This is a genomic window from Nonomuraea sp. NPDC003709 (assembly GCF_040610775.1).
GTDB classification, from domain to species: domain Bacteria; phylum Actinomycetota; class Actinomycetes; order Streptosporangiales; family Streptosporangiaceae; genus Nonomuraea; species Nonomuraea angiospora_A.
The window spans coordinates 195,660-308,882 of the sequence record NZ_JBEXMW010000008.1; the positions used below are offsets into that span (position 1 = coordinate 195,660).

Sequence of the window (113,223 nt, forward strand, 5' to 3'; positions counted from 1 at the left end):
TGTACAGCGACAGGTGCCCGCCCAGCAGCTCCCGCGTCTCGTCGAGCTGCCGTCGCAGCTGCCCGGCGCGCCCGGCCGGTAGGCGGTTGACACCGCCACACCTTCACCACGAAACTCTCCCGAAACACCGCAAGGTGCGTACTGTAAACGTTTACGGGAGCGGTTGATGCGCAAACCCCGCTGGCTCGCCGTGCTCGCCGTCCTGGCGTCACTGACCTTCCTGGCCGCTCCGGGCGAGACGGAGGTACGGGCGGGCGGCACGCTGGCCGCCGGCTCCGCCCCGTCGCGGGCACTGGGCGAGAACATCGCCTTCAACGTCTACCTGCCCACCGGCTACGACCGTGGCACCGACCGCCACCCCGTGCTCTACCTGCTGCACGGCCGGGGCGACACCATGCAGGCGTGGACCCGGGTCAAGACCCTGCTCGACGACATGATCCGTACCAGGCGCATCCCGCCCGTCATTGCCGTCATGCCGGACGCCCCCTGGAGCGAGCGTGGCAGCTGGTACGCCGACTCGCGCTACACCGGCGCCGACCTGCCGGGAAAGCCGGTCGAGACGGCCCTGACCAGGGACCTGGTGGCGTACGTGGACGCGACGTACCGTACGGCGCCCATCAGGGAGGCCCGCCTGGTCGGCGGGTACTCGATGGGCGGCGCGGGCGCGCTGCGGTTCGCGCTCGCGCACCAGGACCTGTTCAGCGCCGCCGCCGTGCTCAGCCCGGCCGTCTACACGCCGCTGCCGCCGTCCGACTCCTCCGCCCGCGACTACGGGGCGTTCGGCAAGGACGGCGAGAAGTTCTCCGACGAGGTCTACCGGGAGCTCAACTACCCGGCGCTGCTGCCGAAGCTGGATCCCGACCTGCCGGTGCGGCTGTTCATGGCGGTCGGCGACGACGAGTACGCCAACCCGGACCCCGCCGACGCCCGCCACGACCTGGACTTCGAGTCCGCCGCCCTCTACAACGCCGCCCGGCGCTCGCCCGCGCTCTCCGCGCAGCTGCGCGTCCTGGACGGCGGCCACGACTGGACGGTGTGGGAGCCCGCCTTCGAGCAGGCCATGGCCGAGCTCGGCCCGGGCCTCAGCGTCACGCCGCCGACCGGCCTGCCCGCCCCGCTGTACGGAACGGCCGGCCCCGACTGGGCCGGGGGAGTGGCGGCCCACGCGGACGGCTCCCTGACCATCGGATACGCGGCCGGCGGGAACGCGGTCCTCACCCGCGTCGGCGGCTGGACCAAGCAGCTCGGCACCGCGGCCGACGAGCGGTTGTACGGCGTGGCGGCCCTGCCGGACGGCGGCGTGCTGGCGGCCGGCTACACCAAGGGCGACCTGGACGGGCGGCACGCGGGCAACACCACGGACGACGCGTTCGTGGTCAGCCTCGACGCCGGCGGGGCCGTCCGCTGGATCACGCAGTTCGGCGTGCCGGGCGTGGCCGACCGCCTCTACGGCCTGGCCGCAGCGCCTGACGGCGGCGCGTACGTCGTGGGCTACACCAAGGGTGCGCTGGACGGCGCCAACGCCGGCGACAAGGACGCCATCCTCGCCCGTCTCACTCCTGGCGGCGAGGTGTCCTGGATCCGCCAGTACGGCGGCGCGGGCGAGGACAAGGCCTACGGCGTCGCCGCGGACGCCTCGAACGTCTACGTCACCGGCGGCGCCGGTGCCGCTGTACCGGGCACGACCACGCCCGGCGGCTGGCTGGCCGCGTTCACGACGGACGGCACCAGGAAGTGGGCCGCCACTGCGGGCGGCACCGCGAGCGACCGGCTGAACGCGGTGGCCGTCACCACGACGGGCCTGGCCGTGGCCACGGGCGGCGTCGGCGGGGACGCGTACACCGCCGCCTACACCAGCCAGGGCAAGCAGCGCTGGCAGCACACCCTGGCCACCCCTCTTGCCGAGGCCGGCGCCGCCGTGGTCCCGCTCGCGGGCGGCGAGGTCGAGGTCGCCGGCTACACCCGGGGCCGGGTGAGCGTACAGGCGGGCAGCGCCGATGTTCTGACGCTGCGCCTGGACGGCAAGGGCCGCCAGCGCGCCGCGGCCCAGCTCGGCACCGCCAGGGACGACGGCGTGGACGCCTTCGCCGAGCCCAACCTGTACGCGACCGCCACCCCGTCGGGCGAGGTGGCGATCACGGGCCTGACCTACGGCGTCCCGAAGGGCGGCGACGCGCCGGGCAACGGCGACGTCTTCCTCGTCAGAACGTCACCAGCGGGTCCCCGATGAAGTCGGCGATGAAGTTCACGAAGAAGAAGCCGAAGAACAGGAAGTTGAGCACGAGGATGACGTAGTGCCACGGGCGCGGGCGGGCCGGGCGCGGCAGCTTGCTGTTCAGGTACATGAGCAGGAACGGGTAGATCAGCGCGCCCAGGTTCGACATGTTGGCCGACCACTCCACCAGGCCGACCGGCAGCGACTGGAAGATGATGATCGAGATGAGGACCAGCAGCAGGATCATGAACGGGTAGTAGAACCGGCGCGGGTCCCCCGCGATCAGGGCGCGCAGGCGCGGGCTGGTGGCGTTCGCCGCGTCGGTCGTCACCCGTACCATCGCCTCGAAGATGCCGAGCTGGGTGGAGAAGAGGATCAGCACGCCGATCACGAGCGCGGCGTAGAAGCTCACCGGCCCGTACCGGTCGCCGAGCGCGCTGGCCACGAACGTCGGCACGTTCGCCCGGGTGGGCTTCTCCCCGGCCATCGTGACGGCCTGCGCCATGAGGATCGTGGGTAACAGCATGCCGAGGATGGCTCCGACGAAGAACACGCCCCACATGTCGGTCAGCAGCAGCCGGTACCACCTGCGCCACAGCCCCCGGTTGAGCTCGTCGTCGGGGAACGTCACGCCGCTGGCCAGGATCTCGCGCCGCTCGCCGCGCAGGCCGGAGATGTAGCCGACGCGGTAGCCCATGCCGTAGCCCTTGTCGCGGTAGTGGCCCATGACGTACCAGTTCAGGCCCGAGGCGAGCGCGGTGAACCCGGCCAGGGCGCCGAGCTGCGTCGCCGTGATCCCGGCGGGCGGGGCGGCCGGGGTGAGGAAGCCCCGGATGCCCTCCCACCACTGGCTGAACGGCACCACGAGCAGGTCGACGGCCAGGAGGGCGAGGAGGATGGTGCCGACCATCAGCCAGTTCGCCAGCTCGAGCGCGCGGCTGACGCGCTTGGCCCCCGCGGTGATCAGGAACACCAGCACCAGCAGGCCGATGGCCCACCAGCGCGGCTCGAGGTCATCGACCGCGGGTGGGACGCCGTGGACCAGCGCATACACACCCTGACCCGCCGACGCGGCCCATCCGCCCGCGATGAACGCGAAGATCACGATGAGCACGGACAGCGGCACCCAGAGCGGCCACCCCGGCGGCACCCGCCCCCAGCCGACCACCGGCGTCTCGCCGGTGGCGAGGACGTACCGCGAGCACTCGACGTTGTAGAAGGTCTGCAGCAGCGCCGACACGACGATGACCCAGCCGACGCCGACGAATCCGTACTGGCCCACGTTCAGGGGGCCGAGCAGCCACTCACCGCTGCCGATGGAGATGCCGAGCGCGATCAGGCTCGGGCCTATGGCGTACTTGAACAGTTCCTTGGTGCCGATCTTGGAGACCTTGAAGACCTCTTCCGGCGTGGGCAGGTCGGTGACTTCGAGATCCGGTCGGCTTACTCCGAGTGGGTGCGACATCTCACTGCCTCCTGCCGCCAGGGTGATCCTCGACTTGGTCGTCTACAAGACCCAAATGCATACAGAATGCGGAATGCCGAACCACGGGGCCATTGGGGTCGTGGGGTTACCGGTCGCTGGACCCCTGACCCACAAGCCCTGGTTCCTGGCCCCTAAGCCCTGGCCTCGAAGCCCTGAGCCATGAGCCCTGGGGTCTGCTTTGAACCCCGGGGCTTGCGGTCAGGCGTACTGCAGATCGGCCCGGACGATGCGTCCGTCGGAGACCGTGAAGTCGTAGTGTGCCCGCCACCCGCCGGATCCCGCGGGGGCCCAGTGGACCAGGAGCTTCTGCCCGTTCGACCGCCGCTCGGCGATGGAGACCACCTTCAGGGTGCCGCCGATCACCTCGGCCCGCGCCCACTCGCGGATGGCGTCGTGCCCGCGGATGGGACGGGTGACGTCGACGACCACGCCGTCCGAGGCGAAAGCGCCGACCAGGGCGTCCAGATCACGAGCGTTCACGGCGTCCACGTAGGCCCGCACCTCCCGCGCCACCCCCGCATGCCCGCCGGCGGCAGCGCTCGGCAACGCGCCCCGACCGCTGGAAGGGCTTCCGGCGTCGCCGTTGTCGGGGTCAGCCTCCGAGCCGCTTGCGGGGCAGGTAGCGGAGCCCGGCGATATGGACTCCTCGGCGGCGGGGCTCTGCGATGTGGATCGGCCGGTGGCGGGGCTGGCGGCGAGGTCGGCCGTGAGGCAGGTGCTGGGAGTGGTGGCGGGGGTGGTCCCGCAGGCGCTTGCCAGTAGTGCGCAGGCGGCGAGTGACGTCGCCACCGTCCACCGCCCGCGCCGAAGTCGCGTCGTCATGGTGGCGATGATGTGGTGCCCAAGCCCCGCAGGTCCAAGACCTGGGGCCATAACCAAAAGCTATCGCCTTTGGGAACGATCTTCCCAAGATCGACATCACCGCTCAACTGGCCGCATGTGTCGTCAGCTGAGGACATACCCGAGCGATCTTGGTTGAGGACGTCGACAAAGTGACGAGAGGTTCCGGGCGTGCCGTTACGCCGCGTTACGGTGATAACTACTTAGAGTGACAAAGTCACCACGTGATAACGGGGGGAGATCATGAAAGGTAACTTCATAGCAGCCGGAGCCGGTGGTGCGTTGATCGTCGCTGCCGCGCTTGTCGGGCTGGCCGGCCCGGCCAGTGCCGCTCAGGGCGACCTTTGCGTATCCGATGCCTGGAGCACGCTGAAGATCGACAAGACCGGCGTGTACGCCGGTCGTCGCAATGCAGACGCCTGTGACAAGCACGACGGTTCGTTCCGTAAGCAAAAGGACGACGAGAAGCAGCACGACTTCGACCGGGACGAGAAGGACTTCGACTCGCACGACCAGGAGAAGTTCGACCGGGACGAGAAGGACTTCGATCACGAGAAGTTCGATCGGGACGAGAAGGACTTCGATCACGATCGGGACGAGAAGTTCGATCGGGACGAGAAGTTCGATCGGGACGAGAAGTTCGATCGGGACGAGAAGTTCGACCGGGACGAGAAGGACTTCGACTCGCACGACCGGGAGAAGAAGGACTTCGACTCGTACGAGCAGGACGATTCCTACGGCCAGGATGACTCCTACGGCCAGGATGACTCCTACGAGAGCGACGAGAAGAAGGACGACTTCGACCGGGACGAGAAGAAGTTCGACGACCAGAAGAAGCGCGACAAGAAGTTCGACTACGCCGATTACGACGAGAACGCGTACGACACCGACCGGTACGAGAAGGATTACGACTCCTACGACCAGGACGAGAAGGCGTACGACAGCGACCGGTACGAGAAGGACTACGACTCCTACGACCGGGACGAGAAGAAGTTCGACGACGAGAAGTTCGACAAGAAGAAGCACGACGAGAAGTCCTACGACTCCGACGAGTCCGAGCAGTCGTACGACTACGACCAGGACGAGCAGAACTACGACGAGTCCTACGAATCCTCTCGTGACGAGAAGCAGCGCAACGACGGGTTCGAGAAGAAGAAGAACGACTACGACGACGAGAAGTACGACTCCTACGACAACGAGAAGAAGTACGACTCTTACGACGACGAGAAGTACGAATCCGACGACGACGAGAAGTCTTACGACTCCTACGACGACGACCGGAACGAGAAGAAGCACGGCAAGAGGCACGACGACAACGACGACGACCACAAGCACCACCACCACTGGGGTTGGCCCTACAAGTGGGACAACGCCCACGGTTGGTGGCCTTGGAACGGTGACTGGGGCTACTACTGGCCTTGGGGCGCTCGCTACTGACGGACAGTTTGATTCGGGCTCTCGGGGACGCGTCGCGGCGCGCCCCGGGACCCCACCCCGCCGCACATCCCCACCCCTGTGAACCGATCTCCGCAGCCGGGTGCCAGATATTCGCACTCAGCGCTTGATGGGAATGTGCGCCCCTCCTCTCACTTGTCCGCGCCCCTGCTCGCGCAGTCGGACGCGGCAACCCTCCCCCCTGCACGGCCAGGCAAAGGGCGCTGCTCGCGCTGCCGGATGTGGCGCCTTCCAGCCCTTGTACGGTTTGAGCAAATGCATTCAGATGCCGTTTCCTCCGACGCCTGTGCGGCCAGGCGAAGAATGCTGCTCGCGCGGTCGGACGTGACGTCTTCCGCCCTCTGCGCGCTGAGTGAAGTGCAGCCTTCCGCCCCTCTGTGTGTGCAGTCAGGTGCTATGCCCTTCGACGTTTCTGTGGCTGTGGGAAGGGTGCTGCTGCCCGTGTATTCGGATGTGACGTCTTCTGGCCCCGTGCGGCAGGCGACGTGCACTCGGGCGCTATATCTTCCGATCCCTGGCGCGTCTGGGCGGAGGGGGCTCTGTGCGGGCGGGGTGGGGGGTGAGGTTATGTGGTTTGGTGGTGGGCTGTGGCGGCTTGTTCGCCGCGGCGGCCGTACCAGGCGCTCCATGCCGCCACCAGCGTCAGCGTGCCGATCAGCAGGGCCGACGACAGGCCCGCCATGATGTCCACCGGGAGCAGGTAGATCAGCGGGATCCGCACCACCGACTCGGTCACCAGGGCCGCGGCCCAGGTCAGCGTCATGACCATGTACACGCGCCGGAACTTCGGGTCCGCCTCGTAGAGCACGTCCCAGCGGGCCGCGGTGGCCGCGTCGTCGGCGCCGAAACGCTTGGCCATCCCGTACGCCGCCGGGTGGCCCGCCGCGCAGGTGGCCACCAGGACGACCGCCATCACGCCGGTGGTGGCGGACTTGACGGCGAGCATGAAGCGTTCGTCGCCGGTGAGGAAGGCGAGTGCGAGCCCGAGTCCGAAGATCAGGCACATGAAGGCGGCGAAGCCGTCCAGTCGGCGTTCCCGGATCCCGACGTGGGCGGCGCGCACGAAGCCGGTCAGGGAGGCGCCCAGCAGGGCGAGGTGCTCGTTCACGCCGAGGGCGCGTAAGGCGTAGTACGCGGCGACCGGCGGCAGGACGTCCCACAGGGCGACCTTGATCAGAGAACGGTTCACGTGCGGCTCCTTTCGTCGGAGCGCCGGCGGATGTGTCCGCTCGCCCCCTTAACGCGAAGAATTTCGCTTCAAGGTAAACACGGTGGAAGTCCTAATGCAAGAGGTCTCGCGTTAAGGTGGGTGCATGCAACCCGCACGACGGCCTGGTGGCCGCACCGCGAAGGTCCGCGCGGCCGTCCATGACGCGGTCATCGACCTGTTGCGTGAGGAGGACTGGGACACGCTGAGCATCGCCCGCGTGGCCGAGCGATCAGGTGTTCACCAGGCGACGATCTACCGCCGCTGGGGGACGCTGCCCGCGCTGGTCGACGACGCGGTGACCGAGCAGCTCGCGAAGGGCTCGCCGGTGCCCGACACGGGCTCGCTGCGCGGCGACCTGGAGGCGTACGCGATGCAGGCGGCGGCCGATGTGGCCGGTCCGCTGGGCCACCTGTACGTGCGGGCGGCCCAGGTCAGCACGCGCAGCGAGGACTACCAGACGTTCATGGCTGAGCGGGCCGTGCAGCTCGAGGTCATGCTGACGCGGGCGCGGGAGCGTGGCGAAGATCCGCCTGGGCTGCTGGAGCTCATGGAGGTGGTGCTCGCCCCGATCTACTACCACGCGATCTTCTTCAACCGGCCGATCGGACCCGAGCACGCCAGGACGTACGTGGACCGGTTGCTCAGACTGCGGGCCGGTTAGGTGGGCGACTGCCAAGGCTGCGGGCTGGGTGGGCGCTCAGGTGGTCAGGCGACGGGCTGGATGGGCGTGCGTGGGCCGGCTGCTCGGCCCGTGGGTCGGGTCGGGCCGCGGGCCGGCTGAGACTGCGGGTCGGGTCGGGTCGGGCCGCGGGCCGGCTGAGACTGCGGGTCGGGTCGCAGGCTGCTTGGGCTGTGGGCTGCTTGGGCGTGCGTGACCGGCCGGTCGGCGCAGGCTGCAGGTTGGCGCAGGCTGCCGGCCGGGTGGTGTGCGTGGGGTGGCTCGGGTGTGGGCCGGGTGGTCAGCGGTCGACGATCTCGTTCTTGCCGATCACCACAACCCCTCCCCTGGTCAGGGCGAACCGGGTGCGGTCGTAGTCGAGGTCGAAGCCGATCCTGGCGCCGTCGGGGATCACGACGTTCTTGTCGATGATCGCCTTGCGGATGACGGCGCCCCGGCCGACCTTGACGTTCTCCATCAGTACGGAGTCCTCCACCAGCGCGTGCGAGTGGAGCACGACCTTGGGCGACAGAATGGACCGGATCGCCGTGCCGCCGGAGACGATCACGCCGGGCGACACCAGCGAGTCGATGGCCCGCCCCACCCGATCACCGTCGTTGTGCACGAACTTGGCCGGGGGCAGCGGATCGTGGCCGGTGAAGATCGGCCACTTGTCGTTGTAGAGATTGAAGACGGGGTGCGCCGAGATGAGGTCCATGTGGGCCTCGTAGTACGCGTCGAGCGTCCCCACGTCGCGCCAGTAGCCGCGGTCGCGCTCGCTGGAGCCCGGCACGATGTTGTTCTTGAAGTCGTAGACGTCGGCCCCGCCCGACTTGACGAGCATCGGGATGATGTTGCCGCCCAGGTCGTGCTTGCTGGTCGGGTCGAGCGCGTCCTCCCGCAGCGCGTCGATCATCGACTGGGTCTTGAACACGTAGTTGCCCATCGACGCGTACACCTCGTCGGGGGAGTCCGCCAGCCCCACCGCGTCCTTCGGCTTCTCCCTGAACGCCACGATCCTGCGCCCCTGCGGATCGGTCTCGATCACGCCGAACTGGTCGGCCAGCGACAGCGGCTGCCTGATCGCCGCCACCGTCACGTCGGCGCCCGAGTCCTCGTGCTGCTCGACCATCTGACGCGGATCCATCCGGTAGATGTGGTCCGCCCCGAACACGATCACGTGCTCGGGCATCTCGTCATAGATCAGGTTCAGGTTCTGGAACAGCGCGTCCGCGGACCCCGAGAACCACCGCGGGCCGAGCCGCTGCTGCGCGGGCACGGGCGTCACGTAGTTGCCGAGCATCGCCGACAGCCGCCAGGTGCGCGAGACGTGCCGGTCAAGACTGTGGTTCTTGTACTGGGTCAGTACGACGATCTTCAAGAAGCCGCCGTTCGCCAGGTTGGACAGGACGAAATCGACGAGCCTGTATATCCCCCCGAACGGCACCGCCGGTTTCGCCCGATCCGCCGTGAGCGGCATGAGCCTCTTGCCCTCTCCACCTGCCAGCACAACCGCAAGCACCCTCCGGGACCTCATGCCCAGGACGCTACCCTCAAATGGCCGATCTATCGACGAATCCCGGCATGGAGACCTCCCTTCGTGTCCAGATTTGTTGCGCAATGGACGTCGGGAGATCGTCGAGCCGCTCAGGTTGACCTCTGGCGCGAAACTCGCTGCTTGTGGTGGCCCGCCGGCCGCGGCCCACCATAAGGTCGTCTCATGCGTGTTGATCTGCTCAGCCGGGAGTACCCGCCCGAGGTGTACGGCGGGGCCGGGGTGCACATGGAATACCTGGCCAGGGAGCTGCGGAAGCTGGCCGACGTACGCGTGCGCTGCTTCGGAGCCGACCGCACCGAGCCCGGCGTCTCGGCCTACCGGGTGCCCGAGGGGCTGGCGGCCGCCAACGCGGCGCTGCAGGTGCTCGGCGTGGACCTGGAGATGGCCGCCGCGTGCGAGGGCGCGGACGTCGTCCACTCGCACACCTGGTACGCCAACTTCGCCGGGCATGTCGCGAAGATGCTGCACGGCATCCCGCACGTGATCACCACGCACAGCCTGGAGCCGCTGCGGCCGTGGAAGGCCGAGCAGCTCGGCGGCGGCTACACGATCTCGTCGTGGGCCGAGCGCACCGCCCTGGCGAGCGCGGACGCGGTCATCGCGGTGTCGGAGGGGATGCGCCGCGACGTACTGTCGGCCTACCCCGAGATCCCGCCGGACAGGGTCAGCGTCATCCACAACGGCATCGACACCGTCGAGTACGCCCCCGACCGAGACCTCGACGTGCTGGAGAAGCACGGGGTGGACCCGCACCGCCCGTACGTCGTCTTCGTGGGCCGCATCACCCGGCAGAAGGGCCTGGTCCACCTCCTGCGCGCGGCGCGGGCCTTCGACCGGGACGCCCAGCTCGTGCTGTGCGCGGGCGCGCCGGACACGCCGGAGATCGCGGCGGAGGTCACCGAGCTGGTACGCGGCCTCGACCGGGACGGGGTGTTCTGGATCCAGGAGATGCTGCCCAAGCCCGAGGTCATCCAGCTGCTGACGCACTCGACGGTGTTCGTGTGCCCGTCGGTGTACGAGCCCATGGGGATCGTGAACCTGGAGGCGATGGCCTGCGAGACGGCCGTGGTGGCGACGGCCACCGGCGGCATCCCCGAGGTGGTGGCCGACGGGGAGACGGGCCTGCTCGTCCCGATCTCCCAGGGGCCTGACGGCACGCCGTACGATCCCGACCGGTTCGCCGCCGACCTGGCCGAGCGCGTCAACGCGCTGCTGCGGGACCCGGCGCGGGCCAAGGCGCTCGGGGTGGCGGGGCGGGCCAGGGCCGTCGAGCACTTCTCCTGGGAACGCATCGCCCACCGCACCATGGATCTTTACGCGACCCTGCGGCCCTGAGGCCCCACGAGGGTTCTCACGGGGCGGTCCCGCCACGGTGGTAGAGGATGTCACACCAGGCCGCGGCGGCTGGCCTGGGCGCCGGCTTGGAAGCGGGTCTCCGCGTTGAGCTCGTCCAGGAGGTGACGCAGCCGACGGCGGAGGGTGCGGGGGCTGGTGCCGAGCTGGCGGGCGATGGCGTCGTCCTTGAGCCCGGCCGCGAGCAGCGCCAGGAGCCTGCGGTCCTCCAGGCTGAGCGCACCGGCCGCAGGGCTGAGGGCACCGGCCGCAGGACTGAGCGTCCCCGCGGCAGGGCCGGGCGCACCCGCAGTACGGCCGAGCGCCCCCTGTGCAGGACCGAGCGTTCCCTCCGCAGGGCTGAGCGGTCCGGCCTCAGGGTCGAGGTCGGCGACCGGTGATCCGGGATCGGTCGTCTCCGGCCGCGAATCACCGAGCTCCTGCCACAGCTCCGGCCGTACCGGAAGCGCCTCCCGCCACATCCGCTCGAACAGCTCCACCAACGCCATCACCATGGTGGACCCCGTGATCAGCACGCCGCGCGTCAACGGCGGGTCCATCTGCAGAGGCATGACCGCCCGCCACCGGTCGACGATCGCCATCTTGAACGGCAGCTCCGGCAGGACCCGCGCCTCCTCGCCCGCCTTGATGAGGCTGCCCACCTCGTCGAGCGCCCCCGTGTGGTCGAAGGCCTCCGGCACGTAGATGGTCCGGTAGCGGACGCCGCTGCGGAGCAGGCCGGTCTGGAGCGGGTTGTGGTAGTCCAGCACGTACGGCGGCCGGTCGAAGGTCAGCACCTCCTCCTTGGCCTCCTGCTGCAACCGTACGTACCACCGGGCCTGCGCCTCGGGCCCGGCCAGGACCTCCAGCTGACCGCCCTCGCCCGTGCCCTGGCCGACCGTGCGGAAGGCGGCCTCCAGCTCGTCGGCGGTGTCGGTGAGCCGGTCGAGCTCGCCCTGCATGCCGCGCACCAGCGAGCGGATCGCGGCGCCCGGGTTCGTCGCCGTCCAGCGGGGCGAGCGGCCCCACAGGCGGCTGACCATCCCCTTGGCGCGCAGCCGGCTCAGGGACGACTGGATGCGCCCCGCGCTCTCGCCGCTGCGCCTGACCAGCTCCTGCACGGTGATGCCGGGACTGGCCAGCACCCCGCGGTAGACCCGCTCGTCGAAGGCGCTGATGCCCACGACCTCCAGCGCCCGCCCCTCCTCAAGCATGCCCACGATCTTGGCCAATTCCGGCAGTTGCCGCAATAGGCCACATCAACCACCTTGTCAGCAAATTTCACTGACAATTAGAAATCGGGGTGTGCTTCAGAGAACCGCCCTTCTGGGCGTCGTGGTAACGGCCCTGATCGCCGCCGCCACGCCGGCCCAGGCGGCCCCCGCCCCCGCCCCCTCCGCCAAGGCGACCGCCCAGCCGGACAAGCCGTCCGGACCGCCCAAGACGATCACCCTCATCACCGGCGACAAGGTCACCCTCCGCGAGCTCCCCGACAAGCAGACCCAGCTCGACGTCAAGCCCGGCCCCGGCAGGGAGAAGGTCACGTTCGTGCACCGTCGGGGCAAGGACGGGCTCAGCATCGTCCCCACGGACGCGATGCCCCTTCTGGCCGCCGGCCGCCTCGACCCCCGGCTGTTCAACGTCACCCGGCTCGCCGCGCTCGGCTACGACGACGCCGCCAGCCCGGCGCTCCCGCTGATCACGACGTACCCGGACCAGGCCGGCGTCGCCACGCTGCGCGCCGCGGGCGGGCGCCCGCTGCCCGCGATCAACGGCGTCGCGCAGAGCGAGCCCCGCACCGGCGCGGGCACGCTGTGGAAGTCCCTGACCGGGCAGGCCAGGACGGCCGCGGCCGCGCCCGAGAAGATCTGGCTGGACGGCAAGGCCAAGCTCTCCCTCGACGTCAGCGTCCCGCACATCGGCGCGCCCCAGGCCTGGGCGGCCGGCCACACCGGCAAGGACGTGCCCGTCGCGGTCCTCGACTCCGGGTACGACCCCGGCCACCCCGACCTCCAGGGCCTGGTCACCAAGACCCAGAACTTCACCGACGAGCCCGACGTCCGCGACCTCAACGGCCACGGCACCCACGTCGCCGCCACCATCGCCGGCTCCGGCGCCGCCTCGGGCGGCAGGTACAAGGGCGTCGCCCCCGGCGCCAAGCTGCTGATCGGCAAGGTCTGCGTGCAGAGCGGCTTCTGCCCCGACTCGGCCATCATCGAGGCCATGACCTGGGCGGCCGAGAACGGCGCCCGCGTCGCCAACCTCAGCCTCGGCGAGCCCGACTCCATCGGCGTGGACCCCGTGGAGCAGGCCGTCAACAGCCTGTCGGAGAAGTACGGCACGCTGTTCGTCATCGCCTCGGGCAACGACGGCCCCCAGACGGTCGGCTCCCCGAGCACCGCGGACCGCGCGCTCTCCGTCGGCGCCTCCTACCGCGACGACGACACGGTCGTCCAGTTCAGCAGCACGGGCCCGCGCGTGGGCGACGCCGCGGTCAAGCCCGACCTGATCGCGCCGGGCGTGGGGATCGTCGCCGCGCGGGCCGCGGGCACGGGCCTGGGCTCGCCGATCGACGACTCGTACACCGAGCTGAGTGGCACCTCCATGGCCACCCCGCACGTGGCCGGAGCCGCCGCGATCGTCGCCGGGCAGCACCCCGACTGGAAGGCCGACCGGATCAAGTCGGCGCTCATGGCCTCCACCGCGCCCGGTGACGAGCTGGGCGCCTACGTCCAGGGCTCCGGCCGCGTGGACGTCGCCCGCGCCGTCACCCAGCAGATCACCGCCGAGCCCGCCGCCCTGAACCTGGGCGAGATCGAGCTGCCCAGCCCCGCGCCCAGGGAGCAGACGCTCACCTACCGCAACGACGGCGACGCCGCCGTCCGGCTGGACCTCAGCGTGATCGCCAAGGACGGCGAGGGCGCGACGGTGACGCCGTTCAAGCTCGGCGCCCCGGCCGTGGAGGTGCCCGCGCACGGCACCGCCCAGGTCAAGGTGACCGCTCAGCCGGGCCCGATCGGCACGTTCAGCGGAACGGTCATCGCCAGGAACGCCGACGTCACCGTCCGCACCGGCATCGGCATGCGGGTCGAGCCGGAGAAGCGCTCGCTCAAGCTGACCTTCACCGGCACGGACGGGCGGCCCGCGCAGGCCGCGTTCGCCGGCGTGATCGACCTCGAGGCCAAGGAACAGGTCAACTACGACATCGCCGGCGGCACGCTGGACCTCAGGCTCCAGAAGGGCCACCGCTACACCGTCGTCACCCTCATGATGGACAGCGACGGCACCTTGGTGATGGCCGCCGACCCGGAGTTCACGCTCGACGCCGACCGCACCGTCGCCGCCGAGGCCCGCAAGGCCCGTCCGGTGACCGTCCGTACGGAGGAGCCCACCGCGCGGCTGGCCGTCGGCATGCTCGGCATGCTCCAGCTCGCCGAGGGCGTGCAGGCCATGGGCGTGGACGTCGACCTGGCCGGCATGTGGGGCGCGGAGCGCGTCGAGGGCATCAAGGCCATCCCGACGGCCCGCACCGTGAGCAAGAACTTCGCCTTCTACCGGTGGACGCAGTGGGCCAAGCCCAAGGCCGACAGCAGCTATGACGACAGCCCGTACTTCTACCACCTGATGAAGGCCGAGCCGCGCATCCCCGCCGACCCCGGCTACCAGCCGCGCCGCCGTGACCTCGCCGAGGTCACCTCCACGTACGCCACGCAGCACGACGCCAAGTTCGGCGAGCGCTTCGCCCTGCCGGTGCTGTACGGCAAGGAGCTGGCCTGGATGCCGTACGGCCAGGTGTCGCGCTTCTCGCTGCCGTTCCGCAGGACCGAGTACTACACGCCCGCCGACACCGGCTGGTACCCGTCCTTCATCCAGTATCAGACGCCGCCGGACGGCTGGGACGACGTCGACCAGTTCTTCTTCGGCGACATCACCTCCTACCGGGCCGGCACGAAGACCACCGACCGCTGGAACGCCGGGGTCTTCGCGGCCGCGCTCAACCCCGACGGCGACTACAACTGGCGCGACGAGAACCTGATGCAGTTCTCGGCCGGGCTGTTCGAGGACAGCACGCCGGACCGCGTCTCCTACGGCGACTACATCGCCCCGCAGGCCAAGGTCTACCGCGACGGCAAGGAGATCTACGCCGCCGACTACCTGCCGGGCTCGGTCGACGTGCCCGCCGAGACGAAGGCGAGCGAATACCGCCTGACCATGACCGCCGACCGCGAGGCGAAGCAGACCAAGGTCTCCACCCGGGTCAGCGCCGAGTGGAAGTTCAGGTCGAAGTCGGCCGAGCCGGGCAAGCGCCAGGTGCTGCCGCTGCTGACCGTCAAGATCGCCCCTGAGCTGGACGACCGCAACCGGGCGGCGGTGGGTCTCATGAGCATCCCGCTGAGCGTCCAGCGCCAGGACGGCTCGCCCGACCTGCCGCTGCGCAAGCTCACGGTGGACATCTCCTACGACGACGGCCGCACCTGGCTGCCCACGCTCGTGCACCCGGCGGGCAACGGCACGTGGGCCGCGCAGACGTGGCACCCGGTCAGCGCGCGCGGCGGGTTCGCCTCGCTGCGCGTCAACGCCGCCGACACCGGCGGCAACGGCTTCACCGAGACCGTCATCAGGGCCTACCAGCTCAGGTGACGTGATGGGAGCCCCGTCGCGCCCTGACCGGGCGCGGCGGGGCCCGCGTCACTTGACGCGTTCGAGCACGACGACCGGGATATCGCGGTCGGTCTTCTTCTGGTATTCGTCGTAGTCCGGCCAGGTGCGGGCCATCAGCTTCCAGAGCTCCGGCTTCTCCTCCTTCGAGGCCGTACGGGCTCGGGCCGTGAACTTGTCGCCCTTGACCTGCACCTCCACCTCAGGGTTGGCCAGGATGTTCTTGTACCACTCGGGGTGGTCGGGATCCCCGCCCTTGGACGCGACGACCACGTAGTCGTCGCCGTGCTTCTGGTAGATGAGCGGCGTCGTGTAGGAGCGGCCGGACTTGCGGCCCTTCGTGGTGAGGAGGAGGACTGTCGTGTTGTTCCAGTCGTGTCCCTCCTCGCCGTTGGTCTCCTGATAACGCTGGACGTGTTCCTTGCCGTAGAGCATGATCCACAACTACCCATCGAGGGCGTGACCTCACCGTTACTCGCCGGGGTCTGTACGAGAAGTTAACAACCCTGGCAGGATGCATGTGTGTAAGCGCTTACAGTCCAAAGTGGAAGCGCTTACACAACAGGGAGACGCTCGATGGACGTGACCATCTACGAGGTGGCCCAGCGGGCCGGCGTGTCGATCGCGACCGTGTCCCGGGCGCTGCGCGGCACCGGCCCGGTCGCGGCCAGGACGCGCGAGAAGGTGCTCAAGGCGGTCGAGGAGCTCAACTTCACGCCCAGCCGCCTCGGGGTGAGCCTGGCCGAGGGCCGCCACGCCGCCAACGGCATCGTCTTCCCCGACCTCGCGGGCCCTTACTACACCGAGGTCCTGCTCGGCTACGAGGAGGTCGCCTCCGAGCTGGGGCGCTCCGTCGTCATCCTGTCCACCAAGGGGCGTACGCGGGTCAACGACCTGGTCAAGGACCTCGCCGGGCGGGTCGACGGCATGCTGATCTTCGGTCACACCGTCCCCGAGCCGCTGGTCGCCGAGCTGGTGCGGCTCGGCATGCGGCTGGTGTTCATCTCGCGCGACCCCCTGACCGGCGCCGACACGCTGCGCAGCGAGAACCGGGCCTCGGCGGGAGAGCTGGCCGCCCACCTGGCCGGGCACGGCTACGAGCGCTTCGCCTTCCTCGGTGCGCCCATGGCCAGCCAGGACGACGTGGACGAGCGCTGGCAGGGCGTGCGGGCGGTGCTCGGCGGCGCGATCGAGGCCGTGGACACGCGCCACTACACCGTCGAGTGCGGCTTCGAGGCCGCCAGGGACCTGCTCAAAGGCAAGGGCCGGCCCGAGGCGATCATCTGCTCCGACGACGAGGTGGCGCTGGGCGCGCTGCTGGCCGCCGAGGAGCTGGGCCTGAGCGTGCCCGGCGACCTGGCCGTGACCGGCTGGGACGACATCATGGCCGCCCGCCACGCCCGCCCGGCGCTGACCACCGTACGCCAGCCCATGCGCGAGCTCGGCGCCCGCGCCGCCCGCGCGCTCGATGAGCTGATCACCCGCGCCCGCGACCTGCCCCGCCACCAGAGCCTGCCCACCGAGCTGGTGGTCCGCTCCAGCTGCGGCGACCACCCCGCGTCACCGAGCCCTGACCGCCGAGCCGGAGATCCGTTCCGGCCGCGGTGACCAACCCCCAGGAGGTAGTCCGTGAACACCACCACCCGGCGCGCCGCGGGAGGCGTGCTGGCCCTCGCGATCCTGGCGGCCGGCTGCGGCCGCAGCGCAGACAGAACTCCTGAGCAGGCACAGAACGTCACGACCGGCAAGATCACGGGGGAGGTCACGGTCTGGGCGATGGGCGAGGAGGGCAAGGCGCTCGGCGCGTTCGTCAAGGACTTCGAGGCCGCCAACCCGGGCGTGAAGGTCAACGTCACGGCCATCGGCTGGGACGTGGCGCACGACAAGATCACCGCGGCCATCGCGGGCAGCGCCACGCCGGACGTGAGCATGGTCGGCTCCACCTGGTCGGGCGAGCTGGCCAAGACCGGCGCGCTGGAGCCGACCCCCGGCAACCTGGTCGACAAGTCCGTGTTCTTCCCCGGCGCCTGGCAGACGGTCGACGTCAACGGCACGGCGTACGGGGTGCCGTGGTACGTCGAGACCCGCGTCCTCTACTACCGCACCGACCAGGCGAAGAAGGCCGGCGTCGAGCCGCCGAAGACGTGGGAGGAGTTCACCGCGTTCGCCAAGGCGCTCAAGGAGAAGGGCGGCGCCAAGAACGGCTTCAACCAGAGTTACACGCAGGGCGCCTCCTGGCAGGAGGCGCTGCCGCTCATCTGGCAGGCGGGCGGCGAGATCGTCAAGGACGGCAAGTACACGTTCGACACCCCCGAGGCGCTCACGGCGCTCAAGCAGTACGCGTCGCTGTTCACCCAGAAGCTCGCCCCCAACAACACCCCGGAGGGCGCCTTCCCGCAGAGCTTCATCAAGGGGGAGGTCGGCGGCTTCTTCTCCGGCCCGTGGATGGTCGGCGTTGTGAACAACGACGGCGGCCCCGGCTTCAAGGACAAGTTCGACGTCGCGCCCTACCCCAAGGGGCCGGTCTCGGCGACCAGCTTCCTCGGCGGGTCCGACATGGTGGTCTTCAAGAAGGCCAAGAACCGCGACGCGGCCTGGAAGTTCATCCAGTGGCTGAGCGAGCCGAAGGTCCAGGCCAAGTGGTACACGACGGTGAAGTCGCTGCCCGCGGTCACGGCGGCCTGGCAGGAGCCGGAGCTGACCGCCGACAAGCAGCTCGCGGTCTTCGGCGAGCAGCTCAAGGACGCCAAGACGCCGCCGCCGTTCCCGACGTGGGAGCAGGTGGCCAGGGTGCTGGAGACCGAGCTGGAGAAGCTGGCCCGGGGCGCGCAGACGCCCGAGCAGACGCTCAAGGCGATCCAGTCGCAGGCCGACACCATCGGCACCGGTCTGTGAACAGGAGGGAGGGCCCATGAGCGTGGCGGTTCCCGCCCGCCGGGTGGCGCCGATCAGGCTCAGGGGCACGTTACGCCAGGCCGGCATCGGCTGGATCTTCATCCTGCCGTTCGTGGTGCTGTTCGTCGTCTTCTACCTGGGCCCGCTGCTGGTCGGCATCGGCATGAGCTTCACCGACATGCGCAGCACCGACGTGAGCGACCCGCTCGCCGTCAACGTGGTCGGGGTCGACAACTACCTGCGGCTCATGAACGACGGCGCCATGCGCAAGGCGGCGCTCAACACCGTGGTCTTCGTGTCCACCGCGCTGCCGCTGACCATCGGGCTCGGGCTGGCCGCGGCCGTGCTGCTCAACTCGGGGATCGCCCGGCTGCCGGCCGCGTTCTTCCGGCTCGGCTACTACCTGCCGAACATCACCAGCATCATCGGCATCGCCGTGGCCTGGAAGTTCCTGCTGGAGCCGGAGGCCGGGCTGGTCAACCGGCTGCTGGAGCTGGTGGGCGTCCAGGGCCCCAACTGGCTGCAGAGCACGTCCACCGCCCTGCCGTCGATCATCGTGATGACGGCCTGGCGCAGCTTCGGCTTCAACATGGTCGTGCTGCTGGCCGCGCTGCAGAGCATCCCGAGGGAGCTGTACGAGGCCGCCGAGGTGGACGGCGCCGGGCGCTGGGCCCGCTTCCGCGCGGTGACCGTGCCCTCGCTGCGGCCGGTGCTGCTGTTCTGCACCGTCTACAGCTCGGTCGGCTTCATGCAGTTCCTGGAGGAGCCGCTGGTCATGACCAGGGGAGGCCCGCTCGACTCCACGCTGTCGGCCTCGCTGGCCATCTTCGGCCAGTTCGGGGTCGGCAACTACGGCTACGCGGGGGCCGCCTCGTCCGTGCTGTTCGTGGTGATCGTGGCGCTGGCCGTACTGCAACTGAGGCTGGGGAGGCGCAGATGAGCCGGACCCGCCGCCAGCGCGCGGTCGTCTACCTGGGGCTGAGCCTGGGGCTGGCGCTGGTCGCCGGGCCGTTCCTGTGGACGGCGCTCAGCGCGGTCAAGCCGGAGCGGGAGATCAGGCGCGACCCGCCGACGTTCTGGCCCGAGACGTTCACGCTGGACAACTTCGCGGAGCTGTTCCAGCGGGTGAACATCGGCAACGCCTTCGCCAACAGCATGCTCATCGCGCTCGCGCTGGTCGCCACCAACCTGCTGTTCTGCTCCATGGTCGGGTACGCCTTCGCCAAGCTGTCCTTCCGCGGCAAGAACCTCGCCTTCGGCCTGGTGCTGGTGCAGCTCGCGATCCCGGCGATCGTGCTCATGGTGCCGCAGTTCGTGCTGATCGCGAAGCTCGGCATGGTCAACACGTTCATCGGGATCATCCTGCCGACCGTGGTGACGCCGCTCGGCGTGTTCATGATGCGGCAGTTCATCGCCGACCTGCCGGACGAGCTGATCCACGCGGCCAGGGTGGACGGCGCGGGGGAGTTCCGGATCTTCTTCACGATCATCCTGCCGCTGTGCGGGCCGCCGCTGGCCACGCTGGGGCTGATCACGTTCCTCGGCTCGTGGAACAACTTCCTGTGGCCGGCCGTGGTCGCGCAGAGCGAGAACATGTACACCCTCCCGGTCGCGCTCAACATCCTGAACGGGCACGAGGCCACCCACTACAACCTGCTGGTCGCCGGGTCGGTCGTGGTGATCGCGCCGATCCTGTTCCTGTTCGTCTTCCTGCAGCGCTTCTTCATCCAGGGCATCGCCACCACCGGCCTCAAGTAGAGGAGCCCCCCATGCGCAAGACAGTCCTGTCCGGCGTGCTCGTGCTGGCCCTGACGGTTCCGGCCGCCCCTGCCGACGCCTCAGAGAACAACACCCTGCTGCGCTATGCCAAGGACACCTGGCGGTCGATGGCCGCCATGGTGGAGCCGGCCACCGGCCTGCCCGCCGACAAGGTGACCGGCGACCTCGCGACCAGGGCGAAGGTCACCTCGCCCACCAACATCGGCACGTACCTGTGGAGCACTCTCGCCGCCCGCGACCTGCGCCTGATCAGCGGCGGGGACGCCGTCGCCAGGATCGGCCGGGTGATCAAGGCGCTGGAGGGACTTGAGCGGAACACGCCCACCGGCCAGTTCTACAACTGGTACGATCCCGGCACCCTCCAGTTGATCCACACCTGGCCGGAGACCGGCGATCCGGTGCGCCTGTTCGCCTCCAGCGTGGACAACGGCTGGCTGGCCGCGGCCCTCATGATGGTCCGCAACGCGACCCCGCAATACTCCGCCCGCGCCAACCGTCTGCTGACCTCCATGAACTTCGCCTCCTACTACGACCCCGCCGCCCGCCCCGACGCGGGCACCGGCCTGATCCGCGGGGGCTTCTGGCCCGAGCCGCCCGACGGCTGCCACGTCGCGAGCGACTACGCCGGCACCGGCACGACCGTCTACTCGACCTGCCACCACTACGGCGCGCCCGCCGAGACCCGCATCGGCCAGTACGTGGGCATCGCGCTCGGCCAGCTCCCGCGCGAGAGCTACTTCGGCCCGTACCGCACCTTCCCCGACAACGGCTGCGACTTCGGCTGGCAGGACCAGAAGCCGGTCGGCTCGTGGAAGAAGTACCTGGGCGTGAACGTCTGGGAGGGCACGTACGCCTACCGAGGCATGCGCTACGTCCCCAACTGGGGCGGCTCCATGTTCGAGGCCCTCATGCCGGACCTCGTGGTCCCCGAGGCGAAGTGGGCGCCCAAGAGCTGGGGCCGCAACCACCCGGTGTTCGTGCGCGCCCAGATCGAGCACGGCATGAACGAGGCCAAGTACGGCTACTGGGGCTTCTCGCCGTCCAACGACCCGCACGGCGGCTACCGCGAGTACGGCGTGGACCCGCTCGGCATGGACGAGCCCGGCTACACCACAGACCGCGAGCGCACCAGCACCGACCCCGGCTACGAGGGCTGCCGCCCGGCCAAGCCGGAGCCCACGGCCTACGGCGACGGCGTCGTGACGCCGCACGCCAGCTTCCTGGCGCTGCCGTACGCGAAGGACGCGGCCATCGACAACCTGGACAAGCTCCGCCGGAACTTCGACGCCTACGGCCCCGGCGGCTTCTACGACGCCGTCGCGGTCCGCTCGGGGGCCGTGTCCAAGTGGTACCTGGCACTCGACCAGGGCATGGTGATGGCCGCCCTGGGCAACGTGCTCACCGGCGGCGACCTGCACCGCTACTTCGCGGGCTCGGGCGTGGAGGCCAAGCTGCGCCCGGTAATGGAAATCGAGGAATGGAACGTCACTTCATGAACAAGGCTGCCCACCGCGACTGGCAGGAGCGCATCGGCCAGGAGTCCGGTGCGATCACCCCGGCCTCCCGGCCCGAGTTGCCGGCCCCGACGGGCCTGTCGGCGGTCCCGGGAGCGGGCCACGTGACGCTGACCTGGGACGCCGTGCCCGGGGCCATCGGCTACGTGGTGCACCGGGACGGGGCGCCGGCCACGCCGCCGGACGTGGACGTGCCCGCCGTCCCGTCCTGCCGGTACGTGGACACCGGCCACGGAGCGGCGTCCTACCAGGTGGCCGCCGTCGCCGCCGTGGACCACGCCGGCCCGCTGTCCGAGCCCGTCCAGGCCGCCCCGCTCGAAGGGCCGGCCGGGCTGTCGGTCCACGTGGACGCGGCGCGGGTGACCCGCGAGCTGCCGCGCCCGTGGGCGTACATGGTGGGGTCGGAGCACCTGTCGCACCTGCTGAGCACCGACGAGAGCGGCGGCCGGCCCATCGGCGAGGAGCTGGCCGAGGCGCTGCGCGTCATGCGCGACGAGCTCGGCGTCCAGACGGTCAGGGCGCACGCCATCCTCTGCGACGACCTGGGCGTCTACCGCGAGGTCGACGGTGAGGCGGTCTACGACTTCAGCCGCGTGGACGAGGTCTACGACAAGGTCGTGGCCCTGGGCCTGCGGCCGATCGTGGAGCTCAGCTACATGCCGCGCGACCTGGCCGCCGACCCCTCCAGGACCGTCTTCGGCTACGGCGCCGTCGTCTCGCCGCCGAAGGACTTCGAGGCGTGGAGCGACCTGGTCAGGGCGCTCGTGGAGCACCTGGCCGAGCGGTACGGGATCCACGAGCTGATCGACCACTGGGCCTTCGAGGTCTGGAACGAGCCGAACCTGGCCGTCTTCTGGACCGGCACGCCCGAGGAGTACTTCCTGCTCTACGACGTCACCGCCGCGGCCGTGAAGAACGTCCACCCGGACCTGCGCGTCGGCGGGCCCGCCTCGGCGGCCGACGGCTGGGTGGAGGAGCTGCTCGCGCACGTCGAGGAGTCGGGCGCGGCGCTCGACTTCGTCTCCAGCCACACCTACGGCAACGCGCCGCTCGACTGGCGTCCCGTCCTGGCCAGGTACGGCGTGGACGTCCCCGTCTGGTGGACCGAATGGGGGCCCACGCCCACCCACTTCCACGGCATCGGCGACGGGCCGTTCGGGGCGGCGTTCCTGCTGCACGGCATGAAGTCGGCCGCCGGCCGGATCGCCGCGCTGTCGCACTGGGTGGCCTCCGACCACTTCGAGGAGCTGGGCCGGCCGCCGCGGCTGTTCCACGGCGGGTTCGGCCTGCTGACGGTCGGCAACCTGCGCAAGCCCCGCTTCCACGCGCTCACCCTGGCCTCCCGGCTGGGTGACGCGGAGCTGGCCGCCACGCTCGACGGCGACGTGGCCGGCGTCGAGGCGTGGGCGGCCCGGCACGAGGACGGCAGGATCGGCGTGCTGGTCTGGAACGGCACCCTCAACCACGCCCAGGCCGACGGCGCCCCCGAGCTCACCCGTACGGTGTCCCTGACCGTCGACGGGCTCGCCGGCGGGGAGTACACGGTCACCCACCACCGCATCGACCGCGACCACTCCAACGTGCAGGCGGCCTGGCAGGCGATGGGCGGCGGCGACTGGCCGGCGGACGAGCAGTGGGACAAGCTCCACGCCGCCAACACCCTGGACGAGGTGGCCCCGCCGGCCACGGCCGCCGGGAGCACGGTCACCCTCGAGTTCGATCTGCCCATGCCGGGCGTGTCCTTCATCGAGCTGACACCGTAAAGAGCGATACCGTACGGGGCGATGTGGAGGTCTGAGGCACGGTTCTGTACGGGCGCGCAAGCCGGTGAGAGCCTGTGCCCATGACCGAACCGGCTCGGGCGCTGGCCGCCCGCATCGAGCGGTTCGAGCAGGCCGCGGATCCCGGCCTGATCTGGGATCCCGCGGCGCTGGTCGAGGCCGAGCAGGCGATGCGGGCGTGCGCCGGCGACCGGACCGACGCCGTCACCTGGCGCCTGATCGGCATGCTCCACCTGGCCCGCTACCGGCTGGACCGGCGGTTCACGCAGGACGCGGCGGTGGCGGGCACGTACTTCGCCGCCGTGGCCGTGGTCGATCCGGCGCGGCTCCCGGAGCGGCTGCGCGGCTCGAACGTGCCCCCCGGCGACTCGGCCGACACGTGGGCGGGGCTCGTCGAAGAGGTGTTCCAGCACGTGGACCCGGCGGCGTACCCGCACGTGGGGCTGCTGATCCACGCCCTCGTGCGGCGCGCCATGGCACAGCCGACGACGGAGGTGGCCGACCGGCTCGGCGAGCTGCTGTTGCGGCAGTCGACGGGCTCGCCCGACCCCGCGTGGGCGCCCGGCGCGCTGGCGCTGCTGGGTGACGGGCTGGTGCGGCTGTTCGGGGCCACGGGGGAGCTGGAGGTCGTCGACGACGCCGTGCACGTGCTGTTCCGGGCGGCGCTGGCCGAGCCGGCGTACGTGGACGAGCTGGGCACGGCGCTCGGGCTGGCGGCGTTCGGCGACGAGGAGCTGGCCGGGGCGTACGTGACGGCCGCGCAGGCGCCGCCGGCCGGCCAGGACCGGTCGCAGGCGCTGCTGGCACTGGTGGAGCTCACCTGGGCGCGCTCGACCGGGTCGTACGCCGACCGCGACCTGCTGGCCTTCATCCGGGTCGGGCAGTGCGCGCTGGACTTCTGGCACGAGAAGTGGGCCCATCCCGGCGTGCTGGCGCCGTACGCGGCCGGGCTGGTCGAGTGGTTCGTCGTCACGGGGGACGAGCGCTCGCTCGAGGCCGGGACGGAGATGCTGGAGGCCCTGCACATCACGCCCGGCGAGACGGCGCGCGGGCTCGGCGCCGACCCCGTCGTGCGGCTCGGGCTGCTGGGAGACCGCCGCTGGAACCGGTACGGCGTCACCGGCGACTCCGACGACCTGGAGACCGCCATCGAGGTCATGCGCGAGGCGGCCGGCCAGGCTCCGCGCGGGCACTCCGACCGCGCCAGGCTGCTCGCCAACCTGGCGAACGCGCTGCTCAGGCGGGCCGTCGTGACCGGCGGGGACGCCGCCGAGCCGATCGCGGCCGCGCGTGCCGCGCTCGCGGCCCACGGGGAGCGGGACCCGGCCAGGCCCAGGGTCCTGATGCTGCTGGGCCAGACGCTCAAGCTCGACCTCGACGCCGGGCACGCCGACGAGGCGATCGCCGCGTTACGCGAGGCGCTGGCGGCCGGTGAGCGGCTGTCGCCGCGGGCGGAGGCGTACGGGCTCGTCTCGGAGGTGCTGCGCTGGCGGGCCGCGCACTCGGGACGGGTGGAGGACCTGAACGAGGCGGTGTCGTCCGCGCGCCAGGGCCTGGAGGTGGCCGTGAAGTCCGCCCAGGACCCGGCGCCCGCGCAGCGGGTGCTGTGCGGGGCGCTGCTGGCGCGCTTCTCGGCGCAGGGCGACCCGGGGGACCTGGGGGAGGTGCTCGAACTCGCCAGGGAAGGGGACCCGGAGCTGCTGTCGCAGCTCGGCGCGGCCCTCGACGGGACGCCGGTGCCGGACGAGCGGCTCGCGGGGGTCGCGACCGAGCTGGCGCTGGCCACGCGGAACGACGAGGTCACGGTCGAGCTGCTGCGTTACGCCGAGCGGCAGGCCGAATCGCCCGGCGAGTTCCTGCTGGAGTCCGGGCTGCGGCTGGCCTCGCTCGGGCGGCTGCGGGTGGCCTGCGCCGTGCTGGGGCGTTCGGCGGAGGCGTTCGGCTCCGGCTTCGAGGAAGGGGCACGGACGGCGTACGCGCTGGCCGAGCAGGGGCGCGCGTACCAGGAGCTGGGCGAGCTGGGTTCGGCGCTGGAGTCGTTCGCGCGGTCGGCGGCCGGCTACGGCTCGCTGGGCGAGGTCCGGGCCGAGGCGCTCCAGCTCGGCAGCATGGGCGTCGTGCTGCTCAGAGCCGGCGACCCCGTCCGCGCCCTCGAACACCACCACCGCGCCATCGCCCTGTGCGAGAGCGCCGGGCTGGCGGCGGAGGAGGCGGCCCAGCAGGGGCACGCGGCCGAGGCGTTCCTGGCCGCCGGCGACCCGGACGGTGCCGTGGCCTGCGCGGTCCAGGCCCGTGAGCTCTATCGGGAGCTGGGCGAGACCGTGCCGGCCGCCATGGCGCTCGTCCACGCCGCCCGGGCGGCCGTCGACCAGGACGACCTCACCGCGGCCGCGGAACGCATGGCCGCCTGCGCCATCGAGCTGGAGGCCGCCGGGGCGTGGGAGGACGCGTGCCGGGCGCTCGACGCGCATGCCGTCCTGCTGGTGGAGCGCGGCCACCCCGGGCAGGCCGCCGCCTGCGAGACCCGGCTGGTGGAGATCGTGCGGCGCAGGGGCGAGCGGCGCGAGCCCGCCGACGAGTGGTACCGCATCGCGGGCCGCCGCCGGGGCTGTGGTGACTCCGACGGTGCCCGGACGGCCTTCGGGCTGGCCGAGCGCGAGTACGAGTCGCTCGGCCACTATGACGGGGCCGCCTCGGCGCGCTACAACCTGGGCGCGCTCTCGTACGCGGAAGGGGATCCAGGGCGGGCGCTGGAGGAGTTCGGGGCGGCGGCGGAGGCGTTCGCCAGGCTGCGTGCCCCGGTCAAGGAGGCGTCCGCGCTGACCATGCGCGCCTCCTGCCTGACCGCCCTCGACCGCTACGACGACGCGCCGGCCGATCTGGAGCGGGCGCTGGAGCTGGCCGCCACCGAGGGGGACGCGGGGGCCGTCCTCGTCGCCGTGCTGGGACGGGTGGCGCTGGACCTGCGGCTCGGCTCGTGGGACGAGGCGGCGGAACGGCTGAACTCGGCCCTGGGGCTGTCGGCCGGGGACCCGCTCAAGGAGGCGGTCGTCCGCGACCGGCTGGCCGCGCTGGCTGCCCGTACCGGGGACCTGGACGCGCAGGTGGAGGCGCTGGAGCTGGCGGTGGCCGGATTCCACGCCGGCGACCAGCCCCGGCTGGCGGCGCTCACCTCGATCAAGCTCGGCTTCGCGCTGGAGGAACGCGGCGAGTTCCGCCGCGCCCGAGCCGCCCTCGAAGCCGGCCTCGCCACCCTCACCCCACCACCCACGCCTTCCGACCGACCCGCGCCCTTCGGCCAGCTCGCGTCCCCCGATCGGCCCGCATCCGTCGACTGGCCTGCGCCCCTCGACCGGCCTTCGCCGCTCGGCCCGGCGTCGTCCGGCGGCTCGGGGGAGCGGGGCGGCTCCGCGCAGTCCGGCGGAGCGTTTGAGCTCATCGCGGTCATGGGCGGGGGCCTGGACGCGGAGCTGCTGTCGCGCCTGGCCCGCATCCAGCTCACGCTCGGCGAGGCGACCCGCGGCCACGCGACCCTGAACCAGGCGATCAGAGCGGCGGACGGCGACCGGGCCGAACGGCTGGAGACCTGGCTCCGCATCGAGGAGGCGGAGGCCGCCGGCGACCTGGAGACCGCCCGAGCCCTCGCCGAGCAGACGCTCGCCGCGAACCCCGTCAACGGCCGCCCCCTCGCCTCCGACTATCACTCGTTCCTGCTGGTCAAGCTCTCCTCCTTCTGCCGGGCGCTGGGGGACCTGGAGGCCGCCCGCGCGTACGCCGCCCGAGGCTACGAGCTGCGCGACGCCCTCGTGATCGACCACCTGCGCAACCTCGGCGCGGCGGCCCGGGACCTGGGTCGCCTGGACGAGGCCGCCGGCCACCTCACCGAGGCCGTCGCCCTGGCCCGCGACTCGGACGCCGCGCTCCCCGCGGACCTCGTCCAGACGCTCGACCTGCTCGGTCGCGTCCGCGCCGACCAGGCCCGCTGGGCGGAGGCTGCACGCGCCTTCGACGAGGGGCTGGAGCTGCTGTCCTCGCCGGTCTGGCGCGCGCTGCGGGCCCCGTTGCTGGCCGGACGGGGCGCGCTCCACCTCAAGCTGGGCGAGCTGGCCGAGGCCGAGGCCCTCTACCGGCAGTCCATCGCGATCGTGGAGGAAGCGGGTTCCCGTACGGACCTAGCCGACAGCTACGCCGACCTGAGCCTGGTGTGCGCGCTGCGGGACTCGACGGACCAGGCCAGGCTCTTCGCCGAGAGGGCCCTGGACATCGAACACGCCCGCGGCCGGACCCGTGGCGTGGTCCTGGCGCTCATCCTGCTCGCCCGCCTCGAGGACTCCTCCCGCGCCGAGGTCGACCTGGCGGAGGCCGCGGCCCTGGCCCAGGAGATCGGATATCGGCCAGGGGAGGCGCTCGCCCTCGGCCGGCTCGGCGCGCTGTACGTGGCCACCACCTCGTACGCCCGCGCCCACCGGCACCTGTCGGAGGCGATCGGGCTGCTGGAGGAGCTCGGACACGAGCTGGAGCTGGGGATCGCCCTGCACAACCGCTCTGTCGCCGCCGAGCATCTGGGGGACCTGCCGAGCGCGCTCGCCGACGCCGAACGGGCCTGCGACCTGGGCCACGCCTCCGGCCGCGACCGCGCGATCCGGCTCGCGGTCCGCCTGGGCCGCGGGATGGCCGCCTGGCGGCACCTGGAGCACGCCAAGTCCCACACCCTGACCACCCACCTCGGCCACCGCCGCCGGCCAGGGCAGGCGGGGCAGGGTGGTGACCGCTGGTCCGGGATGGCGGGGCCCGGGGCCGGCCGCTGGTCCGAGCCCGTGGGGGGTGGCGATGGCCGTTGGTCCGAGCCGGCGCGTCAGGGTGAGGAGTCCTGGCCCTGGACGGTCGAGGACCGGCCGACCGCCGCCGACCTCAGCCATCGGCGCTGGCCCGTGCCCGACGGCGTGCCCGCCGAGCTCGTGGAGGCGGAGCGGCGCGGACTCGACACCACGCGGACGCTCAGGTCGGCCGCTGGGAACACCCGAGACCCGTCGGAAGCCGCGACGCTGCTCGGACGCGCCCGCACCGCCGAGGCCGAGGTGGAGGCGCTGTGGCGGCGGATGGAACCCCTCGCCCCCGACTACGTCGCCCTGCACCGGGACCCGCCGCTCGACCAGCTCCACCTCGACGCCCTCGTCACCCCAGAAAGCAGCCCAGAAGGCAGCCCAGGCAGCGGGATCGCCGTGGTCGGCTTCCACGTCGGTGAGGAGGGCGTAACGGTGCTCGCCCACCGCACCGGCTGGTCCGAGCCGCGCGCCTTCCCCACCACCGTCGGCCACGACCTGCTGGCCGACTTCACCGCCACCACCGTCGGCCGCCGTCCCGGGCTGCTGGACATCGAGGCGCGCCGCCACCGCGCGGCCGTCTGGCGACGCCTGGCCGAGCTCCTCCTGTCAGACGTCCTCGACGCGCTCGGCGACGACCTGGACCACCTCTACCTGGTCCCGCATGCCGAGCTGCACCGGGTCCCGCTCCACGCGCTGGCCCCGGACGGCCGCTCGCTCCTCGAACGCGCCCTCGTGACCTACGCCCCCTCCGTCGCCGCCCTGACCCGCCTCACCCGGCGGGGCCCCGCGACGGGCACCCGGTCACTGGTGCTCGGGTACACCCCGGATCCCGGACCCGAGGCCCGCGGCGCGCTCGAGGCGGCGGCGCGGGACGCCGGCGCCCTGCTGGACGTCCCGCCCCACACCGGTCCGGCCGTCACCGCGACCCGGCTCCCCGGCATCTGGGACGTGGTGCAGCTGTCGTGCCCGGGCGTGTTCGACCCGGACGACCCGTTCGGCTCGGGCGTCGGGCTCGCCGACGGCCTCCTGACCGGCAGGCGGCTCATGAGCATGGCCGTGGACGCCCGGCTCGTCTTCCTCGGCTCCCACGAACGCGACCCCGCGCCGGGCGGCGGCGACGACGTGGCCGCCCTGGCCCACGCGTTCCTCCACGCGGGCGCCAGGTCCGTGCTCCTCCCGCTCTGGCCGGTCTCCGACGAGGTCACCAGGGCCCTGATGCGCGACGTCCACACCAGGCTCCGCTCCGGCCTGGGCCCGGCACGGGCGCTGCGGGAGGCCGTACTGGAGCTGCGCGACCTCTACGGCCCCGCCGAGCCCGACCTGTGGGCCCCGTACGTCCTGGTGGGCCTGCCCTCCTGACGAGCGGGCGAGCAGCCTCTACGGTGGGACGCAGCAGAACGCGAGGGGGACGATGGACAGCCGGCGGAGGCGCTGGTCGAGGCGGTGCTCGCCGACCGCCTGGGCGGGCTCGCCGAGCAGGCCCGCCAGGCCGTCCAGGCGGATCAGGGCGGGTCGGCGTTCTTCCCGTTCCTGCTCGGCCTGATCGGTGAGGCCCGCGCCAAGCAGGACCTCGCCGACGCGCTCGCCAGGGCGGAGGTCGATCTGTCGGAGCTCACCCAGCGGTTCGCGCTGGACCTGCGCCGGGCCTTCGCCGAGTTGCTCGCGCGGGCCCAGGAGGCCGGCACCGTCCGGGCGGACGTGGACGCCGAGGACGTGCAGGCCGTCGTCCTCGCGGCGATCACCGCCGAGCGGCATCGCGCCGACCTCGAACGGCCGGGGCGTATCGCCGCTGTGGTGCTCGACTGCCTGCTGGTCGCGTAGGACCGGCTCAGTCGCCCAGCCATTTCGAGTCCGGCATGAGCGTGGTCGCGACCAGGTAGCCGAAGAAGCCGATGGCCAGGCCCACCGCGTACGCTCCGAAGACCTCGGGGGCGCCCACCAGCGCGGTCACCGCCCCACCTCCCACCGCAGCCAGCACCGCCGCGAGATCGGACAGGCCCGCCGCGCCCTGCCTGCGGCGCAGCGTCCCGTACGTGATCCAGCCGATCACCAGCCCGAAGCAGATCGCGCCGAGCACGGCCATGCGAGGACCTCCTCGTGGTCAGCCGCAACCGTGTCGCGCGGCGCGGCCCGTGGGTCTGATCGCCGTTCACGATCGCACGAGGCGCGCCCGCCTGGCTAGAGGTAGCTCCTGGTCGCGCTCACCAGATCGGGGGTGGCGTCGCGGGTGTCGAAGTAGAGGGCGGAATCGGGGGTGCGCTCGCGGACGTCCTGGTCGCGGATCGCGAACACGGCCGGGACCACCCCCACGTCGCCGTAGCGGCCGGTGACGGCCTCGCCGATCGCCCGGCGTACGGCGCCGACCACGTCACGCGAGGTGTGGCCGGGACCGGAGGCGGCGAGATAGCCCAGCATGCCCGCGAAGCGCAGCTCCGCCTCGGCCGCCGGGCGCTGCTCGGGCAGCACGGGACCGTCCAGCCAGAACACCTTGCCCGCGAGGAACGCCTCGTAGTCGTCGCCCTCGTGGCGGAGCACGCGCGCCGTCTCGGCGAGCAACTCCCCGAACTCGGCCAGCTCCGACTCGGGCGGCAGATCCGTGGTGACGAACAGGGGCACGATCAGCGCGTCGAGCATTGGACTATCCCTCCGTGAGGAGGCTCATCGTAGGACCCGCGACCGACAATCCCGGGTCACGCCACTCTCCGTGGCTGTCTAGCGTTCGGTCCACTCGTCCTGTAACGCTGAGTGCACGATCGAGTCGCGCCACCCGTTCGGCGTGTGCACGTGGTGCCGGATGCGGCCTTCCTCGACCATCCCGGCGGTCAGCATGGCGAGCTGGGCGGGTAAGTTCGCTGGGGAGCGGGCGCCCCAGACGCGGTGCAGCCCGAGCTGCTTGAAGCCGAACGACAGTAACAAGCGCACGAGGTCCGTGCCGACCCCGCGTCCCCACTGGTCGGGGTGGAGGCCGAAGCCGATCTCGGCGCTGTGCGGGTGGTCGGCCTCGATGTGCAGGCGGGCCACCCCGATCACGTCGCGGCGGGCCGTGTCGATCACGGCCAGCACGTACAGGCGGCGTGGTTCGGTCGCGGCCGCCTCCTGGGCCTGGGCGACGAGCTCCGCCACCTCGGCCAGGCTGCGGGGCGCGAACGGCATGTGCTGCGTGGCCGTGGTGTCGCCGTAGACCGCGTGCAGCGCGGTCACGTCGGCCTCCGCGACGTCACGGAGGCCGAGCCGTTCGCCGTTGTACACCACCCGCCGCATTTGCAGACGGTAACGCGATTCCCGTGATCTCTACAAGCCCACGTCAAGTGGCGAGTTGACTCCCGTAAGCCCGCGCCACAAGCTCGGCGACGGCGCTGTGCGCGCCGAGCGGCTCCGCGTGCCCGGCATTGATCGAGGCGGCGGCCTGCTCGACGATCCCCGTGGGGGCCTCGTGGCCGATCATGCAGGGCGCGATGGCCAGGCGCTCGGCGCCCGCCGCGCGCAGCCGCTGGGCCGCCATCGCGATGCCCGGCTCGCTGTCGAGCGAGGCCGAGACGACCGGCAGCGTGAGCCTGGAGGCCAGGAGCACCGCTGTGGCCTGCACCGCGTGCACCGCGCGCTCCCCGCCCACCGTGGCCATGATGACGCCGTCCACGGGGCTGGAGACGTTCAGCAGCCGTACGCGGTCGGCCCTGGCCAGGCCGCGCTCGGCGAGCCTGATGTGCAGGGCCTCGGCCAGCAGCGGGTGCGGGCCGAGCGCCTCGGTGACGACGGCGCCGCTGCCGCTGGCCGCGACCGCCTTGCCGATCTCAGCCAGGACGACCGGATCGTCCCAGGTGAGCAGCGGCACGATGACCGCTTCGCGGCCGGAGGGCAGGGAGTCCGCCAGGTCGGTGACGCTCGTCAGCCGCACCTCGATCTGCGGGTGGTCGAGGCGTACCACGGCCGCGATCTCTTCGGCCACGCCGGCCGCCGCGCCGGGGGTGGCGAGCACGAGCATGGGGGCGTCCGGCGGCAGGGACGTGGGCACGGGACGGCGGTGGCGACCGCCGCCCGGCCGGGGGGAACGTTCACGTACAGGCAGGCTCACAGCCGCGCAGTTTATGCGTATTAGGTGGAGGTTGCTCTGTGAATAGGTGGCGATTCCGTCACAACCCAGACGCCGCGCGCAAAAAGAGTCAACCACACCTTGACTACCGCGACGGAACCACGACCGACTGGGGATTCCCGGGGGCGTACACCGTGATGCCCTGCGGCAGCGATTTAAGCTTTTCGATCTCCGCGCACGCCGGGCACTTGTCGTAACCGTCCTGCCTTGCCCGGTTCGCGGCCGCCTCCGCCTTGGCCTGGGCGACCTTCGCCTGCGCCTCGGAGACGGCCGCCGAGGCGGCCAGCGAGCGGTCCACGGCCTGCTGCACCTCGCCCGGCAGCGTCACCTTGGCCAGCGTGAAGCGCAGGCCGGTGAGGAAGTCGCCGCCGAGCGTGGCCGGCAGGTCGCGGGTCAGCGAGGCGTCGACCGCGTTCTGGACCTTGACGATGTTGGCGTTGCTGTCCTGCGGCTTGAGCGTGGAGCTCTCCAGCAGCGAGCAGGACGGCACGAGCTCGGCGCAGCGCATGGCTCCGATCTGGCCGCGCAACGCGTTGTCGATCACGGGGCGGACCGCCTGGCCGAAGAACGCCGACCAGCCCTCGTCGCCGTCCCACGCGTAGAGCGAGCGATTGTCCTGGGCGCGGAAGGTGCGGGTGCCGTACTTGTCGTCGAACGTCTTCAGCGTCTGATGGTCCAGGTTGAGCGTGAAGTAGAGGGTGCCCTCGATGCCGAGGTTCACCCCGTCGCTGCTGGGCACCGTCACCACGTCCACGCCGAGCGTCGTGGCCCGCTTGGGGTCGGCGGTGATCGTGTAGAAGCGCTGCTGCGCCGGGTAGAGGTGGGTGGACGACCACATGCCGGTCCAGGTCAGGCCGGAGCCGGGGCTGATCACCTGGCGTACCTGGTTGTCGTCGAGCGGGCCGCCGTCGCGGATGACGGCCACCTCGCCGCCGCCCGTGCTCTCCAAGCCCCCCAGGCCCCCGATGAGCAGGGGGACGGCGATGAGCGCGGCGACGACGATCAGGGCGATTCTCATCAGTACCCCTTCCGCGCGGGCGGCGTTGGCAGCCGCCGCCCGCGGCTTCTCGCGGCGTTTTCCGGCTGAGCTCAGGCGAAGGGTCCCACCTGGCCGGGCAGGGAGGCTTTGGCCTTGGGGCCGGGGTCGGGCTGCGCGGCCAGGTCGAGGTCGCGGGTCTCCGGGGCGATGGCCAGGCCCAGGGCCGTGACCGCCAGGGCGACCACCACGTAGATCGACACCGCGACCGTGGTCTGGTACGTGTCGAACAGGCTGAGGGCGATGATCGGGGCCAGGGCGCCGCCGACGATGCCCGCCACCTGATAGCCCATGGAGGCGCCGCTGTAGCGCAGCCGCGTGCTGAACAGCTCGGCGATGAAGGCCGCCTGCGGCCCGTACATGGCGGCGTGGGTGACCAGCGCGACCACGGCGGCCAGCGCGATCAGCGGGAACGATCTGGTGTCGAGCAGCGGGAAGAACGCGAACGCCCACACCGCCGCGCCCACCACGCCCGCGAAGTACACCGGCCGCCGCCCGAACCGGTCCGACAGCGCGCCGGCCAGCGGGATCAGCACGAGCTGCAGCGCCGACCCGATCAGCACCGCGTTGAGCGCGTACGAACGCGGCAGCTTCAGCACCGTGGTGAGGTAGACGATGATGTACGCGGTGAACGTGTAGAAGGCCACGTCCACCCCGATCCGCGCGGTGAAAGCGGACAGCAGAGCCCGCGGGTGCGTACGCAGCACCTCCAGCAGCGGCATCTCCGCCTTGGCGCCCTGCTCCTTGACCTGGGCGAACAGCGGCGACTCGGTCACCCGCAGCCGCACCCACAGTCCCACGAACACCAGCACGCCCGACAGCAGGAACGGCACCCGCCAGCCCCACGACAGGAACGCCGCGTCGGACAGCGTGAACGACAGGAGCGTCAGCAGCCCGGTGGCCAGCACGTATCCGGCGGGCACGCCGACCTGCGGCCAGCTCGCGTTGAAGCCGCGCCGCCGCCCGTCGCCGTGCTCCAGCGACATGATCACCGCGCCGCCCCACTCGCCACCGAGCCCCAGGCCCTGCACGAACCGGAGCGCCGCCAGCAGGATCGGCGCGAGCACGCCCGCGCTCGCGTAGCCGGGCAGCACGCCGATGAGGAACGTCGAGACGCCCATCACCAGGAGCGTCACCACCAGCACGGTCTTGCGCCCCGCCCGGTCGCCGAAGTGGCCGAACACGACGCCACCGAGCGGCCGGGCGACGAACGCCACGGCGTTGGTGGTCAGCGACGCCAGCGTCGCGTTGAACGGGTCGAGCGCGGGGAAGAACAGCTTGGGGAAGACCAGGGTCGCCGCCGTGGTGTAGAGGAAGAAGTCGTACCACTCCAGCGACGTTCCGATCAGGCTGGCGAGGATCACCCGCCGGGTCTGTTGCGCGGAGCCTGTCATTCGATCGCTCCTTGTTCGTCTAGGGGGTCCTCTTCAACATAAGAATCGTTGAACAATTCGACAAGAGGTTTGCTCCATGATTCGCTGTCAAATGTGGATAACGTGGTTGCCGATCTCGCTCAGGACCGCCCCAGGCTGGGCCGCAGCAGCACCGCGGAACGGGTGGCCGACATCCTGCGCGACCGCATCAGCGAGGGCTTCTTCCGTCCTGGGCAGCGGCTGTCGGAGGAGTCGATCTCGGAAGGGCTCGGCGTGTCGCGCAACACGCTGCGCGAGGCGTTCCGGCTGCTCGGTCACGAGCGGCTGCTCGACCACAAGCTCAACAGGGGCGTGTTCGTCCGGCTCCCGTCGGCCGAGGACGTCGCCGACCTCTACCGCGTGCGCCGCGTGCTCGAAGGGGCGGCCGTACGGCGCGGCCCGGCCCCCGAGGCGCTGGCCGTGATCAAGGAGGCCGTGCTCGACGCGGAGCGTGCCGCCGAGCAGGACGACTGGCAGGGCGTCGGCACCGCCAACATCCGCTTCCACCAGGCGCTCGTCTCGCTGAACGAGAGCCCCAGGATCGACGAGGCCATGCGCCAGCTCCTCGCCGAGCTGCGGCTGGTCTTCCACGTGATGGAGAACCCGCGGGCCTTCCACGAGCCGTTCGTCGACCGCAACCGGACCCTGCTCGGGCTCCTCGAGTCGGGGCGGCCCGAGAAGGCCGCCGCGTACCTCGACGACTATCTCGACCACGCCGAACGGCTGCTCATCGAGGCGTACACGCCGTAACGTCTGTGGCATGGACCGGATCTTCACCCTTGACGAGGCCCGCGAGCTGCTTCCCGGCGTCATGCGTGACGCCCGCGAGGTGATCGCCGCCCGCGCCGACCTGGCCGAGATCGATTTCGACCGGCGGGCCACGGGGAGTTCCCCGCTCGGCGGCCTGCCCGAGATCAAGGGGCTGCAGGCCCGCATCGAGGAGATCCTCAGCGGGTGGAACGAGCGGGGGATCGAGGTCAAGGGCATCGCGCCGGTGCTGGTCGACTTTCCCGCCGTGATCGACGGGGTGTCGGTGCGGCTGTGCTGGATCGAGGGCGAGCCGGAGCTGGCCTGGTACCACCGTACGGAGCTCGGCTTCGCGGGCCGCCGCCCGCTGGACCCCGGGAGGGAGTGAGCCGCAGCCGTGGCCGATCTGTGACCAACCGGTCACGTCAAGCGGGTGTCTAACGGGGTGAGCGAAAGGATCACACCGATGAGGCACCCCTCAGCGACCGCGGCCCTGCTGGCGTCGGCGGTCATCGGCGGACTGGGGCTCTCGCCCGGCGCCGCCCACGCCCAGTCGAAGTCCCCGGAGGCCCGCGCCGCCTGGGTCAAGACCTGCACCCACAAGAAGGACGACCTCGACTACCCCTGCGGTCACTGGCAGCTGATCATGCGCGACGGCCGCAAGGTCGCCGTGCCCGGCGCGGCCACCTCGCAGATCGACGCCAAGGGCAACGAGGTCCACGACACCGTCACGTTCGCCATCAGCGCCGACGGCCGCGTGATGGCGTACGAGCGCAAGAGCGACCACCGCCTGGTCGTCCAGCCGATCGCGGGCGGCCCGGCCAGGACGCTGCCCAAGGCCGCGGTCCCCAAGGGCGTCGGCACCTCCGACATCGGCGTCTACCTGTCGCCCAAGGGCGACACGGTCGTGGTCGACTACGGCGACGAGCCCGTCCGCCTGCCCGCCAAGGTCATCACGGTCGCGACCGGCAAGATCACGACGCTGCCCCTCGGAGAGGGCATGGGCGGGTTCAGCGGCGACGGCGACGAGGTGCTGACCAAGCGCTATCTGAGCGACAACACGCTCCGCCTGACCGCGCGCCGGCTCGGCGGCGCCTCGGTCAAGGCGACCCCGCCCCAGCTCGTCGCGAACGCCCCCACACTCGCTCTGGCCCCCGACGGCCGGACGGTGGCCGTGTTCACCTCGGGCAACGCCGACACGAAGAAGCCGCCCAGGGTGCGGACCTACGACCTGGCGACCGGGCAGCTGTCCGGCGGCGCCGACCTGCCGCTCTCGCCCGGCGTGCCGCCGGACCTCGCCTGGTGGGGCCCGGACGGCCTGCTCCACGCGGTGGTGGAGAGCGGTGACGTCGGGGAGACGGCGGTGATACGGGAGCTCACCGTCGATCCCGGCTCCGGGGCGGTCAACCAGACCGGCCGATACACGATCAGCAAGACCAGGTACGCCTATGTGAAGGCGGGGGAGTGAACGACATGAAAGCCAAGATCTTCGCGGTCCTCGCGGCCGCCGTCGTCGCGGTGCCGGGGGGCGTCGCGTACGCGGAGCCGCACGCGCACGCGCAGGCACATCGGGGGCACGACAGCGTCCGGTACGCCGCCATCAAGAGCTGCGGCAAGGACGGGGACGCCAAGCCGTGCGGCGACTGGCGGCTCGTCATGCACGACGGCAGCCAGAGCATGCTGCACGACGCCCAGACGGTCGCGCTCGACGTCAAGGGCAAGAAGCTCGTGTACGCCTCGGCGCCCATCGCGGTCAGCGGCAACGGCCAGCGGATCGCGTACCTCACCAAGACCGGCAAACTGGCCGTGCGCACGCTCGGGGGCGGCGTCAAGCTGTTCGCCAAGGGCGCGCTGCCCCGGGTGGACCAGAACAACATCACCCTGCGCCTGTCCGACGACGGCGCCCGGCTGGCCGCCGTCATCTCCGGCGAGAAGGTCCAGAGCACGCGCGTGTTCGACACCGCCACCGGTGCCCGGCTCGGCTCCGTGCCGGGCAACCTGACCGTGCTGGGCTTCAGCGGCGACGGGGACGAGGTGCTCACCAGCGCCGACGGCGACGAGGGAGTCACCGACCTGGCCGTCTACAGCGACACCGGCGAGCAGCTCGTACGCGGCACGCCGCCGCAGGTCGTGTCGTCCAACTCGCCGCAGGCGCTGTCCGCCGACGGCCGCACGGTCGCGGCCCTCGTGGCGGGGAACAAGCCGCAGCTCGTCCTGTACGACATGCAGAGCGACCAGGTCGTCGGCCGCAAGAAGCTCAACCTGCCGGCCGGGGACGTCGACATGGTCGACTGGACCGGGGACACCCAGGTGACCGTCCACCTGGTCCAGTACCAGGAGAGCGGCAACAAGATGACCATCGTCCAGATCGACACCGAGACGGGCGCGGTCAAGGTCCGGGACCGGTATCGGATGCTGAAGGGCATGTTCGTCTTCGCGGCGTGCGGCGGCTGACGCGGCGCGGGGCCCGGGGAGGCGGCGGGGATTCCCCGGGCCCGCACTGGCATAACCTTCTCGAGGTGGAGGTTCACTCGACCAAGGCGATGGCCGCCAGGGCCGTCGACCTGTGCGTGGCACTGCTGCACGAACGGCCGTCCGTCGAGTCGGTGTCGCGGGTCCTGCGCGACCACGGGGAGACCGGGGACCTCGACCTCGGCGAGGCCGACGTGACGGCGATGCGGGCGGCGGCGGCGCGGCTGCGCGAGGTCCTGGGCGCGGCCACCGTGAGCGAGGCGGCCGACCTGCTCAATCGGCTACTCGCCGGATCGGCCCGAGCGCCCAGACTCACCAGCCACGGGGGCACGACGAGCTGGCACGTGCATGTCGACAGCGGGGACGACGCGCCGTGGGGGGAGTGGTTCCTGGCGTCGTCGGCGATGGCGCTGGCGGTGCTGCTGGCCGACCATCAGCGCATTCCGGGCGGGCTGTGCGCCTCGCGGGGGTGCGGGCGGCCGTACCTGGACCTCGGGGGTGGCAGCCCGCGACGCTACTGCGGCACCCGCTGCGCCACCCGCGAACGCGTCGCCGCCCACCGCTCCCGCACCTCACCGCCCGCCTCGGGCTGAGCGCGACGCTTCTCCCGGGGATCCCTTGTCGCGGCGCCCGGCCGTGAGTACGGCCACGGCGACGGCCTGCAGCACAGCCCCCGCCACCAGGGCCGAGCTCGCCGAGTACGCCGCCAGCGGTCCGGCCAGCGCCGACCCGATCGCGAACGAGGTGATCTTCAGGCTGGCCCCCGTGGTGAACACCTGGCTGCGCAGGCGGGCCGGCGCCTCGCGGTGCCGTACCGAGAACAACGCGGTGAGCTGCGGCCCCTCGCCCGCTCCCGCCACCGCCGCGGCGACCACCGCAGCCCAGAACGTCCCGGCCCAGGCCGCCAGCGCCATCCCCGCGCCGAGCACCGCCGTCCCCCGGGCCAGGACGCGGTCCCACCGCCGCACCCGGCCCCACGCGGCGATCACCGCGTTCGCGGCCAACCCGGACGCGGCGGTGACGGCCAGCAGCAGCGCGCCGTGGCCGCTCTGGCCGGTGAGCTCGGCGCCGAGGACGGGAGCGGACACGACCAGCATGGCCAGGCCGCAGCACGAGACCGCGGACCCGGCCGTCGCCCGGCGCAACGTCGCGTTCCGCCAGATGACGGCGAACCCCTCCACCAGCTCCGCCCGAATCGCCCGCCCGCGACCGGTCGCGCCACCGTCGGCGGGCGAGCCGGGTGCGGCGGGGTGAGCGCACACGGTGGCGGGCGAGGCGGGTACGGCGGCGGGTGCGGCCGAACGGGCCCGTACGGGAGGCAGGCTCCAGGCGGCCGGCAGCGCGGCGACGAGCAGTCCGGCGCACACCAGGACCGTCACGGTGCCTCCGCCCGCGCTCGCCACCAGCCCCACCACGGCGGGACCGGCCAGCCCGGCCACGTTGTAGCTCATGGAGTCGAGCGCGTTGGCCCTGCTCAGGCGTTCGGGACCGGCCACCTGGGGCAGCTGCGCCGTCCAGCCGCCGGTCAGTGCAGGCCCCAGCAGCCCGGCCACGACCGCCACGCCGATCAGGGCCGCGTCCGGCACCCGGCCCAGCCCGTACAGGACCAGCAGGAGCCCGGTCGCGTACCCGAGGAGGCAGCACGCGAGCAGCCGCCCCGGCCGCCGCGCCCGGTCGAGCAGCACCCCGAGCAGCGGCCCTCCGAACGCGGCCGAGACGGTCAGCCCCGCCAGCAGCCAGGACGCCGTCAGGGGAGACCCGGTGACGGCCATCCCGGCGACCAGGAGCGCGGGCCCGGACATCTCGTCCCCCGTGCGCGCGGCCACTGCGCCGGCCATGTAACGGTATAACACGGTGAAGACGTTACAGGACGGCGAGTGCGAGCCGGCCCGGCCCGTGCGCCGCGCGGACCGGGCCTGTGGCCGGGGTCAGGCCGAGCTGGTGATGACCGCGAAGCGGGCGCCGTAGGGGTCGGCGAGGAAGGCCATGCGCCCGACTTCTTCCACGTCCGTCGCGGGAGCCCGCAGTGTGCCGCCGAGCTGCTGCGCCAGCGCCGCCGTGGCGTCGCAGTCGGGCACCTCGAAGTACGGCAGCCAGTGCGGGCTGTCACCGGGCTGGAGCTGGACGATCCCGGCCATCGCCGAGGCCTCACCGCCGTCGGCGGGCGAGACGACGGGGTAGGAGATGTCGCCCATCGGCAGGTCCTCGACGCGCCAGCCGAAGACCGACTGGTAGAAGGCCCGGATGCCGGCGGGGTCGGGGGTGTAGAGCTCGATCCAGCCGAGCGAGCCAGGCTTGGTGACCATGCCGAGCCCCTTCGTCCGGCCCGGCTGCCACACCGCGAACGCGGCCCCCGTGGGATCGGCGAAGACCGCCATGCGGCCCTGGCCCTCGACGTCGCTCGGCGGGAAGAGCACCGTGCCGCCCGCCTGCTCGATCGTCTTGGCGATCACGTCGACGTCGGGCACCTGGAAGTACGTCAGCCACGCCGGGGTCCAGCCCTCCTGCGTCACCTCGCTGATCCCGGCGACCGTCTTGCCGTCGACCTGGCAGAAGCGATACTGCATGTACTCGGGGCCCAGCGTGACGGACTCCCAGCCGAACAGCCCCGTGTAGAAGACGTTCGCCGCCTCCGCGTCGGGGGTGTTGACCTCGATCCAGCAGGGGGCTCCCGGTAGGTAATCGGTGGTGAGCATGGCCTGCTCCTTCGTGTGACGAAGCGATGGGTGGCCTCTTCGCCTCACGGTGCGGGCTGAGGGCGGCGATGCCACTCGTATCCGGCGATTGCCAGCCTCGCACGACCCCTCGGCAAAGGCGAGCCGACACCCCAGTCGAATGCGTGTTTGAACAAAGGCATACACTTGACCGCATGACAGCCTCGTTCCAAGCATCTCTGCTCGGCCTCGACGAGGAGCTCGGGGTCGGGCCGCTCGGCGCCACGGTCCGCAGGACTCACCTCGACCACGGCGCCTGGATCGACCTGCGGCCGGGCTGGCTCACGGGGGCCGACACGCTGTTCGAGCGGCTGGCCGGGACGGTGCCGTGGCGGGCGGAGCGGCGGCGCATGTACGACCGGGTGGTGGACGTGCCGCGGCTGCTGAAGTTCTACGACGAGGACGAGACCCTGCCGGATCCGGTGCTCGAGGACTGCCGCCGGGCCCTCGACGATCATTACGGTGAGGAGCTGGGGGAGCCGTTCCGTACGGCGGGGCTCTGCTTCTACCGCGACGGGCGCGACAGCGTGGCCTGGCACGGCGACACGATCGGGCGGGGGAGCACCGAGGACACCATGGTGGCGATCGTCTCGGTCGGCACCCCCCGCCCGCTCCTGCTCCGGCCCCGCGGCGGCGGGCCGTCCATCCGGCGGGATCTGGGGCACGGGGATCTGATCGTGATGGGCGGGAGTTGCCAGCGCACGTGGGAGCACGCGATCCCGAAGACCTCCCGCCCGGCGGGGCCGCGCATCAGCATCCAGTTCCGCCCCCGCGGCGTCCGCTGACACCCCCTACGCGGTTATCGGAGGGTCAGACGGGCGAGGCGGCCCTGCTCGCCGGAGGCCCAGCAGGAGAGGTCGCGGGTGCAGGACACCGTGTCGAACGATCCGTTGTCGAAGGTCTCCCAGGTGCGCCCGCCCGACCACGTCACGTCGCTGCCCGAAGGCCCCACCGCGATGGCGGCGAACGGCAGGTGGGGGAGCCACGCCACGCCGGAGCGGTAGGCGGGCGGCGGGGTGGTGGCGGGTTGCCAGGTGGTGGCGCCGTCCCGGGTGAGGGCGGCGGCGCTGGGGGAAGGCTGGTCGGGGCGGTAGTCGCCGCCGACCGCGAGGCCGTGGTGACGGTCGCGGAAGGCCAGGCCGAAGACGCCGCGGGCCGGGTCGCCCGCGGGGATCGGGGTGTCGGAGACCGTCCAGGTGCGTCCGCGGTCGCCCGAGTGGAACACCCGTGACCGCTCCGCCCCGCCGGTGGCCAGCCAGGCGTCCCGGCCGCCCGCGGTGACCAGGCACTGCCCGCTCGCCGCGAACCCCGCCTCGCCCGGCAGCGCCTGCGGCATCCCGTCGGCCGGCAGCACCCGCCAGCTCCGCCCGCCGTCGTCCGTGGCCAGGATCCGGAACCTGCCGTCCACCGGGTCGCTCATGGCCAGCCCGTGCCGCCGGTCGTAGAAGGCCAGGCAGTCGTAGAAGGCCCGGGGCTCGTCGTTCCTGAACGTCTCCGTCCACGTGCGCCCGCCGTCCTCCGTCCGGTAGACGCGCGAGTCCGTGCCCTCCCCGATCGACAGCGCCACGGCCCTGCGCTCGTCGAACGCCTCGATGTCGCGGAACTGGAGCGCGGAGGTGTCGGGCGGGGAGACGTTCTGCCAGTTCTGCCCGCCGTCGACGGTCCTCAGCACGGTGCCGCCCGAGCCCGAGGCCCACACCACGTCCCGGCTGACGGGCGACAGGCCGCGCAGGCGCGCGGTCACCCCGGTCTCCTTGAGCTCCCAGCCGAGCTTGGGGGTTCCGGCGTGGGCGGCGGGGACCGGGGCGGCGAGTACGGCGGCGGCAGCTGACAGCGCACTCAACGCGATTCGAAGCTTCATGTCGGGCAAACTAGTCCAAAGGATCAACACCGTCCATGGTGTCCGCCCGGGCTTCGGTCAGGCGGACTCGCGGGCCGCGCCCCAGGACAGCAGCGCCTCCGCCGTGTCGAAGCGGCGGCCGGAGTCCGACTCGCCGAGCAGCACGCCCACCAGCGTGTGGCCGCGCTTCTCGCCCGCGAACGCCAGCGTGAACCCGGCCGCCCGGGTGAACCCGGTCTTCAGCCCGATCGCGCCCGGCGTCCCGAGCATCTTGTTGGTGTTGCGCCAGCTGTACGAGCGGTGCTCGGAGGTGGCGTCCAGCGAGTGGTACCGGGTCCCGGCCACTTCCTTGATCAGCGGCACCTGCACGGCCTTGGCCGCCAGCATGCTCTGGTCGCGGGCGGTGGAGTAGCCGTCCCCGCCGCGCTTGGGCAGGCCGTCGGCGTTGACGTACTCGGTGTCGTTCATGCCCAGCTCGCGCGCGGTGGCGTTCATCTTGCCGACGAAGCCGCCGACGCCGGGGCCGTAGGTGCGGGCGAGCGCGTGGGCGGCGTCCGCGCCGGAGGGGAGCATGAGGCCGTACAGGAGCTCGCCGACGGTGAGGCGGTCGCCGGGCCGCAGGTCGGCGGTGGTGCCGCCGCCGTCCTCCGCGTACTGGACGTCCTCCCGCTTGACCTGCACCACGTCCGTGGGCTTGGCGGTCTTCAGGACGACGTACGCGGTCATCATCTTGGTGACGCTGGCGATCGGGAGGCGGTCGTCGGCGTTCTTGCTGAACAGCTCCTTGCCGGACGAGACGTCCATCAGGTAGGCGGCGCTGCCGTACACCGAGGGCGCGTCCTGCTGGACGGCGTGGACGGGGGCGGCGGCGGGGGCGCTGGCGTGTGCGGGTGCGGTGAGCCCCGTGACCAGGGCAAGGGCACCTGCCGCAGCGGCCAGGTGGGCTTTCCGGATACGCATCGCTCCAGATTGCCGCGTCCTTTGAGATGCTTTTGCCGAAATGGGCGATATTTCGTGACAAAGGGCGCGGAAAGCCCGGCCATGTCGAAGGAATCGGTCAGGTAAATCTTTTCCCGGACGTCCAGAAGTTGTCGGCCACGCGCTCACCCGCCAGCAACTCCGAGAACAAATCCTCCCACAATGGCATCACCAATTCAGGCGCGTACGCACGCGACGCTTTGTGCGCCGCCTTCCCCATCCGCACCCGCAGCTCCCGGTCACCCATGACCCGGCTCAGCGCGGCGGCCAGCGCGTCCACGTCCCGCGGCGGCACGAGCACGCCGTCCACCCCGTCGGTCAGCACGTCCCGGGGCCCGGTCGGGCAGTCGAAGGCGACCACGGGCAGCGCGTGCGTCATGGCCTCGATCATCACCATCGGCAGGCCCTCGAACCGGGAGCTCAGCGCGTACACGGAGGACTCCGCCAGCTCCCTGTCCAGCCGGTCGGTGCGCCCGGCCAGCGACACGTGCTCGCCCAGCCCGAACCCGTCGATGAGCCCCTGCAACTGGCTCTTGCGCGGCCCGGTGCCGAAGATGCGCAACCGCCATTCCGGATGTTCCCGCACCACCTGCGCGAAGGCCGTGATGAGCAGGTCGAACCCCTTCTGCGGCACCAGCCGCCCGGCCGCGACCACGACGGGATTGACCTGCTGGGAACGATCCTGGTCGGCCTGATGGACCGCGTTCGGGATCTGCACGATGGGGGTCGAGGGCAGCAGGCGCTGGTACTCGAGGCGGTTGGTGCGCGTCAGCACGGTGACCGCGTCGAACCGGCCGTAGTGGCGGGCGATCTCCCTGCGGATGGTGTCGGGGTACGCCGACAGGTTCATGTGCTCCTGGGCGACCCTGACGACGTCCTTGGCGGCGCGGCGGGCGGCGATCAGGTTCAGGGCGGGCCTGGTGGTCACGAGGACGCCGTCGCGCAGGCCGGAGACGTACTCCATCGCCGCCCACTCCACCCGCTCGGTGAAGTAGTCGGCCGCGAACTCGCCCCTCGGCACGATCTTGCCGCGTACCTTTCGCCAGGCCCGGCGCCCGAACGAGTCCGGCACCCTGCCGCCGCGCTGGTCCACCAGCGCGGTGATCCCGACCCGCGGGTCGAGCGAGAACTGGGGGGTGTCGCGCCGCCGCACCAGGCTGACCAGCTCGACGTCGTGGCCCGCGGCGGCCATCGCGTTGGCCTGGTTGACGACGGTGCGGATGGTGCCGCCCATGCCGTACGCGTGCAGCATGAGGTAGCGGATCTTCACGTGAGGTACCCCCAGGTCCGGCACATGGGTTTCAGCGCGTCCGGGACCTGGTCCGCGGAGGGGAGCTCCCGCGCGGGCTGCACGGCGCCGGAGCGGATCTTGTCGCGCCAGTCCCCGAGGCCCTTCTCCAGGACGGACTGCTTCCCGTAGGCGAGCATCCCCGGCTCCCACTCCAGGCCCAGGAACTCGCAGATCTCGCGGGTCGCCTTCTCCGGGTCGGCGCTCAGCTCCTCGTACCTGACGGTCAGGCCGGGCAGGGCTGACCTGGCCCGTTGCACGGCCTTCATGTACCGCAGCGCGTCCAGCGCGGCCTCCTCGGGGGTGCGCCTGTCGGGGCTGGCCTCGTGCCAGGACGCGGCGATCGAGGCGGGGTGGCGGAGCAGGAAGACGAAGCGCGCGTCGGGCCAGCAGGCGGCGATGCGCTGGTAGGCGAAGGCGTTCGCGGGGGTCTTGTCCACGATGAACCGTTTGCCGCTGCGTACCAGCTCCCGGTGCAGGACGCGGTCCCACAGCAGATGCTCCAGATCGGCCTGGTTGTGCCCGAGGGCCGCCATCGCCTTGGCCGCCAGGCTCGTGTCGAACTGCACGCGGAGGCGGCGTACGTGCAGCTCGTGAGGGGCGTGCAGGGCGGAGTGGGCGTTCAGAATCGCGCGCAGGAGCGTCGAACCGGACCGCACGGGGGACAGGAGGAACACGGGGGAGTCGAGCAACCGGTCGGTCGCCGGATCCGCGGGCGGTCTGATCTCGGGAACGGGCTGGGGAGGAGCCGCTTTTCCTACACGTTCGATCTGGAATCCGGTGAACCTGACCAGCGCTTTGTTCATTTTGCGCTGCCAGTTCATGCCGAGGGAGACTACCCATCGTTCCTGGCAATTCCCTGGCAACGGTAAACGGCGGACGTAATCTGATATTTGCCGATACGCTCGCGCGCGTGGACGATCTCGATCGCGTTTCTTGGGGCAAGCTGAAGCACGCCTACGGCCGAGCCACGGACGTGCCCGGCCAGATTCGGGCGCTCGCGTCCGCCGACGAAGGCGAGCGCCAGAAAGCCATGTCGGCGCTCTACGGCAACATTTTCCACCAGGGCACGCGCTTCCCGGCCACCCCGCACGCGGTGCCGTTCCTGGCCCGCCTGGCCGCCGACCCCGCCACGCCCGATCGCGAGCTGATCCTCCATCTGCTCGCCTCCCTGGCCCTCGGCTACGAGGAGGGCCACCTGCCGGAAGGCGTCGGCATCGCGCGCTGGCGCGAGGAGAGCGCGGGCGTGCAGTCCAGGAGCAAGGAGGAGGCCGACGCCCACCTCGAGCAGTGGGTGGCCGAGGCGCCGAACGACGCCGTCCGCAGGGACCGGGCCTACGTCCGGCAGACGTACGACCACAAGCTGGAGCGCATGTTCGACGCCGCCATGCTGGCCTCCTACGACGCCGTCAGGGAGAACCTGCCGATCTCCCTCCTGGCCGACGGGGATCCGCACGTCAGGACGGCCGCGGCGTACCTCGTGAGCTGGTTCCCGGAGGAGGCGGACACCACCGGGCCCGCGCTCGCCGGCCTTGTCGAGGCCGACGCCGAGCCGGTCACGGTCGCGACGGCGATGTTCGCGCTCTCCCTGCTGCCCTGGCCGGCAGGGGCGCCGGCAGGGGCGATCGAGCCCGGCCTCGGCCACGCCGACGGCCTCGTGCGCGACGCCGCCGCGCTGGCGCTGGTCAACCTGCACGGCGAGGACGCGCCCCCGCAGGCCCGCGACGCCGTCGTCCGGCTGCTCACCGCCACCGGCGACACCCCGCTCCCGTACGCCGAGGGCGACCTGGCCACGCTGGCCGCCCGCGTCAGCAAGCGACGCCTGCCCGGTGAGGCGCCCGCCAGGGCCCAGGCCCTCATCGCCCGCCTGGCGGCCGCCAAGCCCGTGGACGCCTTCCCGATCGCGGGCGACCTCTTGGAGACCGTCGCGGACGCGCCGGAGCTACGGCGGGCCGCCCTCACGGCCATCGCCGACCTGAGTGACGACGCGTGGAGCTGGATCAACCTCCAGGAGGTCCTGCGCGCCCACGGCGTCCCGGACGACCGGGACGCTCTGCGGGAGCACCTGCGGGATCACTGACCGGCCAGGCCGGTGTGGGCGACGCCGCGTACGATCTGCCGCTGGAAGAGCACGAACACCACCAGCAGCGGCAGCCCGGCCAGCACGACCGAGGCCATGATCTGCGCGTACCGCAGCCCGAACGTCCCCTGCACCACGTTGGCCAGCCCGACGGGCAGCGTCATCGTGTTCGGGTCGGTGGAGACCAGGAACGGCCAGAGGAAGTTGTTCCAGGTCGTGATGAACGTGAAGATCGACACGGCGGCCAGCACCGGGCGCGACAGCGGCAGCACGATCGTGAAGAACACCCGCCACCGCCCGGCCCCGTCCACGAAGGCCGCCTGCTCCAGCTCCGGCGGCACGTCCTGGAAGAACTTGAACAGCACGTACACGATCAGTGGCGCCGCCACCTGCGGCAGGATGATCGCCCACCAGGTGTCGACCAGCCCGAGCGCCACCATCTCCGCGAACAGCGGCGCGATCAGCACGTGCGGCGGCACCATGATCCCGGCCAGGATCACCGCGAGAAGCACCCGCTGCCCCTTGAACTGCGTGCGCGCGAACCCGTAAGCCGCCATCGCCGAGAACAGCACGGTCAGGAACGTGACGATCACCGCGGTGACGGTCGAGTTGATCGCCCACTTGACGATGCCGCCGGTGTCCAGGACCAGCCGGTACGAGTCCAGCGTGACCTCGCTGCCGAACCACTGCAGCGGGACCTTCGTGGTCTCGGTCTCCGGCTTGAGCGAGGTGGCGATCGCCCAGGCGATGGGCGCGAGCCAGAGGACCGCCAGGGCCAGGGCGACCACCAGCAGGACGAGCTGGCTGAAGCTGAACCGCTTGGTCATGAGGAGACCTCCGTCCGTTTGCGGAACAGCCGCAGCTGCGCCAGGGAGACGATGACGATCAGGACGAACAGGATGTAGGAGACGGCCGAGGCGTAGCCGGTGCGGTAGCCGGTGAAGCCGACGTCGTAGGCGTACTCGATGATCGGCCTGGTGGAGTCCTGCGGCCCGCCGGCGGTCATCAGGTAGATCTGGTCGAACACCTTCAGCGACGCCAGCAACTGCAGCACCACGATGAGCGCGGTCGTGCGGCCGAGCAGCGGCAGGGTGATCGAGCGCAGCTTGTCCCAGGCCGAGGCGCCGTCGATGGCGGCGGCCTCGTACAGGTGCTGCGGGATCGACTGCAGCGCGGCCAGGTAGAGCAGGAAGTTGAAGCCGACCGTCCACCAGACCGTGGTCAGCACCATCGACCACATGGCGACCGACGGGTCGCCCAGCCACAGCGTGTCGGTGCCGAGCGTGCCGTTGAGCAGGCCGTAGTCGGGCGGGTAGATCATCTGCAGCCACAGCAGCGACACGACGGCGGACGGCAGCAGGAACGGCCCGAAGAACGACAGCCGCCACAGCCACTGCACGAACCGCAGGTGGTGCACCAGCAGTGCGAACCCGAGGCCGAGCAGCACCAGCGGGACCGTGCTCAGCACGGTGAACACCAGCGTGTTCCACAGCGAGTGCCACATGCGCGGGTCGGCGAACGCCTCGGCGTAGTTGGCGAACCCGACCAGGTGGTTGTTGCCGCCCGCGATGTTCACGCTCGACAGGCTCATCCGGAAGCCGAGCACCGTCGGCCAGACCAGGAAGGCCAGGTAGATCAGCAGGAACGGCGCCACGAACAGCAGCCCGTGCTGCGTCCAGCCACGCCGGACCTTCGCGTGGGCGACGGGAGCGGCGGTCGCGGGGGCCGTGACAACGGTGGTCATTGGCGCTCCTCGGCGGGGAAGGGGTTCGGGGCGGACAGCAGCCGGTCGAGCGCCGCCTTGGCCGCGGCCAGGCCCTCCTCCGGCGTGTGGTCCCCGGTGATGACCGGGGAGAAGGCCTGCCCGAACTCGAGCCACAGCCGCGACGCCGACCCGGTGAACCACACCTGCGGGTCGAGCGCGACGTCGGTGATGACCGAGCGGTACTCCGACTGCGGCTGGAGAGACAGGTACTCGGGCTCCTCCAGCGCCGGCAGGTACGCGGGCACGTGCCCGGCGACCGCCCAGTCCGCGCTGTTCTTGACCAGGTAGGCGATGAACCGGTAGGTGGCCCGCTCCACCTCGGGGTCGCGGCTGCGCTGGTGCGGCAGCACGAACGAGTGGCAGTCGGCCTGCGCCGCCCCCGAGCCGAACACGTTGGGGAACCGGGTCATGCTGAACGGCGTCTTGCGCTCCTTGAGCCCGGTGGTCTCCCAGTCGCCGTTCCACAGGAACGCGGCCTGGCCGTTGGTGAAGTTGGCCACCGAAGCCCCGTAGTCGGTGCGCCGGTCGCACAGCCCCTCCTCCCCGAGCCGGCGCATGAACCGCAGCACCTCGAGCGCCTTGGCGTCGTCGATGGCGATCTTGGTGCCGTCGTCCGACAGCAGCGTGCCGCCGCTCTGCGGGTAGAGCGAGTACCACACGCGCCAGGGGCCCACGGTGCCGATGCCGAGCGCGTCGTAGGCCAGCGGGGGCTTGCCGCCCATCGCCTCCTTGGCCTTGTTCAGCGCCGCCACCAGCTCGTCCACGCCCGTCGTGGGCTTGAGCTTGCCGTCGGGGCCGAGCAGCCCTGCCTTCCCGCAGATGTCGGTGTTGTAGTACTGCACCATCGGGTGGGCGTCGAACGGGATCGCGTACAGCACTCCGTCGAGGTGGGCACGCTCCCAGATGGGCGGGCTGAAATCGGCGGCCCGCAGGCCGACCTCCTCCAGTAGCTTCACGTTGATGGGGTCGAGGATCTGCCCCGCGCCGATCCCGGCCAGGCGGGCCAGGTGGAAGGTGGCCAGATCGGGGGAGCGGCCGCCGGAGCCGGCCATCGCGATCTTCGTGTAGTACGGCTCGCCCCAGGCGAGCACGTTCTCCTCGACGAAGACGTCCGGGTTGTCCTTGGCGAACGCCTGGACCATCTTGTTCATGATGATCCCGTCGCTCGCGCCGAGGAAGTGCCAGTACTGGACGCGGGTCTGGGACGAGCCGAGCCCGACGGGGATGGCGCATCCGGTGGCGGCGGCGCCGGCGAGTGCGAGGCTTCCGCCGAGAAGCAGGCGGCGGGAGATGTGAGGGGGATCTTGCACGGTGGCCTCTTCCTGCGAGCTGTCGCTTTCCGCTGAGGTCGGGGGCCGTTTGTTTCGTTGGGGTTACCCGAGTGTTAGCGGTAACAACCGGCGTGTCAAGTCCCCTCCCTGACCAGCGCCACCTGGTGGTGCACCACTTGACCGGCCTCCTTGTTATCGCTAACAATCTGGATCACGTAACGCCCGCGAAACCCAGGAGATCTCTCCGTGTACCAGGCAAAACTCACGCTCGATCCCGCGTTCAAGGTCGCCCCGGTCCGGCGGCGCACCTTCGGCACGTTCGTCGAACACCTCGGGCGCTGCGTCTACACCGGCATCTACGAGCCGGGCCACCCGTCCGCCGACGAGGACGGCTTCCGCGGCGACGTGCTCGACCTGACCCGGGAGTTGGGGGTGTCCACGGTCCGCTACCCGGGCGGCAACTTCGTCTCCGGCTACCGCTGGGAGGACGGCGTCGGCCCCGTCGATCGGCGCCCCCGCCGGCTGGACCTGGCCTGGCACAGCACCGAGACGAACGAGGTCGGCGTGGACGAGTTCGTCCGCTGGTGCCGCAAGGCCGGCGTCGAGCCCATGATGGCGCTCAACCTCGGCACCCGCGGCATCGAGGCGGCCCTCGACCTGCTGGAGTACTGCAACCACCCGTCCGGCACCGCGCTGTCCGACCAGCGCATCGCCAACGGCTCCAAGGAGCCGCACGCGATCAGGATGTGGTGCCTGGGCAATGAGATGGACGGCCCCTGGCAGACCGGGCACAAGACCGCCCACGAGTACGGCCGGCTCGCCGCCGAGACCGCCCGCGCCATGCGCATGGTGGACCCGTCCCTGGAGCTGGTCGCCTGCGGCAGCTCCAGCTCCAGCATGCCGACCTTCGGCGCGTGGGAGGCCACGGTGCTGGAGGAGGCGTACGACGTGGTGGACTACATCTCCTGCCACGCGTACTACGAGGAGAAGGACGGCGACCTGGGCAGCTTCCTGGCCTGCTCGACCGACATGGAGTACTTCATCCGCTCGGTCGTGGCCACCGCCGACTCCGTCGGCGCCAGGCTGAAGTCGCGCAAGCGGATCGACCTCTCCTTCGACGAGTGGAACGTCTGGTACCTGTCGCGCTTCCAGAACGCCGCGCCGCCCGCCGACTGGCCGATCGCGCCGCGGCTGCTGGAGGACCACTACCACCTGGCCGACGCCGTCGCCTTCGGCGGCCTGCTGATCACCCTGCTGCGCAACAGCGACCGGGTCACGGCCGCGTCGCTGGCCCAGCTCGTCAACGTCATCGCGCCCATCGTGACCGAGCCCGGCGGGCGGGCGTGGCGCCAGACCACCTTCCACCCGTTCGCGCAGGCGTCCCGGCTCGCGGCCGGCGACGTGCTGCGGGTGGAGCCGGTGTCGCCGTCGTACGAGACGGCGCAGTTCGGCGAGGTGCCGCTGCTGCACGCGGTGGCCACGCACTCCGAGGAGGGCACGACGCTGTTCGCCGTCAACCGCTCGACCGACGGGCCGCTCTCCCTGGAGATCGACACCCGGGCGCTCGGCGGCGCCCGCATCGTCGAGGCCACGACCCTGACGGACCCGGACGTCTACGCCCGCAACACGGCCGACGACCCGGACCGGATCGCGCCCCGGGCCAACACGGATGTGGAGCAGGACCCGGCCCGCGTACTCCTGCCCCCGGTCTCCTGGAACGTGATCCGCCTGGCCCGCCCGTAACCACCACCCCACCGGGCTGACCACCGGCGCTCAGCCCGGCACCTTCGCGGGGCTGACCGCTCATGCTCGGCCCGGCACCTTTGCGGGGCTGACCGCTCGCGCTCGGCCCCGCACCTTCCCGGGGCTGACCGCCGATGCTCGGCCCGGCACCTGTGCCGGGCTGAGCACGGGACCACGCCGCAGACTTCACCGGCGGATCCTCGCCTCCGGTCCTTGCCGCCTCCTACGCCTCCGGGGCCGGGGCGGTGCTCTGCCTCACGACCAGCTCGGGCTCCACCAGCCGCCGCGCGTCGACCGACGCTCCCGCCATCCGGTCCAGCAGCAGGTGGAAGGCATGCCGGCCCACCTCGTGGAAGTCCTGGCGTACGGTCGTCAGCGGCGGCCAGAAGTAGGCCGACTCGGGGATGTCGTCGAACCCGACCACGCTCACATCCTCCGGCACCCGCCGCCCGGCCTCACGCAGGGCGCGCAGCACGCCGAGCGCCATCTGGTCGTTGGCCGCGAACACGGCGGTGACCTCCGGATTCCGGGCCAGCTGCTGCCCGAGCTGGTAGCCGGAACGCGAGCTCCAATCACCCCGCAGCACGTCGGGCACCGGCCGGTCGGCGGACTCCAGCACGCCCCGCCACCCCTCGATGCGCCCGTTCGCGTCGAGCCAGTCGGCGGGCCCGGCCACGTGCCACACCGTGCGATGGCCGAGGCTGAGCAGGTGCCGGGTGGCCCTGGCCGCGCCCGTACGTTGATCGACCTTGGCCACGGGCACGGGGATGTCGTCCCCGGCGTCGACCGCGACCACGGGCATCTCGGCCGGCAGATGCCGCAGCCCGTCGGCGGCCGACTCGTGCGGCGCGACGATGATCACCCCGTCCACGGCCTGGTCGCGCAGCCGTTCCACGCCCTCCTCCATCGACTTACGGCTGAGCGAGGGCAGGCTGGCGATGCTCACGTTGAACCCGGCGTTCCTGGCGGCCTGCTCGATGCAGTAGAGCGTGGAGGCGGGCCCGTACAGGGTGGTGTCGATGCTCACCACCCCGAGCACCCCGGACCGCCCGGTGACGAGCTGGCGCGCGGCCTGGTTGGGCCGGTAGTCGAGCTCCTGCACGGCGGCGAGCACGCGCGCCCTGGTCTCGGCCCGCACCCGATCCGGCGCGTTGAGCACGCGCGACACGGTCATGGCCGAGACTCCGGCGAGCACGGCTACGTCCATGAGCACCGCAGGCCTGCCGTCCCTGGATCTCACGGAGGCTCACCCCCTTGCCGATAACGCTAACAGCCGCCGACCCCGAACGCGCGGACCATTATCACCGCCCGACCCGCCTCCGGAAAAGCACGGCCTTCCACGAGGGGGCCGCTTCGCACCTGTCATTCCAGCCGGCGCCTCCCAGGGGGCCTGCCGTCCCCTTCGCCCCCCCGAAAACCTCCGCTCGTCGGGCGCCCCCGATACGTGGTTGCCGAGTGGGCCTGCTGGAGCCCGCCCGGATACCCCGCTCGCCACCCCAAACTCACCTGGTCACCCGGCGGGTCATGGGAGCGCGCCCCGATCCCGACGAGATTGCGCTGAGCACCACTGAGGGACGGCGCTGTTTCAGGCGCCTTCGACGATGTTCCACAGCATGCTGTGGAACTTGGCATGCTCGGAAGCCGGGATGGCGGCGAGGCGTTCACTGATGGCCGCGTCGCGGGCCACGGCGACCTGGTTCTTCACCTCGACGCCCCTCGGCGTGGCCGCCGGAATGCGGACGCGCCGGTCGCGTTCGGAGACGTTGCGGACGATCAGGCCGTCCTTCTCCAAGCGGTCGATGATGGCCACCAGCGTCGTCTTGTCGATGTCGAGCTCGCGGGCGATCTCGAGCTGAGTGCGCTGCGAGCCGTCGCTGACCAGGGCGAGGACGAGCCAGTCCCGCAGGTCGGCGAGGCCGGCCGCGCGCGACACCCTGTTGAAGGCCTCCTTGAGCGCCTCGGCGGCGCGATGGGCCAGCCAGGTCAGGTCTTCGGCCGGCACGGAGCGGTCACTGTCTCGGGGCACGAGCGGATGCTATCGCATGTTCCTCGGATAGTCCTGTCTCATATCGTCTTGCTTCGGATAATCCATCACCGTATGGTTGAGCGCTCGGAAACCGCCCTCAACGGCTGGGAGAACGCGCATGGCCACCGACCTCGGAGCCCGGATCCGCCGGCTCGAAGACCGCGTCGAGATCGTCGAGCAGGTCACCAAGTACGCGATCAGCGTCGACCGCCGTGACTGGGAGCTGTTCGCCGCCTGTTTCACCGACCCCGTGTACACCGACTACTCCGAACTGGGCAGCCCGGCCGGAAGCTTCGCCCGCGACGAGGTCGTCCGCCGCATCAGCGAGGCTCTCGACGGATTCACCGCCACGCAGCACATCAGCCCGAACCATGTCGTCGAATTCGACCCGGACGATCCCGACCGGGCGATCTGCCACTCCGCCATGTACGCGCAGCACCTCCTCGAAGGGTCCGAGGGCGGCGACTTCTACCTGCTGCGCGGCTCGTACACCAACCACATGCTCCGCACCCCGGACGGCTGGCGCATCGAGCGCATCGTCCAGCACGTCGGCTGGGCCGACGGCAACCGCGGCGCGGTCGCGGAAGCCGTGGCCCGGTCCCGGGCGAAGAGGATCAGGGGATAGCCGCGGCCCGGTCCCGGGCGAAAGGGACCAGGGGTAGCCGGCGCTCGGCGGGTGCTATGGTGTGAGACGCTCGTGATCAGAAGCTAGGAGACCAGACGTGGCAGGTGACGACGACATCTCCGGGTGATACCGGAGATTGACCGGCCCCGGCAGGCGCACATGACCGCCGCCGATGTGGCCCTCGTCGTCATTCCCCAACCCCTGTCCCCATTACCGGGCGGCTTCGGCGCGCCCGCGTTCTCTCACGAGGTCTTCTCGCATGTCCGACGCGTTCATCATCTGCTCCAGCCTGTCCTTCTCCTGGCCTGACGACACGCCCGTCTTCAGCGACCTGTCCTTCACCGTGGGCGGCGGCCGTACGGGCCTCGTCGCCCCCAACGGCGCGGGCAAGAGCACGCTGCTCAAGCTGATCGCCGGCGAGTACCGGCCCGGAGGCGGGAGCGTGTCCGTCGGCGGGCTGCTCGGTTACCTGCCGCAGAGCCTGCCCCTCACCGGCGACCTGACCGTGGCCGAGGTCCTCGGCATCGCCCCGGTGATCGCCGCACTGGACGCCATCGAGTCGGGCGACGCCGGTGAGGAGCACTTCACCACGATCGGCAACGACTGGGACATCGAGGAGCGCACCCGCGCCCAGCTCGACCGGCTCGGGCTCGGCGATCTCGTGTTCGACCGCACGCTGCGGACGCTGAGCGGCGGCCAGGTCGTCTCGCTCGGCCTGGCCGCGCAACTGCTCAGGCGGCCCGACGTCCTGCTGCTCGACGAGCCGACGAACAACCTCGACCTCGCCGCCCGCCGCCGGCTCTACGACGTGCTCGGCGACTGGAACGGCTGCCTGCTCGTGGTCAGCCACGACCGGGCCCTGCTCGACCGGATGGACCGCATCGCCGAGCTCGACCGGGGCGAGGTGCGCTTCTACGGCGGTGACTTCACCGCGTACGAGGAGGCCGTACGCGCCGAGCAGGAGGCCGCCGAGCGGAGCGTGCGCAGCGCCGAGCAGGAGCTCAAGCGCGAGAAGCGGGAGATGCAACAGGCCCGCGAGCGCGCCGACCGCCGGGCGAGCAACGCCGCCCGCAACCTCAAGAGCGCCGGGCTGCCGCGCATCTTCGCCGGGAACATGAAGCGGGGCGCCCAGGAGTCGGCCGGGCGGGCGGGCCAGATGCACGCCGCCCGCGTCAGCGACGCCAAGGCCAGGCTCGACGAGGCCGGGCGGGCGCTGCGCGACGACCAGAAGATCACGCTGGAGCTGCCGGGTACGAACGTGCCCGCCGGGCGCACGGTGTTCCACGGCGAGCACCTGCAGACCCGTGGCCTGTTCGCCGAGCCGGGTGTCGACCTGACGGTCCGCGGGCCCGAACGCATCGCGCTGACCGGCCCCAACGGCGCGGGCAAGTCGACCCTGCTACGCCTGATCAGCGGCGACCTGGCGCCCGACGGCGGCACGACCAGGCGGGCCGACGGCCGGGTCGCCTACCTGTCGCAGCGGCTCGACCTGCTCGACGTCGAGCGCACCGTGGCCGAGAACCTGGCCGCGTTCGCCCCCCGCATGCCGGAGGCGGAGCGGATGAACCTGCTCGCCCGCTTCCTGTTCCGCGGCGCCCGCGCGCACCTGCCGGTGGGCGTGCTGTCGGGCGGCGAGCGGCTGCGCGCCACGCTGGCCTGCGTGCTCTGCGCCGATCCGGCTCCGCAGCTCCTGCTGCTCGACGAGCCCACCAACAACCTCGACCTGGTCAGCGTGGGGCAGCTGGAAAGCGCGCTCGGCTCGTACGAGGGGGCGTTCGTGGTGGTCAGCCACGATGAGCGGTTCCTGGCGGAGATCGGGGTGGAGCGCCGGCTGGAGCTGTCCGGCGGCCGGCTGCTGGAGACCGGAGGGCCCGCCGGTGAGTGACGCGCTGCTCGCCCGCGACCTCGTACGGACGCTGGGCACGCGGCGCGTGCTCGACGGCGTCACCCTCACCGCCGCCCCCGGCCGCCGGATCGGGCTGATCGGCGAGAACGGCGCGGGCAAGTCCACCCTGCTGCGGCTGCTGGCGGGGGTGGACCAGCCCGACTCCGGCGCCGTCGTCCGCCCCGCCGACCTCGGCTTCCTGCACCAGGAGCTGCCGTTCGACGGCGATGCAACGGTCGCCGAGGTGCTCGACGACGCCCTGCGCGAGGCGCGCGCCGACCTGGCCGAGCTCGACCGGCTCACCCGGGAGCTCGCCGGGGCCCCGGATGACGCCGCTCTACTCGAAGCGTACGGGGCACGGCTCGACCAGGCGCAACAGCGCGAGTCCTGGGACGCCGAACGGCGCGCGGAGATCGTCCTCGACCGGCTCGGCCTGGGTGGCGTGCCGCGTTCCCGCGCGCTCGCGTCACTGTCGGGCGGGCAGCGCGGGCGGCTCGCCCTGGCGGCGCTGCTCATCAGGCGGCCCGCGGCACTCCTGCTGGACGAGCCCACCAACCACCTGGACGACGCCGCCGCGGTGTTCGTGGAGGAGCAGCTGCGCGGCATGTCCGGGGTCGTGGTCGTGGCCAGCCACGACCGGGCGTTCCTGGACGCGGTCTGCACGGACCTGATCGACCTCGACCCCGCGGTGGACGGGCCCGTCCGGTACGGGGGCGGGTACGGCGCGTACCTGGCCGAGAAGCGGGCCGAGCGGGAGCGTTGGGCGCAGCGGCACGTGGAGGAGCAGGCCGAGCTCGGTGAGCTGCGCCGGTCCGTCGCGGTGACGGCGCGGCGGGTGGCGCTGGACGGGCTGCGGCGCGACAACGAGAAGATGGGGTACGGGCACCGCGGTGGGCGCGTGCAGAGTCAGATCTCGCGCAGGGTACGCAACGCCGCCCGGCGGCTGGCCGAGCTGGAACGCGACCAGGTCCCCGCCCCACCGGCGCCACTCCGCTTCCACCCTCCGGCCCTGGCCTCCCACGCGCCGGACGACGCCACTCCCGCCCTGAGCACCCCCGCGCCCGAGGACGCCGCCCCCGACGCGCCGGAGCACGCCGCTCTCGACGTGCCGGAGAACGTCGCTCCCCACGCGCCCCTGCTGTCGTTGCGGGACGTGCGGGTGCCGGGACGGCTCGCGATCGACCGGCTCGACGTGTCGCCAGGGGAGCGCCTGCTGGTCACCGGGCCCAACGGGGCGGGCAAGTCGACACTCCTGGCAGTACTGGCCGGGCGGCTCGACGCTGAGGGCGAGGTGCGGCGGCGGCGCGGCCTGACCGTCGGGCTGCTGGCCCAGGACACCGTGTTCGAGCGGCCGGACCGCACGGTGCGGGAGACGTACCAGCTGGCACTGGGAGCGGAGCGCGCCGAGGCCGTGCCGCTGCGCTCCCTCGGCCTGATCGGCCGGCGGGACGTGGACCTGCGGGTGGGCGAGCTGTCCCTCGGCCAGCGCCGGCGGCTCGCGCTGGCGCTGCTGGTGGCGGACCCGCCGGAGGTGCTCCTGCTCGACGAGCCCACCAACCACCTCTCGCCCCGCCTCTCCGACGAACTGGAGGAGGCGATGGGCTCGGCGGGACCCGGCGCGATAGTGATCGCCAGCCACGACCGGTGGTTGCGGGCACGCTGGCAGGGCCGTCACCTCCGGCTTCACCACCGTGACAGGTGACGCCGGCACCGGGCTGGAGGTGCGAATGACAAAGGCCTCAGCCCACGTGCGGCGGCCCCGCCTTGACGCGCTCCACGAGTTGCTCCATGGAGCCCCGATATCCGTGGAGGTGCTCCAGCCACCAGGTAGCGCCCGCGTCGGCGTAAGCCTTGACCGAGGAGCCAGGCTCGCTGACCCCGATGATCGCCACGTCGAAACCCGCGGCTGAAGGCCGGTGCCGGAGGACCTCTCCGACCTGAACGGCGAGCGAGTCCGGCGACAGCGTCATGCGGCACTCCTGGTCGTCACCACCGACGATCCACCCGTCCCAGCGAGCGGCCCGGCGAAGAGCGCCCGGAGCCGAGCCGCCGACCCACACCGGGACCCGGGGGCGCTGGAGTGGCAACGGCGACAGGCGTACCCCGTCGACCGTGTAGTGGGCGCCCCGGTGGTGCACCTCGGCGCCGGACCAGAGCGAGGAGATGACCTCCAGCGCCTCGTCGAGCACGTTCCCACCGGGCCGCGACGAGCCGAACGCGGTGAACTCGGCGGTCACTCCGCCCAGCCCGGCACCCAGGATCGCCCGGCCGCCGCTCAGCCGATCGAAAGTGGCCACGGTGTGAGCCAGCGTTTCCGGACGGTGCCGGGCCACGGCGGTCACCGCAGTGCCCAACCGGACACGGGAGGTTTCCTGGGCCGCGGCGGCCAGCACCACCCACGGGTCGGCCGATGGCGTCCCCCAGGCGAAGGCAAGGTGATCCCACACCACCACGGCATCCCATCCGGCGGCCTCGGCCTCCCGAGCCAGATGAACCAAGCGCGATGGCTCTGCGAGCTCACCGAGGATCGCGATGTCGATGCCGTAACGCATAGGCCCACCCAAGCACTCGGCACCGACGTTTCAGGACGACGTTGAGGGCGGGAGTCCGTTGCCGAGGAGGCTCGGCAGGGCTGCCGGTCAGGGCGTCGGATCTTGATCGACCTGAGCTGCGACGTCAGGTGTAACCGGCTCAGGAGGGCCGTTCTCGACGCTCACCGCCTCAACGGTGAATTCGTCGTAGTCCCTGGGACGGACGGGCGGAAGCGTTCGCGGCTGGGCCGATCTGATCAGGGAGGTATCGAAGCCGTCGGGCCATGCGTTACCTCCTCATGGCGCTTCGGAGCACTTGCTCAGTTCGTTCTCGCCCTGTTCGACAAGGTCACGGAACTTGCACGGGCGCTCGTGCCACGGGATGACGGCAACGGCGAAGCCGTCGAAGGTGAGGGCCTCAAGCTCGCTCCGGCCGATCAACAGAGCGTCGAGTCGGCAGCGAGCTGAGCGGGATGGAAGGACTCGAGAACCGAGAACAACAAGAAGCCCCAGACTCTCGGCATGTGCCGTGAGCTGGGGCTTCAACTCTTGAACTGGTGGACGATACTGGGATTGAACCAGTGACCTCTTCCGTGTCAGGGAAGCGCTCTCCCGCTGAGCTAATCGTCCGTGGAGGTGGCGACGGGATTTGAACCCGTGTGGACGGCTTTGCAGGCCGCTGCCTCGCCTCTCGGCCACGCCACCGAGTCGAATCTCTCCGAGCGGAAGACGGGATTCGAACCCGCGACCCTCACCTTGGCAAGGTGATGCTCTACCACTGAGCCACTTCCGCGTTGCTGCATCGACAACTCTAGCGCGTTCGCCGACCGGATGGTTACGCGTAGCGGTGGAGTGCGCCTATTTGCGGAGCTGGCGGGCCACGCTCCGCTCGGTGGCGGGCAGGCTGAGGAAGATCTCCAGGATGCGGGTGAGACGGTGGACCTCGATGCGGTGGAAGGCGGGGCCTTCCGAGCGGGCCAGGAGGAGGGAGAGGGCCAGGGGCGGCAGCGGGGCGTGGATGACGTGCAGCCCCTCCTCCAGGGTGACGGCCGTCGGGCGGGACGGGGTCTCCTCCGGGACGATCAGGTCTTTCGGGGCGCGCCAGCTGGCGTACAGGACGCGCCGCTCGGCGGTCGTGGCGGCCCAGTCGGCGCTGAACAGGACCGGGAGCGAGTCGACGAGCGTGGTGAGCGCGCGGTCGCCCGCCGTGGTGATGTACTTGAGAATCTCCAGCTCAGGATATGTGCCCGGGGCCTCCCGCGTGGTCCAGATGCCCTCGACCGCCACGCCCTCCACCGTCTCCAGGCTCTTGACCAGCGACTGCCTGGGCGTGCTCTCCGCGCAGAAGACCGTGATGTCGTCAACGGCCTGGCCGGCGCCCCGGTCGAGCACGGTCACCTGGGTGATGTCGGCCCCCGACGCCCCCAGGACCTTGGTCACCTGTGCGAGCGAACCCGGCTTGTCGGGCAGCGCCACCCGTACGCGAAGAAGCATCCGTCCTCTCTCCGCTCAAGATGCGAATAACAACGTCTCTGATCAGCTTAGCCATCCTGTGTCAGACATACCCGGCTGGGATCGTTGCCCATCTGGGCGGGGAGGCGTGGGCGCTCACCCTGAGTGACCATGAGATTACCAGGCTTTGGCCTGTGCGGGTAGAACGTATGAGCGATGCCGAGTGGCAACGTGACGTTTACGAATACCGGTTACGACCTGACCTGCGCTACAACTGACGGAGTGAAGATTGGGCCGATTGGGGTTTGGCCGCCCGTGGTGCTGGCGCCGATGGCGGGCATCACGAACGCGCCGTTCCGGGTGCTGTGCAGGGAGCAGGGCGCGGGCCTGTTCGTCTGCGAGATGATCACGACGCGCGCGCTGGTCGAGCGTAACCCGAAGACGCTGCGGATGATCAGGTTCGCGGAGTCGGAGCGGCCCAGGAGCATCCAGCTGTACGGGGTGGATCCCGACATCGTGGGGCGAGCGGTCAAGATGATCGCCGAGGAGGACCTGGCCGATCACGTCGACCTGAACTTCGGCTGCCCGGTGCCCAAGGTGACCAGGCGCGGGGGCGGGTCCGCGCTGCCGTACAAGAGGAATCTGCTGCGGCGGATCCTGCGGGAGGCGGTGGCCAACGCGGGGTCGTTGCCCGTCACGATGAAGATGCGCAAGGGGATCGACGACGATCACCTGACGTATCTCGACGCGGGGCGGATCGCGGCCGAGGAGGGCGTCGCGGCGATCGCGCTGCACGCCCGCACGGCCAAGCAGCATTACGGGGGAGTGGCCGACTGGGAGGCCATCTCCCGGCTGAAGGAGGCCGTGCCGGAGATCCCCGTGCTGGGCAACGGCGACATCTGGTGCGCCGACGACGCCCTGCGCATGGTGGCGCGCACCGGGTGCGACGGCGTGGTGGTCGGGCGGGGCTGCCTGGGGCGGCCGTGGCTGTTCAAGGACCTGGAGAACGCGTTCAACGGCAGCCCCGAGCGGGCCCGGCCCACGCTCGGCGAGGTCGCCGAGGTGATGGCCAGGCACGCCGAAGGGCTGACCGAGTGCTTCGACATCGAGCGGTACGCGGTCGCCGACTTCCGCAAGCATGTCGGGTGGTATCTGAAGGGGTTCACGGTCGGGAGCGAGCTGCGGCGGGAGCTGGCCACGGCCGAGTCGCTCGACGGGCTGCGCGAGGGGCTGGCGAAGCTGGAGCACGACCAGCCGTGGCCGCCGAACACGGACACGCCTCGGGGGAAGTCGGGGGAGCGGACCAAGGTGCTGCTGCCGGACGGGTGGCTGGACGACCCCTGGGACTGCGTGATGCCCGACGGCGACGCGGAGTCCGACATCTCCGGCGGTTGACCTCTTCCGCGGGTACGCGGCTCAGTGGGGGCCGGTGATCTCGGTGCCGCAGGGGCCGCCGCCCACGGACGTCTCCAGCCGGACAGGCTCGCCCGACATCGTGAGCGTCGGGTAGTACTCGGCGATCCGCTCGGCCGAGCGGCCCACGTAATGGCAGATGAAGCTGCGCCTGAAGCGGTCGGCCGTGCTGTTCGGCTCCGAGCCGTGCACCAGGCTGCCGTTGAAGAACAGCACGTCCCCGGGCTCCATGTCCACCGGCACCTTCGTCAGGCCGGGCGGCGGCGGCACGTACTCCCTGGTGAAGGAGATGTCCTGGTCCGCCTCCTCCGGGCAGAACAGGTCCATGAGGTGTGTCCCCGGCACGACCTCGAGGCCGCCGTTGGCCCGGTCCACCTTGTCGAGCGCCACCCATGCGGCCACGCACGTGCCCGGCTCGACCCGGAGGTAGAAGTTGTCCTGGTGCAGCGCCTGGCCCCTGGCGCCCGGCGGCTTGAAGTAGAACATGCTCTGGGCTGCTATCGGCTCCTCTCCTAGGATGTCGCGGAGAATCGCGGCGATGCGCGTGTCGAGCAGATACCGCAGGGCCAGGTCGTTCACCTGGTGAGGGTGCATGATCCGCGGGTAGTCACGGAGGATGTCGTACGGCCGGCCGGGTTCCTGCGGCTGCGGCGCGAAGTGACCCGGGATCGGCCCCTTGGCGTGCAGCGCCATGAACGCGTCGCGCAGCTCGGCCACCTCTTCCGGGGCGAGGAGACCGGGCGCCAGCAAGTACCCCTGATCGTGGAAGTCGTTGAGCCTCATGTTTCCCACGCTAGAGACCGGGATCGTGGAACGGTATGCCTGTGACCGCTGAGGACATGTCTGTTCCTGCTGCCGAGCTGACGATCGTCGGCCACTACGACAATGCGCCCGGGTACGCCACCCGCCGTCCCGCCGGGTCGCCGAGCTGGCTGCTGCTGTGGACGGAGGCGGGGGCGGGGTTCGTGGCGCAGGGCGGGGCGTCGTTCGAGGTCCGGGCGGGGGACCTGGCGGTGCTCGGGTCCGGGGTGTCGCAGCACTACCGGGTGCTGCCGGGCGCGGAGCGGTGGCGGTTCTGGTGGGTGCACTTCCAGCCCCGGCCCTCCTGGGCGGCCTGGCTGGGGCCGTTCGCCCGGGGTGACGGGTGCCATCTGGTCGGGGGCGTGCCGGTGGGCGTGCGCGGGCGGATGGGGCTGGCGTTCGAGCGCGCGCTCCAGGACGCCCGGTGGGTGCCGGCCGCGCCCCTGCCCGACGTGTACCCGCCCGTGGCGGCTTCCGCCGAGGCGCGGCTGCCCGCCGTCGTCCTGTCGGGGCCGGTGCGCGAGCTGGTGCTGGGGGCCGTGGAGGAGGCGATCGTCCTGGCCACCGCCTCCGCCCGGCCCGAGGGGGCGCGGCGGCCGGACGAGGGCGACGAGCGGGTACGCCGGGCGCTCGCGCTCATCGCCGCCGAGCCCGGAGCGGCGCACTCGGTCGCCTCGCTCGCGCGTGCCGTCGCGCTCTCGCCGTCCCGCTTCGCCCACCTGTTCGCCGCCGAGACCGGGCGCAGCCCGATGCAGGCGGTCCGCGAGGCGCGGGTACGGCACGCCGCGAGCCTGCTGGAGGTGACGGACCTGGACGTGGGGCAGGTGGCGGCGGCGTCCGGCTTCGTCAGCCCCTTCCACTTCAGCCGGGCCTTCAGCCGCGAGTACGGCCTCCCACCCCGCGACTACCGCGCCCGCCGCCGCCCGCCCTCCTGACCCACGCCGGCAGGCGTCAGCGGGTGAACGGGAGGGGGCCTCTGTCGGGGGTGAAGAGCTGGTCGTCGAGGTGGTCGACCGCGTAGTCGATGGCCCCCACCACCACGCACTCGTCCCCCAGTGTCGACGCCCGCACCTCCGGCATCCGCATGCACGTACGCTCCAACCGCTCCCGCAGCCGCCCCAGCAGCACGTCGGAGGAGCGGGAGAAGCCGCCGCCCAGCACCACCATCTGCGGGTCCAGGATGAGCACCATCGCGGCCGTGCCCACCGCAAGGTCGTCCACGTACCGCTCGACGGCGGCGAGCGCCACCGGGTCCCCGTTGCGGGCGGCGGCCAGCGTCCAGCCGGCCGCGTCCTCGGGCGGCGTGCCCTCGGGGAGGGACGGGCAGGTGTTGAGGTGCTCGGCGGGGTCGTACCAGCGGGCCTCGGGCAGCATGGAGATCTCCCCGGCCGCCGCCCCGAACCCCCTGTGCACCTTCCCGCCGATGATCAACCCGGCTCCCATGCGCCGGCCGACGTGCATGAACACCACGTCCCTGGCGCCCTTGGCCACCCCGCGCCGGGTCTCGGCCATGGCGGCCAGGCGGCTGTCGTTCTCGATGAGGATCTGGCAGGGGAACATCTCGCGCATCTTGCCCGCGAGGTCGAGGTCGCGCCAGGCGGGCACGGCGGCCGAGTAGATGACGCGCCCCTCGGCGTCGATCACGCCGACCGTGCCGACCGAGATCATCCACAGGTCGGAGACCGACGTACGGCTGAGCGCCAGGCAGCCGGAGACGGCGCGTTCGATCGCCGCCAGGCGCTCTTCGATCGGGTCGTCGGGCAACACCGGCTGGCGGGTCTCGGCCAGGATCTCGCCGTCCAGGTCGGACAGGGCGGCGCGGATGTTGTGACCCCCTATGTCCACCCCGACCAGGTAGCCGCTGTCGGCGCGGAAGCGGTAGCGGCGGGCCGGCCGGCCCATCGTGCCGGGGCTCGGCGGCACCTCCTCCACCCAGCCCAGCCCCATGAGCTCGTCGGTGACCTCCTTCATGGACGGCCGGGACAGGCCGGTGCGCTCGGCGAGCGCCGACAGGGTGAGCGGCCCCGCCCTGCGCAGCTCCCGGATGGCCGTCAGCGAGTTGAGCTGCCGCAGCCGGGACAGGTCGCCGCCGCGAACGTCCGCCATCGCCGTCCTTAAGTAGGTCTCCTCTGTAACCAGAGATTATGCCAGCGATTGACGGCTGTACGCGCCGCCTCCACCTCCTGTTATTACGGCAAAAATCCGTCATTGACCCCGCCGGAGCGCCGGTGCTACTAATGAAGCGCTCCTTCGTAAGTCGAGAGGATTGAGGATGTCGTTCGAAGACATCGGCGAGATCAGGTGCGGCCCTGGCGAGGCGCGGGTGTTCGAGCACGGCTGGCAGTCGTGGAGCCCCACCGGCGCGTACCGCCTGACGGACGCCCCGCCCCGGCCCGCCGACGAGACCATCCAGATCCTCGCCTACCGCCCCGAGACCCCCATACCTCAGGGGGTGTTCCAGGGCGAAGGGCTGCTGGCCGTCGAGCCGGGCGACGGCTCCGTCGAGCTCTGGTCCGCGCCGAGCCCCCTCCAGGTGCCCTCGATCAGGGCGCGTGAAGAGGGCGGCCGCCTGGTGATCTCCGCCGACGGCCCGGTACGCCACCACCGCGCCGAAGGCGGCCTGGACCAGGCCCTGCGCGACTGGGCGGACACGATGGCAGAAAAGCGAACGTTCCCGGCCGTCCCGCCCATGTGGTGCACCTGGTACGGCTACTGGGACAAGGTCACCGACGCCGACGTCATCGAGAACCTCCAGAGCTCCGAACGCCTCGGCCTGGGCGCCGACATGTTCCTCGTCGACGACGGCTACGAGGCCGAGATCGGCGACTGGCTGGAGGGGCGGCCGGAGTTCGGCTCGCTGGCGCGGGCCGTGGACGCCGTCACGGGCGCCGGGCGGCGGGCCGGGATCTGGACCGCGCCGTTCCTCGTCGGCCACCGCAGCCGGATCTTCCGCGAGCACCCCGACTGGCTGGTCAGGGACGCGTACGCCGGGCGCATGTGGGACCAGGAGCTGGCCGTGCTCGACGTCACCAACCCGGAGGCGGCCGAGCATCTCGTGAACGTCTTCCGCACGTTCAGCGCCATGGGCATCAGCCACTTCAAGCTCGACTTCATCTACGCGGGAGCCCTCGCGGGCGGGCGGCACGAGGACCTCGACCCGATCGCCGCGTACCGGCGGGGCCTGGAGCTGATCCGCCGGGGCGCGGGCGCGGACGCCACCCTGCACGGGTGCGGCGCGCCCATGCTGCCCAGCATCGGCCTGGTCGACGTCATGCGGGTGAGCCCGGACATCGCGCCGACCCTGCAGCCCAAGTCCGGCGACATCAGCCAGCCGTCCCAGCTCGGCGCCCGGCTCACCGGCGCGGCCCGCGAGTTCCTGCACGCCCGCTGGTGGGTGAACGACCCCGACTGCATCATCCTGCGCCCCGAGGTGGAGGCGCGGGAGGAGTGGGCCGCGCACATCGCCGGCACGGGCGGACTGCGCGGGTCGAGCGACCCGATCGCGGCGCTGGACGACTGGGGCCTGGAGACGACCAGGCGCCTCATGGTCCCGACGGCGACGGACCCCTCGTGACCACCCACATCGCGCGGAGCAGCCTGGTGGCGGACGTCAAAGTGGCCAAGAGGCGGGGGAGCGGCTGGCACGCCTACCTCTTCGTCGCCCCCAGCCTCTTCGGGGTGATCGCGTTCCTCCTGCTGCCGATGCTCATCGTGCTCGTCCTCAGCCTCTTCGACTGGGAGCTGCTCTCGTCCCCCGAGTTCGTCGGGCTGGACAACTACCGCCGCCTGGCGGGGGACGGGCAGGCGTGGCACTCGCTCGGGGTGACGGTCGCGTACGTGCTGCTGTGCATCCCGCTCCAGACCGTGCTCGCCCTGGCCCTCGCCATGCTGCTCAACCAGCGCGTCAAGGGCGTCAGGTTCTACCGCTCGCTCTTCGTGGTCCCCTGGATGGCCACGCCCATCGTCCTCGCCCTGATCTGGAACTGGATCTTCGACCCCCGCGAAGGCGCCATCAACAGCGCGCTCGCGCTGGTCGGCGTCACCGGCCCCGACTGGCTGTCCGACCCCGCGTGGGCGCTGCCCGCCGTCGCGCTGGTCAGCGTCTGGCAGTACACCGGCTACAACATGCTGTTCTTCCTGGCCGGCCTGCAGGGCATCCCGAAGGAGCTGCACGACGCGGCCGAGACCGACGGCGCGACCCCGGCCCAGCGGTTCTGGCGGGTCACGCTGCCGCTGCTCAACCCCACGATGTTCTTCGTCAGCGTGACGAACCTGATCGGCGCCTTCCAGGTGTTCGACACGGTGTTCGCGATGACGGACGGCGGCCCCAGCCACACCACCGAGGTGCTGAACTTCCGGATCTACCAGACCGCGTTCAAGGAGTTCGACTTCGGCTACGCGGCCACGCTGTCGACGCTGCTCTTCCTGATCATCCTCCTGGTGACGATGGCGCAGGTCAGGTTCTTCGGCAAGCGCACCACCTACGACCTGAGCTGAGAGACCATGGCCAAGCGAATCCTCCTGTACGCCGCGCTCGCCATCGGTGCGTTCGTCTCCGTTTTCCCGTACCTGCTCGTGGTCCTGACCGCGTTCAAGACGCAGGGGCAGCTCAGCGAGACGGCCCCGTGGCTGCCGGGGCTGCCGCCGACCACGGACAACCTGGCGAAGATGCTGGCCGGCGACTTCCCCCGCTACCTGCTCAACACGGCCGTGATGACGGCGCTGCTGACGGCCGGGCAGCTGGTGTTCACCACGTTCGCGGCGTACGCGTTCGCGCGGCTCCGGTTCAGGGGCAGGGACGCGCTGTTCTGGCTGTTCGTGGCCACGATGATGGTGCCCAGCGCCGTCACCATGATCCCGCTGTTCCTGATCATGCGGCAGCTGGACCTGGTCAACACCTGGTACGGCCTGCTCGCCCCGTACGTGCTCGGCACCCCGTACGGGATCTTCCTGATGCGGCAGTTCTTCAAGACCCTGCCCGCCGGCCTGGAGGAGGCGGCGCGGATCGACGGGGCGGGCCCGCTGACGATCCTGCTGCGCGTCATGCTCCCGCTCTGCCGCCCGGCGCTCGGCACGCTGGCGATCATCACCGTGATCTCGTCCTGGAACAGCTTCCTCTGGCCGCTGATCATCACCAGCGGCGACGACACCAAGGTCATCACGGTGGCCATCGCCACGCTCAAGCAGGGCATCGGCGTCGACTACAACCTCATGATGGCCGGCAGCCTGATCGCGCTGGTCCCGATGGTGGCCATCTTCATCTTCTTCCAGAAGCACATCGTCAGATCCGTGGTCCTCACAGGTCTCAAGTAAGAAGAGGTCAGCGAATGTTGCGCAACCCCCCGATTCGCTGGGCGCTGCTCGGCGCCGCCCTGCTCGCCCTCACCTCCTGCGGCTCGGGCTCGGGCGGCGGAGGCGGGTCCGATCAGGTCACGTTGACGTACCGGCTCTGGGACGACCAGCAGAAGGTCGGCTACGAGAAGGTCATGGCGGCCTTCGAGAAGGCCAACCCCGGCATCCACGTCAACATCGAGCTGCTGCCGTACGACCAGTACTGGACGAAGCTCACCGCCGACGTCGTCGCGGGCACCGCGCCGGACGTCTTCTGGATGACCCCCACCCAGTTCCCCGAGTACGTCACCAAGGGCGTCCTGTCGCCGGTCCAGGTGGACGCGTCGAAGTACCACCAGACCGTCGTCGGCTCCTTCACCTACGAGAACAAGCTCTACGGCGTCCCGAAGGACTGGGGCATCGTCGGCCTGCTCTACAACAAGGACCTGTTCAAGCAGGCCGGCGTCGAGATGCCCGACAAGCTGACCTGGGCCAAGGACGGCACCGGCACCCTGCTCGACACCGCGCGCAAGCTCACCGTGGACGAGGCCGGCAAGCACCCCGGCGACGCGGGCTTCGACCCCGCCAAGGTCAAGACGTACGGCTTCGCCTCCTGGAACCACTACCAGACGCAGTGGATGAACTGGGTCAGCTCCAACGGCGGCAAGCTCGTCGACAAGCCCTTCGGCAAGTACGCCTTCAACGACCCGGCGTCGGTCGAGGCGCTGCAGTTCGGCGTGGACCTGGTCAACAAGCACCACGTCGCCCCGCCCGCCACCCAGACGAACCCGCCCACCGGCAAGATCACCGACATGTTCAAGGCGGGCAAGGTCGCGATGTTCCCCGCCAACAACGCGCTGCTGCCGTTCGTGGCGCCGGAGGCCACGTTCGAGATGGGCGTCGCGGCCATGCCCGAGGGGCCGCAGGGCCGCTCCGTCAACCTGAACGGACTGGCCGAGGCCGTCTACGCCAAGAGCAAGCACCCCAAGGAGGCCATGAAGCTGGCCGAATACCTCGGCACCCAGGAGCCGCAGAAGATGATGGCCGACGGCGGCTACGTCTTCCCCGCGCTCAACGGCCTCAGCCAGGGCTACGTCGACTACTGGAAGGCCAAGAAGATCGACGTCGCGCCCTTCGAGCAGGAATCCACGGGCTCGACCTTCCCGCTGCCGGTCACCACCGGCTTCACCGGCTTCGAGACCAAGCTCAACCAGATCTTCAACGAGATGTACCTCGGCAAGCTCACCCCCAAGGCCGCCGCCGACCAGGCCGTGGCCGAAGGCAACGCCACCGTCAAGTAAGGACCCCCATGATCACCCGGCGTTCACTCTTCGCCGGGGGCGCGAGCCTGGGCATTTCCGCCGCACTGGGTGCCGAACCCGTGCGCGCGGCCGTCCGGCGCGCCCCTCTCTCCGACCCCTTCCAGCTCGGCGTCGCCTCCGGCGAGCCCACGCCCGGCGGCGTGGTCCTGTGGACCCGGCTCGCCATGAACCCGGTCGCCCTCGACGGCCTCGGCGGCATGCCGGCCCGCCCAGTGCCGGTCCAGTGGCAGCTCGCCAAGGACGAGAACTTCCGGCACGTCGTACGGAGCGGCGCCGAGGTGGCCCGCACCGACGCGGCCCACAGCGTGCACGTCGAGCTCGACGGCCTCCAGCCGGGCGCCGAGTACTTCTACCGCTTCAAGGCCGAGGGCGAGCTCAGCCCCGTCGGCCGCACCCTCACCGCACCCGCCCCCGGCACCCGCAGCCGCGCCCTCAACCTGTCGTTCACCTCCTGCGCCGACTACCAGGTGGGCTGGTTCACGCCGTACCGCAGGATGGCCGAGGACCAGCCCGACCTGATCGCCTTCCTCGGCGACTACATGTACGAGTACGGCGACTACAAGTACCCGGTCCGCGACCAGGCCGGCGGCGAGTGCTTCGACCTGGCCGGATACCGGTTACGCCACGCCCAGCACAAGGCCGACCCCGAGTCGCAGCTGGCCCACGCCATCGCCCCCTGGGTCGTGGTGTGGGACGACCACGACATCGAGAACGCCTGGGCCGGCGACGTGCCCGAGCAGCCCGACCCGCCGTTCCTCGCCCGCCGGGCCGCCGCCTTCCAGGCGTACTACGAGAACATGCCGCTGCGCCGCGCCCAGAAGCCGAACGGGTCGGCGCTCAAGCTCTACCGCAGCATCCGCTGGGGCGCGGTGGCCAACCTGCACCTGCTCGACACCCGCCAGTACCGCGACCTGTACGCGTGCACCGGCAAGAGCGGCACCGTCGGCCCCGACTGCCTCGACCGCCTGGAGCCGAACCGCACGATCCTGGGCCGCGACCAGGAGGCCTGGCTGGACGGCGAGCTGAAGGGCTCGCGCGCCACCTGGGACCTGCTCGGCCAGCAGGTCTTCCTCATGGAGATGGACTGGACGAACGGCGAGGGCAAGGGCTACTCGAACGAGGGCTGGGACGGCTACGTCGCCTCCCGCAACCGCCTGACGGCCGCCATCGACACCTACAAGCGCAACGCCGTCGTGCTCACCGGCGACGTGCACAGCCACTGGGCCGGCGAGGTCAAGCGCGACTACCAGGACCCGGAGTCGAAGTCCGTGGCCGTCGAGCTGGTCACCACCTCGGTGACGAGCGCCGGCAACGGCCTGGACGAATACCCCAACACGCAGGTGCTGCTCAACGAGAACCCGCACGTGAAGTTCTTCAACGGCCGCCGGGGCTACGTGCGCACCAAGCTCACCCAGCAGGAGATGAAGGTCGACTTCCGGTCGCTGTCACGCGTCACCGAGCCGTACGCCCCCGCCTACACCTCCGGCTCCTTCGCCATCGAGCCGGGCGCCGCCCGACTCAACCCCGCCTGACAGGACTCCCATGCGCATCCTCACGGCCGCCGCCGCGGCGGCCCTCCTCGCCATGCCCTTCGTGCCGTTAGCCGGCACCTTGGCCAGCACCGCCGAAGCGGCGGCCGGCCCGCCGATGGGCTGGAGCAGCCGCTCGCTCGGCTGCTCGGTCTCCGAGTCGTCGGTACGCAAGGCCGCCGACGCCCTCGTGCCCCTCGTCCCGCTCGGCTACCGGTACGTCATCGTCGACGACTGCTGGCTGGCCGCGCAGCGCGCGGGCGGCGCCCTCGCCCCCGATGCCACCCGCTTCCCCGGCGGCGTCAAGGCCCTGGCCGACTACGTCCACGGCAAGGGCATGAAGCTGGGCCTTAGCCTGTCGGCCGGCACCAAGGCGTGCTCCGGCGGCGGTCCCGGCTCGTACAAGAGCGAGGCCGCCGACGCCGAGCAGCTCAAGGGCTGGGGCGTCGACTACGTCAAGTACGACTGGTGCAACATCCCCGCCGCCGACTTCCCCGGCCAGAACGTGCAGCAGATCGCCCAGGTCCTCTACCCCCGCATGCGCCAGGCCCTCGGCGCGGACGTCGTGTTCGCCATGAACAACGAGGACGGCAGCACCGTGCCGTGGCTCTGGGGCAAGGGCGCGGGCGCCACCACCTGGCGGACGAACGTCTACAACCGCCCCATCCCCGACACCTACGCCACGATGGTGGACATCTGGGAGACCAACCAGCTCAGGGCCGAGTACGCGGGCCCGGGCAGCTGGGCCGACCCCGACCTGATCCAGGCCGGGCGCGGCGGGATGACCGAGGCCGAGTACCGCGCCCAGTTCACCCTCTGGGCCGTCGGCGCCGCGCCGCTGATCCTGCAGGCCGACCCGGCCGCCGCGCCGCCCTCGGTCGTGGCCAACCCCAAGGTCGTCGCCGTCGACCAGGACTCTCTGGGCGTCCACGGCACGTTCGTCAAGACCGACGGCTGGTACCACGTGCTGTCCAAGCCGCTGGCCAACGGCGACCGGGCCATCGCGCTGTTCAACGAGAGCGACCGGGCGGCCACCATCGCGACCCGGCTCGGCGGCTCGCGCTACCGGGTCGAGGAGCTGTGGAGCGGCGCGGTCGCCTCGTCCAAGGGCGAGCTGTCGGCCCAGGTCCCCGCGCACGGGGCGCTGCTCTACCGGGTGAGCGAGAGCCGCGAGCAGGCGCCGCCGCTGGTGACGTTCGAGGCCGACCCGGCCGCGTTCCTCGGCGACGACCGGCCCTCGGTGCTGGAGCCGGGCAAGGCCGGCGAGATCGTCACCCGGGTCACCAACACCGGGGCCACCGCGCGGCTGCGCGACGTCGAGGTCGCGGCCCGCGTACCGGACGGGTGGCAGGTCGCCGCGCGCACGCCCGCCAGGGCGAGCCGGCTCGACGGCGGCGAGACGCTCACCGTGAAGTGGGCCGTCACCCCGCCCGCCGGCGCGACGCCGGGGAACTACGAGCTCACCTTCACCCAGGGCACCCAGACCACCGTGGCCGTCGTGACGGTCGCGACGGTGCCGGGCCCGGGGCGGACCTCCCTCAGCGACGTGGCCTGGACCACCGCCAAGAACTACTTCGGCCCGGTCGAGAAGGACACCAGCAACGGTGACAAGGCGGCCGGCGACGGCAAGCCGATCACCATCGAGGGCGTCGTCCACGCCAAGGGCCTCGGCGCCCACGCGCCCGCCGAGATCGAGTACTACCTCGCCGGGCGCTGCTCCACCGTCGAGTTCCAGGCCGGGATCGACGACGAGGTCGGCGCGGCGGGCTCGGCCGACTTCGAGGTCTGGGCCGACGGAGGCCGGGTCGCCCACTCGGGCGTGCTCACCGGCGCCATGCCCGCCCGCAAGGTCACCGCGTCCGTCGAGGGCGCCAGATATGTCCGGCTGGTCGCGACCAACGGAGGCGACAACGCGACCTCCGACCACGCCGACTTCGCCGACGCCGCCATCACCTGTAAGTAAGGAGTCTGCCGTTGTTGATCGTTCCCAAGCCCGTCAAGCACGAGCCCAGGCCAGGGGCGTTCGTTCTCGACCGCGAGACCTCGCTCGCCGCCGACCCGGCGCTCGGCGAGGTGGCCGCCTGGCTGCGCGGCGAGCTCGCCCCCGTCACCGGTGGCGAGCTGCTGCCGGGGGGCTCGGGAACGATCACCCTGGCGCTCGGCGACCTGCCGCCGGAGGCGTACCGGCTGACCGTCGGCGCCACGGTGGAGATCGTCGCGGGCGGTCCCGCCGGGGCCTTCTACGGGGCGCAGACGTTCAGGCAGCTGCTGCCGCCCGCGGCCTTCAGGAAGGCCGGGGGCGGCCCCTTCGAGGTGCCCGGCGCGTACGTCGAGGACGCGCCCAGGTTCGGGTGGCGCGGGGCCCTCCTCGACGTCGCCCGGCACTTCATGGTCAAGCGGGACGTGCTCCGCTTCATCGACCTGCTGGCCCTGCACAAGCTGAACGTCCTGCACCTGCACCTCACCGACGACCAGGGCTGGCGGGTCGAGATCCGCCGCTACCCGAGGCTGACCGAGGCCGGCTCCTGGCGCAAGGAGAGCCAGACCGGCTGGGACGGCCCCATGGACGGCCGCCCGCACGGCGGCCACTACACCCAGGACGACATCAGGGAGATCGTCGCCTACGCGGCCGCCCGGCACGTGACGGTGGTCCCCGAGATCGACCTGCCCGGCCACACCCAGGCCGCCATCGCCGCCTACCCGGAGCTGGGCAACCTGGACGCTCCCCTGGAGGTGCGCACCACCTGGGGCGTCGGCCACAACGTGGTCAACGTCGAGGACAGCACGATCAAGTTCTTCCAGAACGTGCTGGACGAGGTGCTCGACCTGTTCCCCAGCCCGTACATCGTGCTGGGCGGCGACGAGTGCCGCAAGGACCAGTGGCGGGCCAGCCCCGCGGCGCAGCGGCGCATCGCCGAGCTGGGGCTGCGGGACGAGGAGGAGCTGCAGAGCTGGTTCATCCACCAGTTCGACGCCTACCTGACGGCGCGCGGCCGCAGGCTCGTCGGCTGGGACGAGATCCTGGAGGGCGGCCTCGCGCCCGGTGCGGTGGTCGCGTCCTGGCGCGGCGAGCTGGGCGCGGTGACCGCCGCCAGGAGGGGCCACGACGTGATCAACTGCTCGAACACGAGCCTCTACCTGGACTACCGGCAGGGGCCGGGGGAGGAGGAGCCGGCCCCGTTCGGGACGGTGCTGGCGCTGGAGGACGTCTACGCCTTCGAGCCCGTGCCCGCCGACCTGCGCGGCGAACCGGCGGCCGACCGCGTGCTGGGCGCGCAGTGCTGCCTGTGGACGGAGCTGATCGACTCCGCCCGGCACGCGGACTACATGGCCTTCCCCCGGCTCACGGCCTTCTCCGAGACGGTGTGGAGCTCTCCCGAGCGCGACCTGGCCGACTTCCGCACGCGGCTGGCGGCCCACCTGCCCCGCCTGGAGGCGATCGGCGTGGAGTACCGGCACGAGGAGGGGCCGCTGCCCTGGCAGACCCGGCCAGGCGTGCCGGGCCGGCCGGAGGACCCGGAGCGCTGGCAGGCCAAACTCGACGCCTGGACCAGCAACCTGCGCCGTTAGACCTGTGCTGTCAGACCTCTGCTGTTAGACCTCTGCTGTCAGACCTCTACCGTGCCGATGTCCACGTGCCCGCCGCTGCGCCAGTAGACGTTGCCCTCCCTGGAGAGCAGCCCCTCGTCCACCAGGTAGCGGCGCAGCGCCGCGTAGTCGTCGTGGAAGGCCCGCAGCGTCACGTTGACGTCCTTCTCCGGGTAGCGCACGCCCGGCTCGAACAGCGTGGCGATGTAGCGCAGCACCACGAGCCGCTTGTCGCGGCGCATCCCCATGGTCGTCAGCCGCCCGTCCACCAGGAACGTGCGCAGCACCCGCTCATCGGCGCTCAGCGCCTGCGCCGGCTCGGCCCGCGCCCGCAGCAGCTCCCTGAACCGCTCGGGCGCGGCCCGCCACTTGCCGCTCTCGTCACACGTCGCCAGGCCGCCGCCGGCGAGCTTGTGCAGTGCCTTGGGGGACAGGCCGTCGGTCTCGCCCAGCACCAGGGAGGCGAAGGTCCGTAACGTGTCGTCCTGATAGAGCAGCCCGAGCACGCGCCTGAGTTCTTCGTCGTTCACCCCTACCATTTTGTCGCATGATCCCAGCGCTGTTAGTCGCGGTCTCGCTCGCCATCCCGAACAACTTCCTGCTGTACGAGAAGGCCGCCGCCACGAAGGACGACAACCCCGAGACGAGCTGGACGGCCAGCGGCAAGAGGTCCGCCGCCCTGGTCGTCAACCCGTGCCAGAAGGCCAAGCTCGCCCAGTCGGGCCGCGCCCAGGCCAGGACGCTCACCTACACCGCGGTGCCCGACTACTCCAAGTCCGAGCAGGTGATCCTCTACGCGACGGCCGAGGCGGCGGGCAAGGCGCTGCGCGACCTGGGCGCCGCCGTACGCGCCTGCTCCCGGTCCGGCTACCGCTACTCCGCCGCCGCGATGGACCTCGGCGACGAGGGGCTGAAGGTCACCGGCCAGGCCTACCAGGGCAAGAAGGCCGCCGTCGGCGGCGAGCGGGCCATCGTGACCCGCCGCGGGAACGCCCTGATCCTCTACACCGTGGCCGGCGAGTGGGGCAAGCCCGCAAAGGCCGACTTCAAGCAGCAGACCAGCGACACCAAGCGCATGCTCGCCAAGGTCTGCACCATCGCCGACTGTTGATTGCGAGAAATGTCTCGATCTTGGGACATTGTCATGACACGACCCCGACGTTCCACCGAGGACACTTGATCCGACAGGCGTGTGCCGGGGCGCCCTTGCCAGTCCGTTCCGGCACACGGCTTGTCATTTTCTGGGGCTGCATTGGGCTTCGGGGGCAGCCCCAGCGCAGCTTCCCGGTTTGTTGAGAGCCGATTGAGGCCGAGTCCGCCTCAGAGCCGGGTGAGGCCGGTCACGTGCAGGACCGCGCGGCCCTCCTCGTCGGAGGCCGCCAGATCCACCTGGGCGTCGATGCCCCAGTCACCGTCACCGGCCGGATCCTTGATCGTCTGCCGGACCTTCCAGAGCCCGCTCTCCTCCTCGATCCGCAGCAGCGCGGGCCCGCGCGCGTCGGCGTCGGTGAAGATCTCCTCGTGGTCGGCGTAGTACGCGTCCAGCGCCGCGCCCCAGTCGACGTCGGGAGCCAGCTCCTCCAGCTCCTCCTCCTTCTCGATGGCGCACAGCTCCACCAGCCGGAACATCGCGTTGCGCACCAGCACGCGGAAGGCCCGCGGGTTGGCCGTGACCGGCCGCACCTTGGCCTCCAGCTGGTCCTTCTGCTCCAGCGCCTCGGCCGGGTTGGTGAGCTTCTCCCACTCGTCGATCAGCGAGGAGTCGACCTGGCGGACCAGCTCGCCGAGCCACTCGATCAGATCGACCAGATCGTCGGTCTTGAGGTGCTCGGGCACCGTACGCGACAGCGTCCGGTAGGCGTCGGCCAGATAGCGCAGCACCGTGCCCTCGGACCTGGTCAGCTCGTAGAACTGGATGTAGTCGCTGAACGTCATCGCCCGCTCGAACATGTCGCGGATGACGGACTTGGGGCTGACCGTGTAGTCGCCCACCCACGGATGCCCGCGCCGGTAGGTCTCGTAGGCCCCGAGCAGCAGGTCCTCCAGCGGCATCGGGTACATGACCTCGGCCAGCTGCTCCATGCGCTCTTCGTACTCGATGCCGTCGGCCTTCATCTGCGCGACCGCCTCGCCGCGCGCCTTCTTCAGCTGCGCCGACAGGATCTGCCGCGGGTCGTCGAGGATCGACTCCACGATCGAGACGATGTCCAGCGCGTACGACGGCGACTCGCGGTCGAGCAGGTCGAACGCGGCCAGCGCGAACGTGGACAGCGCCTGGTTGAGCGCGAAGTCCTCCTGCAGGTCGATCGTCAGCCTGGCCCGGCGGCCCTGCTCGTCGGGCTCGGCGAACTGCTCGACGATGCCGCCCGCCAGCAGCGACCGGTAGATCGCGATGGCCTGGCTGATGTGCCGCCGCTGCCACTTGCGGTCCTCGTGGTTGTCGGTCAGCAGGTGCTTCATCGCCTGGAAGCAGTCGCCCGGCCGGTTGATGACCGCGAGCAGCATCGCGTTGCTGACCTTGAAGCGGGAGTTGAGCGGCTCCGGCTCGGCCTCCTGGAGCTTCTGGAACGTCTCCTCGCTCCAGCCCACGAACCCCTCCGGCGGCTTCTTGCGAGCGTAGCCGCGCCGCCGCTTGGGGTCGTCGCCGATCTTGGCCAGGGCCTTGGCGTTCTCGATGTCGTGCTCGGGGGCCTGGCAGGCGACGTAGCCGATGGTGTCGAACCCGGCCCGGCCCGCCCGGCCCGCGATCTGGTGGAACTCGCGGGCGCGCAGCCGCCGCACCTTGTTGCCGTCGTACTTGGACAGCGCCGTGAACAGCACCGTCCTGATCGGCACGTTGACGCCGACGCCGAGGGTGTCGGTGCCGCAGATGACCTTCAGCAGCCCCGCCTGGGCCAGCCGCTCCACCAGGCGCCGGTACTTCGGCAGCATCCCCGCGTGGTGCACGCCGATGCCGTGGCGCACCAGCCGGGACAGCGCCCGCCCGAACCGCGTCGTGAAGCGGAAGCCCCCGATCATCGTGGCGATGGCCTCCTTCTCGGCCTTCGTCGCCATGTTGATGGACATCAGGGCCTGCGCCCGCTCCATCGCCGCCGCCTGCGTGAAGTGCACGACGTAGACCGGCGCCTGCCCGGTCTTGAGCATCTCCTCCAGCGTCTCGTGCAGGGGCGTCATCCGGTAGGAGTAGATCAGCGGCACCGGGCGCTCGGCGTGCTTGACCACGGACGTCGGCCGGCCGGTGCGCCTGGTCAGGTCGCGCTCGAACATCGAGACGTCGCCGAGCGTGGCCGACATGAGGATGAACTGCACGTTGGGCAGCTCCAGAATCGGCACCTGCCACGCCCACCCGCGGTCGGGCTCGGCGTAGAAGTGGAACTCGTCCATGACGACCTGGCCGATGTCGGCCCCGGCGCCGTCGCGCAGGGCCACGTTGGCCAGGATCTCGGCGGTGCAGCAGATGATCGGCGCGCCCGGGTTGACGCTGGCGTCGCCGGTCATCATGCCGACGTTCTCGGTGCCGAAGATGGCGCACAGGTCGAAGAACTTCTCCGACACCAGCGCCTTGATCGGCGCGGTGTAGAAGGTGCGCTGGTCGCGCGTCAGCGCCGCGAAGTGGGCGCCCGCGGCCACCAGCGACTTGCCCGAGCCGGTCGGGGTGGCCAGGATCAGGTTGCTGCCGGAGACGACCTCGATGAGCGCCTCCTCCTGAGCGGGATAGAGAGTGAGCCCCCGCTCGGAGTTCCACTGGACGAACGCGTCGAAGATCGCGTCCGGGTCGGCGTCGATGTCTTCGGGCAGGCGGTCAACGAGTAGGCTCACGCTCTCTATCCTGCCGAAGTTTGCCGTGTGGTCGAACCGGCAGGGGCCTTTTATCGCAAGTCGAGCTGAAGCAGCACGGTGTCGATCCAGCGTCCGTGCTTGAATCCGACCGCCCGCAGCCGCCCGGCCTCCTCGAATCCGAATGCCTTGTGCAGCCTGGCCGACGCCGGGTCGCCCGAGTCCGCGATCACCGCGATCATCTGGCGGGCGGGGGTCTCGCCGGTCTTCTTGATCAGCTCGGCGAGGAGCAGCTTCCCGAGCCCCCGTCCGGTGAAGGCGGGCGCCAGGTAGATCGTGTCCTCGACCGTGTGCCGGTAGGCCGGCTTGGGGCGGTACTGGGCGACGTAGGCGTACCCGGCGACCGCGCCGTCCACCTCGGCCACCAGGAACGGCAGCCCCGCGCCCGCGATGCCGTCGGCCTTGGCCCGCCACTGGCCGATGTCGAGCGGCGTCTCGTCGAACGTGGCCACGCCGTCGGTCACGTAGTGGGCGTAGATGTCGGCGACGGCGGGCAGATCGGCTTCGGCAAGGGCGCGGATACTCGTCATGGCTCACATTCTGCGCAACGGCGTGTGACGGCGGTATTTCGCGATCCTCACCCGTGCCCTCACGCCCGTGCCTTCAGGTCCGTGCCCGCGGCGCCGTCAGCAGCAGCCCGCCTAGCAGGGCGAGCACCGCGAGGAACGGCCCGCCGCCGGGCGCGAACCCGCCCACCGTCAGGGTCAGCACCCCGCCGCCGATCAGCGCGACCGAGGCGAGCGTGCCGCCCCATCCGCCCTTCCCGTACGGCAGCGCGGGCGGCGTCTCGAACCTGTGGAACCCCTTCAGCAGCGGCCACATGACCAGGCACAGCAGCCCGAACCAGATCGGCCACCCGGCCAGCCAGAACGCGCTTCCGGGCCGCGGCGTGTCGATCCCCAGCAGGACCACCACCACGCCGGTCACCGCGAACAGGGCCGGCATGTGCCACAGGTACACGGTCATGATCCTGGGGCCCGCCCAGGCCAGCAGGCGGCCGGTGCGCAGCCGGAGCAGCCACGGCCGCAGCAGGGTGACCAGGCCGATCTGGCCGATCCCGACGGCCAGCATGGCCAGGGTGGGCGGGGCCATGTTCGACACCTCGGCGCCCGGCAGGCCGATCATGCTGCCCGGGTAGGGGCCGTAGGCCACCAGCAGGGCCGCGGCCCCGTACCCGCCGATCGCCAGCGCCCACGGGCGCCGCAGCCGGCCCTCGGCGTAGAAGAAGCCGAGCTGGTGCACCGCCAGCCAGACGAACACGATGTTCAGGTAGCCCAGCGCCTCGAAACCGGTCGAGAAGCGCACCACGTCCGTCAGCACCGCCCCGGCCGCCAGCGCCGCGGGGACGCGCAGGCCGTACCGCTCGTGCAGGCGCAGCGCGTACGGGGTGGCCGTGACGGCGATCAGGTAGACGGCCAGGAACCACAGGAGCTGGCCGGTCAGCCGCGCGCCCGTCTCCAGCGGCTGCGGCGGCACTCCCAGCGTGAGCAGCACGTGGGGGAGCGGGATCCACACCGCCGCCAGCGGCAGCAGCGGCCAGGCCAGCCGGCGCAGCCTCGTGGCCAGCCACTGCTGCGCGCCCTTGTCCGCCCGGGCGAAGCTGATCGCGTTCGCCGCGCCGCCCGCGAAGAACACCAGCGGCATGACCTGGCTGATCCACGTCACCACCCACACACCGGGCGTCGAGAGCGCGTTCCCCGTGGTCAGCCGGCCGCCGTCATAGGTCAGCACCGGGATCGTCCAGTGCTGGAACACGATGAGCGCCATGCCGAAGACACGCAGCAGGTCGATGAACGGGTCCCGCACCGCCGTGCGGGTGCCCGCGCGGGACGGCGCCGCGGGAGCGGCGGTGGGGCGGTCCAGCAGGACGGTCATGGGGGAGCCTCGATTCGCACGGAGCGGATGGCTTAAGGCTCCCGTCGGGGGCGTCCGCGCACATTGCCGCTCACCACCGTCTTGCGGTGGAGATCACGTGACCCTCCGGGGTAGGGCTGGCCCTACCCTCAGACACCCGTACACCCGCTCGTGCCGGTGACCGCCACGCCATACGGTGATTCCATGCGCTCCCGGATGAGGCGTGTCCTTCTCGACACCCGTTACACGCTCGTCGGCTTCCCCACGGCCGTCATCGGCTTCGTGATCATGCTCGCCGGCTTCGCGGCCGGCCTGGGCACGGCGATCGTGTGGCTGGGCGTGCCGCTGCTGGCCGGCACGCTGCTGGCCGCCCGGGGCTTCGCCGACGCGGAGCGCGGCTGGCTGGCCGACGTGCTGGACCGCCCGCCCGTACGGCCCCGCTACAAGCCCGCGCCGCCCGGAGCGGGCCGCTTCCGCCGGGCCGTCAACCCGCTGACCAGCGGGCAGTCCTGGCTCGACCTGCTGCACGGCATCATCAACCTGCCGTTCGCCATCCTGTCGTTCGTGCTCACCGTGGTGTTCTGGGCGCTCCCGCTGGCGGGCCTGACCTACCCGGTGTACGGCATCATCACCTCGCGCATCCCCGGCAACGTGGAGCTGCCCGAGCTGCTCGGCCTGGGCGACGGCTACGGCATCAACTCGATCTTCTACGTCTCCCTCGGCCTGGTCTTCGCCCTGATCATGCCGTTCGCCGTGCGCGGCTCCGCGCTGCTGCGCGCCGGGCTCGGCCGGGCCCTGCTGACCGGCGTGGCCGAGCTGCAGGAGCGCATCGACGACCTGGCCCAGGGCCGCGCCGCCGCCGTCTCCGCCGAGGCCAACGCGCTGCGCAAGCTGGAGCGCGACATCCACGACGGCCCGCAGCAGCGGCTGGTCTCGCTGGCCATGGAGCTGTCCAGAGCGCAGCGGCAGATGGCCAAGGACCCCGAGGCGGCGCAGGCCACGATCAAGTCGGCCATCTCCGCCACCCGCGAGACGCTCGACGAGCTGCGTGCGCTCTCGCGCGGCATCGCGCCGCCCATCCTGTCCGACCGCGGCCTCGCGCCCGCCCTGGCCGCCCTGGCCGGGCGCTGCACGGTCCCCGTCGACCTTGACGTGCAGACCGCCGAGCGCTACCAGGCGGCGGTGGAGAACGCCCTCTACTTCGTCTGCGCCGAGACCCTCACCAACGTGGCCAAACACAGCCGCGCCACCAGCTGCGCGATCCAGCTGGTCCGCCTCGGCGACATCCTCATGCTCACGATCGGGGATGATGGGGTCGGCGGCGCGCACGTCGCCAAGGGACACGGTCTCGCCGGGCTGGCCGACCGGCTCCGCGCCGTCGACGGGGAGCTGAGCGTGCAGTCGCCGGACGGCGGGCCGACAGTGATCGTGGCGGAGGTGCCGTGCGGGTAGTCGTGGCCGATGACGCGGTTCTGATCAGGGAGGGCCTGGTCAGGTTGCTGGAGGAGTTCGGCTGCGAGGTGGTCGCGACCGTCGGTGACGGCGACGCCCTCGTGCTGGCGATCGCCGAGCACAGGCCGGACGTGTCGGTGGTCGACGTGCGCATGCCGCCGTCGTTCACCGACGAAGGGCTCAAGGCGGCCGTGGAGGCGCGGCGCAGGGTGCCCGGGGCGCCCGTGCTGATCCTTTCGCAGTACGTCGAGGTCTCCTACGCCGACGACCTGCTCGCCGACGCCAGGGGCGCGGTGGGTTACCTGCTGAAGGATCGGGTCGTCGACGTGGACGAGTTCCTGGAGGGCCTGCGGCGGGTGGCCGCGGGCGGGACGGTGTTCGATCCGCAGGTGGTGTCCCAGTTGATGGTGCGCAGACGTAAGGACGATCCGCTGGCGCAGCTGACGCCGCGGGAGCGCGAGGTGCTCGGGCTGATGGCCGAGGGGAAGTCCAATCCGGCCATCGGACGGCAGCTCGTGATCAGTGACGGGGCCGTGGAGAAGCACATCAGGAGCATCTTCAACAAGCTCGGCCTCTACGCGGAGGACAGCGACCAGCATCGCCGGGTGCTCGCCGTCCTGACCTACCTGCGTTCCTGATCGTCCCACCGGTCGAGGGCCGGTCCGGGGGAGGGGGCGAGGGGGGTGTCGAGGGGTGGTGGCCGGTCCGCGCGGCGTCGCGCGCGGACCTGGCCGCTCGGGGGATTAGCCGAGCGCGTCGACCAGCTTCTTGCGCTGCTGGGCGCCCAGGCCGCCGAGGCGACGCTTCTCGTCGACGCCCGCCTCCTCCATCAGCGCGGTGGCCTTGGCCGGGCCGACGCCCTTGACGGCGCGCAGGGCCTGCGACACCTTGATCTTCTTCGCGATGTCGTCGTCGCGCTCGAGCAGCTGGGCGAACGTCAGCTCGCCGGCCTTGACCTTGGCGAGCAGGGCGGTGCGGGCCGCACGCGCCTCGGCGGCCTTGGCCAGAGCCGCCTGACGCTGCTCGGGGGTGAGAGTGGGAAGTGCCATCTCGGTTCTCTCCTCGGGGAGTTTACGTTCGGGCTTCTTGTTACCCGTGGTGCAGTGGCTAATCATGGCGGATACCAGCGGTTCGTGTTGCGAAAAGCGCCGCTCAACGTGTCCGCCAGACGTCCGCGGCCGCTTCCGCGCACACCACGTCCTGCGTGATCGTGCCTCCGCTGACGCCTATGCCGCCGACCACGCGTGCTCCCCCACCGTAGTCCGCCCAGAGCGGGATGCCGCCTCCGACGCAGACGTAATCATGCCTGGGCAGGCCATACAGGTCACCTCCCGGAGCCGTCCGCACGGCCAGCTCCGCGGTGGGTCTGCGCAGGGCCACCGAGGTGTACGCCTTGCCCTGCGCGAGACCCGGCCCCGCGATCTCCGCACCCTCCATACGCTGGAAAGACACCAGATGTCCGCCCTCGTCGACGACCGCCACGGAGATCACCGCGCCTTCGCGGATCGCCCGCCTGACGGCGGCCTCGGTCATGCGGAGCGCGAGCTCGAGATTCACGCGTGCTTCCCTCGGATCGCCGGGGTCATGATTGGTCTCCCTCTCATGCGTACAGTCCTTGGCCGTGCGCGGCAAGATCGCTGGCATGGCTCGGAAGGGGGAGCGGGCCGGAGGAGCTTCACCCCTTCAGCGTGGAATTCATCACATTCTGCCGCTCGGGCGTGTCGCGACCCTGGTCAGGCCGGTTTTCCCGCCACATTTCGACACACTCCGGCGTGAGGAACGCGTCGAACACCGACTCCATCGCCCCCACCAGCGCCCCGCGCCAGCCCAGCGCCGAGCCCTCGATCCTGGGCGGGTGGTCGCGGCGGATGGCCATGAGGCGGGGCTCGCAGGCCGCGAGGAGCGCCTTCCCGGCGCGCTCGCGCAGCTCCACGCCGTGGCCCGAGAGGGTCACGACCTCGGGGTCGTGAGCGTTGACGAGTGCCGCGATGCCGCGTCCGAGCGCTCTGGCGTTGGCCGCGACCGCCTCCTCGCTGGTGGCCAGCACCCGCTCGGCCTGGGCGCGCCCCTTGCCGCCGCCGTGGGCGAGGCCGACGTGGCGGAGCAGGGCGTTCGTGCCGACGTCCATGCTCCAGCAGCCGATCGCGCCACATGGGCAGGGGCGGTCGCCGCCGGTGAGCGGCATGTGACCGAACTCGGCCCCCGCGCCGCTCGCCCCGCCCAGCGGCCGCCCGTCCACGACGAGCACGCCGCCGAGGTCGAAGTCCACGTGCAGGTGCAGGCCCACCTGGACGCCCCGCAGCCGCCCCCTGCGCGCCTCGGCCAGCGCCGCGAACGCCGTGTCGTTGCCCACGACGGGCGCCGGGACGTCCGGGCCGAGCAGGCGCGGGACGTCGACCGACCGCCAGCCCAGGTGGGCGATGTCCACCAGGCCGCCGTGCCGGACCGGACCCGCGAAGGCCACCCCGAGGCCCACCACCCGGTGCCCGAGGCGGCGCCGCTGGGCGGCGACGGCCTCGCCCAGAGGTCTCAGGACGCCTTCGGGGGTGCCGTCGTGCGGGCGCAGGTCAAGCGTCTCCGTCCGGCCGCCGAGCTCGCAGGCCGCCAGCTCCCAGGCGTCCTCCCGTACGTCGACGGCCAGGGCGAGCGGGCCGCGCGGATGCGGCCCCGGCACCTGCGTCGGGCGTCCCCGGGCGTGCTCCCTGGCGGGTTCCTCGTGCAGCAGTTCGTCCTCGGCGAGCCCGGCCACCAGCACCGACGCCGTCCCTCGCGCCAGGCGCAGGTCACGGGTCAGCTGCGACCTGGTGCGGGTGGCCCCGCAGTCGTGTACGGCGCGCAGCAGCCGGACCCGGTTGTGCGCGCGAAGCTCGCCACTCGTCGTAGCACCGATCACGGACCACAGTTTATGCTCTAGCCGTGAACAAAAGCCTCATTGACGCCAGACGTGCTCGTGCCGGAGTGTTCGGATTCTTCTTCCTCGCCGGGTTCGTGATGGGTTTGTGGGCCGCCGGGCTCCCGTCCCTGAACGACCGGCTCGGCCTCGGCCCCGCCAGGCTGGGCAGCGTCCTGCTGCTGATCTCGGGTGGCGCCCTGGTGTCGATGCTGGTGGCGGGGCCGCTGGTGGACAGATGGTCCAGCCGCCGGGTGTGCTGGTTCGCCGGTCCCTTCTCGGGCCTGGTGCTGCTCGGCCCCGCCCTCGCGTCCTCGTACTGGGCTCTGGCGGCGCTCGCGGTGCTGTTCGGGATCGGGCTCGGGGTGACCGAGGTCGCCATGAACGCCCACTCCGTCGAGGTCGAACGCCGCTACGGCCGCCCGATCATCTCGGCCTTCCACGGCACGTGGAGCCTGGGCGGGGCGGCCGGCGGCGGGCTCACCTCGCTCGCGCTGCAGACCGGCGTGGACGCGCAGTGGCTGCTCATCGTGGCGGCCCTGGTCGTGCCTCTCCTGTACGTGCCGGCGGCCCGCCTCCTGCTCCCCGACCCGCCCGCCCACGCCACCGCGTCGGAGACCGGCGCCTCCTCCGGCTCGTCGCTGGGCTGGGGCCTGATCGCCCTGCTCGGCCTGGCCGCCTTCGCGGCGCACCTGAGCGAGGGCGCCGCCATCGACTGGGCCGCCCTGCACGCCCGGTGGGTGCTGGACACGGATCCGGCCATGGCGCCGCTGGCGTACACGATCTTCTCGGTGGCCATGACCACCGTCCGCCTGCTCGGCGACCCCATCCGCGCCCGGCTCGGCTCGGTGCGCACCATCCAGCTCGCGGGCGTGTTCGCCACGGCCGGCTACATCCTGGTCCTGGTGTCGCCCGTGGCGGGAGGCGCTCTCCAGATCGTCTGCGCCTGGGCCGGCTGGGCGCTGGCGGGCGTCGGGCTGGCCACGGTGATCCCGGTCCTCTTCAGCGCGGTCGGGGCCGCCGGGGGCCGCGTCGGCCGTGCCCTCGCCATGGTGACCGCCTTCGGCTACAGCGGCCTCCTCCTGGGGCCCGCCGTCCTGGGCTACGTGGCGGAGGCCTCGTCCCTGCCGGTCGCCTTGATCATCCCGGCGGTCCTCGCCGCCGTCGTCGCCCTCAGCGGCGCCCCCGCCATCCGCACCCTGACCCACCTCCCCACCTCAACACCCAACCCGAACCCCACCCCGGCCCCGGCCCACGACTGACCCCGCGCACGGCGGGGCGCCTCACAGCGGCTCCCGGTCCCCGCCGGCACCACCGCGCACCGCCCACCGGGCGCCGGATCGGCGAGGTGCGGAGCGGTGGTGCTCGGCGCGACCTGCGCGGTGGCCGGTTGCCGTGTGGGCGGTGGCCGGTTGCCGTGGGAGCGTGGGAAACTGCGGATAGTGGGTTTGACCTGGTGTTATGCGATCGTGACTTGACCTGCACGTTACGCGCATATTTCATGTCCCAAACACCGTAAACGTTTACAGCACCTAGATCGTAAACGTTTACAGGACATGGAAGGACAGCCTTGGCCGACGGACCCACGATCAACACGATCGCCGAGCGCGCCGGTGTCTCGATCGCCTCCGTCTCGCGGGTGCTGAACGGCCTGCCGACCAGGCAAGAGACCGTGCGCAAGGTGATGGCCGCCGCCGACGAGCTCGGCTACGTGCGCAACGCCGTGGCCAGATCGCTCAAGTCGCGCCGCACCCACCAGGTCGCCTTCGCCATGGCCGACGTCGGCAACCCCGCCTACCTGGCCATGCTCCGCCAGATCCAGCCCGTGCTGAAGGCCGCCGGGTACCGGCTCGTGCTGCACTCCACCGACGCCGTCGTGGCCGACGAGATCGACGTGCTGCGCAGCCTGGGCGAGCGGTACGTGGACGGGCTGATCATGAGCCCGCTGCGGGTCACCGAGGCGCATCTGCAGATGCTGGCCGCCGCCCGCACCCCCGTCGTGATCATCGGCTCGGTGCCCGAGGGCACCCGCGTGGACAACGTACGGGCCGACTCGCGGACCGGTGTCAGGCTGGCGATCGATCACCTGTACGCGCTCGGCCGCCGCCGGATCGCCATGGTCAACGGCCCGCTGGACACCGTCCCCGGCGCCGCCCGCGGGGCCGCGTACCGGGAGGCGCTCCAGGACCTGGGCCTGCCCTACGACGAGAACCTCGTGCAGATCGGCGACTTCTACCGCGCGGAAGGGGGCCGGGCGGTGGCGGAGCTGCTCGCCAGGGTTCCCGACGTGGACGCGCTGATGTGCGCCAACGACCTGATCGCGCTCGGCGCGCTCGACGTGCTGCGCGCGGCGGGCCGGCGGGTGCCGGAGGACGTGGCGGTGGTCGGCATGGACGACACCGACCTGGCCGCCGCCTCCTGGCCGTCGCTGACCAGCGTCTCGCTGGGGTCCGCCGAGCGCGGCAAGGCCGCCGCCGAGCTGCTGCTCGAACGGCTGCAGGGAGGCGATCGCGAGCCGAGGCTGGTCACCGTGCCGCCCGAGCTCGTGGTCCGCGCCTCCACCGCCGGACACGAGCCCGGATACGAGCCCGGATACGAGCCCGGATACGAGCCCGGATACGAGCACCGTACGGACGAAAGGGAAGAGGCGTGACGGCGACCGTGACGAGACCGGCGCCGCCGCGCGGGACGCGGCGCGCCAAGCGCCGCCGGATCTCGCGCCAGACGCGCGAGATGTGGCTGCTCATGCTGCCCGCCCTGGTGCCGGTGGCGCTGTTCAGCGTGGGCCCGCTGCTGTACGGCATCGGCCTGGCGTTCACCGACGCCCGCAACACCCGCAACCACCAGACGAGCTTCGTCGGCCTGGAGAACTTCGGCGAGCTGCTGACCGCCCCCGACTTCTGGGCCTCGTTCAAGATCGGCGCGATCTGGGCCGTCTCGGTGACCGTGCTGCAGTTCCTGGCCGCGCTCGGCCTGGCGCTGCTGCTCAACGAGAACCTGCGGTTCCGCGGCGTGGCCCGGGTGCTGGCGGTGGTGCCGTGGGCGATGCCGCCGGTGGTCATCGGCCTGATGTGGAAGCTCGTCTACCACCCCGACGCGGGCATCCTGAACGCCCTGCTGGGCACGGACATCAACTGGCTGGCCGACTTCTCGCTCGCGCTGCCGGCGATCATCGTGGTCGGCATCTGGACCGGCATGCCGCAGACCACGGTGGTCCTGCTGGCGGGCCTGCAGGGCATCCCGAAGGAGCTCTACGAGGCGGGCGAGGTGGACGGCGCCACCCGCTGGCGGCGGTTCTGGAACATCACGCTGCCGCAGCTGCGGCCGGTGATCGTGGCGATCACCTCGCTCGACTTCGTGTGGAACATCAACCAGTTCGGCCTGGTCTACGTGCTCACGCAGGGCGGGCCGGGCGGGCAGACGCGGCTGCCGATGCTGTTCGCGTACGAGGAGGCGTTCAGGTACCGGATGGCCGGTTACGCCTCGATGCTCGGCCTGACCATGGCGATCATCGTGCTGGCCGTGCTCGCGCTCTACCTGGGACGCCAGATGAGGGAGACCAAGTGATGAGGCGCTTCTCGCAGTACGCGGCGCTGGTCGCGTACATCGTCTTCCTGGCGTTCCCGCTGGTCTGGCTGCTGTCGACGGCGCTGAAGACGCCGCGGGAGATGGCCCTGGCCGACCCCACGTGGATCCCGCGCGACCCGACGCTGGCCAACTTCGCCGACGCGTTCGGCGAGCAGGACCTGGTGGGCGCGGGGCTGCGCAGCCTGGTCGTGGCGCTGTTCAGCAGCGTGATCACGGTGCTGATCTCGCTGCCGGCCTCCTACGCGATGGCGCGCTACCGCAGCCTGCTCAACCGGATCGCCATCGGGTGGGTGCTGGTCAGCCAGGTGTTCCCGTTCATCCTGATCATCATTCCGCTCTTCATGATCCTGCGCGATCTGGACCTGGTGAACACGCTGCCCGGCCTGGTGGTCGTGCACGTGACGTTCACGCTGCCGTTCGCGCTGTGGATGCTGCAGGGGTACGTGCGCTCGGTGCCGCGTGAGCTGGAGGAGGCCGCGGCCGTGGACGGCGCGACCCGGCTGCGCTCGATCGTGAGCGTGGTCGCTCCGCTGCTGGCGCCGGGCGTGGTGGCCACGCTGCTGTTCTCGTTCATCTCGTCGTGGAACGAGTTCATGTTCGCGCTCGTGGTCCTGCAGAACCCCGATGTCATGACGCTCCCGCTCACTCTGGTGCGGTTCACCGGTCCTGAGGGGGTGGCCAGGCTCGGCCCGTTGGCCGCGGCGTCGCTCATGGCGACGATCCCGAGCCTGATCTTCTTCGCAATCATTCAGCGGCGACTGAAGTCCGGCCTGATGGCCGGCGCCGTGAAGGGCTAGGAGGCTCACATGCGAATCACGTCCGCTCTGGCGGCTGCGGCGATCCTCACGCTGGCCGCCGCGTGCGGCGGGGGAGGCGGCGGCACGCAGTCGTCGTCCGCCCCCAACGAGCCAGTAAAGATCAATTTCCTCAGCCTGGCGTGGCAGAAGGAATCCGTCGCCGCGAACAAGCAGCTCGTGGACGAGTGGAACAAGGCCAACCCCAACATCCAGGTCACCTACGTCCAGGGCAGCTGGGACAACGTCAACGACCAGCTCGTCACCCAGTTCGCCGGCGGCACGGCGCCGGACGTCATCCACAACGACTCGCCCGCGCTGTCCGGCTTCGCCTCCGACGGCTACCTGCTCGACCTGAAGGACAAGCTGCCCGCCGAGCTCAAGAGCGACATCCCGCAGCCCGCCTGGGACACCGTCACCTTCGACGACGGCAAGGGCCAGCAGGGCGTGTACGGCGTGCCGTTCCTGCAGGAGTCGCAGGTCATCATCGCCAACAAGAAGCTGCTCGACGCCTCCGGCGCGCGCGTCCCGACGGCCGACAACCCCTGGACGTGGGACGAGTTCTCCGAAGCCGCCAAGAAGATGACCAAGGGCGGCAACTTCGGCGTGGCCTGGCCGATGAAGTCGCCGGTCAACAAGACGCTCAACCTGGCGCTCAACTTCGGCGGCACGTTCTTCCAGACGGCCGACGGCAAGACCACGGTCAAGGTCGGCCCCGAGGAGCGCGAGGTGCTCCAGCGCATCCACGACCAGCTCTACAAGGACAAGTCCGCCGACCCGGCCGCGCTCGGCCAGGGCACCGCGGACCCGCTGCCGGCCTTCTACAAGGGCAAGTTCGCGCTGCTGCCCGCCGGCGTCTACCTGCGCCAGCAGGTCGCCGAGCAGGCTCCGCAGGGCTTCGAGTGGGTCACGCTCCCCGCGCCGAAGGGCACCAGCGCCCAGCAGGGCGCGGTCTCGCAGACGCTGTCGATCGCGCAGGACAGCAAGCACGCGGACGAGGCCATGAAGTTCATCGCCTTCTTCCTGAACGGCGCGAACCAGGCCAAGCTCGCCAAGGGTGACTGGCTCCTGCCGACCTCCCAGGCGGCCGCCGCCGACCCGGCGATGACCACCAAGGAGAACGGCTGGGACGTGGCCACCGCCTCCGCCAAGAACCTCGTCGTGGCGCCGTTCCTCAAGGTGAACGGGTTCGACGAGTGGAAGACCAAGGTGGCCACGCCGACGCTGCAGGAGTACTTCGCCAATAAGATCACCATTGACCAGGCGGCCTCGAAGCTGGTCGAGGACGGCAACAAGGTGTTGGAGCGGTACCAGCGGTGATTTATCGGGATAAAGCCCGTGGGTGTCTCCTCGGCCTCGCGGCCGGGGACGCCCTCGGGGCCCCGGCCGAGAACCTGTCGCCGTCGGAGATCCGGCGGCGGTGGGGCCGGCTCACGGAGATCGAGGGCGGCGGGACCGACGACACGGAATACGCCATCTTCGCCGCCTCGCTCCTGGCGCGGCACGGGCACGCGTTGACCTCCGCCGACGTGGCGCAGGCGTACCGGCGGGAGATCATCCCGCGGATCGCCGGGCCCATGCGCGGAGCCGGGTTCTCCGAGCTGGGCACCGTCGAAGCGCTTCGCCGCGGGCTGGCGCCGCCGCTGACAGGGCTGGTGCACTCGCACGGCTGGTCGGACGGGCTCGCGATGCGCGCGGCGCCGTACGGGGTGTTCTGCCCGGGCGATCCCGCGGAGGCGGCCCGGCTGGTGGAGCAGGACGGGCTGGTCAGCGGGTCCGGCGAGGGCATCCTGGGCGGCCGCGCGGTCGCCGGGGCCGTGGCCGCCGCGATGGGCGGGGCCTCGGTCCAGGACGTCGTACGGGCGGCGCTGTCGGTGATCCCCGCCGACTCGTGGACGGCCCGCAACGTCGTGCGGGCCTGCGCGACCCTGCCCACCACGGACGAAGAGGCGCTCGTCGAGGCGCTGCACGAGGCTGTGGTCGTCAGGCACTACCCCTGGACCGACGTCGCCCCCGAGGCCGTGGCGCTGGCGCTGGCGGCCGTGCTGGCCGGGGACGGCGACGTCGAGGCGTCCGTGACGTTCGGGGTGAGCCTGGGCAGGGACGCCGACACGATCGGCGCCATCGCCGGGGCGATCGCCGGAGCCATGCGCGGTGAGGGCGGCGTGCCCGAGCGGTGGGCGGCCAGGATCGGACCCGTGACAGGCAAATGCCTGCCCGTCGTGGCCGGAAAACACGTACTGGACGTCGCCGACGAACTGGCGGGAGGACTGTAGATCACGATGTCGGGGGACAGAATCAGAGGGGCCTTCGCCGGGCTCGCCGTCGGTGACGCCGCCGGATGGCCGGCGGCCAGGCACCGGGCGGCCCTGCACGCTCCCTGGAGCAGACGCCTGCACAGAGAGCTGGACGCCTTCGCGGAGGAGCACGAGGTCACCACGCTGCCGGTCCCGTTCGCGCTCAACCAGCCCACGGCCCCGCTGGCCGTAGGCCCGTCCGACGACGCCGAATGGCTCGCCTGGACGGCGCTCACGATCGACCGCCCGAGGGCCGAGGCGTTCAGGGAGCTGCGGCGGGACGGCGTCAGAGGGCGGATCTCGGTGGCCACCGCGCTCGACAACCTCGCCAAGGGCGTCGAGCCGCCCGCGTCCGGGCACGACAACCCGCACCACTTCGACGACGCCGCCGCCGTCAGGGCCGTGGCGTTCGGGGTCCTGGGACGGGACCCCACGCAGGACGCCCAGGTGACGAACGCCTACGACGGCGTCCTGGGCGCCCTGGCCATGGCCGCCGCCGTGGCCGAGGCCGTGCGGTCGGGATCGGTGGCCGGGGCGGTGGAGGCGGCGCTGGCCGTACTGCCCGAGGACACCGCCATCGGCCACAACGCCCGCGCGGCGCTGGCCGTCACGCGCAAGGCGGGCGACCCGTTCGCGGCCGTGCCCGCGCTGGACGCCGCGCTGCTCGACCACGTCTACAGCTACGGCGTCGGCGCCGCGCAGACCGTGCCGGTGGCGCTGGCGCTGGCCGAGGCGGCGGGCGGCGAGCTCACGCGGGCGGTGCCCGCGGCCGCCTGCCTGGCCGCGCTGGCCGACTCGGCGCCCGCGCTGACCGGCGCGCTCGCGGGCGCGTGCCGTGGATTGGAGGCGATCCCGGAGGGGTGGATCGCGTCGGCCCGCACGCTGGCCGGTTGTTGCCTGCCTGAGCTGGCGGGCCGGGATCTGATCCAGCTATCGACAGGACTATCGGAGGGAATCGCATGACGCCGCTTGAAGACAGGGCCACTGGCTGCGTGGCGGGGGCGGCGGTCGGTGACGCGCTGGGCGGCGCCACCGAGGGCTGGACCCCCGAGCAGATCGTCGAGAGGTACGGGGGCCGCGTCGAGGGCATCGTGCCGCCGTTCAACGAGGACTGGCGCAACGCCCGTCCCATCGCCCCGTACCACAAGGGCGACGGCCACATCACGGACGACACGTTGATGACGCACGCCCTGATCCGCGTCTACGACAAGGCCGGCGGGCACCTGACCGCGTACTCGATGGCCGAGCACCTGGTGCCCGAGCTGATGGGCGAACGGCGCTGGATCCCCGAGCTGGAGGCCGAGGCGCTGCCGCTGCAGCGGATCTTCCTGGCCGAGAAGTGGATCGTGGCCAGGCTCCACTACGGGCACGTGGACCCGCGCGAGGCCGGCGTCGGCAACATCGTCAACTGCGGCGCCGCCATGTACGTCGCCCCCGTCGGCATCGTGAACGCCGCCGACCCCGACGCCGCCTACGCCGAGGCCGTCGACCTGGCCGGGGCACACCAGTCCAGCTACGGCCGGGAGGCCGCCGGGGTGATGGCCGCCGCCGTGGCCGAGGCCATGCGACCGGGCGCCACCGCGGACTCCGTGATCGCGGCCTGCCTGCGCCTGGCCAAGGACGGCACGAGGGCCGCCATCGAGTCCGTCTGCGAGGCCGCCGCCGGGCTGGGGCACTGGGACGGGTCGTTCGAGACGCTGCGCGCCGCCATGCGGCCCTACGACACGGTCGCCGACACCTACCGCGACCAGGGGTTGGGCGCGCGGCGGCCGAGCCGGGTGCACAGCATCGAGGAGCTGCCGCTGGCGCTCGGGTTCCTGGTGATCGCCAAGGGCGACTACCGCGAGACCGTGCTGGGCGGCGTCAACTACGGGCGCGACGCCGACTCGATCGCGTCCATGGGCGGGGCCATCGCGGGCGCTCTCGGGGGGCTGTCCGCGGTGCCATCGCAGTGGGTCTCGCAGGTGGGGGCGGCCAGCCGTACGGACCTGGTGGCCCCCGGGCTCGCGATCGCGGAGGTGGCGCGCCGGGTGCACGCCGACGACCTGGTGCGGCGCCGCGGCCACGAGGCCGCCTTCGCCGACCTCGACCGCCGGTGATCCGCCTCACCTGGGTCCAGCCGGAGGACCTGATCGGGCACGAACTCCGCCAGGCCGCCGAGGACGGCCGGGCCACCGGCCCCGACGCGGAGCGCGTGCGGGAGATCGCGGCCCGCTGGCACGCGGCCGGCGGCCACGACGCGCCCCCGCGCGCCGGGGCCTCCGAGCCGGGCGCGGCCCGGCTGCGGGACCTGGCCGGGGAGCTGCTGGACGAGCTGGCCGCCGTCCCGTCCCCGCTGCCCGAGCCCTCGGACCTGGCCGGCATCGTCGCCGCCTGCCCGTCCTGGCCGGGCACAGTCCCGGGAACGGCCCCGGGAACGGCCCCGGGAACGGCCCCGGGAACGGCCCAGGGAGCTGCCTCGCGAGCGGCCGTGGATCCGGCGCGGGTGCTGGGCGCGTGGCAGGGGAGGGCGGCCGGGTGCGTGCTCGGCAAGCCCGTGGAGAAGATCCCGCGCGAGGGCATCAGGCAGATCGCCGAGGCCACCGGCAACTGGCCCATCCGCGGCTGGTTCACCGCCAAGGGGCTCCCGGACGACGTCGCTCGCCGCTGGCCGTGGAACCGGCGCAGCGCCGTCAACTCCCTGGCCGAGAACATCGACGGCATCCCCGAGGATGACGACCTCAACTACCCGCTGCTGGCCCTGTCCGTCCTGGAGCGCCACGGGCGCGGCTTCACCACCGACGACGTGGCCAAGCTGTGGCTGGACGAGCTCCCCGCCGGCCGTACGTTCACCGCCGAACGGGTCGCGTACCGCAACCTCCTGGACGGCGTCGAGCCGCCCGCCACGGCCGCCCGCCGCAACCCGTTCAGGGAGTGGATCGGCGCCCTGATCAGGGCCGACGTGTACGGCTGGAGCAACCCGGGCGACCCCGCCACGGCGGCGGAGCACGCCTGGCGCGACGCCCGCCTGACCCACACCGCGAACGGGATCTACGGGGCGATGTTCGTGGCCGCCATGTGCGCGGCCGCCCTGGTCGCCACCTCGCCCGAGGAGGTCGTACGGGCGGGCCTGTCGGTGGTGCCGGAGCGCTCGCGCCTGCACGAGGCGGTACGCCTGGCCGTCGCGGACGCCGCCCGCGAGGACGACTTCGAGCGGGTCGTCGACCTCCTGCACGAACGCCATGGCGGCCTGCACTGGGTGCACACGATCAACAACGCCGCCCTCGTCGCCGCCACGCTGATCCACGGCCGCGGCGACTTCACCGCCACGATCGCCGGAGCGGTGGCCGGCGGCTGGGACACCGACTCCGCCGGGGCCACGGCCGGCTCCGTCGCGGGCGCGCTGAACGGCGTCGTGCCGGACCGCTGGCGGATGCGGGACAGCCTGGCCAGCAGTCTGACCGGGTACGACGGGGTGGGGCTGGCCGCGCTGGCCGCCCGCACACAGGAGATGATGGGGCCATGATCTCGGTTTTCGGCAGCGCCAACATGGACCTCGTCGCGTACGTCTCCGAGGCCCCCAAGCGGGGCGAGACGGTCACCGGGCACCGGTTCCGCACCGTGCCCGGCGGCAAGGGCGCCAACCAGGCCGTCGCCGCCGCCCGCGCGGGCGCGCACGTGGCCTTCCTCGGGGCGGTGGGCGACGACGGGTTCGGGGCGGAGATGCGCGCCACGCTGGCGGAGGCCGGAATCGACGTACGCGGCCTGCGCGAGGTGCCCGGGCCCAGCGGCATCGCACACATCGTGGTGGACGACGAGGGCGGCAACTCGATCATCGTCGTCCCCGGCGCGAACGGCACCATCGCCGGCCCTTCGGGCGAGGATCTGGCCGCCATCGCCCGCTCGGACGCGCTGCTGCTCCAGCTTGAGCTGCCCATGGAGGCCGTCGTGGCGGCCGCCCAGGCCGCCCAGGTCTCCGGCGTGCCCGTCTACCTGACCCCGGCCCCCGCCCGGCCGCTGCCGGACGAGCTCCTCGACGCGGTCACCACGATCGTCCCGAACGAGCACGAGGCCGCCGCCATCACCGGCGCCGCCGGCCCGGACGCCGCCCTCGACGCGCTGCTGGAGCGGGTCGAGGAGGCGCTGATCACGCTGGGCTCCGAGGGCGCGCTGTACGGGTCGCGCTCGGGGGAGCGGCTGCGGGTGCCCGCGGTGAAGGTGGAGGCCGTGGACACGACCGCGGCGGGCGACACCTTCGTGGGCGCGTTCGCCGTGGCCAGGTCGGAGGGGATGAGCGTGGCCGACGCGCTGGGCTTCGCGTCCACGGCGGCGGCGCTGTCGGTGCAGCGGGAGGGGGCCAGCACGTCCATGCCGACCCGCCACGAGATCGAGGCCGCGCTGCCCTAGCCCTCGGCCCGCTCGTAGCGCAGCAGCGCCACCCCGGCGTCGAACGTGCGCGTCTCCACCAGGCGCAGGCCGGTCCGCTCCTTGAGCGGCGGGAACACCGGCCGGCCGCCGCCGAGGACGACCGGGTGCACCATGATGTGGTACTCGTCGATCAGCCCCAGCTCGGTGAGCGCGCCGGCCAGCCGGGAGCCGCCGTTCAGCAGGAGGTCCTTGCCGGGCCCGCTCTTCAGCTCGGCGACCTCCTTGGCGAGGTCCCCGGAGACGATCCGGGCGTCCCAGCCGGCCTCCTTCAGCGTGGTGGAGAAGACGACCTTCGGGGTGCTGCGCCAGATGGGGGCGAACTTGAGGTCGTGCGGGTCGTCCGAGATCGACTCCGCGTGGGGCCAGTAGCTGGACATCATCTCCCAGACGACGCGGCCGTACAGGAAGGTGCCGACGCGGGCGTGGACCTCGTCCCCGTACGCCGACAGCTCCGGCCCCATCGCCGGCCAGTCGAACTCCCCGTTCGGGCCCTCGATGTAGCCGTCGACGGAGGTGTGGACCCAGTAGATGAGCTTGCTCATGGTGTGCTCCTTCGCGTTGTGCTCATGACTGGGTCGGAGCCGCCCGCGCGTTCTTCACATCCCTTCCGAAGATTCTTTCTCCTGCGTCCAGAGGAGTCTCATGGGGGCCTGGGGCCGTACGCCGGCCAGGAGATCGGGCAGCAGCGCGGCCAGCCCGGGCGGGAACACGCGCTCCTCGGTGGCGGCCAGCTCGTCCGCGCGCCACCAGTGGTGGCCGAGCTTGAACTCCTCCGTCTCGTACTCCTCCAGCGCCGTGGGGGTGACGGTCGCGGACGGCACGCGGGCGAAGAAGTACGTGTGCACGGTGTAGAAGTGGCGGCCCAGGTTGGACCACGCGCCTTCGTTCACCGCCACGGGGTCGCCGAGGTCGGCGGCGCCGAGCACGTGGCCGGTCTCCTCCAGCGCCTCGCGTGCCGCCGCCTGCGCCGGCGACTCGCCCGGCTCCAGGCCGCCGCCGGGCAGGTGCCAGGCGGGCTCCTTCGGCCACGGGTCCGGCGGGATGAAACGGAGCAGCAGGACGCGGTCGTCGGGGGCGGCCAGGATGACGCGGGCCGTGGGCCGCTGCGTGCGGAGGATCACGGTCGAACCGTAACGAACGGAGGGCTGCGCGGGGCTACGAGTCGTGGAGGTGGGTGAGCGTCTGCTCCAGCTCCGCCTGCAGGATCGCGCCCGCCGCGTCCCCGTCCCCGTCCCGGACGGCGGCCACCAGCTCCGCGTGCGTGTCGTGCCCGGGGTTGCGGTCGTGCGCGCGCAGCCCCAGCACCTCCACCAGGCCGATGAGCCCCTCGCGCAACGTCGGCGCGAACTCGGCGAACAGGTCCGTCAGCACCGGGTTGCCGGCCGCCGCGACGACCGCCGCGTGCAGGGCGATGTCGGCGTCCACGAACGCGGCGTCGTCCTGCGACGCCGCCCGCGCCCGCGCCGCCAGCGCCTCCTCCAGCGTCGCGACGTCCTCCTCGGTGCGCCGCCGCGCGGCCATCCGGGCGGCCTGCGTCTCGACCATCATGCGTACCTCGTAGACGTCCGTGATGGCGGCCCGCCGCAGCCGGGCAGGCCAGTCCTCGGCGATGTCCGTGGCGATCACGAACACGCCCGAGCCCTGCCGGGCCTGCACCAGCCCCGCCCCCGCCAGCGCGCGCAGCGCCTCCCGGACGGTCGAGCGCCCCACTCCCAGCGCCTTGGCCAGCGCGTTCTCGCCGGGCAGGCGGGTGCCCACGGGCCACTCGCCCTGCGTGATCTGCTCGCGCAGGTGCTGGGTGGCCTGCTCGACGAGCGGGCTGGGACGGAGGGAGCCGAGCGGCATCGAACGAACCTCTCAGGTTGTCTGAGGACCTGTGTTGTGATTAGTGTAGCCGCCATGACGCCGTCCGTGTACGCCTGGAACCGTCAACGTCCCAGCACCATGCCCTACCACCGCTACCGGCCCGCCCACGAGCGCGTCGAGGTGCCGCTCACCGAGCGCGACTGGCCGTCCGCGCGTATCACGCGGGCCCCGCTCTGGGTGCCCGTGGACCTGCGCGACGGCAACCAGGCGCTGGCCGAGCCGATGGACCCGGCCCGCAAGCGCCGGATGTTCGACCTGCTGACGGGCATGGGGTTCAAGGAGATCGAGGTCGGCTACCCCTCGTCCAGTCAGCTCGACTTCGACTTCGTCCGCCACCTGGCCGAGCCCGGCGTCGTGCCGGAGGACGTGACCGTGGTCGTCTTCACGGCCGCCAGGCAGGACCTGATCGAGCGCACGTTCGCCGCCATCGAGGGCCTGCCCCGCGCGGTCGTGCACCTCTACACCGCCACCGCTCCCACCTGGCGGAACGTGGTGCTCGGCCACGACAGGCAGGAGCTGCGCGGCCTGATCATGGACGCCGCCGGGCACATCGCCCGGCTCGCGGACGGCCTCGACGTGCGCTTCCAGTTCTCGCCGGAGGTGTTCAACCTCACCGAGCCCGACTACGTGCTGGAGGTCTGCAACGACCTGACGGCCCTGTGGGACGCCGCGCCGGACCGTCCGGTGATCCACAACCTGCCCGCGACGGTCGAGGTGGCCACCCCCAACGTGTACGCCGACCAGATCGAGTACATGCACCGCCACCTCGACCGCAGGGACGCGGTGATCCTCTCGGTGCACCCGCACAACGACCGCGGCACCGGCGTGGCCTGCGCCGAGCTGGCCGTGCTGGCCGGCGCCCAGCGGGTGGAGGGCTGCCTGTTCGGCAACGGCGAGCGGACCGGCAACGTGGACCTGGTGACCCTCGCGCTCAACCTGCACACCCAGGGCGTGGACCCCATGCTCGACCTGTCCGACATCGACGAGATCCGCCGGGTCGTGGAGCACTGCAACCGGCTGCCCGTGCCCGAGCGCCATCCGTACGCGGGGGACCTCGTCCACACCGCCTTCTCCGGCACCCACCAGGACGCCATCGGCAAGGGCCTGGCCCACCACGCCAAGCGGGCCGCCGAGCTGGGCGTGCCGCCGGAGCAGGCGCCGTGGGAGGTGCCGTACCTGCCCATCGACCCCGCCGACGTGGGCCGCGGCTACCAGGCGGTCATCCGGGTCAACAGCCAGTCGGGCAAGGGCGGCATCGCCTACCTCCTGCGCACCCGCTACGGCCTGGAGCTGCCCCGCCGGCTGCAGATCGACTTCTCCTCGGTCGTGCAGCGGGCCACCGACGGCAGCGGCGAGGAGATCACGGCCGAGCAGCTGTGGGAGCTCTTCCACGCCACCTACCTGGCCCCGGGGGAGACCGGCGCGCTGGCCGAGTGGAGCACGAGGGAGACGGCGCCGGGGGTCCACGAGTTCGAGGGCACGCTGAAGTCGGGGCGCCGGCTGCGCGGCACCGGCAACGGGCCGCTGTCCGCGCTGACCGCCGCGCTCGGCGACGACGGGATCGACGTGGACATCCTCCACTTCGCCGAGCACGCCCTGGACCCGGGCCGGGGCAGCCTCGCGATCGCCTACGTGGAGGCCCGCGTCGACGGCGTCACCAGCTGGGGCGCGGCCCAGGACACCTCGGTCCTGACCGCCTCGGCGCACGCCGTGCTGGCCGCCGTCAACCGCGTGCTGGCGTCCGTGCCGGCCTGATCAGGTCGTGGTGGTGATCTTCGCGTCCAGGTGGGCCGCGCACTCGTCGCGGAAGTAGAGCGTACGGGAGCGCAGCCGCTTGGGGTCGGCCAGGACCGCCCGGGAGACCGAGGGTACGACGGCGTGCCGTACGGAGGCGAACAGCCGCGCCACGTCGGCGGGAGAGGCTCCCTGGGCGCCCAGCCCCGGCGCGAGGATGGGGCCGTTGAGGTCGTCCAGCGAGTGCTCCAGCTCGGGCAGCGTGGCCCCCATCACGACTCCGATGGGCCCCAGCGGCTCGTGCCCGGCGTTCGCCGCGGCGACCCCGGCCAGCACCTGGTCGGCCACGAGCCGCTGCAGCGGGGCCGCCTCCGGGTTGGAGGTGCGGGCCAGCACGAAGACGCCGGCGTCGTTGGCCATGGCCGACAGGGTCGCACCCTCCAGCGACCCGAACCCGAGGTACGGGCTCAGCGTCACGGCGTCGGCGGCCAGCGGGCTGCCCCGGTCGAGGTAGGCCTCGGCGTAGGCGGCCATCGTGCTGTCGATGTCGCCCCGCTTGACGTCGAGCAGCACCAGCGTCCCGGCCTCGCGCAGGTCGGCGATGGTGCGTTCCAGCACCGCGATGCCGCGGCTGCCCCAGCGCTCGTAGAAGGCGGACTGCGGCTTGACCAGGGCCGCCACGTCGCCGACGGCCTCGACGACCGTGCGGCTGAAGCGTTCCAGACCGGCGGGCGAGTCGTCGAGCCCCCAGGCGTGCAGCAGCGCCGGGCTCGGATCGATGCCCACACAGAGCGGCCCGCACTCGTCGAGCCTGGCTCGAAGGCGCGTCCCGAATGACTCGTTCATTTCAAGGGCCCCCTTATGACCGTACGCAGCCTAGCTTGCGGCGGCCGTGGCCAGGAATGCTTACTTCGGCGCCGGTATGGGATCGGGCCTTCAACTGGCTTTCCGGGGGTAGATCAGGCTATATGTACGAGATCGCCCATCGGGTGCTGGTGCTGCGTACCGATCCGCCGCGTGATGTCACCGTCACGGTCGGAGTGCCTTACGAAGAGCCGACGGGGGACTGGTCGTGCCCGTACCGGATCGACGGGCTCGACGGGTGGGAGCACGAGCGGAAGGTCACCGGGGTCGACTCGCTGGAGGCGATCGAGCTGGCCCTGGCCATGCTCAGGGCGGCACTGGCGGGCTCGCACGAGGCCAAGGAGGGGCTGCTGAGCTGGGACGAGGCGCCGTCGGGGCAGCGGCCGCAGACGGTGTACGTGAGTTTGGACAAGCTCCGAGATATCGCCTATATCGCGATGAAGCACGAAATAGCGCCAGAAGAGGTCGTAAGTCAGGTTGAAGTGGCGGATGTCGTTCTTGATTTCGGCGACGCCGGGCAACTCCTCGGCCTGGAGATCTCGAACGCCGCCGGGCGGCTCCCGTCCGAGATGCGGATCTGAAAGATCGGCATAATCGGCACCATGAGCGCCGGCACCCTCCCTCGCCTTGTGGCCACCGACCTCGACGGCACCCTCCTCAACTCCTCACGTGCCATCACCCCCCGCACCCGAGAGGCTCTTCAGGCCGCCCGCGCGGCCGGAGCCGAGATCGTCTTCGTCACCGCCAGGCCGCCGCGCGGCATCCGCGCGATCGCCGAGCAGGCGGGCGTCACGGGCGTCGCGATCTGCAGCAACGGCGCGATCGTGTACGACCTGGCCACCGACGAGGTCGTCACCAGCCATCTCCTGGACCGGACGGCGGCGAACAAGGTCGCGCAGGCCCTGGCCGCGGCCCTGCCGGGGGTCGGCCTGGCCGTCGAGACGGGCCGGGGCGTGCTCGCCGAGGCCGCCTACACCAGGCGCATCGTGGAGGACCTGGCCTACCTCCGCGAGGTGAGCTCTGTCTTCGACGGCGACGACCCCATCATCAAGCTGCTCGCCCAGTCGCAGACCAGCACGGCGGACGAGATGATCGCGGCCGTCATGGCGGGGATCGAGGGGCTGGCCGAGGTCACGCACTCCGGCGGGACCGGGCTCCTGGAGATCAGCGCTGCCGGGGTGACGAAGGCGAGCACGCTCGACGTGCTGTGCCGGGGGCGGGGGATCGCGCCCGGCGAGGTGGTGGCCTTCGGCGACATGCCGAACGACCTGGCCGTGCTCGCCTACGCGGGCGCCGGGTACGCCATGGCCAACGCGCACCACCTGGTGCTGGCGGCGGTCGAGCGCCGCACGCTGTCCAACGACGAGGACGGCGTGGCCGCGGTGCTGGAGGAGCTGTACGGCTGAGGATCCGTACGTGCCCGCCCGCCCCCGCAGGCGGGCACGTACGGTGTCAGGCGTCGTCGTCCGACACCCGCGAGGCGCCCTTGCAGGTGGTGGGCGACTTGCCGAGCAGTGGGAGCAGCGACCCGCAGGTGCTCACGGGCAGCGACACCGGCTCGATGATCTCGTCGTTGAAGATGGTCACGTTGCCGATCAGCGGCGGGGGGCCGCTCGGCCTGGCGGCCTCGCCCTCGGCGTGCGCGGCGGCCGCGAGCGAGCACACGAACACCGCGATCGTCACGGTGACGGCCGGCCGCCTCACCGGAGCGCCCCGGCTAGGCGGCGACCCGTTCCTGCTTCAGGGTCGACTGCCGCTCGCCCCCGTTCGTCTCGGCGTCGCGCCGCGCGCCCGCCATGATGCGGTCGATCAGCGCCAGCGTCAGCGCCGAGACCACGAAGGTCAGGTGGATCAGCGTTTTCCACAGCAGCTCCCGGTCGGTGATGGTCGGTCTGGACGCGTTGATGAAGATCTGCAGGAGGTGGACGGACGAGATGCCGATGATCGCCATGGCCAGCTTGACCTTCAGCACGTTGGCGTTGACGTGGGAAAGCCATTGGGGCTGGTCGGGGTGCCCGTCGATGCGTATTCGGGAGACGAACGTCTCGTAGCCGCCGATGATGACCATGATGAGCAGATTGGAGACCATGACCACGTCCACGAGGCCGAGGACGATCAGCATGACGGTGGTCTCCGGTGGTGAGCCGCCGAAGCCGAGCTCGATCAGATGGAGCAACTCCAGCATGAACCGCCACGTGTACACGATCTGGGCGAGGATCAGCCCCATGTAGAGCGGCGCCTGAATCCACCGGCTGAGGAACATGAAGTAGCCGACATAACCAGACATGGTCCGTGACTCCGGTGGAGGGTCGGCCACGGGCACCTGCGCGAGCCGCACTAGGACGTGAAGACGTTGACGTGCTGGACCCAGGTCTCGACGCGCACGATGGGCGGGTCGGTGGTGAGCTTGTCGAAAGCGATGGAGGGTAGGGCGCCCGCCAGCGCGAGTGCGGCGACGGCGGTCAGGACGCGGACCTTCAAAGGATCTCCTAGCTGCTCTGCGCTATCGGATGGACTGGGCTTGCGCTGCAGGGGGAACTGATCGGGCCACCGTGGCGGGCGGCGCGGCCGGCTTCGCCGCGCCGCCTGCCCGGATAACCGGATCGGCCGGGGACGTGCCCAGGCTGAGCCGGTCAGGGCTGCAAGCAGCTCACGGCCGGGACCTCGGCCGGCACGGCCGGGGCGGTCGGGTCGATCAGCGTCGTGGCGCCGGCGCCGGCCTCGGCCAGGCAGGGGACCAGGGTGAGAGGATCCACCACGGCGTAGGAGGCCGGGGCGGAGAGCAGGGTCAGGCCACCGGCGAGGGCCGCGACGACGGCGATCCTACGGGGGGAGAAAAGCATAGAACCTCCTGGGAGACGGTAATGAACAACCGTCGTCTAGCTACCCGGAGTAGTGATCCAGTAACGCTCCGTATATTAGAAAGCTCTCACGTCTCCCAGCGGTCCTGCGCGGCCATGACCTCGTCGGCGTGGTCGTGCGCCCACACCCCGAACGCCTCGATCGGGCCGAGGAGCGTGCGGCCGAGATCGGTCAGCTCGTACTCGACGCGGGGCGGGGCCTCCGCGTACGTGCGGCGCATGATCAGGCCGTTGAACTCCAGGCGGCGCAGCGTCTCGGTGAGGACCTTGGTGCTGATGCCGCCGATCTCCTCGCGCAGCCGCCCCGGCCGGCGCGGGCCGTCGCGCAGCGCCCACAGGACGACCGCGTTCCAGGTGTTGGCCAGCAGGTCGAAGGCCAGCCGGGCCTGGCAGTCGGCGATGAACCCCAACGAGGCCTCCGTTAGGCACCAAATGGTGTGTGTCGGGCTTTCTACAGTCCTTCTACTTACCAGTTCATGCGACGGAGGACGAACATGCGTATCGGGATCCTGGGGGCGGGCGGCATGGCGGACGCCCTGGGCACGCAGTGGGCCAGGGCGGGGCACGAGGTGATGATCAGCGGCAGGGACGCCTCCGCGAGCGCGGCCCGGGCCGCGACGATGACGGCCGAGGCGGCCCGCACGTCGGCCGAGATGGCGAGCGTCCGGACCGAGATGGCGAGCGTCCGGACCGAGGTGGCGGGCGCGCGGGCCGAGGTGGCGGGCGCGGCGGCGGTGGCGGGTGCGCGGGGCGAGGTGGTGGCTGTGCGGGCCGGGAGTTGGGCGGAGGCGGCGGCGTTCGGGGAGGTCGTGATGGTGGCCGTCAGGCAGGCGGGGCTGGCCGGCGTGCTCGAGTCCGCCGGCGGCGCGCTGCGCGGCAAGCCCGTCATCGACGTGGCCAACGCCGAGGGCCCGTACGACCCCGCCCGCCCCATCGCACCGCTGATCCGTGACCTCACAGGAGGGCACGTGGTGAAGGCGTTCAACCTGTGCCACGTGGACGTGTGGCGGTTGACACCGCCGGTGTTCGACGGCAGGCCGCTGGCGGTGCCGCTGTGCGGTGACGACCCGGCCGCCCTGGCCGCAGTGCGTACCCTGGTCGCCGACCTCGGCTGCACCCCGGTGGACGGCGGCGGGCTCGACCGGGCCGTGCTGCTGGAGGCGACGGCCGCGTTCATGATCGGGCTCTGGTTCGGCGGCGCCGACGCCCAGGCCGTGCTCCCCCCGGTGGCCTATTCGGGCGTCTGAGCCGTACGACCGGCGGTGTATCGGGGATGACGACGAGCGGCGGATGCCCTCCGGCGGGCCCGGCAAGATCCTGGAGACCTCAAACCAGGTCGAAGGAGAGATCCAGTGGTAACCCAGGTCGCCAAGGGGAACGGGTACGTGACCGCGTTCAAGGCCGTGGTCGTTCTCAACACGCTGTCCGTCCTGGCGCAGGCCGTGACGGCCGGGCAGCTGATGAGCGGGGGAGGGGCGGGCTCGCACGGCATGGGGGCGTTCGCCGTGCACGTGCTGGGGCTGCTGCAGCTCGTCGCGGCCGTCCTGCTGTGGCGGCCCGGCCGGGGCCCGGGCTGGCCCGCGCTGGTCGGCCTGGCGGTGCTGCTGCTCGGCTTCGTCCAGTCCGCGCTGGGCGGATCGGGCGTGCTGGCGGTGCACGTACCGCTCGGGATGACCCTTTTCGGGCTCAGCGTCTGGCTCCTCGTCTGGGCCTGGCGCCCGCGATGACGGCGGGGGTCAGCCGGGCTGGTGGGTTCGGGCATCAGCCGGGGTGAGGGCCGGTGGTCGGTGCGGGCGTCAGCCGGGGTGGCGGGCCAGGTGGTCGGCGCGGCGGATCGGGTCGGGGAGGCGGTAGCGCGGGGCCAGGCGCAGGACCTGGTCGGTGACCGTGTCCAGGGAGATGCGGTGGCCCTGGGAGACGTACACCGGCTTGATCTCCCGCTGCGTGCGCAGCGCGCGGCCGACGACGGCGCCCTCGTGGACGATCGGCGCCCAGTCGCCCCGTTCCGGCCCCGGCGGCTCGTGCGTGCCGACGAAGGGCGTCTTGCCCACGCCGAGCGCGGGCAGGCCGGTCAGCACGCCCAGGTGGCAGGCCAGGCCGAAGCCGCGCGGGTGCGCCAGCCCGTACCCGTCGCAGACCAGCAGGTCGGGTGTCACCGTGAGCCGTTCGAGCGCCTCCACCAGGGCGGGCAGCTCCCGGAAGGCGAACAGCCCCGGCACGTACGGGAACGCCACCCGCCCGCGCACCGTCACCTCCTCCACCGTCGCCATCGTGCCGGTGTCGAGGACGACCACGGCGGCCGTGAGGGCGTCGTCGCCGTGATAGTGCACGTCCAGGCCCGCGACCAGGGAGAAGCCGGCGGGGCCGGTGAGCTCGACGCGTCCGCGGAGCCGGTCCTGGACTGACTCGGCCTCGGCGGTGGTGGTGGGCCATGGGTGAAGCTGCTGTACCTGCACCCGGCCTAAGCTATTACGCGTAGGGTCGGGCTCATGATCGAGGTGCTGGTGGTCGTCGGCCCCGGCGTGGTGGCCGATGCGGGGTTGCTGGAGGAGATCGCGGCCCGCGAGTTCTCCGCCGCGGGGGTCTCCGGGACGCTCGTCCACGCCCGCGACGCCTCTCAGGTCGTCTCGCTGCTGTCGTCGCCGTCCTCGCCGGAAGGGGCGGGCGGTGTGGTCGTGCTGCCGGGGCCCTCGGCCGAGGTGCGCTCGCTGATCGGGCGGGACCTCGGGGCGGTGGTCTGGGTGGACGTCGAGCGCGCCGACGGGGTGACGGCCGGGGAGGGCGCCACCCACCTGCACGGGCGCGGCGTCGGCGGGCTGGCCTGGGGGATCCGCCATGCCGTGCACCGGGTACGGCATCCGTCGCGGCGGATCGCGTACGGGCCGCTGCCGGAGCAATGGGGCGAGCTGTACCTTCCGGACGCCGACGAGCCGCCCGTGGTGATGCTGATCCACGGCGGGTACTGGCGGTCGATCTGGGCGGCCGACATCATGGGGCCGCTCTGCGCCGACCTGGTCGGGCGCGGGCTCGCGGTGTGGAACCTCGAATACCGGCGGCCGGATCTGCACGGCTGGGACGCGACGACGGCGGACGTGGCGGCGGGACTGTCCGCCCTCGCGACGGCGCACGCCGCGCCGCACGGCTCGGACGCGCTCCCGCCGGACGCGCTCCCGTCGGACGTGCTCCCGTCGGACGTGCTCCCGTCGGACGCGCTTCCGGCGGGCGGCGATCGGACGGTGGCGCTGGACCTCACCCGGGTGACCGTCGTCGGCCACTCGGCAGGCGCCCAACTCGCCCTCCGCGCGGTTGCGGACGCGGTGGCCGGCGAGGCGTCCGCCACCGGCGGCGCCCAAGCGGCCGCGGGTGAGGCTTACGCGGCGGGTGAGGCTCCCGAGGCGGGTGGGGCTCACGCGGTGGACAGGGCTCGCGCGGACGGTGAGGCTTGCACGGGCGGTGAGGCTCGTGCGGTGGGTGGGGTGCGGGTGGTGATGTTGGTGTCGCTCGCCGGGGTGCTCGATCTTGTGGAAGGCGACCGGCGGTGGGTCGGGACCGGCGCCGTCGGAGCCGCCCTGGGCGGGCGCGCACCCGAAGGCCAGGTGGCGGTGCCGCCGTACGCGGACGCCTCGCCGTTGCTCCGGCTCCCGCTCGGTGTACGCCAGCTCGTCGTCCAAGGCGCCGCCGACGACCTGGACCTGGTCGACTTCAGCCGCCGCTACGCCCGCGCGGCCGAGGAGGCCGGCGACGAGGTGACCTACCTCGAAATGCCCGGCGACCACTTCGATGTCATCAACCCCGCCACCCCGATCTGGCAGGCCACCGCCCGAGCGCTGGCGGGAGGCCCCGCCCCAAGGGGATAAAACGGACAACAACTAACATAACCGGGTGATCGTCGGAGAAACGCTCGGCCTGCTCGGAGCCGGGGTGGCGGCCGGAGTGGTGAGCACGGTCGTCAGCCTCGCCTCGATAGTCTCCTACCCGGCGCTCCTGGCGTTCGGCCTGCCCCCGCTCACCGCGAACGTCACCAACACCGTCGCCCTCGTCTTCACCGGCATCGGCGCCGCCGCCGGATCGCGGCCGGAGCTCGCCGGGGAGGGCGCCCGGGTGCTCAAACTCGGCCCCGTGGCCGCGGTCGGCGGCGCGACCGGCGCGTTGCTGCTGCTGGTCACCCCGGCCAGGACGTTCGAGCTGATCGCGCCCTGGCTGATCGCGATGGCCTCGCTGCTGCTGGTCAGGCCCCCGTCGGGGCGCGCGCACGGCGAGCACGGCGTGCTGGGGCGGGTGGCGCTGTTCGCCGTGACGATCTACACGGGGTATTTCGGCGCGGCCGGAGGGCTGATGGTGTTCGCCGTGCTGGCCCTCATGTTCGACCATCCGGCGGCCAAGCTGAACGCCATGAAGAACGTGATGTCCGGGCTGGCGAACGCGGTGGCCGCGCTCGGGTTCGCGCTGTTCGGGCCGGTGAACTGGGCTGCCGCGGCGCCGCTGGCGGCCGGGTTTCTGCTCGGGGGGTGGATCGGGCCCAGGATCGCGCGCCGGCTGCCGGGCAACAGCCTGCGCTACCTGGCGGCCGCCTGCGGGCTGGCGGTGGCGGTCAAGCTCGGCTGGGACTCGTACGCGCGCTGACCCCCTCGGGCGCCCCGATGGAGAGCCCGGTGGCGAGCCCAGTGGAGAGCCCGGTGGCGAGCGCGGCGAAGCGGGTGGTGACCCGGTGCCAGATCGGCGTGGAGACCGGCTCGTCCGCCACCGCCCGCGCGTACACCTCCTCGGGGTCGAACCCGTCCGGTGACCACTCGCGGATGCGCGCGGGCAGCACCTCGGGATGGAACTGCACGCCCCAGGCCCGCTCGCCCACCCGGAACGCCTGGTACGGGCAGGCGCCCGTCTCCGCCAGCCAGACGGCCCCGCCGGGCAGCCGGGTGACCGCATCCTTGTGGTGCTCGATCGCGGGCACCACCTCCGGCAGCCCGTGGAACAGCGGATCGCCCGCGGCCTCGGCCCGGATCGTGAGGGGGAGACTGCCGTTCTCCGGCGCGCCGGTGTCGGCGGTCACCTCGCCGCCCGCGACCTCCGCGAGCAGTTGCCCGCCCAGGCAGATGCCGAAGAACGGCACGCCCTCCTCCAGCGCCTGCCCCGCCAGCCGCCGGGCGTCGGCCAGCCACGGCGCCCGGTCGTCCTCGCCGGGCAGGTAGCCGCCGCCGAGCATGATCATGGCCGCGTGGTCGAGGCGGCCGGGCAGGGGAGCGCCCTCGTGGGCGAGGACGACGTCGAGCTTCAGCCCGGCCTCCTCCAGCCAGCCGCCCAGCCGGCTGGGGCCGCCGCTCCTGCTGTTCTGGACGATCAGGATCTGCTCGTTCACGGGAGGTTCGCCGCCCTGGCCGTGTGGCGCAGCAGCAGCGCGGTCGTCACCGGGCCGACCCCGCCCGGGACCGGCGTGAGCGCGCCCGCGACCTGCGACACCGCGTCGAAGTCCACGTCGCCGACCAGCCCGCCGTCGTCCGTGGGGTTGGTGCCGACGTCGATCACCACCGCGCCCGGCGCCACGTGCCCGGCGCCGATCAGCCCGGCGCGGCCCACGGCCGCGACCAGCACCTCGGCGGTAGTGGTGACCGAGGCCAGGTCCCGGGTGCGCGAGTGGCAGACGGTCACCGTGGCGTTCCGGTCGAGCAGCAGGTGGGCCAGCGGCTTGCCCACCACGGTCGAACGCCCGACCACCACCGCCCGCCGGCCCTCCAGCTCCACCTCGTAGTGGTCGAGCAGCGCCATCACGGCCGCAGCCGTGGCGGGCGGGAACGCGGGCAGCCCGGCGGCGAGCCGGCCCAGCGAGAGCGGGTTGGCGCCGTCGACGTCTTTGCGCGGGTCGATGGCCGCGGCCAGCCGCTGCGCGGAGGCGCCCGCGGGCAGCGGGGTCTGCAGCATGAGCCCGTGGACGTTGGCGTCGGCGCTGAGCTTGGTCAGCGTCTCGCCGATCCGCTCGGGCGCGGCCTCGGGCCCGAGATCGACGATGTCGCAGGCGATGCCCACGCCGGCCGCCGCCTTGGCGATCGACCTGACGTACCACAGGCTCGCCTCGTCGTCCGTCGCCACCACCACGGCCAGCCGCGGCGGCGGGCCCGCCGCCGCCTCGGCCTGCGTCTGGGCCCTGATGGCGGCGGCCAGCTCTTTCCCGGTCAGGGTTCTCACGGGTTGATCTCCTCGCGTACTTCGGCGGTCACCCAGTCTGCCCTGGCCACGGCCGCGTCCACACCGTGGACACGGGCGTTCAGCTCCTCGCGTATCCGCTCGTCCTTGATACCCGACAGGTTGACCTCGACGTTGATCCGGGCGGTGGTGAGCGCGGCGCGGGCGGCCTCCGCGGCGGCGGCGACGTCGGTGACGACGTTGCGGTTGCAGATCGGCAGCAGCACCTCGCACAGCTCGATCACCCGCGTGGCGGTCTCGACCACCCTGGCGGGCGGCTCGGCGGCGCCGGCCAGCGCCCGGGCGATGGCGGCGCTGCGCTCCTCGCCCTTGGGCAGCCGGTACGCGTTCGTGACCGCGGTGAACGCCGCCGCGTCCGCCTCGGCCAGCCGCAGCGCGCGGACCCGCAGGGTGTCGGTCTCCCCGATCACGCCGACGACGGTCTCGGCGTGGCCGGCGTACTTCTCCCCGGTCGTGTAGCGGGCGACCATGCCGAGCAGCGCGGCGCCCTGGGCCGCGTGCAGGGCGGCCGTGGCGCCGCCGCCCGGCGCGGGCACTCTGTCGGCCAGCTCGGTCAGGAAGTCGACGATCTTTGAGTCGCGCATGGCGGCATTCTGTCAGGCCACGCGTCCCTCATTCCCGATGCATCGGCCGCGTGGCGTCCTCCGGTCCGCTGTACGACGCGTACGGCGCCGGCGCCGGCCCGTACTCGGGCGCGTAGACGGCCTGCTTCCCCGAGGACCGCCACCGCGACGGGAACAGCGAGACGACCACCAGCGCCACCCCCAGGAACAGCAGCACCCCCGAGTCCGCCACCGTCCGGAACCCCTGCTCCATGACGTTCGGCAGCCAGTGGTCGGGCAGCACCCGCACGCCCCGCAGCTCCACGATGGGAAGGATGCCGAGCGCGGTGAACGCCAGGCCGCCGAGCAGCGAGGCGATCGGCGACAGCCGCGAGCCGGCCAGGAACGCGAACGCGATCCCCGACGCCACGATCGCGGACAGCCCGAGCCAGGACAGCTCGAACGCCGACTGGAATCTGAGCAGGTGGTCGCCGATGCCGTACCAGAGGCTCGCGGCGATGATCGGAGGGAGGAGCAGCCCCGCGACCACTCCCAGAACATGACGGGCACCGTTTGACATGTCTAAACCCCGTTTGTTCGCTTGCGTCCCAACCTACCGCGCGATCCCACGGCGTGCGGGTGGCCTTCCCCCACCCCCCTTGCTGAAAGCTCCCTGTGAAGGCTGCCCTCAGGCTTTGCCCGGGCCGCGGGCGCGGGCATCGTGGGCCGCATGAGATCCGCGATCCTGAAGACCGCACTCAGCACCCTCGTCGTGGTCCTGCTCAGCGGCGTGCCCGCGCAGGCCGCTGTGCAGGCCACCGTGCAGGACACTGCGCAAGCCACCGGGAAGCCCGACACGTTCGCGCTGCCGAACGGGTTCCAGCCGGAGGGCATCGCGATCGGGCCTGGCCCGTACGCCTACTTCGGCTCCCGGGCGAGCGGTGACATCTACCGGGCCGACCTGCGGACCGGCGAGGGGTCCGTCATCAGCAAGGGCCCGGGCACGCCCTCACTCGGGCTCAAGACCGACGGGCGCGGGCGGCTGTTCGTGGCCGGAGGCGCCGGCGGCGACGCCCGCGTGATCGATCTGCGTACCGGCGAGGTCGTCAAGTCGTACAAGCTGACCGCCGACCCGGCGTTCGTCAACGACGTCATCCTCACCGGGCGCGCCGCGTACTTCACCGACTCCCGCAACCCCGTCCTGTACAAGCTGGAGCTCGGGCGCGGCGGCGCGCTGCCCGGCGAGGCCGTCAAGATCCCGCTGTCCGGCGCCATCCAGTACACGACCGGCAACAACGCCAACGGCATCGCCCCCAGCCCCGACCGGGAGTCGCTGCTGATCGTCCAGTCGAACACCGGCAAACTGTTCGAGGTCGACCCGTCCTCCGGGGTCACCACGGAGGTGGACCTGGGCGGCGAGTCGCTCGTCAACGGCGACGGCCTGCTGTTGGAGGGGCGGACCCTGTACGCGGTGCAGAACCGCCTGAACGCCATCGCCGTCGTCAGGCTGACGCGCGACGGCGCATCCGGAAAAGTCGTGAAACGGCTGACCGATCCGCGGTTCGACATCCCGACGACGGTCGCCGCCTCCGGCAAGCGCCTCTACCTGCCCAACGCCCGCTTCACGACGACCCCGGCCCCCGACACGCCGTACTCGGTGGTCGCCGTCAAGCGCTGACCGCCCTGGACGGGCAGGGGGCCGCCCTGCCCGTCCGGGCCCTACTTCTTGATCGTGTAGCTGTCGCCGTAGACCTTCCAGGTCAGCGGCGGGTTCAGGTCGAGGTTGCCGTTCTTGAGGAAGACGCGCTGCATCGTGTCCACGCGCGTCGTGTCCTCGTGCGCCTCCTCCGCCTTCATCGCCGCCTTCCTGGCGTCCAGGAACGCGTTCAGGTACGTCACCTCGTTCCCGCCCTGCGCGGGCGGCTTGGCCTTGGCCAGGGCCGACTTCCTGATGCCGCCGAAGCTCAGCTTGTCGCTGCCCGGCCCGTGCATGACCATGGCGTCGTAGTAGACGAACTGGCCGAGCGCGCGCAGCCCGTCCTGCTTGGCCTGGTTGACGGCCGGGTTGAAGTACACGCGGTCGCGCTCGTCGTTCTGGGCCTGCTGGAAGACGGTGTCCTTGGCGGCCGTCTTCCAGTCCTTGGTGAAGTTCGGGTCGAGGCCCTTGTGGGAGGCGCTGCCGTTCACCTTGCGCAGGGCCGGGAGGTATTTAGCGAGGACGTTGCCGGGCTTGCGCTCGGCGTAGAGCTCGACTAACTCCAGCATGTCGCCGGTGCCCGAGCAGAAGCCGATGATCCCCGCCGTGTAGCCGCGGTCGTCGTCGATGTCCTCGATGTAGCCGTACTGGGCTTTCCAGTCGAGCGAGGAGTTCTCCGCGCTGGACACCAGCTGCATGGCGATGTCCTTCTTGTGCGGGTCGTCGAGGTCGGCCGGGCCGGTGCCGGTGACGGCGAGGGAGAGGGTCAGGAGTGTGGCGGTCAGCACATGAGCCCCTGGAGGAGAGGGAGGTTAGGAAAGCTTCCTAACGAACCATACTCCGATAAGTCAACCTACGGGGCTCATGTTGTGAAAACTAACCCAAGGGCCGCAACGCGGCCAGCTGCTGCTCGAACGGGACGACCTCCTCCTCGGCCTCGGCCTTGGGCCTGCGGTGCAGCAGCAGGTCGGCCAGCTCCTCGGCGGCGCGGGCGATGCGCGGGCCGAGGCCGTCGGTGAAGGCGTCGGCCGCGCCGCCCCAGTCCTCCGAGGCCGCGTACACGGCGGTGGGGACGACGATGGCCCGCAGGTTGGCGAAGAGCGGGCGCAGCGCGTGCTCCAGCGCCAGCGAGTGCCGGGCCGTGCCGCCGGTGGCGGCGATCAGCGCGGGCTTGCCCGCCAGCGCCCCGTCGTCGATCACGTCGAAGAAGGACTTGAACAGGCCGCTGTACGAGCCGCTGAAGATCGGCGTGACCGCGATGAGCCCGTCGGCCTCCGTCACCGCCTCGATCGCCTCGCGCAGCCGGGCGTTCGGGAAGCCGGTCACGAAGTTGTTCGCGATGTCCACGGCCAGGTCGCGCAGCTCGATCACGCGTACCTCGGCCGGCGCCTGGCGCGTGACGGCCTCCGTCAGGCGGTCGGCGAGCAGGCGGCTGGAGGAGGGCTGGGTCAGCCCCGCCGTGACGACGGCGAGCTTCATCTGGTCGATCTCCTTTCCGATGGGTCAGGCGGTGGCGGGGACGCGGGCCGCGTGGGTGGGCCCGTCCGGGACTTCGGCGGGGCGGTCCTTGGCGAACTCCTTGCGCAGCACCGGCACGACCTCCTCGCCGAGGATGTCGAGCTGCTCCAGCACGGTCTTCAGCGGCAGGCCCGCGTGGTCCATCAGGAACAGCTGGCGCTGGTAGTCGCCGAAGTAGTCCCTGAACTCGAGGGTCCTGTCGATGACCTGCTGCGGGCTGCCCACGGTGAGCGGCGTCTCCGCCATGAACTCCTCCAGCGACGGCCCGTGGCCGTACACGGGGGCGACGTCGAAGTACGGGCGGAACTCGCGCACCGCGTCCTGCGAGTTCTTGCGCATGAACACCTGGCCGCCCAGGCCCACGACGGCCTGCTCCGCGGTGCCGTGGCCGTAGTGCGCGTAGCGCTGGCGGTAGAGGTGGATCAGGCGCATGAAGTGCTCCTTCGGCCAGAAGATGTTGTTGGCGAAGAAGCCGTCGCCGTAGTAGGCGGCCTGCTCGGCGATCTCGGGGCTGCGGATCGAGCCGTGCCACACGAACGGCGGCACCCCGTCCAGCGGGCGCGGCGTCGAGGTGAAGCCCTGCAGCGGGGTGCGGAAGCGCCCCTCCCAGTCGACGACGTCCTCGTGCCACAGCTTGTGCAGCAGGGAGTAGTTCTCGATGGCCAGCGGGATGCCCTG

The 113,223-nt window shown here is 71.5% G+C and carries 105 protein-coding genes and 3 tRNA genes (1 of these 108 cut by a window edge); 54 read left to right on the forward strand and 54 right to left on the reverse strand.

Features of this window, described 5'->3' with window-relative positions:
• Positions 1-166 precede the first annotated feature (166 nt).
• The gene (locus ABZX61_RS25260; protein ID WP_355198157.1) at positions 167-2,230 is read left to right on the forward strand and encodes an alpha/beta hydrolase-fold protein; all 2,064 of its coding nucleotides are present in this window, start codon (positions 167-169) and stop codon (positions 2,228-2,230) included.
• On the opposite strand, the gene ABZX61_RS25265 is transcribed toward ABZX61_RS25260, so the two are convergent.
• Positions 2,202-3,680, reverse strand: coding sequence for an Nramp family divalent metal transporter (locus ABZX61_RS25265; RefSeq protein WP_355198159.1), 1,479 nt, complete (start codon positions 3,678-3,680; stop codon positions 2,202-2,204). The two genes, ABZX61_RS25260 and ABZX61_RS25265, sit on opposite strands and share 29 nt — an antisense overlap.
• A 219-nt stretch (positions 3,681-3,899) precedes the next feature.
• Positions 3,900-4,523 carry a nuclear transport factor 2 family protein gene (locus ABZX61_RS25270; RefSeq protein ID WP_355198161.1) on the reverse strand — a complete coding sequence of 208 codons (624 nt, stop codon included), beginning with the start codon at positions 4,521-4,523 and terminating at the stop codon, positions 3,900-3,902.
• Positions 4,524-4,784: 261 nt separating this feature from the next.
• On the opposite strand from ABZX61_RS25270, the gene ABZX61_RS25275 reads away from it, so the two are divergent.
• Positions 4,785-5,978 (forward strand): hypothetical protein, encoded by a 1,194-nt coding sequence (locus tag ABZX61_RS25275; protein WP_355198163.1) that lies wholly within the window; start codon positions 4,785-4,787, stop codon positions 5,976-5,978.
• A 583-nt stretch (positions 5,979-6,561) separates the two neighbouring features.
• On the opposite strand, the gene ABZX61_RS25280 is transcribed toward ABZX61_RS25275, so the two are convergent.
• Entirely contained in the window at positions 6,562-7,185 is a 624-nt protein-coding gene (locus ABZX61_RS25280; protein ID WP_355198165.1) for a VC0807 family protein, read from the reverse strand.
• A gap of 124 nt (positions 7,186-7,309) precedes the next feature.
• On the opposite strand from ABZX61_RS25280, the gene ABZX61_RS25285 reads away from it, so the two are divergent.
• Entirely contained in the window at positions 7,310-7,867 is a 558-nt protein-coding gene (locus ABZX61_RS25285) for a TetR/AcrR family transcriptional regulator C-terminal ligand-binding domain-containing protein (protein ID WP_355198166.1), read from the forward strand.
• A gap of 298 nt (positions 7,868-8,165) precedes the next feature.
• Here the strand turns inward: ABZX61_RS25285 and glgC are convergent, their stop codons facing one another.
• Entirely contained in the window at positions 8,166-9,401 is a 1,236-nt protein-coding gene (gene glgC, locus ABZX61_RS25290; RefSeq protein WP_355198168.1) for a glucose-1-phosphate adenylyltransferase, read from the reverse strand.
• 183 nt (positions 9,402-9,584) lie between these two features.
• Here glgC and glgA point away from each other — a divergent pair, with 183 nt between their 5' ends.
• Complete coding sequence (gene glgA / locus ABZX61_RS25295) at positions 9,585-10,757, forward strand: glycogen synthase (RefSeq protein WP_355198170.1); 1,173 nt, start codon at positions 9,585-9,587, stop codon at positions 10,755-10,757.
• A gap of 50 nt (positions 10,758-10,807) precedes the next feature.
• Here the strand turns inward: glgA and ABZX61_RS25300 are convergent, their stop codons facing one another.
• The gene (locus tag ABZX61_RS25300; RefSeq protein WP_355198172.1) at positions 10,808-11,968 is read right to left on the reverse strand and encodes a helix-turn-helix domain-containing protein; all 1,161 of its coding nucleotides are present in this window, start codon (positions 11,966-11,968) and stop codon (positions 10,808-10,810) included.
• A gap of 91 nt (positions 11,969-12,059) precedes the next feature.
• Between ABZX61_RS25300 and ABZX61_RS25305 the strand changes: the two genes are divergently transcribed.
• A complete protein-coding gene (locus tag ABZX61_RS25305; protein ID WP_355198174.1) occupies positions 12,060-15,395 on the forward strand; it encodes a S8 family serine peptidase in 3,336 nt (1,111 codons plus the stop codon).
• Positions 15,396-15,443: 48 nt separating this feature from the next.
• On the opposite strand, the gene ABZX61_RS25310 is transcribed toward ABZX61_RS25305, so the two are convergent.
• On the reverse strand, positions 15,444-15,848 hold the full coding sequence (locus ABZX61_RS25310) for a nitroreductase family deazaflavin-dependent oxidoreductase (protein ID WP_355198176.1): 405 nt from the start codon (positions 15,846-15,848) through the stop codon (positions 15,444-15,446).
• Positions 15,849-15,989: 141 nt separating this feature from the next.
• Here ABZX61_RS25310 and ABZX61_RS25315 point away from each other — a divergent pair, with 141 nt between their 5' ends.
• The 8 genes from ABZX61_RS25315 to ABZX61_RS25350 all read left to right on the forward strand — a co-directional run bounded on the left by ABZX61_RS25315 (position 15,990) and on the right by ABZX61_RS25350 (position 30,029).
• Complete coding sequence (locus tag ABZX61_RS25315; protein ID WP_355198178.1) at positions 15,990-17,021, forward strand: LacI family DNA-binding transcriptional regulator; 1,032 nt, start codon at positions 15,990-15,992, stop codon at positions 17,019-17,021.
• A gap of 21 nt (positions 17,022-17,042) precedes the next feature.
• The gene (locus ABZX61_RS25320) at positions 17,043-18,308 is read left to right on the forward strand and encodes a sugar ABC transporter substrate-binding protein (RefSeq protein ID WP_355198180.1); all 1,266 of its coding nucleotides are present in this window, start codon (positions 17,043-17,045) and stop codon (positions 18,306-18,308) included.
• A 16-nt stretch (positions 18,309-18,324) separates the two neighbouring features.
• On the forward strand, positions 18,325-19,248 hold the full coding sequence (locus ABZX61_RS25325; protein ID WP_355198182.1) for a sugar ABC transporter permease: 924 nt from the start codon (positions 18,325-18,327) through the stop codon (positions 19,246-19,248).
• Complete coding sequence (locus ABZX61_RS25330; protein WP_355198184.1) at positions 19,245-20,066, forward strand: carbohydrate ABC transporter permease; 822 nt, start codon at positions 19,245-19,247, stop codon at positions 20,064-20,066. The genes ABZX61_RS25325 and ABZX61_RS25330 overlap by 4 nt, the downstream gene beginning before the upstream one ends.
• A gap of 11 nt (positions 20,067-20,077) precedes the next feature.
• Positions 20,078-21,583, forward strand: a complete 1,506-nt coding sequence (locus ABZX61_RS25335; protein ID WP_355198185.1) for a glucoamylase family protein — start codon at positions 20,078-20,080, stop codon at positions 21,581-21,583.
• The gene (locus ABZX61_RS25340) at positions 21,580-23,364 is read left to right on the forward strand and encodes a hypothetical protein (protein WP_355198187.1); all 1,785 of its coding nucleotides are present in this window, start codon (positions 21,580-21,582) and stop codon (positions 23,362-23,364) included. Before ABZX61_RS25335 ends, ABZX61_RS25340 begins: the two co-directional genes overlap by 4 nt.
• A gap of 80 nt (positions 23,365-23,444) precedes the next feature.
• On the forward strand, positions 23,445-29,567 hold the full coding sequence (locus ABZX61_RS25345) for a CHAT domain-containing tetratricopeptide repeat protein (RefSeq protein WP_355198189.1): 6,123 nt from the start codon (positions 23,445-23,447) through the stop codon (positions 29,565-29,567).
• An 84-nt stretch (positions 29,568-29,651) separates the two neighbouring features.
• Positions 29,652-30,029, forward strand: coding sequence for a hypothetical protein (locus ABZX61_RS25350; protein WP_355198191.1), 378 nt, complete (start codon positions 29,652-29,654; stop codon positions 30,027-30,029).
• A 7-nt stretch (positions 30,030-30,036) separates the two neighbouring features.
• Here ABZX61_RS25350 and ABZX61_RS25355 read toward each other — a convergent pair whose 3' ends face one another.
• The 6 genes from ABZX61_RS25355 to ABZX61_RS25380 form a co-directional block, all read right to left on the reverse strand.
• Positions 30,037-30,291, reverse strand: a complete 255-nt coding sequence (locus ABZX61_RS25355; protein ID WP_355198193.1) for a hypothetical protein — start codon at positions 30,289-30,291, stop codon at positions 30,037-30,039.
• 95 nt (positions 30,292-30,386) lie between these two features.
• Positions 30,387-30,842 carry a hypothetical protein gene (locus tag ABZX61_RS25360; RefSeq protein ID WP_350727015.1) on the reverse strand — a complete coding sequence of 152 codons (456 nt, stop codon included), beginning with the start codon at positions 30,840-30,842 and terminating at the stop codon, positions 30,387-30,389.
• Positions 30,843-30,920: 78 nt separating this feature from the next.
• On the reverse strand, positions 30,921-31,469 hold the full coding sequence (locus tag ABZX61_RS25365; RefSeq protein WP_355198195.1) for a GNAT family protein: 549 nt from the start codon (positions 31,467-31,469) through the stop codon (positions 30,921-30,923).
• A 43-nt stretch (positions 31,470-31,512) separates the two neighbouring features.
• Positions 31,513-32,220, reverse strand: coding sequence for a hypothetical protein (locus ABZX61_RS25370; protein WP_355198197.1), 708 nt, complete (start codon positions 32,218-32,220; stop codon positions 31,513-31,515).
• A 163-nt stretch (positions 32,221-32,383) separates the two neighbouring features.
• Positions 32,384-33,316: an SPFH domain-containing protein gene (locus ABZX61_RS25375; protein WP_355198199.1), complete on the reverse strand. Its 933-nt coding sequence runs from the start codon at positions 33,314-33,316 to the stop codon at positions 32,384-32,386.
• A 71-nt stretch (positions 33,317-33,387) separates the two neighbouring features.
• A complete protein-coding gene (locus ABZX61_RS25380; RefSeq protein ID WP_355198201.1) occupies positions 33,388-34,728 on the reverse strand; it encodes an MFS transporter in 1,341 nt (446 codons plus the stop codon).
• Between the two features lie 102 nt (positions 34,729-34,830).
• Here ABZX61_RS25380 and ABZX61_RS25385 point away from each other — a divergent pair, with 102 nt between their 5' ends.
• From ABZX61_RS25385 to ABZX61_RS25405, 5 genes are all read left to right on the forward strand, one after another.
• Positions 34,831-35,496, forward strand: coding sequence for a GntR family transcriptional regulator (locus tag ABZX61_RS25385; RefSeq protein ID WP_355198203.1), 666 nt, complete (start codon positions 34,831-34,833; stop codon positions 35,494-35,496).
• A gap of 10 nt (positions 35,497-35,506) precedes the next feature.
• Positions 35,507-35,881, forward strand: a complete 375-nt coding sequence (locus ABZX61_RS25390) for a DUF2203 domain-containing protein (RefSeq protein ID WP_350727021.1) — start codon at positions 35,507-35,509, stop codon at positions 35,879-35,881.
• Between the two features lie 78 nt (positions 35,882-35,959).
• The gene (locus tag ABZX61_RS25395; protein WP_355198205.1) at positions 35,960-36,961 is read left to right on the forward strand and encodes a hypothetical protein; all 1,002 of its coding nucleotides are present in this window, start codon (positions 35,960-35,962) and stop codon (positions 36,959-36,961) included.
• 5 nt (positions 36,962-36,966) lie between these two features.
• Complete coding sequence (locus tag ABZX61_RS25400) at positions 36,967-37,947, forward strand: hypothetical protein (protein WP_350727023.1); 981 nt, start codon at positions 36,967-36,969, stop codon at positions 37,945-37,947.
• A gap of 65 nt (positions 37,948-38,012) precedes the next feature.
• Complete coding sequence (locus tag ABZX61_RS25405) at positions 38,013-38,558, forward strand: CGNR zinc finger domain-containing protein (protein ID WP_350727024.1); 546 nt, start codon at positions 38,013-38,015, stop codon at positions 38,556-38,558.
• On the opposite strand, the gene ABZX61_RS25410 is transcribed toward ABZX61_RS25405, so the two are convergent.
• Positions 38,538-39,818, reverse strand: coding sequence for an MFS transporter (locus ABZX61_RS25410; protein ID WP_355198208.1), 1,281 nt, complete (start codon positions 39,816-39,818; stop codon positions 38,538-38,540). The genes ABZX61_RS25405 and ABZX61_RS25410 overlap by 21 nt on opposite strands.
• Before the next feature lie 75 nt (positions 39,819-39,893).
• Positions 39,894-40,661, reverse strand: coding sequence for a VOC family protein (locus ABZX61_RS25415; protein ID WP_355198209.1), 768 nt, complete (start codon positions 40,659-40,661; stop codon positions 39,894-39,896).
• Between the two features lie 173 nt (positions 40,662-40,834).
• Between ABZX61_RS25415 and ABZX61_RS25420 the strand changes: the two genes are divergently transcribed.
• The gene (locus ABZX61_RS25420; RefSeq protein ID WP_350727027.1) at positions 40,835-41,464 is read left to right on the forward strand and encodes an alpha-ketoglutarate-dependent dioxygenase AlkB; all 630 of its coding nucleotides are present in this window, start codon (positions 40,835-40,837) and stop codon (positions 41,462-41,464) included.
• A 14-nt stretch (positions 41,465-41,478) separates the two neighbouring features.
• Here the strand turns inward: ABZX61_RS25420 and ABZX61_RS25425 are convergent, their stop codons facing one another.
• From ABZX61_RS25425 to ABZX61_RS25440, 4 genes are all read right to left on the reverse strand, one after another.
• Positions 41,479-42,540, reverse strand: coding sequence for an oxidoreductase (locus tag ABZX61_RS25425; RefSeq protein ID WP_355198211.1), 1,062 nt, complete (start codon positions 42,538-42,540; stop codon positions 41,479-41,481).
• Between the two features lie 57 nt (positions 42,541-42,597).
• Positions 42,598-43,479, reverse strand: coding sequence for a D-alanyl-D-alanine carboxypeptidase family protein (locus ABZX61_RS25430; protein ID WP_355198213.1), 882 nt, complete (start codon positions 43,477-43,479; stop codon positions 42,598-42,600).
• Between the two features lie 97 nt (positions 43,480-43,576).
• Entirely contained in the window at positions 43,577-44,767 is a 1,191-nt protein-coding gene (locus ABZX61_RS25435) for a glycosyltransferase family 4 protein (protein WP_355198215.1), read from the reverse strand.
• Positions 44,764-45,609 carry a sulfotransferase gene (locus ABZX61_RS25440; protein ID WP_350727031.1) on the reverse strand — a complete coding sequence of 282 codons (846 nt, stop codon included), beginning with the start codon at positions 45,607-45,609 and terminating at the stop codon, positions 44,764-44,766. The genes ABZX61_RS25435 and ABZX61_RS25440 overlap by 4 nt, the downstream gene beginning before the upstream one ends.
• A gap of 89 nt (positions 45,610-45,698) precedes the next feature.
• Between ABZX61_RS25440 and ABZX61_RS25445 the strand changes: the two genes are divergently transcribed.
• Complete coding sequence (locus tag ABZX61_RS25445) at positions 45,699-46,865, forward strand: hypothetical protein (RefSeq protein ID WP_355198217.1); 1,167 nt, start codon at positions 45,699-45,701, stop codon at positions 46,863-46,865.
• On the opposite strand, the gene ABZX61_RS25450 is transcribed toward ABZX61_RS25445, so the two are convergent.
• The 3 genes from ABZX61_RS25450 to ABZX61_RS25460 are packed head-to-tail and all read right to left on the reverse strand — an operon-like array spanning position 46,859 to position 49,940.
• Positions 46,859-47,692, reverse strand: coding sequence for a carbohydrate ABC transporter permease (locus ABZX61_RS25450; RefSeq protein WP_355198219.1), 834 nt, complete (start codon positions 47,690-47,692; stop codon positions 46,859-46,861). The genes ABZX61_RS25445 and ABZX61_RS25450 overlap by 7 nt on opposite strands.
• Entirely contained in the window at positions 47,689-48,609 is a 921-nt protein-coding gene (locus tag ABZX61_RS25455) for a sugar ABC transporter permease (protein WP_355198221.1), read from the reverse strand. Before ABZX61_RS25455 ends, ABZX61_RS25450 begins: the two co-directional genes overlap by 4 nt.
• Positions 48,606-49,940, reverse strand: coding sequence for an extracellular solute-binding protein (locus tag ABZX61_RS25460; RefSeq protein ID WP_355198223.1), 1,335 nt, complete (start codon positions 49,938-49,940; stop codon positions 48,606-48,608). The genes ABZX61_RS25455 and ABZX61_RS25460 overlap by 4 nt, the downstream gene beginning before the upstream one ends.
• A gap of 207 nt (positions 49,941-50,147) precedes the next feature.
• Here ABZX61_RS25460 and ABZX61_RS25465 point away from each other — a divergent pair, with 207 nt between their 5' ends.
• Entirely contained in the window at positions 50,148-51,644 is a 1,497-nt protein-coding gene (locus tag ABZX61_RS25465; RefSeq protein ID WP_355198225.1) for an alpha-N-arabinofuranosidase, read from the forward strand.
• 223 nt (positions 51,645-51,867) lie between these two features.
• Here the strand turns inward: ABZX61_RS25465 and ABZX61_RS25470 are convergent, their stop codons facing one another.
• Both ABZX61_RS25470 and ABZX61_RS25475 read right to left on the reverse strand, forming a co-directional pair.
• Positions 51,868-52,851 carry a LacI family DNA-binding transcriptional regulator gene (locus tag ABZX61_RS25470; RefSeq protein WP_355198580.1) on the reverse strand — a complete coding sequence of 328 codons (984 nt, stop codon included), beginning with the start codon at positions 52,849-52,851 and terminating at the stop codon, positions 51,868-51,870.
• Positions 52,852-53,229: 378 nt separating this feature from the next.
• The gene (locus tag ABZX61_RS25475; protein WP_350727037.1) at positions 53,230-53,670 is read right to left on the reverse strand and encodes a MarR family transcriptional regulator; all 441 of its coding nucleotides are present in this window, start codon (positions 53,668-53,670) and stop codon (positions 53,230-53,232) included.
• 118 nt (positions 53,671-53,788) lie between these two features.
• Between ABZX61_RS25475 and ABZX61_RS25480 the strand changes: the two genes are divergently transcribed.
• The 3 genes from ABZX61_RS25480 (at position 53,789) to ABZX61_RS25490 (ending at position 57,882) form a co-directional block, all read left to right on the forward strand.
• Entirely contained in the window at positions 53,789-54,295 is a 507-nt protein-coding gene (locus tag ABZX61_RS25480) for a nuclear transport factor 2 family protein (RefSeq protein WP_355198227.1), read from the forward strand.
• A 259-nt stretch (positions 54,296-54,554) separates the two neighbouring features.
• Positions 54,555-56,180 carry an ABC-F family ATP-binding cassette domain-containing protein gene (locus ABZX61_RS25485; RefSeq protein ID WP_355198229.1) on the forward strand — a complete coding sequence of 542 codons (1,626 nt, stop codon included), beginning with the start codon at positions 54,555-54,557 and terminating at the stop codon, positions 56,178-56,180.
• Positions 56,173-57,882: an ABC-F family ATP-binding cassette domain-containing protein gene (locus ABZX61_RS25490; RefSeq protein WP_355198231.1), complete on the forward strand. Its 1,710-nt coding sequence runs from the start codon at positions 56,173-56,175 to the stop codon at positions 57,880-57,882. Before ABZX61_RS25485 ends, ABZX61_RS25490 begins: the two co-directional genes overlap by 8 nt.
• Before the next feature lie 37 nt (positions 57,883-57,919).
• On the opposite strand, the gene ABZX61_RS25495 is transcribed toward ABZX61_RS25490, so the two are convergent.
• The 5 genes from ABZX61_RS25495 to ABZX61_RS25515 form a co-directional block, all read right to left on the reverse strand.
• Positions 57,920-58,732: an LLM class flavin-dependent oxidoreductase gene (locus ABZX61_RS25495; protein ID WP_355198233.1), complete on the reverse strand. Its 813-nt coding sequence runs from the start codon at positions 58,730-58,732 to the stop codon at positions 57,920-57,922.
• A 534-nt stretch (positions 58,733-59,266) separates the two neighbouring features.
• A tRNA-Val gene (locus tag ABZX61_RS25500) sits at positions 59,267-59,341 on the reverse strand.
• 1 nt (position 59,342) lies between these two features.
• Positions 59,343-59,416: transfer RNA gene (locus ABZX61_RS25505), tRNA-Cys, on the reverse strand.
• A gap of 16 nt (positions 59,417-59,432) precedes the next feature.
• Positions 59,433-59,504, reverse strand: a tRNA-Gly gene (locus ABZX61_RS25510).
• A 65-nt stretch (positions 59,505-59,569) separates the two neighbouring features.
• A complete protein-coding gene (locus ABZX61_RS25515) occupies positions 59,570-60,205 on the reverse strand; it encodes an ACT domain-containing protein (RefSeq protein ID WP_355198235.1) in 636 nt (211 codons plus the stop codon).
• A gap of 240 nt (positions 60,206-60,445) precedes the next feature.
• On the opposite strand from ABZX61_RS25515, the gene dusB reads away from it, so the two are divergent.
• A complete protein-coding gene (gene dusB, locus ABZX61_RS25520) occupies positions 60,446-61,558 on the forward strand; it encodes a tRNA dihydrouridine synthase DusB (protein WP_355198237.1) in 1,113 nt (370 codons plus the stop codon).
• A gap of 21 nt (positions 61,559-61,579) precedes the next feature.
• On the opposite strand, the gene ABZX61_RS25525 is transcribed toward dusB, so the two are convergent.
• Positions 61,580-62,359, reverse strand: coding sequence for a phytanoyl-CoA dioxygenase family protein (locus tag ABZX61_RS25525; RefSeq protein WP_355198239.1), 780 nt, complete (start codon positions 62,357-62,359; stop codon positions 61,580-61,582).
• 56 nt (positions 62,360-62,415) lie between these two features.
• On the opposite strand from ABZX61_RS25525, the gene ABZX61_RS25530 reads away from it, so the two are divergent.
• Positions 62,416-63,312 (forward strand): helix-turn-helix domain-containing protein, encoded by an 897-nt coding sequence (locus ABZX61_RS25530; RefSeq protein ID WP_355198241.1) that lies wholly within the window; start codon positions 62,416-62,418, stop codon positions 63,310-63,312.
• Positions 63,313-63,328: 16 nt separating this feature from the next.
• Here ABZX61_RS25530 and ABZX61_RS25535 read toward each other — a convergent pair whose 3' ends face one another.
• Positions 63,329-64,483, reverse strand: a complete 1,155-nt coding sequence (locus tag ABZX61_RS25535; protein WP_355198243.1) for an ROK family protein — start codon at positions 64,481-64,483, stop codon at positions 63,329-63,331.
• Positions 64,484-64,649: 166 nt separating this feature from the next.
• On the opposite strand from ABZX61_RS25535, the gene ABZX61_RS25540 reads away from it, so the two are divergent.
• The 7 genes from ABZX61_RS25540 to ABZX61_RS25570 are packed head-to-tail and all read left to right on the forward strand — an operon-like array spanning position 64,650 to position 74,129.
• Positions 64,650-65,951 carry a glycoside hydrolase family 36 protein gene (locus tag ABZX61_RS25540; protein WP_355198245.1) on the forward strand — a complete coding sequence of 434 codons (1,302 nt, stop codon included), beginning with the start codon at positions 64,650-64,652 and terminating at the stop codon, positions 65,949-65,951.
• A complete protein-coding gene (locus ABZX61_RS25545) occupies positions 65,948-66,874 on the forward strand; it encodes a sugar ABC transporter permease (RefSeq protein ID WP_355198247.1) in 927 nt (308 codons plus the stop codon). The genes ABZX61_RS25540 and ABZX61_RS25545 overlap by 4 nt, the downstream gene beginning before the upstream one ends.
• Positions 66,875-66,880: 6 nt before the next feature.
• On the forward strand, positions 66,881-67,690 hold the full coding sequence (locus ABZX61_RS25550) for a carbohydrate ABC transporter permease (RefSeq protein WP_355198249.1): 810 nt from the start codon (positions 66,881-66,883) through the stop codon (positions 67,688-67,690).
• A gap of 14 nt (positions 67,691-67,704) precedes the next feature.
• Positions 67,705-69,009, forward strand: coding sequence for a sugar ABC transporter substrate-binding protein (locus ABZX61_RS25555; protein WP_350727051.1), 1,305 nt, complete (start codon positions 67,705-67,707; stop codon positions 69,007-69,009).
• 8 nt (positions 69,010-69,017) lie between these two features.
• A complete protein-coding gene (locus tag ABZX61_RS25560) occupies positions 69,018-70,562 on the forward strand; it encodes an alkaline phosphatase D family protein (protein ID WP_355198252.1) in 1,545 nt (514 codons plus the stop codon).
• Between the two features lie 10 nt (positions 70,563-70,572).
• On the forward strand, positions 70,573-72,522 hold the full coding sequence (locus ABZX61_RS25565; RefSeq protein ID WP_355198254.1) for an NPCBM/NEW2 domain-containing protein: 1,950 nt from the start codon (positions 70,573-70,575) through the stop codon (positions 72,520-72,522).
• Positions 72,523-72,539: 17 nt separating this feature from the next.
• A complete protein-coding gene (locus ABZX61_RS25570) occupies positions 72,540-74,129 on the forward strand; it encodes a beta-N-acetylhexosaminidase (protein ID WP_355198582.1) in 1,590 nt (529 codons plus the stop codon).
• 38 nt (positions 74,130-74,167) lie between these two features.
• Here the strand turns inward: ABZX61_RS25570 and ABZX61_RS25575 are convergent, their stop codons facing one another.
• Positions 74,168-74,677: a DUF2087 domain-containing protein gene (locus ABZX61_RS25575; protein WP_355198256.1), complete on the reverse strand. Its 510-nt coding sequence runs from the start codon at positions 74,675-74,677 to the stop codon at positions 74,168-74,170.
• A gap of 17 nt (positions 74,678-74,694) precedes the next feature.
• Between ABZX61_RS25575 and ABZX61_RS25580 the strand changes: the two genes are divergently transcribed.
• Positions 74,695-75,258, forward strand: a complete 564-nt coding sequence (locus tag ABZX61_RS25580; RefSeq protein WP_355198258.1) for a hypothetical protein — start codon at positions 74,695-74,697, stop codon at positions 75,256-75,258.
• A gap of 209 nt (positions 75,259-75,467) precedes the next feature.
• Here the strand turns inward: ABZX61_RS25580 and ABZX61_RS25585 are convergent, their stop codons facing one another.
• From ABZX61_RS25585 to ABZX61_RS25595, 3 genes are all read right to left on the reverse strand, one after another.
• The gene (locus ABZX61_RS25585) at positions 75,468-77,975 is read right to left on the reverse strand and encodes a DUF3516 domain-containing protein (protein ID WP_355198584.1); all 2,508 of its coding nucleotides are present in this window, start codon (positions 77,973-77,975) and stop codon (positions 75,468-75,470) included.
• A gap of 41 nt (positions 77,976-78,016) precedes the next feature.
• Positions 78,017-78,514: an N-acetyltransferase family protein gene (locus tag ABZX61_RS25590; protein WP_355198260.1), complete on the reverse strand. Its 498-nt coding sequence runs from the start codon at positions 78,512-78,514 to the stop codon at positions 78,017-78,019.
• 73 nt (positions 78,515-78,587) lie between these two features.
• Complete coding sequence (locus ABZX61_RS25595; protein WP_355198262.1) at positions 78,588-79,859, reverse strand: acyltransferase; 1,272 nt, start codon at positions 79,857-79,859, stop codon at positions 78,588-78,590.
• A 195-nt stretch (positions 79,860-80,054) separates the two neighbouring features.
• Here ABZX61_RS25595 and ABZX61_RS25600 point away from each other — a divergent pair, with 195 nt between their 5' ends.
• Together ABZX61_RS25600 and ABZX61_RS25605 are read left to right on the forward strand one after the other, a co-directional pair.
• The gene (locus ABZX61_RS25600; protein ID WP_355198264.1) at positions 80,055-81,290 is read left to right on the forward strand and encodes a sensor domain-containing protein; all 1,236 of its coding nucleotides are present in this window, start codon (positions 80,055-80,057) and stop codon (positions 81,288-81,290) included.
• Positions 81,281-81,928: a response regulator transcription factor gene (locus ABZX61_RS25605; RefSeq protein WP_350727058.1), complete on the forward strand. Its 648-nt coding sequence runs from the start codon at positions 81,281-81,283 to the stop codon at positions 81,926-81,928. Before ABZX61_RS25600 ends, ABZX61_RS25605 begins: the two co-directional genes overlap by 10 nt.
• 105 nt (positions 81,929-82,033) lie before the next feature.
• Here the strand turns inward: ABZX61_RS25605 and mihF are convergent, their stop codons facing one another.
• The 3 genes from mihF to ABZX61_RS25620 form a co-directional block, all read right to left on the reverse strand.
• Positions 82,034-82,339 carry an integration host factor, actinobacterial type gene (gene mihF, locus ABZX61_RS25610; protein WP_043641121.1) on the reverse strand — a complete coding sequence of 102 codons (306 nt, stop codon included), beginning with the start codon at positions 82,337-82,339 and terminating at the stop codon, positions 82,034-82,036.
• Between the two features lie 103 nt (positions 82,340-82,442).
• On the reverse strand, positions 82,443-82,847 hold the full coding sequence (locus ABZX61_RS25615; RefSeq protein ID WP_355198266.1) for a heme-binding protein: 405 nt from the start codon (positions 82,845-82,847) through the stop codon (positions 82,443-82,445).
• A 118-nt stretch (positions 82,848-82,965) separates the two neighbouring features.
• A complete protein-coding gene (locus ABZX61_RS25620; protein WP_355198268.1) occupies positions 82,966-84,183 on the reverse strand; it encodes an ROK family protein in 1,218 nt (405 codons plus the stop codon).
• Between the two features lie 23 nt (positions 84,184-84,206).
• Here ABZX61_RS25620 and ABZX61_RS25625 point away from each other — a divergent pair, with 23 nt between their 5' ends.
• The 10 genes from ABZX61_RS25625 (at position 84,207) to rbsK (ending at position 95,245) form a co-directional block, all read left to right on the forward strand.
• Positions 84,207-85,442, forward strand: a complete 1,236-nt coding sequence (locus ABZX61_RS25625) for an MFS transporter (protein ID WP_355198270.1) — start codon at positions 84,207-84,209, stop codon at positions 85,440-85,442.
• A gap of 308 nt (positions 85,443-85,750) precedes the next feature.
• On the forward strand, positions 85,751-86,833 hold the full coding sequence (locus tag ABZX61_RS25630; protein WP_355198272.1) for a LacI family DNA-binding transcriptional regulator: 1,083 nt from the start codon (positions 85,751-85,753) through the stop codon (positions 86,831-86,833).
• Positions 86,830-87,747, forward strand: coding sequence for a sugar ABC transporter permease (locus ABZX61_RS25635; RefSeq protein ID WP_355198274.1), 918 nt, complete (start codon positions 86,830-86,832; stop codon positions 87,745-87,747). The genes ABZX61_RS25630 and ABZX61_RS25635 overlap by 4 nt, the downstream gene beginning before the upstream one ends.
• Positions 87,747-88,565 (forward strand): carbohydrate ABC transporter permease, encoded by an 819-nt coding sequence (locus ABZX61_RS25640; protein ID WP_355198276.1) that lies wholly within the window; start codon positions 87,747-87,749, stop codon positions 88,563-88,565. The genes ABZX61_RS25635 and ABZX61_RS25640 overlap by 1 nt, the downstream gene beginning before the upstream one ends.
• A 9-nt stretch (positions 88,566-88,574) precedes the next feature.
• Positions 88,575-89,882 carry a sugar ABC transporter substrate-binding protein gene (locus ABZX61_RS25645; RefSeq protein ID WP_355198278.1) on the forward strand — a complete coding sequence of 436 codons (1,308 nt, stop codon included), beginning with the start codon at positions 88,575-88,577 and terminating at the stop codon, positions 89,880-89,882.
• Complete coding sequence (locus ABZX61_RS25650; protein ID WP_355198280.1) at positions 89,879-90,838, forward strand: ADP-ribosylglycohydrolase family protein; 960 nt, start codon at positions 89,879-89,881, stop codon at positions 90,836-90,838. The genes ABZX61_RS25645 and ABZX61_RS25650 overlap by 4 nt, the downstream gene beginning before the upstream one ends.
• A 6-nt stretch (positions 90,839-90,844) precedes the next feature.
• Complete coding sequence (locus ABZX61_RS25655; RefSeq protein WP_355198282.1) at positions 90,845-91,822, forward strand: ADP-ribosylglycohydrolase family protein; 978 nt, start codon at positions 90,845-90,847, stop codon at positions 91,820-91,822.
• Complete coding sequence (locus ABZX61_RS25660) at positions 91,819-92,958, forward strand: ADP-ribosylglycohydrolase family protein (RefSeq protein WP_350727068.1); 1,140 nt, start codon at positions 91,819-91,821, stop codon at positions 92,956-92,958. The genes ABZX61_RS25655 and ABZX61_RS25660 overlap by 4 nt, the downstream gene beginning before the upstream one ends.
• Positions 92,955-94,364: an ADP-ribosylglycohydrolase family protein gene (locus tag ABZX61_RS25665; RefSeq protein ID WP_355198285.1), complete on the forward strand. Its 1,410-nt coding sequence runs from the start codon at positions 92,955-92,957 to the stop codon at positions 94,362-94,364. Before ABZX61_RS25660 ends, ABZX61_RS25665 begins: the two co-directional genes overlap by 4 nt.
• Positions 94,361-95,245 (forward strand): ribokinase, encoded by an 885-nt coding sequence (gene rbsK / locus ABZX61_RS25670; protein ID WP_350727070.1) that lies wholly within the window; start codon positions 94,361-94,363, stop codon positions 95,243-95,245. The genes ABZX61_RS25665 and rbsK overlap by 4 nt, the downstream gene beginning before the upstream one ends.
• Here the strand turns inward: rbsK and ABZX61_RS25675 are convergent.
• The 3 genes from ABZX61_RS25675 to ABZX61_RS25685 are packed head-to-tail and all read right to left on the reverse strand — an operon-like array spanning position 95,242 to position 97,111.
• The gene (locus tag ABZX61_RS25675) at positions 95,242-95,808 is read right to left on the reverse strand and encodes a dihydrofolate reductase family protein (protein WP_355198287.1); all 567 of its coding nucleotides are present in this window, start codon (positions 95,806-95,808) and stop codon (positions 95,242-95,244) included. The two genes, rbsK and ABZX61_RS25675, sit on opposite strands and share 4 nt — an antisense overlap.
• Before the next feature lie 54 nt (positions 95,809-95,862).
• On the reverse strand, positions 95,863-96,387 hold the full coding sequence (locus tag ABZX61_RS25680; RefSeq protein WP_355198289.1) for an NUDIX domain-containing protein: 525 nt from the start codon (positions 96,385-96,387) through the stop codon (positions 95,863-95,865).
• A gap of 34 nt (positions 96,388-96,421) precedes the next feature.
• Positions 96,422-97,111 carry an FCD domain-containing protein gene (locus ABZX61_RS25685; protein ID WP_355198291.1) on the reverse strand — a complete coding sequence of 230 codons (690 nt, stop codon included), beginning with the start codon at positions 97,109-97,111 and terminating at the stop codon, positions 96,422-96,424.
• Positions 97,112-97,165: 54 nt separating this feature from the next.
• On the opposite strand from ABZX61_RS25685, the gene leuA reads away from it, so the two are divergent.
• On the forward strand, positions 97,166-98,887 hold the full coding sequence (gene leuA, locus ABZX61_RS25690) for a 2-isopropylmalate synthase (protein WP_355198293.1): 1,722 nt from the start codon (positions 97,166-97,168) through the stop codon (positions 98,885-98,887).
• On the opposite strand, the gene pyrF is transcribed toward leuA, so the two are convergent.
• Positions 98,888-99,712, reverse strand: a complete 825-nt coding sequence (gene pyrF / locus ABZX61_RS25695; protein WP_355198295.1) for an orotidine-5'-phosphate decarboxylase — start codon at positions 99,710-99,712, stop codon at positions 98,888-98,890.
• 122 nt (positions 99,713-99,834) lie between these two features.
• Between pyrF and ABZX61_RS25700 the strand changes: the two genes are divergently transcribed.
• Both ABZX61_RS25700 and ABZX61_RS25705 read left to right on the forward strand, forming a co-directional pair.
• The gene (locus ABZX61_RS25700) at positions 99,835-100,311 is read left to right on the forward strand and encodes a DUF2283 domain-containing protein (RefSeq protein ID WP_355198297.1); all 477 of its coding nucleotides are present in this window, start codon (positions 99,835-99,837) and stop codon (positions 100,309-100,311) included.
• Positions 100,312-100,332: 21 nt separating this feature from the next.
• On the forward strand, positions 100,333-101,136 hold the full coding sequence (locus ABZX61_RS25705; RefSeq protein WP_355198299.1) for an HAD family hydrolase: 804 nt from the start codon (positions 100,333-100,335) through the stop codon (positions 101,134-101,136).
• 46 nt (positions 101,137-101,182) lie between these two features.
• Here ABZX61_RS25705 and ABZX61_RS25710 read toward each other — a convergent pair whose 3' ends face one another.
• The 5 genes from ABZX61_RS25710 to ABZX61_RS25730 form a co-directional block, all read right to left on the reverse strand.
• Entirely contained in the window at positions 101,183-101,434 is a 252-nt protein-coding gene (locus ABZX61_RS25710; RefSeq protein WP_355198301.1) for a hypothetical protein, read from the reverse strand.
• A 13-nt stretch (positions 101,435-101,447) separates the two neighbouring features.
• Positions 101,448-102,017, reverse strand: a complete 570-nt coding sequence (locus ABZX61_RS25715) for a TIGR00645 family protein (RefSeq protein WP_355198303.1) — start codon at positions 102,015-102,017, stop codon at positions 101,448-101,450.
• A 50-nt stretch (positions 102,018-102,067) separates the two neighbouring features.
• Complete coding sequence (locus ABZX61_RS25720; protein WP_185077192.1) at positions 102,068-102,211, reverse strand: hypothetical protein; 144 nt, start codon at positions 102,209-102,211, stop codon at positions 102,068-102,070.
• A gap of 152 nt (positions 102,212-102,363) precedes the next feature.
• On the reverse strand, positions 102,364-102,573 hold the full coding sequence (locus tag ABZX61_RS25725) for a hypothetical protein (protein WP_355198305.1): 210 nt from the start codon (positions 102,571-102,573) through the stop codon (positions 102,364-102,366).
• Positions 102,574-102,659: 86 nt separating this feature from the next.
• Complete coding sequence (locus ABZX61_RS25730; RefSeq protein WP_355198307.1) at positions 102,660-103,001, reverse strand: helix-turn-helix domain-containing protein; 342 nt, start codon at positions 102,999-103,001, stop codon at positions 102,660-102,662.
• A gap of 84 nt (positions 103,002-103,085) precedes the next feature.
• On the opposite strand from ABZX61_RS25730, the gene ABZX61_RS25735 reads away from it, so the two are divergent.
• Positions 103,086-103,838 carry an NAD(P)-binding domain-containing protein gene (locus ABZX61_RS25735; protein ID WP_355198309.1) on the forward strand — a complete coding sequence of 251 codons (753 nt, stop codon included), beginning with the start codon at positions 103,086-103,088 and terminating at the stop codon, positions 103,836-103,838.
• A gap of 105 nt (positions 103,839-103,943) precedes the next feature.
• Entirely contained in the window at positions 103,944-104,318 is a 375-nt protein-coding gene (locus tag ABZX61_RS25740; RefSeq protein ID WP_350727083.1) for a hypothetical protein, read from the forward strand.
• 69 nt (positions 104,319-104,387) lie between these two features.
• Here ABZX61_RS25740 and ABZX61_RS25745 read toward each other — a convergent pair whose 3' ends face one another.
• A complete protein-coding gene (locus tag ABZX61_RS25745) occupies positions 104,388-105,047 on the reverse strand; it encodes an endonuclease V (RefSeq protein ID WP_355198311.1) in 660 nt (219 codons plus the stop codon).
• Positions 105,048-105,080: 33 nt separating this feature from the next.
• Here ABZX61_RS25745 and ABZX61_RS25750 point away from each other — a divergent pair, with 33 nt between their 5' ends.
• Both ABZX61_RS25750 and ABZX61_RS25755 read left to right on the forward strand, forming a co-directional pair.
• Positions 105,081-106,448, forward strand: coding sequence for a hypothetical protein (locus ABZX61_RS25750; RefSeq protein WP_355198313.1), 1,368 nt, complete (start codon positions 105,081-105,083; stop codon positions 106,446-106,448).
• A 25-nt stretch (positions 106,449-106,473) separates the two neighbouring features.
• A complete protein-coding gene (locus tag ABZX61_RS25755; RefSeq protein WP_355198315.1) occupies positions 106,474-107,214 on the forward strand; it encodes a sulfite exporter TauE/SafE family protein in 741 nt (246 codons plus the stop codon).
• Here ABZX61_RS25755 and ABZX61_RS25760 read toward each other — a convergent pair.
• Genes ABZX61_RS25760 through ABZX61_RS25775 form a run of 4 tightly spaced genes read right to left on the reverse strand, consistent with a single transcriptional unit; the run spans position 107,183 to position 109,911 of the window.
• Positions 107,183-107,947, reverse strand: a complete 765-nt coding sequence (locus ABZX61_RS25760; protein ID WP_355198317.1) for a type 1 glutamine amidotransferase — start codon at positions 107,945-107,947, stop codon at positions 107,183-107,185. The two genes, ABZX61_RS25755 and ABZX61_RS25760, sit on opposite strands and share 32 nt — an antisense overlap.
• Complete coding sequence (locus ABZX61_RS25765) at positions 107,944-108,771, reverse strand: bifunctional 5,10-methylenetetrahydrofolate dehydrogenase/5,10-methenyltetrahydrofolate cyclohydrolase (RefSeq protein WP_355198319.1); 828 nt, start codon at positions 108,769-108,771, stop codon at positions 107,944-107,946. The genes ABZX61_RS25760 and ABZX61_RS25765 overlap by 4 nt, the downstream gene beginning before the upstream one ends.
• On the reverse strand, positions 108,768-109,373 hold the full coding sequence (locus ABZX61_RS25770) for a cyclodeaminase/cyclohydrolase family protein (RefSeq protein ID WP_355198321.1): 606 nt from the start codon (positions 109,371-109,373) through the stop codon (positions 108,768-108,770). Before ABZX61_RS25770 ends, ABZX61_RS25765 begins: the two co-directional genes overlap by 4 nt.
• Before the next feature lie 28 nt (positions 109,374-109,401).
• On the reverse strand, positions 109,402-109,911 hold the full coding sequence (locus tag ABZX61_RS25775) for a hypothetical protein (RefSeq protein ID WP_355198323.1): 510 nt from the start codon (positions 109,909-109,911) through the stop codon (positions 109,402-109,404).
• Between the two features lie 150 nt (positions 109,912-110,061).
• On the opposite strand from ABZX61_RS25775, the gene ABZX61_RS25780 reads away from it, so the two are divergent.
• Positions 110,062-111,009, forward strand: coding sequence for a superoxide dismutase (locus tag ABZX61_RS25780; RefSeq protein ID WP_355198325.1), 948 nt, complete (start codon positions 110,062-110,064; stop codon positions 111,007-111,009).
• 41 nt (positions 111,010-111,050) lie between these two features.
• Here the strand turns inward: ABZX61_RS25780 and ABZX61_RS25785 are convergent, their stop codons facing one another.
• The 3 genes from ABZX61_RS25785 to ABZX61_RS25795 all read right to left on the reverse strand — a co-directional run.
• A complete protein-coding gene (locus ABZX61_RS25785; protein WP_350727092.1) occupies positions 111,051-111,815 on the reverse strand; it encodes a chitosanase in 765 nt (254 codons plus the stop codon).
• 88 nt (positions 111,816-111,903) lie between these two features.
• Entirely contained in the window at positions 111,904-112,506 is a 603-nt protein-coding gene (locus ABZX61_RS25790; RefSeq protein WP_355198327.1) for an FMN reductase, read from the reverse strand.
• Between the two features lie 24 nt (positions 112,507-112,530).
• Positions 112,531-113,223, reverse strand: the 3' portion of a protein-coding gene (locus tag ABZX61_RS25795) for an LLM class flavin-dependent oxidoreductase (protein ID WP_355198329.1). Its footprint extends 381 nt past the window's final position; the window shows 693 of its 1,074 coding nt (coding positions 382-1,074); its start codon lies beyond the right edge, outside the window — the gene reads right to left on this strand; it ends in the stop codon at positions 112,531-112,533.

Coding starts and splice junctions, on each gene's coding strand:
- ABZX61_RS25260 (WP_355198157.1), top strand. CDS start 167: ATGCGCAAACCCCGCTGGCTCGCCGTGCTCGCCGTCCTGGCGTCACTG.
- ABZX61_RS25265 (WP_355198159.1), bottom strand. CDS start 3,680: ATGTCGCACCCACTCGGAGTAAGCCGACCGGATCTCGAAGTCACCGAC.
- ABZX61_RS25270 (WP_355198161.1), bottom strand. CDS start 4,523: ATGACGACGCGACTTCGGCGCGGGCGGTGGACGGTGGCGACGTCACTC.
- ABZX61_RS25275 (WP_355198163.1), top strand. CDS start 4,785: ATGAAAGGTAACTTCATAGCAGCCGGAGCCGGTGGTGCGTTGATCGTC.
- ABZX61_RS25285 (WP_355198166.1), top strand. CDS start 7,310: ATGCAACCCGCACGACGGCCTGGTGGCCGCACCGCGAAGGTCCGCGCG.
- glgC (WP_355198168.1), bottom strand. CDS start 9,401: ATGAGGTCCCGGAGGGTGCTTGCGGTTGTGCTGGCAGGTGGAGAGGGC.
- glgA (WP_355198170.1), top strand. CDS start 9,585: ATGCGTGTTGATCTGCTCAGCCGGGAGTACCCGCCCGAGGTGTACGGC.
- ABZX61_RS25300 (WP_355198172.1), bottom strand. CDS start 11,968: ATGCTTGAGGAGGGGCGGGCGCTGGAGGTCGTGGGCATCAGCGCCTTC.
- ABZX61_RS25310 (WP_355198176.1), bottom strand. CDS start 15,848: ATGCTCTACGGCAAGGAACACGTCCAGCGTTATCAGGAGACCAACGGC.
- ABZX61_RS25315 (WP_355198178.1), top strand. CDS start 15,990: ATGGACGTGACCATCTACGAGGTGGCCCAGCGGGCCGGCGTGTCGATC.
- ABZX61_RS25325 (WP_355198182.1), top strand. CDS start 18,325: ATGAGCGTGGCGGTTCCCGCCCGCCGGGTGGCGCCGATCAGGCTCAGG.
- ABZX61_RS25330 (WP_355198184.1), top strand. CDS start 19,245: ATGAGCCGGACCCGCCGCCAGCGCGCGGTCGTCTACCTGGGGCTGAGC.
- ABZX61_RS25335 (WP_355198185.1), top strand. CDS start 20,078: ATGCGCAAGACAGTCCTGTCCGGCGTGCTCGTGCTGGCCCTGACGGTT.
- ABZX61_RS25340 (WP_355198187.1), top strand. CDS start 21,580: ATGAACAAGGCTGCCCACCGCGACTGGCAGGAGCGCATCGGCCAGGAG.
- ABZX61_RS25345 (WP_355198189.1), top strand. CDS start 23,445: ATGACCGAACCGGCTCGGGCGCTGGCCGCCCGCATCGAGCGGTTCGAG.
- ABZX61_RS25355 (WP_355198193.1), bottom strand. CDS start 30,291: ATGGCCGTGCTCGGCGCGATCTGCTTCGGGCTGGTGATCGGCTGGATC.
- ABZX61_RS25360 (WP_350727015.1), bottom strand. CDS start 30,842: ATGCTCGACGCGCTGATCGTGCCCCTGTTCGTCACCACGGATCTGCCG.
- ABZX61_RS25365 (WP_355198195.1), bottom strand. CDS start 31,469: ATGCGGCGGGTGGTGTACAACGGCGAACGGCTCGGCCTCCGTGACGTC.
- ABZX61_RS25375 (WP_355198199.1), bottom strand. CDS start 33,316: ATGAGAATCGCCCTGATCGTCGTCGCCGCGCTCATCGCCGTCCCCCTG.
- ABZX61_RS25380 (WP_355198201.1), bottom strand. CDS start 34,728: ATGACAGGCTCCGCGCAACAGACCCGGCGGGTGATCCTCGCCAGCCTG.
- ABZX61_RS25390 (WP_350727021.1), top strand. CDS start 35,507: ATGGACCGGATCTTCACCCTTGACGAGGCCCGCGAGCTGCTTCCCGGC.
- ABZX61_RS25395 (WP_355198205.1), top strand. CDS start 35,960: ATGAGGCACCCCTCAGCGACCGCGGCCCTGCTGGCGTCGGCGGTCATC.
- ABZX61_RS25400 (WP_350727023.1), top strand. CDS start 36,967: ATGAAAGCCAAGATCTTCGCGGTCCTCGCGGCCGCCGTCGTCGCGGTG.
- ABZX61_RS25415 (WP_355198209.1), bottom strand. CDS start 40,661: ATGCTCACCACCGATTACCTACCGGGAGCCCCCTGCTGGATCGAGGTC.
- ABZX61_RS25420 (WP_350727027.1), top strand. CDS start 40,835: ATGACAGCCTCGTTCCAAGCATCTCTGCTCGGCCTCGACGAGGAGCTC.
- ABZX61_RS25425 (WP_355198211.1), bottom strand. CDS start 42,540: ATGAAGCTTCGAATCGCGTTGAGTGCGCTGTCAGCTGCCGCCGCCGTA.
- ABZX61_RS25430 (WP_355198213.1), bottom strand. CDS start 43,479: ATGCGTATCCGGAAAGCCCACCTGGCCGCTGCGGCAGGTGCCCTTGCC.
- ABZX61_RS25440 (WP_350727031.1), bottom strand. CDS start 45,609: ATGAACTGGCAGCGCAAAATGAACAAAGCGCTGGTCAGGTTCACCGGA.
- ABZX61_RS25450 (WP_355198219.1), bottom strand. CDS start 47,692: ATGACCAAGCGGTTCAGCTTCAGCCAGCTCGTCCTGCTGGTGGTCGCC.
- ABZX61_RS25455 (WP_355198221.1), bottom strand. CDS start 48,609: ATGACCACCGTTGTCACGGCCCCCGCGACCGCCGCTCCCGTCGCCCAC.
- ABZX61_RS25470 (WP_355198580.1), bottom strand. CDS start 52,851: ATGGACGTAGCCGTGCTCGCCGGAGTCTCGGCCATGACCGTGTCGCGC.
- ABZX61_RS25480 (WP_355198227.1), top strand. CDS start 53,789: ATGGCCACCGACCTCGGAGCCCGGATCCGCCGGCTCGAAGACCGCGTC.
- ABZX61_RS25485 (WP_355198229.1), top strand. CDS start 54,555: ATGTCCGACGCGTTCATCATCTGCTCCAGCCTGTCCTTCTCCTGGCCT.
- ABZX61_RS25495 (WP_355198233.1), bottom strand. CDS start 58,732: ATGCGTTACGGCATCGACATCGCGATCCTCGGTGAGCTCGCAGAGCCA.
- ABZX61_RS25515 (WP_355198235.1), bottom strand. CDS start 60,205: ATGCTTCTTCGCGTACGGGTGGCGCTGCCCGACAAGCCGGGTTCGCTC.
- ABZX61_RS25525 (WP_355198239.1), bottom strand. CDS start 62,359: ATGAGGCTCAACGACTTCCACGATCAGGGGTACTTGCTGGCGCCCGGT.
- ABZX61_RS25530 (WP_355198241.1), top strand. CDS start 62,416: ATGTCTGTTCCTGCTGCCGAGCTGACGATCGTCGGCCACTACGACAAT.
- ABZX61_RS25535 (WP_355198243.1), bottom strand. CDS start 64,483: ATGGCGGACGTTCGCGGCGGCGACCTGTCCCGGCTGCGGCAGCTCAAC.
- ABZX61_RS25540 (WP_355198245.1), top strand. CDS start 64,650: ATGTCGTTCGAAGACATCGGCGAGATCAGGTGCGGCCCTGGCGAGGCG.
- ABZX61_RS25550 (WP_355198249.1), top strand. CDS start 66,881: ATGGCCAAGCGAATCCTCCTGTACGCCGCGCTCGCCATCGGTGCGTTC.
- ABZX61_RS25555 (WP_350727051.1), top strand. CDS start 67,705: ATGTTGCGCAACCCCCCGATTCGCTGGGCGCTGCTCGGCGCCGCCCTG.
- ABZX61_RS25560 (WP_355198252.1), top strand. CDS start 69,018: ATGATCACCCGGCGTTCACTCTTCGCCGGGGGCGCGAGCCTGGGCATT.
- ABZX61_RS25565 (WP_355198254.1), top strand. CDS start 70,573: ATGCGCATCCTCACGGCCGCCGCCGCGGCGGCCCTCCTCGCCATGCCC.
- ABZX61_RS25580 (WP_355198258.1), top strand. CDS start 74,695: ATGATCCCAGCGCTGTTAGTCGCGGTCTCGCTCGCCATCCCGAACAAC.
- ABZX61_RS25590 (WP_355198260.1), bottom strand. CDS start 78,514: ATGACGAGTATCCGCGCCCTTGCCGAAGCCGATCTGCCCGCCGTCGCC.
- ABZX61_RS25595 (WP_355198262.1), bottom strand. CDS start 79,859: ATGACCGTCCTGCTGGACCGCCCCACCGCCGCTCCCGCGGCGCCGTCC.
- ABZX61_RS25600 (WP_355198264.1), top strand. CDS start 80,055: ATGAGGCGTGTCCTTCTCGACACCCGTTACACGCTCGTCGGCTTCCCC.
- mihF (WP_043641121.1), bottom strand. CDS start 82,339: ATGGCACTTCCCACTCTCACCCCCGAGCAGCGTCAGGCGGCTCTGGCC.
- ABZX61_RS25640 (WP_355198276.1), top strand. CDS start 87,747: ATGAGGCGCTTCTCGCAGTACGCGGCGCTGGTCGCGTACATCGTCTTC.
- ABZX61_RS25645 (WP_355198278.1), top strand. CDS start 88,575: ATGCGAATCACGTCCGCTCTGGCGGCTGCGGCGATCCTCACGCTGGCC.
- ABZX61_RS25655 (WP_355198282.1), top strand. CDS start 90,845: ATGTCGGGGGACAGAATCAGAGGGGCCTTCGCCGGGCTCGCCGTCGGT.
- ABZX61_RS25660 (WP_350727068.1), top strand. CDS start 91,819: ATGACGCCGCTTGAAGACAGGGCCACTGGCTGCGTGGCGGGGGCGGCG.
- rbsK (WP_350727070.1), top strand. CDS start 94,361: ATGATCTCGGTTTTCGGCAGCGCCAACATGGACCTCGTCGCGTACGTC.
- ABZX61_RS25675 (WP_355198287.1), bottom strand. CDS start 95,808: ATGAGCAAGCTCATCTACTGGGTCCACACCTCCGTCGACGGCTACATC.
- ABZX61_RS25685 (WP_355198291.1), bottom strand. CDS start 97,111: ATGCCGCTCGGCTCCCTCCGTCCCAGCCCGCTCGTCGAGCAGGCCACC.
- leuA (WP_355198293.1), top strand. CDS start 97,166: ATGACGCCGTCCGTGTACGCCTGGAACCGTCAACGTCCCAGCACCATG.
- pyrF (WP_355198295.1), bottom strand. CDS start 99,712: ATGAACGAGTCATTCGGGACGCGCCTTCGAGCCAGGCTCGACGAGTGC.
- ABZX61_RS25700 (WP_355198297.1), top strand. CDS start 99,835: ATGTACGAGATCGCCCATCGGGTGCTGGTGCTGCGTACCGATCCGCCG.
- ABZX61_RS25705 (WP_355198299.1), top strand. CDS start 100,333: ATGAGCGCCGGCACCCTCCCTCGCCTTGTGGCCACCGACCTCGACGGC.
- ABZX61_RS25715 (WP_355198303.1), bottom strand. CDS start 102,017: ATGTCTGGTTATGTCGGCTACTTCATGTTCCTCAGCCGGTGGATTCAG.
- ABZX61_RS25725 (WP_355198305.1), bottom strand. CDS start 102,573: ATGCTTTTCTCCCCCCGTAGGATCGCCGTCGTCGCGGCCCTCGCCGGT.
- ABZX61_RS25735 (WP_355198309.1), top strand. CDS start 103,086: ATGCGTATCGGGATCCTGGGGGCGGGCGGCATGGCGGACGCCCTGGGC.
- ABZX61_RS25750 (WP_355198313.1), top strand. CDS start 105,081: ATGATCGAGGTGCTGGTGGTCGTCGGCCCCGGCGTGGTGGCCGATGCG.
- ABZX61_RS25770 (WP_355198321.1), bottom strand. CDS start 109,373: ATGCGCGACTCAAAGATCGTCGACTTCCTGACCGAGCTGGCCGACAGA.
- ABZX61_RS25775 (WP_355198323.1), bottom strand. CDS start 109,911: ATGTCAAACGGTGCCCGTCATGTTCTGGGAGTGGTCGCGGGGCTGCTC.
- ABZX61_RS25780 (WP_355198325.1), top strand. CDS start 110,062: ATGAGATCCGCGATCCTGAAGACCGCACTCAGCACCCTCGTCGTGGTC.
- ABZX61_RS25790 (WP_355198327.1), bottom strand. CDS start 112,506: ATGAAGCTCGCCGTCGTCACGGCGGGGCTGACCCAGCCCTCCTCCAGC.